General features: G+C 60.7%; 68 protein-coding genes and 1 other RNA gene (2 of these 69 running past the window's edge). 40 read left to right on the top strand and 29 right to left on the bottom strand.

The window, feature by feature from the left end; translation table 11 throughout:
• The 5 genes from atpB to C4S68_RS05020 form a co-directional block, all read left to right on the top strand.
• A protein-coding gene (atpB, locus tag C4S68_RS05040) for a F0F1 ATP synthase subunit A (protein ID WP_103931855.1) crosses the window boundary here: on the top strand, nt 1-511 show its 3' portion. The gene continues 221 nt to the left of window position 1, outside the view; the window shows 511 of its 732 coding nt (coding positions 222-732); its start codon lies beyond the left edge, outside the window; it ends in the stop codon at nt 509-511.
• Between the two features lie 206 nt (nt 512-717).
• Nucleotides 718-1,020 carry an ATP synthase F0 subunit C gene (locus C4S68_RS05035; protein WP_103931854.1) on the top strand — a complete coding sequence of 101 codons (303 nt, stop codon included), beginning with the start codon at nt 718-720 and terminating at the stop codon, nt 1,018-1,020.
• Between the two features lie 207 nt (nt 1,021-1,227).
• Nucleotides 1,228-3,126, top strand: coding sequence for an APC family permease (locus C4S68_RS05030; RefSeq protein ID WP_103931853.1), 1,899 nt, complete (start codon nt 1,228-1,230; stop codon nt 3,124-3,126).
• Between the two features lie 24 nt (nt 3,127-3,150).
• Nucleotides 3,151-3,912: a DNA polymerase beta superfamily protein gene (locus C4S68_RS05025; protein ID WP_103931852.1), complete on the top strand. Its 762-nt coding sequence runs from the start codon at nt 3,151-3,153 to the stop codon at nt 3,910-3,912.
• 77 nt (nt 3,913-3,989) lie between these two features.
• On the top strand, nt 3,990-4,889 hold the full coding sequence (locus tag C4S68_RS05020; RefSeq protein WP_103931851.1) for an outer membrane protein assembly factor BamD: 900 nt from the start codon (nt 3,990-3,992) through the stop codon (nt 4,887-4,889).
• A 94-nt stretch (nt 4,890-4,983) separates the two neighbouring features.
• Here C4S68_RS05020 and C4S68_RS23350 read toward each other — a convergent pair whose 3' ends face one another.
• The 4 genes from C4S68_RS23350 to C4S68_RS05000 form a co-directional block, all read right to left on the bottom strand.
• Nucleotides 4,984-5,670, bottom strand: coding sequence for a hypothetical protein (locus C4S68_RS23350; protein ID WP_200821471.1), 687 nt, complete (start codon nt 5,668-5,670; stop codon nt 4,984-4,986).
• A gap of 60 nt (nt 5,671-5,730) precedes the next feature.
• Nucleotides 5,731-6,213 (bottom strand): cytochrome c-type biogenesis protein, encoded by a 483-nt coding sequence (locus C4S68_RS05010; RefSeq protein WP_103931850.1) that lies wholly within the window; start codon nt 6,211-6,213, stop codon nt 5,731-5,733.
• Entirely contained in the window at nt 6,206-8,335 is a 2,130-nt protein-coding gene (locus C4S68_RS05005) for a heme lyase CcmF/NrfE family subunit (RefSeq protein ID WP_103932200.1), read from the bottom strand. The genes C4S68_RS05010 and C4S68_RS05005 overlap by 8 nt, the downstream gene beginning before the upstream one ends.
• A gap of 134 nt (nt 8,336-8,469) precedes the next feature.
• A complete protein-coding gene (locus C4S68_RS05000) occupies nt 8,470-8,841 on the bottom strand; it encodes a response regulator (protein ID WP_103931849.1) in 372 nt (123 codons plus the stop codon).
• 322 nt (nt 8,842-9,163) lie between these two features.
• Here C4S68_RS05000 and C4S68_RS04995 point away from each other — a divergent pair, with 322 nt between their 5' ends.
• Nucleotides 9,164-11,683, top strand: a complete 2,520-nt coding sequence (locus tag C4S68_RS04995) for a serine/threonine-protein kinase (protein ID WP_103932199.1) — start codon at nt 9,164-9,166, stop codon at nt 11,681-11,683.
• 87 nt (nt 11,684-11,770) lie between these two features.
• Here the strand turns inward: C4S68_RS04995 and C4S68_RS22875 are convergent, their stop codons facing one another.
• From C4S68_RS22875 to C4S68_RS04970, 4 genes are all read right to left on the bottom strand, one after another.
• Nucleotides 11,771-12,922, bottom strand: a complete 1,152-nt coding sequence (locus C4S68_RS22875) for a TrbI/VirB10 family protein (RefSeq protein WP_146072013.1) — start codon at nt 12,920-12,922, stop codon at nt 11,771-11,773.
• A gap of 324 nt (nt 12,923-13,246) precedes the next feature.
• Entirely contained in the window at nt 13,247-14,416 is a 1,170-nt protein-coding gene (bshA, locus tag C4S68_RS04980) for an N-acetyl-alpha-D-glucosaminyl L-malate synthase BshA (protein ID WP_103931846.1), read from the bottom strand.
• Between the two features lie 123 nt (nt 14,417-14,539).
• Entirely contained in the window at nt 14,540-15,457 is a 918-nt protein-coding gene (locus tag C4S68_RS04975; protein WP_103931845.1) for a ChbG/HpnK family deacetylase, read from the bottom strand.
• A gap of 137 nt (nt 15,458-15,594) precedes the next feature.
• Nucleotides 15,595-18,429, bottom strand: a complete 2,835-nt coding sequence (locus tag C4S68_RS04970) for a M14 family metallopeptidase (RefSeq protein WP_235011360.1) — start codon at nt 18,427-18,429, stop codon at nt 15,595-15,597.
• Nucleotides 18,430-18,636: 207 nt separating this feature from the next.
• On the opposite strand from C4S68_RS04970, the gene C4S68_RS04965 reads away from it, so the two are divergent.
• From C4S68_RS04965 to C4S68_RS04940, 6 genes are all read left to right on the top strand, one after another.
• Entirely contained in the window at nt 18,637-19,728 is a 1,092-nt protein-coding gene (locus tag C4S68_RS04965; RefSeq protein WP_200821470.1) for an alpha/beta hydrolase family protein, read from the top strand.
• Nucleotides 19,729-20,155: 427 nt separating this feature from the next.
• Nucleotides 20,156-21,484: a TolC family protein gene (locus C4S68_RS04960; RefSeq protein WP_235011359.1), complete on the top strand. Its 1,329-nt coding sequence runs from the start codon at nt 20,156-20,158 to the stop codon at nt 21,482-21,484.
• A gap of 50 nt (nt 21,485-21,534) precedes the next feature.
• Complete coding sequence (locus C4S68_RS04955; protein ID WP_235011358.1) at nt 21,535-21,804, top strand: YtcA family lipoprotein; 270 nt, start codon at nt 21,535-21,537, stop codon at nt 21,802-21,804.
• A gap of 27 nt (nt 21,805-21,831) precedes the next feature.
• On the top strand, nt 21,832-23,076 hold the full coding sequence (locus C4S68_RS04950; protein WP_103931843.1) for an efflux RND transporter periplasmic adaptor subunit: 1,245 nt from the start codon (nt 21,832-21,834) through the stop codon (nt 23,074-23,076).
• Between the two features lie 2 nt (nt 23,077-23,078).
• Nucleotides 23,079-25,289: an FUSC family protein gene (locus tag C4S68_RS04945; protein WP_103931842.1), complete on the top strand. Its 2,211-nt coding sequence runs from the start codon at nt 23,079-23,081 to the stop codon at nt 25,287-25,289.
• A 291-nt stretch (nt 25,290-25,580) separates the two neighbouring features.
• Nucleotides 25,581-26,354: a WecB/TagA/CpsF family glycosyltransferase gene (locus tag C4S68_RS04940; RefSeq protein WP_103931841.1), complete on the top strand. Its 774-nt coding sequence runs from the start codon at nt 25,581-25,583 to the stop codon at nt 26,352-26,354.
• 385 nt (nt 26,355-26,739) lie between these two features.
• On the opposite strand, the gene C4S68_RS04935 is transcribed toward C4S68_RS04940, so the two are convergent.
• The 3 genes from C4S68_RS04935 to C4S68_RS04925 all read right to left on the bottom strand — a co-directional run bounded on the left by C4S68_RS04935 (nt 26,740) and on the right by C4S68_RS04925 (nt 31,151).
• Entirely contained in the window at nt 26,740-29,403 is a 2,664-nt protein-coding gene (locus tag C4S68_RS04935; protein ID WP_235011357.1) for a TonB-dependent receptor, read from the bottom strand.
• A 144-nt stretch (nt 29,404-29,547) separates the two neighbouring features.
• On the bottom strand, nt 29,548-29,940 hold the full coding sequence (locus C4S68_RS04930) for a DUF2946 family protein (protein ID WP_103931839.1): 393 nt from the start codon (nt 29,938-29,940) through the stop codon (nt 29,548-29,550).
• Nucleotides 29,941-30,077: 137 nt separating this feature from the next.
• A complete protein-coding gene (locus C4S68_RS04925) occupies nt 30,078-31,151 on the bottom strand; it encodes an amidohydrolase family protein (RefSeq protein WP_103931838.1) in 1,074 nt (357 codons plus the stop codon).
• 111 nt (nt 31,152-31,262) lie between these two features.
• On the opposite strand from C4S68_RS04925, the gene C4S68_RS04920 reads away from it, so the two are divergent.
• The gene (locus tag C4S68_RS04920) at nt 31,263-32,576 is read left to right on the top strand and encodes a D-tagatose-bisphosphate aldolase, class II, non-catalytic subunit (protein ID WP_103931837.1); all 1,314 of its coding nucleotides are present in this window, start codon (nt 31,263-31,265) and stop codon (nt 32,574-32,576) included.
• Between the two features lie 6 nt (nt 32,577-32,582).
• Here the strand turns inward: C4S68_RS04920 and agaR are convergent, their stop codons facing one another.
• The 4 genes from agaR to C4S68_RS04900 all read right to left on the bottom strand — a co-directional run bounded on the left by agaR (nt 32,583) and on the right by C4S68_RS04900 (nt 37,624).
• Complete coding sequence (gene agaR / locus C4S68_RS04915) at nt 32,583-33,386, bottom strand: transcriptional repressor AgaR (RefSeq protein WP_235011356.1); 804 nt, start codon at nt 33,384-33,386, stop codon at nt 32,583-32,585.
• A gap of 32 nt (nt 33,387-33,418) precedes the next feature.
• Nucleotides 33,419-34,369 carry a carbohydrate kinase family protein gene (locus tag C4S68_RS04910; protein ID WP_103931836.1) on the bottom strand — a complete coding sequence of 317 codons (951 nt, stop codon included), beginning with the start codon at nt 34,367-34,369 and terminating at the stop codon, nt 33,419-33,421.
• Between the two features lie 6 nt (nt 34,370-34,375).
• On the bottom strand, nt 34,376-35,422 hold the full coding sequence (locus C4S68_RS04905; protein ID WP_103931835.1) for an SIS domain-containing protein: 1,047 nt from the start codon (nt 35,420-35,422) through the stop codon (nt 34,376-34,378).
• 177 nt (nt 35,423-35,599) lie between these two features.
• Nucleotides 35,600-37,624 (bottom strand): alpha-galactosidase, encoded by a 2,025-nt coding sequence (locus C4S68_RS04900; protein ID WP_200821469.1) that lies wholly within the window; start codon nt 37,622-37,624, stop codon nt 35,600-35,602.
• Between the two features lie 334 nt (nt 37,625-37,958).
• On the opposite strand from C4S68_RS04900, the gene C4S68_RS04895 reads away from it, so the two are divergent.
• From C4S68_RS04895 to C4S68_RS04875, 4 genes are all read left to right on the top strand, one after another.
• Nucleotides 37,959-41,645, top strand: coding sequence for a TonB-dependent receptor (locus C4S68_RS04895; RefSeq protein WP_160114994.1), 3,687 nt, complete (start codon nt 37,959-37,961; stop codon nt 41,643-41,645).
• Nucleotides 41,646-42,092: 447 nt separating this feature from the next.
• Nucleotides 42,093-43,559 carry a right-handed parallel beta-helix repeat-containing protein gene (locus C4S68_RS04885; protein WP_146072012.1) on the top strand — a complete coding sequence of 489 codons (1,467 nt, stop codon included), beginning with the start codon at nt 42,093-42,095 and terminating at the stop codon, nt 43,557-43,559.
• A 91-nt stretch (nt 43,560-43,650) separates the two neighbouring features.
• Nucleotides 43,651-45,909 (top strand): glycoside hydrolase family 2 protein, encoded by a 2,259-nt coding sequence (locus C4S68_RS04880; RefSeq protein ID WP_160114993.1) that lies wholly within the window; start codon nt 43,651-43,653, stop codon nt 45,907-45,909.
• A complete protein-coding gene (locus C4S68_RS04875; RefSeq protein WP_103931830.1) occupies nt 45,909-47,783 on the top strand; it encodes a hypothetical protein in 1,875 nt (624 codons plus the stop codon). The genes C4S68_RS04880 and C4S68_RS04875 overlap by 1 nt, the downstream gene beginning before the upstream one ends.
• Nucleotides 47,784-47,826: 43 nt before the next feature.
• Here the strand turns inward: C4S68_RS04875 and C4S68_RS04870 are convergent, their stop codons facing one another.
• Nucleotides 47,827-49,077, bottom strand: a complete 1,251-nt coding sequence (locus C4S68_RS04870) for a hypothetical protein (protein WP_103931829.1) — start codon at nt 49,075-49,077, stop codon at nt 47,827-47,829.
• A 274-nt stretch (nt 49,078-49,351) separates the two neighbouring features.
• Here C4S68_RS04870 and C4S68_RS04865 point away from each other — a divergent pair, with 274 nt between their 5' ends.
• The 4 genes from C4S68_RS04865 to C4S68_RS04850 all read left to right on the top strand — a co-directional run bounded on the left by C4S68_RS04865 (nt 49,352) and on the right by C4S68_RS04850 (nt 60,114).
• Nucleotides 49,352-51,271: a family 16 glycosylhydrolase gene (locus C4S68_RS04865; protein ID WP_235011355.1), complete on the top strand. Its 1,920-nt coding sequence runs from the start codon at nt 49,352-49,354 to the stop codon at nt 51,269-51,271.
• Between the two features lie 230 nt (nt 51,272-51,501).
• Nucleotides 51,502-55,140 (top strand): carboxypeptidase-like regulatory domain-containing protein, encoded by a 3,639-nt coding sequence (locus C4S68_RS04860; protein WP_160114992.1) that lies wholly within the window; start codon nt 51,502-51,504, stop codon nt 55,138-55,140.
• A 35-nt stretch (nt 55,141-55,175) separates the two neighbouring features.
• Nucleotides 55,176-58,580 carry an Ig-like domain repeat protein gene (locus tag C4S68_RS04855; RefSeq protein ID WP_103931826.1) on the top strand — a complete coding sequence of 1,135 codons (3,405 nt, stop codon included), beginning with the start codon at nt 55,176-55,178 and terminating at the stop codon, nt 58,578-58,580.
• 82 nt (nt 58,581-58,662) lie between these two features.
• Entirely contained in the window at nt 58,663-60,114 is a 1,452-nt protein-coding gene (locus C4S68_RS04850) for a GH1 family beta-glucosidase (protein ID WP_103931825.1), read from the top strand.
• 41 nt (nt 60,115-60,155) lie between these two features.
• On the opposite strand, the gene C4S68_RS04845 is transcribed toward C4S68_RS04850, so the two are convergent.
• Nucleotides 60,156-61,184, bottom strand: a complete 1,029-nt coding sequence (locus C4S68_RS04845; RefSeq protein WP_103931824.1) for a LacI family DNA-binding transcriptional regulator — start codon at nt 61,182-61,184, stop codon at nt 60,156-60,158.
• A 184-nt stretch (nt 61,185-61,368) separates the two neighbouring features.
• Between C4S68_RS04845 and C4S68_RS04840 the strand changes: the two genes are divergently transcribed.
• Complete coding sequence (locus C4S68_RS04840) at nt 61,369-64,932, top strand: TonB-dependent receptor (protein WP_103931823.1); 3,564 nt, start codon at nt 61,369-61,371, stop codon at nt 64,930-64,932.
• Between the two features lie 127 nt (nt 64,933-65,059).
• Entirely contained in the window at nt 65,060-68,674 is a 3,615-nt protein-coding gene (locus C4S68_RS04835; RefSeq protein WP_235011354.1) for an alpha-mannosidase, read from the top strand.
• 106 nt (nt 68,675-68,780) lie between these two features.
• Here the strand turns inward: C4S68_RS04835 and C4S68_RS04830 are convergent, their stop codons facing one another.
• The 3 genes from C4S68_RS04830 to C4S68_RS04820 all read right to left on the bottom strand — a co-directional run bounded on the left by C4S68_RS04830 (nt 68,781) and on the right by C4S68_RS04820 (nt 82,204).
• Nucleotides 68,781-77,444, bottom strand: coding sequence for an FG-GAP-like repeat-containing protein (locus C4S68_RS04830; RefSeq protein ID WP_103931822.1), 8,664 nt, complete (start codon nt 77,442-77,444; stop codon nt 68,781-68,783).
• Nucleotides 77,445-77,762: 318 nt separating this feature from the next.
• Nucleotides 77,763-78,551: a DUF1868 domain-containing protein gene (locus C4S68_RS04825; protein WP_160114991.1), complete on the bottom strand. Its 789-nt coding sequence runs from the start codon at nt 78,549-78,551 to the stop codon at nt 77,763-77,765.
• Nucleotides 78,552-78,673: 122 nt separating this feature from the next.
• Nucleotides 78,674-82,204, bottom strand: coding sequence for a TonB-dependent receptor (locus tag C4S68_RS04820; protein WP_235011353.1), 3,531 nt, complete (start codon nt 82,202-82,204; stop codon nt 78,674-78,676).
• A gap of 249 nt (nt 82,205-82,453) precedes the next feature.
• Here C4S68_RS04820 and C4S68_RS04815 point away from each other — a divergent pair, with 249 nt between their 5' ends.
• Together C4S68_RS04815 and C4S68_RS04810 are read left to right on the top strand one after the other, a co-directional pair.
• Nucleotides 82,454-83,815, top strand: a complete 1,362-nt coding sequence (locus tag C4S68_RS04815) for a hypothetical protein (protein WP_200821468.1) — start codon at nt 82,454-82,456, stop codon at nt 83,813-83,815.
• A gap of 420 nt (nt 83,816-84,235) precedes the next feature.
• Nucleotides 84,236-86,272, top strand: coding sequence for an acyltransferase family protein (locus C4S68_RS04810; protein WP_160114990.1), 2,037 nt, complete (start codon nt 84,236-84,238; stop codon nt 86,270-86,272).
• 226 nt (nt 86,273-86,498) lie between these two features.
• Here C4S68_RS04810 and C4S68_RS04805 read toward each other — a convergent pair whose 3' ends face one another.
• Nucleotides 86,499-87,620, bottom strand: a complete 1,122-nt coding sequence (locus C4S68_RS04805) for an alginate lyase family protein (RefSeq protein ID WP_103932192.1) — start codon at nt 87,618-87,620, stop codon at nt 86,499-86,501.
• A gap of 361 nt (nt 87,621-87,981) precedes the next feature.
• Here C4S68_RS04805 and C4S68_RS04800 point away from each other — a divergent pair, with 361 nt between their 5' ends.
• From C4S68_RS04800 to C4S68_RS04785, 4 genes are all read left to right on the top strand, one after another.
• Nucleotides 87,982-89,331, top strand: coding sequence for an O-antigen ligase family protein (locus C4S68_RS04800; RefSeq protein ID WP_103931819.1), 1,350 nt, complete (start codon nt 87,982-87,984; stop codon nt 89,329-89,331).
• 22 nt (nt 89,332-89,353) lie between these two features.
• Entirely contained in the window at nt 89,354-90,634 is a 1,281-nt protein-coding gene (locus C4S68_RS04795; protein WP_103931818.1) for an oligosaccharide flippase family protein, read from the top strand.
• Between the two features lie 194 nt (nt 90,635-90,828).
• Nucleotides 90,829-91,788, top strand: a complete 960-nt coding sequence (locus C4S68_RS04790; RefSeq protein WP_160114989.1) for a glycosyltransferase family 2 protein — start codon at nt 90,829-90,831, stop codon at nt 91,786-91,788.
• Between the two features lie 88 nt (nt 91,789-91,876).
• Nucleotides 91,877-93,061, top strand: a complete 1,185-nt coding sequence (locus C4S68_RS04785) for a glycosyltransferase (RefSeq protein WP_103931816.1) — start codon at nt 91,877-91,879, stop codon at nt 93,059-93,061.
• Between the two features lie 51 nt (nt 93,062-93,112).
• On the opposite strand, the gene C4S68_RS23520 is transcribed toward C4S68_RS04785, so the two are convergent.
• Nucleotides 93,113-93,643: a glycosyltransferase family 4 protein gene (locus tag C4S68_RS23520; protein WP_235011411.1), complete on the bottom strand. Its 531-nt coding sequence runs from the start codon at nt 93,641-93,643 to the stop codon at nt 93,113-93,115.
• Here C4S68_RS23520 and C4S68_RS23515 point away from each other — a divergent pair.
• The 6 genes from C4S68_RS23515 (at nt 93,581) to C4S68_RS04750 (ending at nt 101,775) form a co-directional block, all read left to right on the top strand.
• Nucleotides 93,581-93,934 carry a hypothetical protein gene (locus C4S68_RS23515; RefSeq protein WP_235011420.1) on the top strand — a complete coding sequence of 118 codons (354 nt, stop codon included), beginning with the start codon at nt 93,581-93,583 and terminating at the stop codon, nt 93,932-93,934. The two genes, C4S68_RS23520 and C4S68_RS23515, sit on opposite strands and share 63 nt — an antisense overlap.
• Before the next feature lie 1,027 nt (nt 93,935-94,961).
• Entirely contained in the window at nt 94,962-96,125 is a 1,164-nt protein-coding gene (locus C4S68_RS04770; protein WP_103931813.1) for a DUF1972 domain-containing protein, read from the top strand.
• 24 nt (nt 96,126-96,149) lie between these two features.
• On the top strand, nt 96,150-97,229 hold the full coding sequence (locus C4S68_RS04765) for a Gfo/Idh/MocA family protein (protein ID WP_103931812.1): 1,080 nt from the start codon (nt 96,150-96,152) through the stop codon (nt 97,227-97,229).
• 27 nt (nt 97,230-97,256) lie between these two features.
• Nucleotides 97,257-98,123 (top strand): PNPOx family protein, encoded by an 867-nt coding sequence (locus tag C4S68_RS04760; protein WP_103931811.1) that lies wholly within the window; start codon nt 97,257-97,259, stop codon nt 98,121-98,123.
• Nucleotides 98,124-98,434: 311 nt separating this feature from the next.
• Nucleotides 98,435-100,798: a GumC family protein gene (locus C4S68_RS04755; RefSeq protein WP_103931810.1), complete on the top strand. Its 2,364-nt coding sequence runs from the start codon at nt 98,435-98,437 to the stop codon at nt 100,796-100,798.
• On the top strand, nt 100,798-101,775 hold the full coding sequence (locus tag C4S68_RS04750) for a polysaccharide biosynthesis/export family protein (RefSeq protein ID WP_103931809.1): 978 nt from the start codon (nt 100,798-100,800) through the stop codon (nt 101,773-101,775). The genes C4S68_RS04755 and C4S68_RS04750 overlap by 1 nt, the downstream gene beginning before the upstream one ends.
• Nucleotides 101,776-102,164: 389 nt before the next feature.
• Here C4S68_RS04750 and C4S68_RS04745 read toward each other — a convergent pair whose 3' ends face one another.
• On the bottom strand, nt 102,165-103,811 hold the full coding sequence (locus C4S68_RS04745; RefSeq protein WP_103931808.1) for a hypothetical protein: 1,647 nt from the start codon (nt 103,809-103,811) through the stop codon (nt 102,165-102,167).
• A gap of 857 nt (nt 103,812-104,668) precedes the next feature.
• Nucleotides 104,669-105,022: a transfer-messenger RNA gene (gene ssrA / locus C4S68_RS04740) on the bottom strand.
• A 78-nt stretch (nt 105,023-105,100) separates the two neighbouring features.
• Here ssrA and C4S68_RS04735 point away from each other — a divergent pair.
• Nucleotides 105,101-105,487, top strand: coding sequence for a YidH family protein (locus C4S68_RS04735; RefSeq protein WP_103931807.1), 387 nt, complete (start codon nt 105,101-105,103; stop codon nt 105,485-105,487).
• Nucleotides 105,488-105,540: 53 nt separating this feature from the next.
• Here the strand turns inward: C4S68_RS04735 and C4S68_RS04730 are convergent, their stop codons facing one another.
• From C4S68_RS04730 to C4S68_RS04710, 5 genes are all read right to left on the bottom strand, one after another.
• Entirely contained in the window at nt 105,541-105,960 is a 420-nt protein-coding gene (locus tag C4S68_RS04730; protein WP_103931806.1) for an EamA family transporter, read from the bottom strand.
• Between the two features lie 132 nt (nt 105,961-106,092).
• Nucleotides 106,093-106,527 (bottom strand): CYCXC family (seleno)protein, encoded by a 435-nt coding sequence (locus tag C4S68_RS04725; protein WP_103931805.1) that lies wholly within the window; start codon nt 106,525-106,527, stop codon nt 106,093-106,095.
• A 337-nt stretch (nt 106,528-106,864) separates the two neighbouring features.
• Entirely contained in the window at nt 106,865-107,152 is a 288-nt protein-coding gene (locus C4S68_RS04720) for a 4a-hydroxytetrahydrobiopterin dehydratase (protein WP_103931804.1), read from the bottom strand.
• Nucleotides 107,153-107,182: 30 nt separating this feature from the next.
• A complete protein-coding gene (gene glmU / locus C4S68_RS04715; protein WP_103932191.1) occupies nt 107,183-108,694 on the bottom strand; it encodes a bifunctional UDP-N-acetylglucosamine diphosphorylase/glucosamine-1-phosphate N-acetyltransferase GlmU in 1,512 nt (503 codons plus the stop codon).
• 69 nt (nt 108,695-108,763) lie between these two features.
• Complete coding sequence (locus tag C4S68_RS04710) at nt 108,764-110,899, bottom strand: RecQ family ATP-dependent DNA helicase (protein ID WP_103931803.1); 2,136 nt, start codon at nt 110,897-110,899, stop codon at nt 108,764-108,766.
• A gap of 173 nt (nt 110,900-111,072) precedes the next feature.
• Here C4S68_RS04710 and C4S68_RS04705 point away from each other — a divergent pair, with 173 nt between their 5' ends.
• From C4S68_RS04705 to ribB, 4 genes are all read left to right on the top strand, one after another.
• Nucleotides 111,073-112,638, top strand: coding sequence for a S10 family peptidase (locus C4S68_RS04705; RefSeq protein WP_103931802.1), 1,566 nt, complete (start codon nt 111,073-111,075; stop codon nt 112,636-112,638).
• 194 nt (nt 112,639-112,832) lie between these two features.
• Nucleotides 112,833-113,060, top strand: coding sequence for a hypothetical protein (locus C4S68_RS04700; protein WP_103931801.1), 228 nt, complete (start codon nt 112,833-112,835; stop codon nt 113,058-113,060).
• A 130-nt stretch (nt 113,061-113,190) separates the two neighbouring features.
• Complete coding sequence (locus tag C4S68_RS04695; RefSeq protein WP_103931800.1) at nt 113,191-114,090, top strand: EamA family transporter; 900 nt, start codon at nt 113,191-113,193, stop codon at nt 114,088-114,090.
• A gap of 116 nt (nt 114,091-114,206) precedes the next feature.
• On the top strand, nt 114,207-115,343 hold the 5' portion of the coding sequence (gene ribB, locus C4S68_RS04690; RefSeq protein ID WP_103931799.1) for a 3,4-dihydroxy-2-butanone-4-phosphate synthase. The gene runs 114 nt beyond the window's last position; only the first 1,137 of its 1,251 coding nucleotides appear in the window; the start codon lies at nt 114,207-114,209; its stop codon lies off the right edge, out of view.

Genomic DNA, 115,343 nt, shown 5'->3' with positions numbered 1-115,343 from the left:
GGAGCTTACGGATGAGTTTGTGGACGATCAGTCGTCGCAGATCATCGGCCATGGGCACGAGCGCTTCGCGAGCTTCCTCACGGCGCTGGTCCTGTTCATTCTGCTCTCGAACCTGCTGGGCCTGGTCCCGGGCTTCGAGTCGCCGACCGCTGACGTGGTCGTGCCGCTGGGTCTTGCGATCTCGGTGTTCCTGTACTACCACTACCATGGCATCCGCGTGAACGGCTTTGGCTACATCAAGCAGTTCCTGGGGCCGGTGTGGTGGATCAGCTGGCTGATGCTGCCGATCGAGATCATCTCGCACTTTGCGCGCGTCCTCTCGCTGACGGTGCGACTTTACGCGAACATGTTCGCCGGCGATCTGTTGACGCTCGCGTTCTTCTCGCTGATCCCGGTGGGTATCCCGCTGGTGTTCCTGGGCCTCCACCTTGGCGTGGCGGTGATCCAGGCGTATGTGTTCTTCCTGCTGGCGTGCATTTACCTGTCGATGGCGGTATCGCACGACCACTAGGCAGTGAGTAGAGGGCAGTGAGTAGAGAGTAGAGAACGGCAAAGGCCTTCTACTCACTACGCACTGACCTCTGACCACTCAATTCAAGATCTCGCGGTGGGAGCTCCCTTCCGCGGTGTGTACCCCGCCTTCAAGCGTGAGGGGGCCAGCACGGTGAGCCTCAACCACCCACTGGAAGGCGAAGACTACGGGAGCATGGAGTCACAATGCGTAAGTTGCAATATCTGTTCATGTCGCTGGCCGCTCTTTTGATCGCGGTTCCGGCGTTCGGTCAGGGTAGCGATGCTGCTGCCCAGTGGGTTCCCCTCGCAGCTGGTCTGGGCATGGCGCTAGCGGCCGGTCTCTGCGGTCTCGGCCAGGGCAAGGCGACCGCCTCTGCCACCGAGGCTCTCGCGCGTAACCCGGGTGCGCGTCCTGGCATCTTCATCTTCCTGATTCTCGGTCTGGCGTTCATCGAGTCGTTGGCGCTGTTCACCTTCGTCATCATCTTCCTCAAGGTGCACGCATAGACCTGAGGATGTCTGACGAGACGATTTTCAAAAGAGCCTCCGCAGTTGCGGGGGCTCTTTTGTGCCGGCTGACGCATTTGCGACCGCGTGTTCGAGGAATCCACAGAGAAGCCCTCGCGAATCGCAAGACATGTCAACGATTTGACAGACAGGCGTAGGATATCTAACGGTGCGCCTTATGGCGCTATTCGAGGGAATGCTTCTCGCATGAGTGTTTTTGACGTTTTATTTGGAAAGCCGCTGGCAACCAGCGAGCAACACGCGGAACACATCGGCGTGGCGGCCGGTGTTCCTATCTTTGGTCTGGATGGTCTAACGAGCGCGGCATACGGCCCGGAGTCGGCCATGGCGCTGCTGCTCCCACTGGGCTTCTTCGGTGTTCAGCATTACCTGATGCCGATCTTCGCGTGCATCCTGACGCTGCTGGTCATCCTCTACTTCAGCTACAGGCAGACGATCGTCGCGTATCCGAACGGCGGCGGGTCGTTTACGGTCGCGAGCGAAAACCTGGGAGACCAGGCGGGCCTGCTGGCGGCTGCGGCGCTGATGATCGACTACATCCTGACGGCGGCGGTGGGCATCTCCGCTGGTGTGACCGCGCTGGTTTCCGCTGGGCAGGGAACGCGCTTCGGGGAAGACCTCCACAACCATCAGCTGATCCTCTGCCTGATCATCCTGGTGATCATCGCGGGCGTGAACATGCGCGGCGTGAAGGAATCCGGCGTCGCCTTCATGCTGCCGACGGTTCTGTTCGTCGGTACGCTGCTGTACACGGTGGGCGTCGGCTTCTTCGACATCTGGAGGGCTCACGGCCATCCGATCGCGCTTTCGGCTCCTCCGCCGCAGGACGTGAGCAAGATCGAGCATCTGTCGGGCTGGCTGCTGGTCTTCTGCATCATGAAAGCTTTCTCGAATGGTTGCGCTGCGATGACCGGCGTTGAGGCCGTATCGAACGGTGTGACGGCGTTCAAGGAGCCGCGCAGCGTGCTCGCGAACCGCACGCTGACGATCATCATCTCCATCCTGATCGTGCTGCTGTTCGGCCTGGCGTACGTGGCCAAGGCGTATGGCGTGACGGCGATGGATTCGGGCGACAGCCACTACCAGAGCGTGCTCTCGATTGAGGTTGCAGCGGTCTTCGGCCGCGGCTGGTTCTATCTGCTGACCATGGGCTCCGTGCTGGCGGCGTTGAGCTTCAGCGCGAACACGGCGTTTGCGGACTTTCCGCGCATGGCCCGCGCCATCGCGGCGAAGGACTACCTGCCGCACGTGTTCCTGCTGAAGGGCCGCCGCCTGCTGTTCTCGCACGGTATCTATGCGCTGTGTGGATTCACCGCGCTAATCCTGATCCTGTTCGATGGCGTGACGGATCGATTGATTCCGCTGTATGCGATGGGCGCCTTCCTCGCGTTCACGTTGTCGCAGGCGGGCATGGTTCGCCACTGGCACAAGACGATGGATGCGCCGCACCGGCATCTGAAGATGGCCATCAATGGCCTGGGATCGATCGCGACGGGTATCACGCTGATCGTCATCCTGGTGACGAAGTTCATGTACGGCGCGTGGGTCACGACGCTGCTGATCCCGATCCTGATCCTGACGATGCACGCGGTAAAGAAGCATTACGTGCGCGTGAAGCGGGAGACAGAGGATCCGACGCCGCTGCGCCTGACCGGGCTGGAGCAGCCGATCGTCGTGATTCCGATGGCGCGCTGGGACAAGATCACGGAGAAGGCGATGCGCTTTGGCCTGCTCATGAGCCCCATCGTCAAGGTGGTGCACGTGGACTCGGACGACGCCGATGCGCTTGGGCTGGTGTGGGAAGAGATGGTCCTGAAGCCGGTGCGCGAGCATGGTATCCAGGAGCCTGAGCTGATCACGGTGAAGTCCAGCTTCCGAACCATCCTGTCGCCGCTGATGGATTACGTCCTGAAGCTGGAGGATGAGAACCCGGGGCGCAAGATCGCTGTGCTGCTGCCCGAACTCGTGGTGCGTCACTGGTGGGAGAACCTGCTGCATAACCAGCGCGTGCAGCTGCTGAAGCTGCTGCTGCTGCTGAAGGGCAACCAGCGCATCGTGGTGGTGAATATTCCGTGGTACCTGTGAGGTAGCTTGCTGTCCGGTCCATTGATGAACGAGGTGGTGAGGTCTGGGTTCGATGCTCCTGAGAGCATCGTTCACCTCTTCATCGGTGGCTCGGAGCTTCATGGAGCGAAGGTCGGAGCGACCGACGATCTCGATGTCTACGGGATTTTTGTCGAACCACCGTCCCTCGCGTTGGGATTGGATCCTGTGGATCATTTTGTTTGGTCGACGGCCAGCGATGCGAGGCGCAATGGGCCAGAAGATGTCGACCTCACGCTGTATTCCCTCCGACGTTGGGCAGCGCTGGCCGCAAAAGGGAATGCGACGGCATTGCACTTCATCTTCGCCGATGCGACAGCGACCAGCCTGCCTGTCTGGACCCATCTGCAGGAACGCAAATCGGTATTTCTTTCACGGAAATCGGCGGAACAGTTCCTTGGTTTCGCCGAGAATCAGCGACAGCGGATTACAGGCGAGAAAGGTCACGGGAGCAAGGGCCAGCGCCCTGAATACATTGGCCAATTCGGTTACGACACCAAGGCTGCTATGCATTGCCTTCGGTTATATCTCGAATGTATAGAGCTTATGGAACAAGGTACGATCACACTTCCTCGTCCGGAACGGGACTATCTAATTGAGGTTCGTTCGGGGGTGTGGTCGCTGGACCAATTTCTCAACGAAGCGAAAAAACTTCGGAATCGAGCGATGGAAGCAGCTTCGAGATCATCATTGCCGGACGAAGTAGATCGGAAGCTCATATCCACCCTCGTGGCAGACGCTCATCTTCGTTTTTGGAGCACAGTCTAAATCTGGAACACTCAGAGCTTGGCGGCAACGCGTCCCTGAATCCCATTGCAATCGTCTAAATACGTATGAGGAGCGTAATGCATCGTCGCGGTTGGTTGTTGCGGGTCGCGCTGGCGGCTGGGTCTGTTGCGGGTGTCGTGGCTTGCGGGGCGCAGAGCGTGCCGCAGCAGCCGGCGCAGCGGACGGGCAGCTGTACGATGACGGACGAGAACGGCAAGACCGTCTCGGTGCCGGAGTGTGCAAATCCTCCGTCGACGCCGCGCCCGGACACGCCTGCCTCGAAGAACGCGGCGCAGAAGTTTCCGTATCCGGGAGACTCCTCGGATGCTTCTTTGCCGGGTGCCGATACCCAGGCTCCAACGCAGCAGGGCACGCCTGCCCCGGGCGTCGATGGCGGCAGCAACCCGAATGCTCCGGCTTCGAAGCGGTTTCCTTTCCCAGGCGAAACTCCCGATACTCCGGCGCCGGGAGCGGGTGCTCCGGCAGGTTCGCAGGGCTCGAACCCGGGCCCGCTGCGGGACGCGGGCAGCTCCGGGGAGTCGACCTCAAGTTCGTCGTCCAGCAGCTCGAACGATCCCGACGCGATGAAGCAGTTGGGGCCAAACCAGGACACCGCCGACCCCTACCAGGCAGACGATAATGCTGCCCGGGCGAGGGCAGCGTCGCGGCGGTCGAAGCGTGAGGCGCCGGCCGCCAAGCCGCAGACGGCTGATGAGCGGGTGGCGGAGGATCTGCAGGTCGCTTCGTTTTACCGGGACGGCGGCAACTGGCGCGGAGCCTACCTGCGGGCGCGGGACGCGGTCGCCACGGAGGCGGACGATCCCGAAGCGCACTTCATGCTGGCGGAATCGGCGCGGAAGATTGGCAAGCTGGACGAGGCGCAGACCGAGTACAAAGCCACGCTGGCGCACGATCCAATCCCGAAGACGAAGAAGGCAGCCGAGCGCGCGCTCAAGGAGATGGCCGGCGGAAGCTAGGAGCCGGATCTCTCACGGGCAATGCAGATCATCGCCGCACGCCAGGAAGAATCGAACCTTCCTGAGACGTACGGCGATCTTGCTTTGTGGCGGGTTAGCGGGAGTGCGGGGGCCTGCGAAGGAACGCGGGAAGATCTGTCGGCAAGGGGCGGTCCATCGGTTTGCTGCGACCTCCGCGGCTCGCGGTTTTGATATGTGCGGACTGGAGCTTGGGCGCGGTGTGGACCGGCTTGCGGCTCTTCACCGTGGCATCAAGGGATGCTGGTTCGCGCGAAGGGACGACAGAGAGCTTGGGAGCGGAAGAATGTCCCGTTCCAGTCGCCATAAGGTCCTCTTCGAGTGGGTGCCCTTCGAGCGAGGAGAGCTCGGGGAGGGTATCCTCCTCGACGTCATCGGCCACGTGCATGTACTTGCGGACGTAGCGGAGGGGCTCTTCGGCAAGAGCCATCTGCTGCAGGTGATAGCGCCAGGCGTCCCGGCGAGCGCTGCGGCGGATGTAGGGCTTGCGATTGACCTGGGCGACGGAACCATCGGGCATGATGCGGTCGAAGCTGCTGGCGGCAATGGTAAAAGTGATCTCTTCACCGGGCTTCCAGAAGCTTCGGGCAAACTCGTGGTTGAAGAGAAGGGCGTAGTAACGTCGCTGCGCGTCGAGGGCTGTGAGGGCGGCGTCCGTGCTGATCCACGGGAGGCCGAGGCGGGATACGTACCAGCGCCGGAACTCGAATCCGTTGGCGCGCGCGCGACCGATCACAATGCGAAGTAGTTCGATTCGTGTCATGGGATCCGGCTTCGTACCGTTCCCGGGGAGAGGGTTATCAGGGTTGAAGATCCGCGCCGCCTAGTCGATGTCGTCTGTTGTTTCCTGGCGGATACGGTTACGAGTTGCATCACTTGCCGGTCCTGGAAGTTCATTGGAATGTGCAAGCTGATGGTGCCGACTATACCAATAGCGCAAAACGAAAACGATAACTAACAAGCCACCTGCTGCGAGAATCCAGGGTGCGATCCACGCGACATTATCGAAGCCCCCACGCATGGGCGAAGCCAGCACGATCGGCCCATATTTGGCCATGAAGGAGTCCAGGATCGCCTTGTCGGGGCTACCGAGGGCGATCTGGGTGCGAAGCTCCGTCAGCATGGGCCCTGAGACAGGGCAGTTGACGTGGTTGCACTCGGAGAGGATCTGCCCGCAGCCGCACTGGCAGACGAGCTGATGTCCAATGTGGTCGAGCCGGGTGGTCTCGTCGCCTGCGCCCAGCATGGTGAAAGCGAAGACCGCGGCCAGCACGATCCCAAGAATGCGATGCAGGGCCTTAGGCATGGTTTGCCCCAGGGAGTTTAGCGGGCAGGCCGTCGGGCCCGAGACTTGATTTCGCCGCGTAGGCCGGCCCCGCACCGATTCCGGTGGGGTCGGTGGCGAGGCGGGGATCCGATGCCGTCTGCCGGATCTTGCCCGGGATCAGTGGCGGCACCAATGCGATGAATGTTCCGAAGACGACGACCACGACGCCAAGCCAGATCCAGTTGACCAGCGGGTTGAGGAAGATCTTGATGATCGGGCGCTGGGTATCGGGGTTCTGGCCCTCATAGACGACGTAGAGGTCGCGGGCGAGTGTGGAGTGGATCGCGACCATCGTCGAGGGCTGCTGGCTTGCGGTATAGAAGCGGCGCTCGGGCGTGAGGCGGGTGACGTACTTGCCGTTGTGGAAGACGTCCATTAGCGCATAGCTGGTGTCGTAGTTCGGATTGGAGTCCTGCGAGAAGGATTTGCAGACCAGCTTCCAGGAGCCGATCTGGACGGAGTCGCCGAAGCTCATCTCCATCTCCTTGGACTGGTTGAAGGCTCCGCCGGCGAGTCCGATGAACATGACAACGATGCCGAAGTGGATGATGTATCCGCCGTAGCGTCTTGTATTGCGACGGGTTAGCAGGATCGCCGAGCTGGCCAGGTTCTTGCCGGTCTGCTGGTGGAGGACGGCGGCGCCACGCAGGAACTCGGCCGTGATGGCGGTGATGACGCCAGCGGAAAGTGCCATGCAGACAAGAGCGTAGATGCTGGTCTGGGCGGATTCATCCTTCCAGGGCTGGACGCCGGAGATCATCAGGATGATGGCCGTGCCGATGACGGCGATGCAGGGAAGGACGAAGTTGCGGCGGATGGCCTTGACGGATGTGGCACGCCAGGCGAGGAGTGGGCCGACACCGGTGAGGAAGATCAGGAAGAGCCCGATCGGGACCATGACGCGGTTGTAGTACGGAGGTCCGACGGTGGTCTTGGTGCCGTTGACGTACTCGCTGATGACAGGGAAGAGAGTTCCCCAGAGGACGACGAAGCAGGAGAGCAGCAGAATCCAGTTGTTGAACAGGAAGCTGGCCTCGCGGCTGACGAAGCTCTCGAGGTGGTTCTCGGTCTTGAGGTGATCACGCTGCAGGAAGAAGGTGAAGAGGCAGACGGCGAAGACCACGACGAGGAACCAGGCGAAGTACGTGCCGATGGAGCTCTGCGCGAAGGCGTGGACGGAGCTGACGAGGCCGGAGCGTGTAAGCAGCGTGCCGAGGATCGAGAGCATGAAGGTGACGAAGATCAGCCACATGTTCCAGGTCTTCAGCATGCCGCGTTTCTCCTGCATCATGACCGAGTGCAGGAAGGCCGTGCCGGCGAGCCAGGGAAGCAGTGAAGCGTTCTCGACCGGGTCCCATCCCCAGTAGCCGCCCCAGCCGAGGACAGCGTAGGCCCAGTGCATGCCGAGCACGATGCCGCAGGTGAGGAAGAGCCAGGTGACCATCGTCCAGCGGCGGGTGATGTGAATCCACTTGTCGCCGGGGTAGCGCATCATCAGGGCGCCGAGCGCGAAGGCGAAGGGGATGCTGAAGCCCACGTAGCCGAGGTACAGCATCGGCGGATGGATGACCATCTCGGGATACTGCAGCAGGGGGTTCAGGCCGAAGCCATCCGGCTGGAGCGGACCGGGCGCGAAGGCGAACGGTGGTGCGGCAAAGACCAGCAGCGAGAAGAAGAAGATCTGGATGCCGGACAGGATCGTCGAGGCGTAGGCGTGCAGCGTGATGTCGGTCTTGTGGCGAAGGCGCAGGACGAACCCATACGCCGAGAGGAGCCATGCCCAGAGAACCAGCGAGCCTTCCTGGCCGGACCAGAGCGCGGAGAACTTGTAGTACCAGGGCAGCGCGTGGTTCGTGTGGTGCAGGATGTAGTCGACCGAGTAGTCGTCGGTGAACGCCGCCCACACCAGCGCGAAGGCCGCGCAGGAGATGCAGACGAAGGTCATGATGCCGGCGCGTCGCGAGGTCTCGCGGAGGCGCTCCGCCGGAATCGCGAGTGGGCGATTCTTTGCGAGCGCGTAGAGGCCAATGGTGCCTGCCAGCAGTGAGTAAACTGCCAGACCGAGCGCTACGAGAATCGCAGCGCTGCCGAAATAAGGCATGGGATGCATTCTTTGCCGTTCCTTCGATTCTTATTGTCGCAGAGAACGACATACCCGCCGTGTGAGGCTCGTCACGGTTGCGAATGCGCAAGGACAAACTCGACACGGCGGGCGGTATTCGGGAAGGTTGTGGACTAGCTCCTGGGGTCGACCAGTCGATGCACGCTGGCGAGAAGGTTGTCGGGAAGGAGTGGTTTGAGGCGGAAGAGGACGTTGAGCCCCTCGTACTCTTCTTCGGCCTCGACCATGCCGCTGATGACCAGCACCGGAACACTGGGATCGAAGGTGCGGAGGCTGCGCACAAACTCGTTGCCATTCATGCCGGGCATGATGTGGTCGGTGATCACGAGGCTGATGGTGTCGGGGAAGTCCTGGTTGCGGAACTGCTCGAGGGCGCGCTCGGGAGAAAGTACCGCGATCACGAAATAACCGGCGCGCTTGAGGATGGTCTGCCGTGTGGCAGCCTGAACGGCATTGTCGTCAATAAGAAGGATCGTAACGGGCATGAGGGCTGGGCCAGGTCTCCCTTGGTGGCTCGATGGTTCGGGTGGGCTGGTGATCATCTTTGAATGCGGAGAGACAGCTCCTCGCGAGTAATTCGATCCGGGACGACTTCTATACGATGCCTCAGTGTACCGGTGTGCTGCCTGACCGGATGCGACTTTCTGGTAATCAACAGCCTGCACCGAAGTGGCAAGTTCCTTTCCTGTCAACAGGGAACGGCTGGATGTCGTATGGGGATATAATTCCGCCGCCATGCGGCAGAAGGTTCACGTTTCACAGGGCGTGCAGAGAAATCTGCAGCCTCCGCTTGAGATAATGGGGAAGATGAAACGCCGCGTAATCAAGCAGTACGAGATTCTGCGCAAGATTGGTTCTGGCGGCAGCGGTGTGGTGTTTCTTGCCAATGACACCCTGCTGCAGCGCCCGGTCGTGCTCAAGCTACTCAAGCGCGGACAACAGACGCCGGAGCAGGTTCGGACGACGCAGCTGCGGGAAGCGCGGCTGGCGAGTGCGATCGACCACCCGAATGTGTGCTCGATCTACGAGGTTGGCGAGACCAACGCCGACGATGGCAGCAACGAAGCCTACATCGTCATGCAGTACGTTCCGGGCAGAAGCCTGGATAAGGTGATCGCAGAGGGCCCGGCTAACCTGCAACTGGTGCTGTCCAGCGGGATGCAGATTGCGGACGGTCTGGCCGCGGCGCACGGGCTGGCGATCTTCCACCGCGATCTGAAGCCGGCCAACGTCATGCTGACCGACGGTGGGCTGATCAAGATTCTGGACTTCGGTCTGGCCCGGCAGCTCAAGCGCGAGAAGCTCGAGCCGGCCGACGAGGTCTCCTACGACTTCGATCCGGCTCTGGGCGGGCAACCGATGGTGATTCCCCCGGGCGCGACCTACACGGCGCGGGGCGGGACGATCGCCTACATGGCTCCCGAGCAGTTTGTTACGGGGCAGTCGAGCGTGCAGAGCGACATCTTCGCGCTGGGGCTGATCCTCTACGAGATGGTTAGCGGGCGGCACCCGTTCCACCGGCCGGATGCGCAGGAGCTGCAGTCGATCCGGGCGATCCAGTATGCGGAGCCGCCACCGCTGCAGGACATCGTGCCGGATCTTCCCACGGGGCTGGAGAGCGTGATTCTGCGCTGCCTGGCAAAGCAGCCTTCGGAGCGGTACGCCTCGGCGGTCGAGGTGCGCGAGGGATTGAAGACGATCCTCAAGTCGCTGCACTTCGATGCGATGGTGATGCCGGGCGAAGGCGCGATCTCGATGCCGGCGCAGCAGCGGCTGGATCTCGAGACTCCAGAAGAAGAGAAGCGGACGACCGGGATTCTCTCGATGCTGGCGGAGCGGTTTCTGGATACGCCCAGCGAGGAGAGCTCCGGGGCGCAGACGCTGGTGGTGCTTCCGTTTATGAATCTTGGCGGAAGCGAAGAGACGCCGTTCTATGGCTTTGCCCTGGCCGACGCCCTGGGGGCACGGCTGGCCAAGGTGCCGCAGCTGGTGGTCCGTCCTTCCAGCACGCTGATGAACCTCAACAGCAAGCAGCTCGATCCTTTGAGCATCGGCCGGAAGCTGCTGGTGGATTTTGTGCTGTCGGGGAGCTTCCTGAAATCAGAAAAGGGCTTCGACCTGAACTGGCAGATGGTCGACGTGAAGGGAAACAACGTCCGCACGGGTGGGTCGATCAACGTGGCTTCGTTCGACCTGATCGCAGTGCAGAAGGAGATCTCGGACGAGGTGTATGCCGATCTGCGTGGCGGTACGTTGATCCCCGGTGGCCTCGGCGGAGGTATGGGCGAGCAGCGGCGGAGCTCGCTGAGCGTGGATATCTCCGAGGACTACCTGCAGGCGCGCGCGCTGCTGTCGTCGTTCATGACGCGGACCGGCAACCGGGAAGAGCTGGACCACGCGCGGCAGATCTTCGAAGACGTGGTGAAGCGCGATCCCGAGTATTCGCCTGCATGGGCGGGCCTGGGGATTACGCAGCTGCAGTATGCGCGTCACGGCCTGGGCGGGCAGATGTATGTGCTTGAGGCCAGACGCGCCTTCGACAAGGCGCTGGAGTTCGATCCGGGCTCGGTGGAAGCGAACCTCTATCGCGTGTACATGCTGTTGAGCCGCGGTGAGAAGGAGAGCGCGCGCCATGGCGTCGAGCGTCTTCTGCAGGAGGCGGGCAACGACTGGAATGTGCACTTTGTGGCGGCGCTGACGTTGCGGATCGACGGCATGTACGAAGAGGCGCTGGACCAGTTCAGCCAGTCGCTGCGGTTGAACCCGTCGAACGCTCCGAACATCTACAACCACCGAGCACGGGTGTACCAGTACCAGAACCAGCTGGAGCTGGCGGCGGATGAGATTGAGAAGGGGCTGACGCTGGAGCCGCGGCAGCCGCTGCTGCGCATCTCGCGAGGCTATCAGCAGATGCGCGAAGGGAATCTCGCAAAGGCGGTCGAGACGCTGGAGAAGGTGATCGAGGACGACCAGACGCTGCGCATCGTCTTCCCGACGATCGCGATGTGCTACGTGCAGCTGGGCGAGAGAAAGCGTGCGCTGGAGTTCATCACCGAAGACACGCTGGCTGCGGCTGAAGCCGACAGCGAGATGGGCTACCGGCTGGCAACGTACTTCGCGGTGGAAGGCGACGAGAGCGAAGCGCTGCACTGGCTGCGGCGGGCGATCTACCTCGGCAACGAGAACTATCCCTGGTTCAGCAAGAATCCAGCGTGGCGCGGTATGGCGGAGCATCCGGACTTCCAGCGAATTCTGGAGGACCTGAAGAAGAGCTTCAAGAAGAACCAGAAGAACTGGAAGCGGCTGCTGGCACAGGTGCGCGCCTAGCCCTCCTCTTATGCAGGCGGACAGGAACGGACAAGAAAGAAGCGAGGCCACGAGGCCTCGCTTCTTTCTTGATGCCAGAGCATAGCGTTAGTAGTTGGACGCGCGGGCTGCAACGTTCAGGTCGAGGGGAGTGTCCATCGCAAAGGTAAGCTCGCTGCGCGCAGGGAGTGACTGTTCGCGGTCGCGGCGGAGATAGAAGACTGTGCCTACGCCAGCACCGACGGCGGCGCCCACGACTGCTCCTACGCCGCCACCCACCAGGGCCCCGGCGATGGCGCCCCCACCGGTGGTGCCACCCAGCATCGCGGCCTCGCCCCTGGTCATGGCGTTGTCCTTGATGGTGCCTTCGGATGTCACGTGGGCGTGCGGGACGTTATGTACATCGACGACCTCTGCCATGAGCGGATAGGTGGTGCCATCGGGCAGGGAGATCGATGTTGTCTCGAGGCGAAGGGCCGCGGCGGTACGGATGCCATGACCGCTGTGCGCCGCGGTCACGCGGCCATGCAGGGTGCTTCCATAAGGCAGAAGGACCCGGCCATTGCGGACGACGTCGCCTGCGAGGGTCGCGGTGAAGTGGTCGCCGGCCTTGGTGGTCTGCGTCGAGAGCGAGGTCACAAGGCGAGCGCGCAGCAGGGTGGACTGAGGGATCTGGTTGGGCGAGGTGGCCGTATCCATGACGACGCCGCTGGTCGGATCGTCGGTGACTTCGAGGTTGTCGTGATGCACGGCGCCGGTGGGGTTATAGGGCCGGTAGACATCATCGTGGCTCGCAAAATCACGGTTCGCGAACTGGGGATCGTTGGAGCGATCGTAGTTGGAGGAGCTCGGGGGACGATCGGCGAGCTGTTCATTCAACGGTAAGGAAGATACGGGCTGGCGAACAGGTGTCGTTGCGCTGCTCGCGGCGTAGCCGGAAGCACCGGAGGTAGCCGAATAGGCGGGTGCGGGAGCGTAGCTCGAGCTGCTGGAGCCGCGATGCGGCTTGACGTAGTGATCGTCCGAGGGCGCGGGCTGGTAGTTCTGCACCTCGCCGTTGGGGTAGTTCTGGGACTGCGTCAACGGGATATCGGGCGAGGGCTTAGCCGCGGGCGTGTACTGCGGCGTCGCAGCCTGGGCTGTGATCGGGTCGTCCAGCTGCTCGGGGTGGGAGGTGCCGGTGGACTGACTCAGCATGGGCACGGCACACGCTGGAAGTACGCAGAAGAGAACGGCCGCGGGAACGAAGGATGGCTTCACGAGTGCCTCCGGAGCAAATCGTCTGGGCGCAAAACACCCTTGTAAGAGGGTACGGTGCAGTTGGCGGCGTGCGGATCGCATCTGGAGGCGGGCATCCGCCCCGTTACTAGAACCCGGGGTTGCCTGGATGGTTGTGGGAGGAGCCGTGGCGACTTCCGTCCGGAAGCGGATGGGGACTTCGTGGCCCCGGCAACCTGAACTCCGTGGAGGACTTATGTCGGGCCATCACCCTCGGGCTCTCCATCACCCCTCACCCAGGGCTTCATCCAGGGCTGGTATGGAACGGGCCGTTGGCCCTCAAAGATGCGCTTCAGCCCAAGGAGGCTAGCCTTCGCCGCGTACGACGCGCTCGTAGTAGTCCTCGTAAAGAGGGATGATGCGGCTGGCGCAGAAGCGGGCCTGGGCGGTGCGGCGGGCGGCGGTGGCCATGGCGTTGAGGCGCTCGGGGTCCTGCAGCAGAGCGATGCCGGCGGCGGCCATGCCTTCGACGTCGCCGACCTCGAAGAGCAAGCCGTTGGCGACGCCGCCGTTGGAGCCGGACGGCGACGACCCGTCGTCGATGAGTTCGGGCACTCCGCCAACGCGGGTGCCGATGGCAGGGACGCGGCAGGCCATGGCTTCGAGCGCGGCGAGGCCGAAGGACTCCATCTGGCTGGGCATGAGCATGAGGTCGGCGAGCGCGAGCAGCTCGTTGACGTTCTCCTGTTTGCCAAGGAAGTGGACGCGGTCGCTGACGCCGAGGCGGTGCGCGAGAAACTCGGCGGCGGAGCGGTCAGGGCCGTCCCCGATGAGCAGGATGCGGGCGGGAACTTCCCTGGCGATGCGGGCGAAGACCTCCACGACGTCGAGGACGCGCTTGACGGGGCGGAAGTTGGAGAGATGCACCAGCAGCGGCTCGCTGGGATCGGCGAAGCGGGGGCGGGTCTTCGCGACCAGCTCTTCGTCGCGGTGGTAGAGATCGCAGTTGACGAAGTTGCGGATGACCTCGATGTGTTTGGTGATGGCGAAGGACTCGCGGGTGCGCTCGGCGAGGTCCTGGGAGATGGAGGTAACGCCGTCGGACTCCTCGATGCCGAACTTGGTGATGGCGAGGTAGGAGCGGTCGAGGCCTACGAGCGTGATGTCGGTGCCGTGCAGGGTAGTGATGAAGGGCAGCTTGATGCCGCGGCTGGCGAGCATCTGGCGCGCGAGGAGCGCGGAGACCGAGTGCGGGATGGCGTAGTGCACGTGCAGCAGGTCGAGCTCATAGAGCTCGGCGACCTCGGCCATGCGGGTGGCGAGCGCGAGATCGTAGGGAGGGAATTCGAAGAGCGGGTAGTTGGAGACCGGCACCTCGTGATAACGGATGTTGGCGTCGCGGCCGTTGAGGCGGAAGGGCTGCGAGTAGGTGATGAAGTGGATCTCGTGCCCGCGCGCGGCGAGCTCGATGCCAAGCTCCGTGGCGACGACGCCGGAGCCTCCGTAGGTGGGGTAGCAGGTGATGCCGATCTTCATAGGGCTACGTAGCAGATGCTAGATACGAGAGGCTAGATGCTAAAGGCGAGATGCGGAGGGTGGATATGGGAGTTCAGTTACGAGTTTTCCAGACGCCAGATGCCAGATCGTACAGGCGGACGGTTACGTCAGGCGCTCGTGGCCGGTGGCGGGTTGGTGCTGGCCGAGCTCGCGGAGGAGACCGAGGTTGCCGAGGTTACCGTAGTGGGTGAGCTGCGGGCCGAGGGACGGGATGCAGTCGAGCAGGGCTTGCCGTTCGATCTCGCGGCTGACGCGAAGGCGGGTGCGGACGGCGTCGAGGTCGCGGTCGTTGTAGCCGGGATGGCAGACGAGCTCGAAGATGCCGTCCTCGGGAAGACGCTGCAGCAGGGCGGCGAGGGTGTCGCGATTGAGGCGACCGGTGGCGGAGATGCCGAGGGTGCCGTCGGTGGTCTGGACGGCGTTGTGGCGAATCTGCGGCAGCGAGCGGAAGCGTGGCGCGAGCAGCTTGTCGCAGAGCAGGACTTCGAGGCGGCGGATCGGCTCGGGCCGGCCTGCGCCGGAAGACCAGCTCTGCTCAAAGGGGCTGCGGATGGCGCCGATGCCGGCGCGTTCGGCGACGTAGAGCAGGGGCTGCGCGATGGCGGGCAGCATGTGCGTGTGCTTGTGGGTATCGAGGTGGGTGACGTCGATGCCCGCGCGCTGCAGCCTCTGCACCTGGGCGAGGCCTTCGCGGATGACGTCGTCGGGGTTGATGTGGCCGGCGAGGGTGGCGGCGATGAACTCCAGCAGGGAGCTGCGGAAGGTCTTGCCGTCCGCGCCCATCAGCGAGGGGATGGTCTCCGCATGGCAGACGGGCATGCCATCGGTGAGGACGACGTGGCAGCCGACGCCGAGTGAAGGGTGAGCGTGGGCGATGGCGACGGCATCGTCGAAGGCGGGGCCTGAGGCCATCAGGGTCGCGGAGGTGAGGGCTCCTGCCTCGTGCAGCTCGGCGACGGCGCGGTTGATGCCGTGGGTGAGACCGAAGTCGTCGGCGTTGACGATGAGGCGTGCTGCCATGTCCGGGGCCAGTGTACAGCGTGGAAGAAAAAGGCCGTTGCGCTGGAACTCCGGTAAGGGAGATGCAGCGCAACGGCCTGAAAGAATGTGAACGAGTTGTGGGTTACGGGTCCTGAGCTATGAGTCAGGACCGGTGGCTACTGCAGGCTCGACTCGCTGGCCGCGCCCGAGAGCACGCCGTTGAAGAGGAACTTGAAGGTAGCGTGGGGTTGACCGCGGAAGGTGACCTCGGGGCCATAGAGGACAATCTTGCCCTTGCCGAGAGGAGCCTCTGCGATAGCGGTGGTGTGGTCGATGTAGCCCTGACCCCAGGCCCAGCCGCTGGCCAGGAGGTTGGCATCGTCATACCAGGCGATCGCGTGCACGCCGGTGAGGGCAGCGTTCGGATCGAGGGTAAACGAGGGGCTGTTGTCGAAGTCCACGATGACGTTGGGGGCCACGCCGTAGGCGATGGGGTCCTTGGTGTCGACGTGGGCCTTCAGCAGCGAACCGGGGATATAGAACCGATCCGGCGGCACGGCCTTCAGCTCGCCTTTGACCATCTCCATGGGAGCGTTGACGACCGGGAGCTTGAGGAACGATGCGAGCGCGGTGGAGCTGCCGATGGTGAGCAGGGTTCCGCCGTTGTCGGCAAAGGCCTGGAGCTGGGGGAAGGTCTTGGCTGGGGTGATCGAGCCGAGCCAGGGACGGAACTCTGCGGGGATGTCCTCAGGCTTGGGAGCGCGGCCAAAGAAGCCCATGCCGCCACGTGCGCTGGGGTTGCGGATGATGCCGTCGGCGAAGAGCAGGACATCGTACTTCGCGTTCAGGTTGCCGGCGTCGAGCTCCTGAGAGTAGACGACGGTGTAGGGGAACTCGAACTGGTCGAAGAGCCAGCGGATCCAGCCGGAGGGCATCGAGCCGCCGTAGGTATCGACGAGGCCGATGCGGACGGGATGGACCTGGATGGCGGCGCCAGCGGGAGCCTTGGCGACAGCGTAGGCGCTGATGCCGAGGGTCTTGGTGGCAGTCTCCAGGGTCTTGGCGGTCTCAGCCGAGTACGGAAGCCAAAGCGCACCGGCGGGAAGGGTCTTACCCTCGACGGCGGCGGTGTCCTTGAGCCAGTAGACGGGCTGGCCGGCCTTGAGGAGGCGGTTGGTCAGCGTGTAGGAGTCGTTGTACTCGTGGTCGACGAGGTAGCCGGCGGGTGTGCCGGTCGGGCCGAGGATCTTGCCGGGGAGCGGCTTGGCGAGGTCTTCCTTGATGACGGCGAAGGGGCCGGTCACGGCTTCGGTGTAGCGGTCGAAGTGCACGCCCATCTGGAAGGCAAGCGTCCAGCCGGTGGTGTCATAAGGCCGGTTGGGCGGGCCACCGGGGTAGGCGAAGTCGTTGGGGTGGTCCTGGGGCTCGAACATGTCGAGCACCTGCGGGCGGAACGCCTGCGCGGTGAAGACAACGTAAGAGCCGGCGGGATACTGCTTGCCTTCGACGGAGAAGGGAGCGGTAGCCTGCTGGATCTCGACGCCAGTCTTCATCAGGGAGTCGACGAACTTGGTGGCGGTGGGGAAGTCAGGCTGATCCGCGGAGATGACGTAGGCGCGGGCGTCCTTCATCTTCGGGTCGTGGAGGACCTTGTCGTAGAGTTCGGCGGGGACGCCCTGCGTCCGGGGCCCGAGGGCGTTCATGGCGTCGGGCGAGAGGACGCCGCCACGGGCTACGTGCGCGCCTTCCTTCTCGGCCGTCTCTTCGAGCGCGGTGATGCGCTTGGGGGTGACGGTCCAGTGGTCCTCGCTGCCGTTCTGGATGGAGTCCTTGCCCATCAGATAGATGTTGTAGAGCAGATGCGTGCGCTCGCGGGATGCGTAGTCGAGCACCGCGCGGTTGTTGGTCTGCTCATAGGCGATCGAAGTGGCGTAGTGCCACATCTGCGGCTTGATGGGAGCGACGAGGTCGTTTTTGGGAAGCTGTTCGGAGGGCAGAAGCGGCAGCGGCTCGGGAGTCGGGTTGCCGATGATCTCGGTGAGCAGGCCGATCTGGTTGTGGAAGTAGGAGACGGTGCGGAGCGAGCCGTTGAACCAGGTGGAGTAGGGAGCTCCGGTACGGGAGGTCGAGCCGAACTTGCCTTCCTCGACGAGGCGCTGGTGCATCGCGGTTCCGACGGCCTCGATCCCGAGCGGGATCAGCGGATCGTAGAAGTAGCTGTTGGGGTCGCGGAAGGGCGGCATGAAGATGACGGTGCCGGCGGGGCCTGCCTGGTGATGGTTGTAGACGATCTCCGGGAACCAGACGCGCGCCAGGATGCGATTGACGTTGGTGGTCTCGGCCTGGTTGCTGATGTAGAAATCGCGGTTATCGTCGTGGCCGATGTACTTCTGCCACAGGCGCGGGACGTTCATCTCGCGCTTGGTGGGATCGGCGTTGCGCATGTACCAGTTGGAGACCAGCTCCATGCCGTCGGGGTTGACGAAGGTGCAGAGAGCGATGTCGTCGTGGAGAAAGCGCATCGTCTCGGGATCGGTCTTGGAGTTGAGCTCGTAGATCGTCTCGACGAGCTGTTGCGCGCCGACGGTCTCGGAGGCGTGGAGTCCGCCGTCGATCCAGACGATAGCTCGGCCTTCTTCGGCGAGCGCCTTGGCCTGATCGTCGGTGAGTCCCTTGGCAAGCACGAGCTTCTGGTTGATCTCGCGATAGTGATCGAGCTTGGCGATGTTCTCGGGCGAGGAGATGATCGCCATGTACTGATGACGGCCCTCGGCGGTGAGGCCGATGTCGACCAGCTTCATGCGGTCGGACTCCTTGGCGAGCTTCTGCAGGTACTCGGACTCCTGCGTGTAGTTCACCAGCTGGTAGTCGTCACCGATGTCATGGCCGAACTGCTGCTTCGGGGTCGTGATGGTACGCGGCTTCTGCGCGTACATAAGGGGCGTCAGCGCAAGGGCAGCCAGGCCCAGCGCAGTGACGACGGAAAGGGAAGAACGTCGGCGAGCCAGCACGGAAATCTCCTATTGGGGCGATATCGCGGGTGATGAGAATGAATGGGTTGATCGTACAGACGAAGCAGCGGGGTGCAAAGTTTCCGCAGCCCGGCGGCGCGATTTTCGATCTTTGCGATTCGCGGGGATTCGCTTGGGAACGTGGGCCAACCTGCGATACAGTGAGGTCAATTCCCCCCGGGTTTATTCAATTTCAAGGAGCTTGCCTTGCGCCGTCTCGCCGTCTTTCCGTCGAAGCTGCCCACCGTTGTTGCCTTTGCCGCGCTGCTGGGTCTCGCGGCGTCCACCGCGCTTGCGCAGGGTGGTGGAGGCGGCGCACAGGCTGCTGCTGCTCCCGCCCGCGCCGCTGCAGCCGCACCTGCCGGAGGCAATGGCGGGGGCGGAGACGACATCCTGCTGAAGCGCATGGATGACCTGATGTGGTACCAGAAGATCGGCGACATCGCCGACATCGACAAGAGCGAGTACGGCGGCGCGCCCAATGCCCATGTGAAGAACAAGAAGGCTCCGGGCGCGACGAACCCGCTGATCATTCACGTCTATACGTTCATCCCGAAGAACCTGGACAAGACGAAGAAGCAGCCGCTGATTGTGTATGTGCACCAGGGCGTGCACCAGTCGCTGGATACGACGATCGATGCGCACCAGGTGCGTGAGCTGCTGCTGCAGGGCTACACGATTGTGGCGACGGACTACCGCGGATCGACAGGGTATGGTGGCGGCTATTACCAGGAGATCGACTACGGTGGGCTCGAGGTGGACGACGTCTACCGCGGCATGCAGTGGATGCTCGCGAAGTACAGCTTCCTCGATCCGAAGCGCGTGGGCATCGTAGGCTGGAGCCACGGCGGTTTGATCACACTGATGAACATCTTCGCGCATCCGCATGACTACGCCGTGGCGTATGCAGGCGTTCCGGTGAGCGATCTTGTTGCGCGTATGGGGTATGAGAACGAAGGCTACCGGCAGATCTACTCGGCGCCGTATCACCTGGGCGTGGACGTGCATGACGACATCGAGGAGTACCGCAAGCGCTCACCGGTGAACCATGCGAAGGAGCTGGATACGCCGCTGCTGATCCACACCAACACCAACGATGAGGACGTGAACTTCCTCGAGGTCGAGCACCTGATCCAGGCGCTGACGTTCGAGAAGAAGCAGTTCGACTACAAGATCTACAAGGACGCGCCCGGAGGGCACTACTTCAATCGCATCGACACGCCGCTGGCCTTGGAATCACGGCACGAGATCTATGTCTTCCTGAACAAGTACCTGCACCCAGATCATCCGGTGCAGTAGGTCAAGGGCAGGCGTAGCCTTCGTGGTGGCCATCGAGCAGCGATGCTTGATGGCCATTTTCCTGTGGGATCGATTTGGCTGATGCTTGATGGGCCAGTACGCGAGCGAGGGCAAGACCCAATCGGATGGATGTTCGCTCATCGTTCAAGCGGTGTCGGGGTCAGGTTCTGTCGTATAGACTTGGTGTACCGGTGGCGTATCTGCAGTGTTCCCAGCAGCCTGGAGCTCCAGACTCGCTGGAGCCGCAGACGTTTCCACTAAGTATGAGACATCGGTCTTGCTCGATTTCATGGATGGGTCTACTTCAAAGCGCAGCCTAGATGTTCGCCGCCTCCTACTGGCGGCGTTGGTGATGTCCGCGTGCTCGGGAAGTGTCAGGGCGCAGGGGGTACCAGCAAGCTCGAGTTCCATCTTCCAGCCGCGGGGAGTGCAATCGCTGCAGCAGGGCGCTCAGGCAAAGGCGCCCGAGGCCGCGCAGCTGGACGTTGCAAAGATCTACACGCTGGCCGACCTCATCGACGTGGCGCAGCTGCACAACCCTGAGACACGGGTGGCATGGCAGCAAGCGAAGGCTCGAGCTGCCGGTCTGGGGATCGCACGAAGTGCGCTCTATCCGACGATCTCCGCGGTGGCGCTGGCTATCTCTCTTCGCCAGGCGGCGTTGGTGGGGGAGTACTTCAACCGCCAGACGGAGGGCGTCTTCGAGCCGGTGCTCGAGGTGGAGTATCTGGTGTTCGATGTGGGTGGACGCAGCGGAGAGATCGATGCCGCGAAGGCCGAGTTGCTGGCTGCGGATCTTCACTTCAACGACACGCATCGCAAGGTGATCGACGAGGTGGCCTCGTCCTACTACCGCCTGTTGAATGCGCAGGGGCAGATGGAGGCCGCGCAAGCCAATCTTGCGAACGCGAAGGCCGTCGAAGATGATGCGACGGCGCGACTCGCCAACGGACTTGCGACCAAGCCTGACGAGTTGGAGGCGACCGCAGCACGGGCGCAGGCGGAGTACGATCTGCAGTCGGCCGAAGGCGCGGTGGAGATTGCACGCGGCGATCTCGCGACGGTTGTGGGCGGTGAGCCGGATGCCGAGTTCAAGGTGCAGGGTATCGACGAGCTGAAGCTGCCTTCGCAGATGGCTGCGTCCGTGGATGAGGACATGCAGCGGGCCTTCAGGCAGCGGCCCGACCTGCTGCAACAGCTTGCGCGAATTCGTGCCGATGACGCGGCGATCAAACAGGCGAGATCGACCTACTTTCCGGAGCTGAGCTTCAAGGGCGATGGAGGTGAGGCGCGGGCATATGGGCAAACAAATCTGTACAACGGCCACTATGCGGTGGGCGAGGTGTGGACGGCTGAGCTTGAGCTGAAGTGGACGCTCTTCGATGGAGCTCGCCGCGAGTACCGTATTGCCAAGGCGAAGGCCGACAAGAAGACGACGCAGGCGGAGATCGATACGTTGCGCGATCGCATCGCCAACGAAGTATGGGCGGCGTATTCAAACATGCGGACGGCGCTGCGTCAGCAGCAGGCTGCGGCGTCCTTTCTCACGGCTTCGCAGCAGTCGTATGAAGCTGCGCATGAATCGTACGGCTACGGTGTGCGCAATTTGCTGGATGTCGTCTCCGCGCAGAAGACATTGGCTGCGGCGCGTTCGCAGGATATTGCTGCGAGGACGCAGCTGTTGCTGCAGGTAACGAATGTGGCATTCCGCACAGGAGATATGGTTGCGACGCAACACTGGACGCCAACGCCATGACGAAGTTTTCCGCAAAGTGTTCTCACCTGGGGAAGGGAGTAACTGAAACCGTGAACCGCTTCCAACGTCCGCTGACCCTGCTGGCCGCTACGATGTGCCTGGCGTTGGCAGGCTGCGGCCGAGCGCCCACCTTCGACATCCTCGGGTCATTCTTTCCGTCATGGCTGGTCTGCATCTTTATCGGGATCGTGCTGGCAGCGCTGGTGCAGCGCCTGTTTGTGCGCCTCGGAATCGATAGTCATATCCTCGTGCCCGTGGTGGTGTATCCGTGTTTCGCGCTGCTGTTTGCGTGTGTTCTTTGGCTCAGCTTCTTTCGCTGATGCGTTTCGTAGTTTCGGGGGGAACCCATGCCGTCTGATCCAACAAGCAAAGGGCCCGTTGTAGCGGGCCGCATCATCAGCGTCGCGACGCTGGTGTGTACGGCCGTGGTCGGGATGTTCGTCATCCGCGAGATTACAGATCACCCGCGCACCGACGACGCTGAGGTCTTCGCCAACTACATTGGCATGGCGCCACTGGTGAATGGTCCGGTAACGAAGCTGTATGTCGCGGACAATCAGCTGGTGAAGCAGGGTGATCCGCTCTTCGACATCGACTCGCGGCCGTACGCGTATGCGCTGGCTCGCGCGAAATCCGACCAGGAGACGTTGACCGGTCAGATTGGCGATGAGCGGCGCATCATTGCAGGCAAGGCAAGCGCGGTGGATGTAGCTCGAGCGACGGTTCTGAGCTCCGACGCGAGTGTCTCGCGAGCGGGAGCAGCGGTCGATCAGGCAAGAGCCGATGTGGCGAATGCGACTGCCGCCGTGGATCGCGCCAACGCTGAGCTGGACTACGCGACCAACAATCTGCACCGCCTGGAGCCGCTGCTGGCGAAGCAGTTTGTGACGGTCGATCAGGTGGACCAGGCGCGTACGTTGCAGGTTTCCAGGTCGCAGGCTGCGAACCAGTCGCGATCACAGCTGGCCCTGGCTCAGGCCGGTCTGCAGGCAGCGCAGGCTCAGTACAAGCAGGCGCAGGCCATCGTGTCGCAGAGCCAGCAGCAGGTGCAGCAGGCATCGCACAACGTGACGACGCTGGATCCGCTTGAAGGACAGTTGATGGGCCGGCAGGCGGCCATCGATACGGCGCAGTACAACTTCGACAACACCCATGTGGTGGCGCCTTTCGATGCGCGCGTGACGAACCTGACGATCTCGCAGGGAGCGTACGCGACGGCGGGACAGCATGTCTTCACGCTGATCGACACCCGCGTATGGTGGGTGATCGCGAACTTCCGCGAGACGCAGCTGCATCACATCCAGCAGGGAATGAAGGCCGATGTGTATGTGCTGTCGCGGCCGAATGTACGTTTCTCCGGCGTGGTGGACAGTGTGGGCTTTGGCGTGACTCCGGATACTGACCTGATCGGCAAGATCACATCTCCGGGGTTGCCGGATGTGCAGCGGACGTTGAACTGGGTCCACCTTGCATCGCGATTCCCGGTGCGGGTGCGAATCGATTCTCCCGCGTCAGAGCTGTTCCGGCTGGGCGAGTCGGCGGTGGTGGTGATTCGTGGCGAGGCTTCCGAGAACTCCGAGAAGGGCAAGTAGCGATGCCGGGCGAAGCCCAGAAGGGACCGATAGGAAGTCATGGCATCGAGTCCCGTTCCGAGGGGCTGGGCGAGTGGCTTCGTGAGTTCCTCAAGCAGGAGCTGACGCCTTATCCGGGACGTGGCGCTGTCGTCGCGCGGATCGTGATCTCGGCGACGCTCACGATGATCCTCATCGTGACCTTCCGCATTCCCGGTGGAGTGGTGGGAGCGCTTTCGGCGTTCGTGCTTTCGCGAGAAAATCTGGTCGCAACCGCGCGATCCGCGGCTTTCATGATGCTCGCGTTCGTCATCGGGGCGTTGTTCATTCCCGTGGGCGCGCGGCTGCTGGCATCCCCTCCCGAGACGCACTTTCTGTGGGTCGCGTGCAGCCTCTTTATCGTCTTCTTCATGTTGCGGTGCCTGGTGCAATATGGCGTCGCAACGGCGTTTGCTCTGGTGGTCGCCAACGTTATCGGCATCTGGTATCTGCCGGGACCGGCGGAGCGCAACGTCGAGTTGACGTTGTGGCTGGTGGACGCGACGTTGATCGGAGTGCTGGTCACGGTGGGCGTTGAGGTCATCTACTACGCCCTGCGCAAGGGGGATGACCTGATCGACGGGCTGGACATCCGCCTCAAACTGATCGAAGACCTTGTTGCCTGCTATGCGACGGGCAAGGACATCTCCGTCACCACGAAGAACGGGCTCGCGCAGTACGGATTTGTGGGTGTTGGCACGCTTCGCCGCCACGTATCCCGCGGCAACTACTCTGCGGAATTTCGCGCGCGGATGAGCGCCCTGGTGTCATTGGTGGGCCGCTCTGTGGACTTTGCCGCAGCCCTGGCGAGCAGCTATCAGCGGTTGCCAGAGCAGGATGAGCAGCGGCTCCTGCGCCTGCAGCGGACGATCGCCGAGATGCGTTCGTGCATCAAGACGAAGGGCTCGCCTTGCGATAGCGGCCTTGAGCCATCTCCGACAGCGGGTACGCCGCTGCTGTCGGAGATCGAATCGATGGTGTCGCTGATGCCGACGCTGTTCAGCAAGGACACGACTCCGGATCCGTCGCTGAGCCTGATTGAAGACGCGCCGGACACGAATCGGATCTTCATTCCCGATGCGTTTACCAATCCGGAGCACCTGCGCTACGTCCTGGGCGGCACGCTGGCCGCGATGCTGTGCTACGTCCTGTATGTGGCGCTGGACTGGCCGGGGCTTTCGACTTCTGTGACGACGTGCGTACTGACGGCTCTCACGACCATCGGGTCATCGCGGCAGAAGCAAATTCTGCGTGTTGCGGGCTTCCTGCTTGGTGGCGTGGTTGCGGGGATGGGAGCGCAGATCTTCGTGCTTCCGTATATCGATTCGATCACTGGCTTTGCACTGCTGTTTGCGTCGGCCACGGGAGTTGCCGCGTGGCTTGCTACCTCGAGCTCCAGGCTGTCGTATGCAGGGGTCCAGTTCGCCTTTGCGTTCTACATCGTGCACTTGAGCGAATTCACGATTCAAACAAGCCTCAGCGTTGCGCGCGATCGCGTGCTGGGCGTGTTTCTCGGAATTACGATGATGTGGCTTGTCTTTGAGAGGCTGTTCCCAAGCTCGGCTGCCGACGAGATGGTGCGTATCTTCGTGATCAACCTGAGGCAGCTTGCCGAACTCGTCTCATCGACTCCGAGAGCGGATGATCCCGCGAGCATCGTCAAGGTGCGGCGATTGAGGCAGGAGATCTATCGCCGCTTTGGGGAGGTGAACGCGCAGATGGATGCCGTGCCTTTCGAAACGGGGGCTATTCGGGAGGGGGACATGGCGGCGCGAGACCGTATCCGGCGCTGGCAGGCATCGCTGCGCAGCTTCTATGTGATCGAGTTGCCGCTGCTGCAGTTCCGGGTCTTCGGTGATCTGGAGTCGCAAGGCCGGACCTTCGCGAAGCTTGAGAACGAAGTCCGAGCGGGCTGCGCGAGAATCTTCAACGCCGTGGCGGATGATCTTCAGGAGCAGGTAACGACCCGACACCACGAGCCGGAGATTCCTGTCGAAGTGCTGGAGCATCTCGAGGCTGCCCAACGTGGCCAGGACATCAAATTCACGGAACGCGAGCAGGCCCTGATGCGACTGACGCGGACCATCTCCCAGATTGTGGACCGATTGCAGCATGAGGTTTCAACCGAGGGTTTGTACGAGACGTATGCCTCGGATGCGCCGAGTCCGGCCAGCATCGTGCCGAAAAGTGCGTGAGGGCAACCGTGCGAGGATCGCCTTATGGGCGCGGCGGTTGAAGCGATCCTGCGATGCAAACTTATTGTTGATGGGTTCGACATCCAGGCCTCGTATTGTTTGTGCGGATAGGATCCGGACTCGCGGCGTTCTGCCTCCGTGCGGCCTGTGCTCGCGCATAGGAGTTGTGGAGGCTCACCGGAAGTCGGTGTCTCTAGTAATGTTAAGGACTGTTGCAAAATCGAGCTCGATGACGGTTGGCGCTATCGAGCACCTATAATGGGGCCAGAATAGGGGAGCGAACTGTCTTTAATGCCGAGCGAAAGCCCACTTCCAGTCTTTCCCAAATACCGATTGCTGGGGATCTGGCTGAACGCGCTCGCTTTCACTGATATCTTGTGTGTTCTGAAGAGCGCCATTGGCGCAAAGAGGAAGATCGTCCTCGCGAATCAAAACCTGCACAGCGTGTATATCTGCAGCGAGGATCCGCGCGTTCGACAGTTCTTTGACCAGGCGGCATATACGCATGCTGACGGTACGTCTCTCATTGCGGTAGGACGCCTTCTTGGCCTTCCCTTTCGCACAGAGCACCGCATTGGCTACATGGATTTGTTTCCGGCCCTCATTCCTCACATCCTTGAGCATGATTGGCGCGTGTTCTATCTCGGCGCCAGGGATGAGGTATTGCAACGCGGTATCTCGCTGCTAAAAGAGCAACATCCTGATCTGAAAATCGCAGGCCACCATGGCTATTTCGATAGACAGCAGGGAAGCAGCGAAAACCTCGAAGTCATTCGCAAGATCAATGATTTCAGGCCGAACCTGATCTTTGTGGGCATGGGTATGCCGACGCAGGAGCTCTGGATCTTCGATAATCAGGACGCTTTGGATGCAGATGTCATCCTTCATTGCGGGGCTTTGATGGATTACATTGCAGGGGCAATCCCGACGCCACCGAGGTGGCTGGGGCCGATCGGGCTGGAGTGGGCGTTCCGGCTGGTCACCGAGCCGCGCCGGCTTTGGCGGCGGTATCTCCTCGAGCCGATCAAACTGCTGACCTGGCTATGGAAGACTCGCGCCAAGTGACGAGCTTACATGGCAGAACGCGTGGGCTCATCGTCGAGCCAGCGATCATGGCTGCTTGCTTCTCCCAGCCAGGCTCCGAGAGCCATTGCCAGCACAGCCAGCAAGACAAGAGCCAATAGCCTCAGACGCAGATCCGGAGACGCGAGAAGTCTCAGTCCTGCGTTGTTGTGCGGGCGCGGGATCGCTCCGGCGCGGAGCAACTCTCGCCCGGTGCGGGTTCTCAGGAATGCCTTCCACATCCGCGGTCCCGACGCAGGCATACGCGCGGCGGAACGTACTGTTCGCAGTCCCATGTTCGACTCCGTGATCATGCCTGGAACTTCTGTAACTGGTGTACCCAGCGCTCGAGGGCTTCGAGCGCTGGGCAGAGGCCAATCCCGACAGATCAGAAGTGGAAGGCCACTTCTGCCGTGATGGTTCGCGGTGTGAGGTAGTGTGTGCCAGAGAAGGTGGAGAGGAAGTTGTACAGCGCGTACTTGTTGGCGAGGTTGATTGCGGTCATGCTGGCGCTGAACCTGTAGCGTTCGTTTTCGCCAAAATGAACGATGTTGCTGTCACCCAATGCCAGGTCGAAGACGGTTCGCGGCTGGATGCGCTGTGGGCTCTTGTCGTCGTCTTCCGTGCCGGGAGCGGGGATAACAATCAGCTTCGAGGTCAGCTGGGTTGCGAGGCAGACCTCGGGATTGCCGGCAAGAGGACCGCCGGTTCCTGAGGTGGGTGTAGCTTTCACTCCGTTGCACACCAGGCCGGCCTGGAACTGCTGGTCGGGGCTGAGGCCGCTGAGGTCAACGTATGGCTGATTGTTGATCGTGATGGACGTACCGGCGCAGGCGCTGTTCGGATCCGTGACGTTGTAGCAGGGCGCTGCACCGGCAACGAGTCCCGTGTCGTAGCGCCAGTTGAACGAGGTGAAGAGGCTCTTGCGGAAGGGCATCGCGTACTCGACGTGCGTCGTCTCGTTGAAGTGCTCATCGTGATCGATGCGGAAGGGGTAGTAGGTGCCGGGTATGTTAGGAGTTGCGCCAACGCCTCCGAGCTGTGGGTTGAAGAATCGGGCCGAGACGGAGGAACCGTTGAATCGCACCGATAGTCCCTTGACGTCAGTGAGTGCCGCGCTCATCGCGTAGCCGGGGATCTTTGAGCTGTGCCATTCGATGGGGAAGGTGATCGGTGTGGTGCCGAGGACGCTGAAGTCGTAGGCGTTGTGGGTGTACTTCGTGATGTATTCGAGCGTTGCGACGAAGTGTCTGCCGACGGACTGCGTGAAGCCCGCATGGAACTCGTTACGGAAGCCAGGGTTGAAGGGTGTGACAGCCTGTGCAGCGCAGCTTCCCGCCGAAAGGGTCGCGAAGATGTTGTAGAGCACGGGGTCTGCGCAACCTGTTGAGGAGAGAACGAGGTTTTCGTTGAACGGCGTCTCCTGGGTGCGGGCGTACGAGATGCGGAGAACCGTTCCGGTCTTCCTGATGTTGTAGGAGACACCGGCGCGGGGCTCGGCCTGGCGCTGAATCGTGAGGCCGTTGTAGAAGTCGCCACGTACGCCGAAGGTGGCCTGGAAGTTTCCTGCTGTGATCGCGTCCTCGCCGTAGAGTGCGAGCTGCTTGACGTCCGCCCGTCCGTTCCAGTGATAGAAGCTGCCGCCCGCCGTCAGGTCATACGGAGCGAGAATGCCGCACGCCGAATTGGTGGGGTCAGGGCATCCAAGACCTGCAAGCAATGTTGCGTCGACGATGCCGAGGTTGTCGCTTTCGCGCAGGAAGGTCTGCTGGTAGTTCCCACCGAACTTGACGTTGTGAATGCCGTGAACATAGGAGTAATCGGTGCGCACGCCGACGTTGGTGAGGGAGCGTGCCTGACTGACGCTCTCCTGCTGCTGGTCCAGCGCGTAGTCGGCCAGCGGGTTATTGCTGGGGTAGTAGTTATAGAGATCGTGCCGAACGTAGACTCCGAAGTTCACCACAGAATCCGGACTGATTACATGCGTGTAGGTCGGCGAGAAGTTGACGGTCTGGATCTTGGAGCGTTGATCTGTGTTCCCCAGAGCGTTGCCGTACTGATCGACGACACCGATGTTTTCGTAGTCGTTGGGGGTCTGGAACCATGAGTGCGTGTACTGGAAGTTGGCGTGGAGGGTGTCATGCTGATTCAGGTTGAAATCGACACGGTCGAAGATGTTCTCTTCGTTGCCCTTGTCGTGGAAGACGACGAACTCGGGAGCATCGAGGAAACGGCCTGTCTGCAGTCCGTCGGCAGCGATGAAGTTGCCCCAGTTGGCTCCGCCCTGGGCATAGTCAAAGCCGAGGTCGCTTGAGCCGAAGGTGCCGTAGCCGAAGCGGATACTGCCCGTCGGCTTCACAACGCCCTGCCCGGAGCGTGTGGTCACCGCGATGACGAGCGAAGTCTTGTCACCGTACTCGACCGGAGGCGCACCGTCGATCACCTGGAGGGACTGCACTGCGGCGGCAGGCAGCTGGTTGGAGAACACCTTGCTCTGCTGATCGGAGATGGGCTCTCCGTCAACGCTGAAGGAGTCTTCGTTGTGATCGCCAAGCCCATGCATGAGGCCGTTGGAGTCTGCGGCGACTCCCGGCGATGCCAGGGTGACGATGGAACTCAACGCGCTTGAGGGGCTTTCAATGGGGAGGCGATCGATCAGGGAGCGGTCGACGTCCGTGTGGTACGTCGGCGAAGATTCGGAGAGCGGTCCTGCGCTCGTCTCGACATCCACGCTCTGCTCTGTCGCTGCCTGGAGGCGCAGGATCGTGCTCACCGGCACGCTGGAGACGACATCGACCAGGGTGCGGTTGCGTCCGAATCCATGCGCCGTGGCGGTCAGCGTGTAGGAGTCGAAGGGGATGTTGTAGAAGGCGAAGTCGCCGTTTGCGTTGGTCGTTGTGAGCCGCGTGAAACCGCTGGAGGGATTCACCAGCTGTACGGTAGCGTCGGGAAGCCGGGCTCCGGTGGGATCTACGACGTTGCCTTTGACAACGCTGGAATTGGTTTGGCCGAACGCGAATCCTGCGGCGAAGACCGCGATTGCGACCGCCACCAGGATATGGAAAAGAGAACGCACTGAAGGCGTAGAGTGCACAGAGACCCCCTGTAAGACGAAGAGACAAAGACGCTCGCCTGCACGGAGTGCAGGGAGTCGCAAAGCGTGCAACCGCGAACGCGGCTGAACGGCTGACTGTCGCTATCGGGTGAAGGTAGGCGGGGGTCTGCTGAAGTGCCAGTAGGCCGGGGGCCTGCTGACGAAACGCCCGTACTCTGCGGGGATGAGAGCAGAGGTCGTTTCCTGTGGTTCCGGCATGCCTGCGGTGATCGCAGGTGTGGCCGAGTGCATTGCCACGCAGAGCGGGCAAAGATCAGAGTTGGACTGGGACGCCGCAGCAACCGCGTGCCCCTTGCCATGCGTCAGGCCGCCGAGATCACCGCGGTGACTGTGCGTATGGGCCGTCTGGACCATGAGGCCCAGGAACACCGCAAGAACGCCAAGCCACTTCCTCAGGCCAAGAGGCTGAGACACGCGTGGCGTGGTATTCGGATTGGAACGTTTGCGGGTCACGACGATTACAGTATGACGCATCTGCGCCGGTTTCGGACTCAGAACGCGACTTCCGAGAAGAACCTGCCCGGGGTCACGTCGGTTCGTAATCGAGGCGGAGGCGCGTCGATGCAGGGTCGCAGGCTGCCAGATTCCGCGCGCGCTGCGCTGATCAGCCTCTATCGCAGGTTGGGCAGCAGCTTCAATGCATTGTCGCGATAGATCTTCCGCAGCACGTCCTCGGGCAGGTGGACACCGTAGATATTCCAGCGTCCCTGTCGCGAGGCATGCGACGGATAATCGAAGTACTCGTCCGCAGTCTCGAGGAAGCGATAGTACAGACGGTACATCTCCACTTCGGGCAGAAGGTCGGTGCCGAAGAGGATTCGGTCTGCATACTTGATCAGAAAAGCGCGCGCCGAATAGGGCTGCCGGCCAAGCTCCGGCGTGCGCGCGCTGATGTCGAGCATCAGGTTGGGTAGCGCGTCCATCTGTTGCGCGAGGTATGCAAGGTCCTCGCCGCTCTCAGCGCAGTGCGCCCCTACGAAGGTGATCTCAGGGTGCCGGGCGATGACGCGATTTCGGGCTTCAAGAAGGTCGCGCTTGCCGATGGGTGAGCTGCTGAAGCCCCAGTCCGGATGGGCTGCGAGCTCCTCGTAGCGCTCGTTGTGCGCATCGATCGGTTCGAAGAATGCGCTGGGGTCGGCGGTGTGAAACATCACCGGCAGGCCAAGGCTGCCGCACTCCTCGAAGATCGGAGCGAAGCGCTCGTCATCGATGCGAAGCAGTGCGCCATTTGCGTCGCGCAGCACGAGCCCGAAGTCCTTCCAGAATTTGATGCCCACCGCGCCATGATCGACCAGCGCTCGCAACCGGTCGCGCGTGACGGCGACAAAGTCGGCGCGCTCATGGCCGTTCCAGTCCATCCAACCGATCGTGGAGAAGCGCTTTGCGGAGGCCTCGCGGAAGCGCTTCATCTGCGCATGCGCCTGCTCGCCGACCTGCATCGTGATGTTGACGATGTGCTCCACGCCGACCTCATCCATGATGCGGAGCACCTCTTCGGGATCGGTCGAATCGAGATGGTTGTGATAGTCGATCGCAGGGACGATCGGCTTCGCGATCTGAGTCTCGACCACCTTCAGCTGGGAGCGGGGATGGAAGTCGCTGATGGGAAGGTCGACCTGCGCCGTAGCGTTCACCAGGTCGACGAACATGTCCTTTTGCGGGGTGGTGGGGTGGGATTCGGACATGGCTGGGCCTCCTTGGGGTCGCAGGGCAATTCTGGTGCTCGTTTACTTTCGCTTAAGCTAATATTGTGTCGATAGTCTCGTCAAAGCGATAAATGCGAAAGGAAGCGAAATATGTCGACGCAGTTGCTGGAGCTTCTGGCAAACAGGGAGAAAGCTGGTCATTCTCGCGGGATCTATTCCGTGTGTTCGGCCCATCCGATGGTACTGCGCGCGTCGATGCAGCGGGCAATCGCGGACGGCTCTCCGTTGCTGGTCGAGGCGACCTGCAACCAGGTCAACCAGGAGGGCGGCTACACGGGGATGCGCCCGGCCGATTTTCGTGAGCTGGTGCACAGGATCGCAGAAGAGGAAGGGCTTGGTCTTGATCGGATCATTCTTGGCGGCGACCACCTCGGACCCAATCCATGGCGTCACCTCCCCGCCAACGAGGCGATGATCCGCGCCGAAGAGATGGTGCGGGAGTATGCTGCGGCTGGCTTCACCAAGCTTCATCTTGATGCGAGCATGGCGTGCGCCGATGACGTTATGACGCTGAGCAACGCAACGGTCGCCGAGCGGGCCGCGCAGTTGTGTCTTGCAGCAGAGGCCGCTGGCCTGCGGGAGCGCCCGGTGTACATCATCGGGACGGAGGTTCCGACGCCTGGTGGCGCCACGGAGAGCCTCGCAGAGCTTGCGGTGACCGATCCTGATGCCGCGCGGGAGACAGTGGAGGTGCATCGCCGGGTCTTTCATCGCCATGGTCTGGACGCAGCATGGGAGCGAGTGGTGGGGCTTGTCGTGCAGCCCGGCGTGGAGTTCAACCATGACAGCGTGGTGGGCTACGAACCTGAGCGGGCGCTGGGTCTCAAACAGTTGCTGCCCGAGTTCGGCGGCATGGTCTTTGAGGCGCATTCGACGGACTATCAGCGTCCCACGGCCTATGCAGCGCTGGTGCAGGACGGCTTTGCGATCCTCAAGGTTGGCCCGGCGCTTACGTTCGCGATGCGCGAGGCGCTCTTTGGGCTTGCGGCGATCGAGGACGAGCTGGTGGCAGCGGGGCAACGTTCGCGGTTGCTGGAGGTGATGGAGGAGGTCGAGCTCGCCTCGCCGAAGAACTGGCAAGGGCACTATCCCGGAGACTTCCTGCGACAGAGGCTGCTGCGTCGGTACAGCTACAGCGATCGCATCCGGTACTACTGGAACGAACCCGCGGCAGAGGTCGCGGTGAGCCGCTTGATGACGAACCTTGCTGCGATGCTGCTGCCTGAGACGCTGCTCAGCACATGGCTTCCGCTGGACTATGACGAGGTGCGGCGTGGCGCATTACGCGCGGAACCGATGGAGATCGTGCTTCGTCATATTCGGCGCGCGCTGGAGCCCTATGCCGAAGCCTGCTTTCCGGCAAGACAAGCGGTGCGCGAAGGCGAGCGTGTGCTCTGTGCCTGAATCGGCCTAGACCATGATGACTTCGACACCTGAGTTACGCAGCGTCTCGGCATCTTCCCGGGATATCTCGGTGTCGGTGATGACGGCGTGGATCGATGTGGGCGGGACGATGAGCGCAAGGCTGCGGTGAGAGAACTTGCTTGAGTCGCACACTGCGACTACGCGGCGGGCAGCCTGCACCATGGCGCGGTTCACGCGGGCCTCGAGGACGTTCGGTGTCGTGACTCCGATGGTGGGATCGAAACCGTCGACCCCGAGGAAGAGGATGTCGGCGTGAATCTCCTTGAGCAGATCTTCGGCCAGCGGTCCTACGAGAGAGAACGAGTTCTTTCGCAGCGTGCCACCGGTAAGGATGACATCGAAGTTGGTCGCAGCGAGTTCTCCTGCGATGTTGACCGCATTGGTGACGACGGTAAGCGAGGAGAACCGGCGCAGGGCACGCGCGACAGCCGTACTGGTGGTGCCGGAGTCCAGCAGCACACACTGGCCCTCCTTCACCATCGCCGCGGCGGCTTCAGCGATGCGCTGCTTCTCCTTGAGGCGCTGGTTCTCCTTCTCTTTGAGGGAAGGGTCCACCAGTGCGCCGGGCTGCGGGGAGAGGGCACCGCCATGGGTGCGCTGCAGCAGGCCGCGGGCTTCGAGGTGATCCAGATCCTTGCGGATCGTGATGCGTGAGATGCCGAGCGCGTCGGAGAGCTCCGACACAAGCACGCGGCCCTCACGCTGTATCAGCGCCAGTACGTGCTGGCGGCGCTCTTCGATGAGCATGGGATTCGCCCCAGGCTGCGATTTCGTCTTGCGAGGCTTCATAGGCTCGTTCGCATCATAAATCGCGCGGCGCTCTACCTGACGGCCAAAGACGGAAGATGTTCGCTGAGGAACGCCTCGCGCAAAGCTGTGTCGCGAAACGCTTCTGTGCCTCCAGGACGCAAGGTAGAGAGCGCCGCTGTGGCGTTGCCCATCTCCGCACACACGGCAGGAGGAAGACCCTGGAGGTAGCCGGAGAGGAAGCCAGCATTGAAGCTATCGCCGGCGCCGATGGTGTCGACGGGAGTCACGCTGAGCGCGGGCACGGTCCAGCGCTCCTTACCACGAGCCACGAGCGCACCTCGCTTTCCGCACTTGATCGCGACCAGCGGCACCTGCGCGGCGAGGCGCTCGAGCGCCTCCTCTACGTTGTCGCAGTCGGTCATGCGGCAGGCTTCGGAGTCGTTGGGGAGCAGGATGTCCAGCAACGGGAGCAGGTCGGGAAGGGGACCATCCCAGCGATCTTCGGGGTCGTCGTTGGTATCGAGGGAGAGCGTCAGGCCGGCCTTCTTGAGGCTGCGAAAGAGGTCCGCGATCCCAGGCCATAGCCCGCGCTGCAGGAACAGGGAAGAGAGATGGAAGTGCCGTGCGGTGGAGAGATAGTCGACGTCGATCTCGTCGGTCGTCATGGTGGCCATCACGCCGGGATAGGTGAGGATGCGGCGGCGCGCTCCATGCGCGAGCAGCACCGTCACCCCGGTCTGCTCGCCAGCGGGAGCCTTTACGACGTGGGAGAGATCGATGGTGGTCTCACGCAGGCGATCGAGTGCAAGACCGCCAAGGGCGTCTTCGCCGACCTTGGTGACAAACGCAACCCGCGCGCCTAGAACCGCCAGGTTGTAGGCGAGGATCGAGGAGGAACTGCCGAGCGTGCAGGTAAAGTCGGACGCGAGGAGCTCGCGTTCCGTGACCAGGTCCTCGTTGAGGCCATAGAGGACGAGGTCGAGATTCAGTTCTCCAGCGATCGAGATATCAAAGGCGGCCATGAACCCTCAGAGCGTGACCACGCGGGTCAGGTTGGTCGGATTGTCAGGATCGAGGCCCTTGCTGAGCCCGTGGTAGCTCCCGAGCAGCTGGCCCCAGACCACAAACAGCACGGTGCGGGCCAGCTCGGGAACCGGTACATCCAGTTCGATGAGCAGATCGGCTGTCTCGCGCAGCTGCGGCGAGGCGGAGTTGGTGACGGCGTAGATGGCGGCGCCGAGTTTCTTCATCTCCAGCAGGACGGGCTCCTCGGTGGCGTAGCCGGACTCTGAGAGCAGGCCGCCGATGAGCGTTGCCGGGCTGGCAACGGACTTTGGCCCATGCCGGAACTCGAGGGTGTGGAAGTACTGGGCATAGCTGGAGGAGGACTCCATGACCTTCAGTGCCGTCTCACATGCGATGGCGAACAGCGGGCCCTGGCCGAGGAAGACGAAGTCGTCGAAGCGGCGCTGGGCGAAGGCCTGTACGGCTGGGACGTAGCGTTTGAGCAGCTTCTCGAGAGCTTCAGGAAGCGCGTTGAGTGCGGCCAGAAAGGCACCATCCTTGGCAAACCATGCCGCCATGTACTGCAGGCCCAACAGCATGCTGGTGAAGGATGAGGTCATGACGGTGCTGCTTTCGTCTACGGGCAGACGGAGGACGCGCGGCGTCATCTCCGCCAGCTCTCGGCCATCGCAGGTAACGGCGAGGAACTCCACGCCCTCCTGCTTCAGGTATTCCGCGACCTTCAGCACTTCCGAGGTGTGTCCCGAGCGCGAGATGAGCACCGGGAAGTAGCGGCGGGCTCCACGAGGAAAGCTGAGTTGCGGCTGCAAGAGGATTTCCGATGCCGGAAGGGCCCTTGTGGGCTGCTGCAGAAGGACGGTGAAGCTGGCAGCCGCGGCCTGGGCAAGGTAATAACTCGTGCCGCAACCGATGAAGACCCATTCGACCTGCAGCGGGGAGTGCCCCGCTGTAAGCGCGGACAGATCCATTTGCTCAAGCTCGGCAAGCGAGCGTTCCCACACCGCGGGTTGGTTGAGGATCTCGCGTAGGGTCTTCGGGGCCTGCTGCATGATTTCGTGGTTCCTTTCCAGGGACAGCGACGGATGGACTCTTCCAGTCTATCGCTGCGAAGGAGTCGATTTGCGTCTATACGTAATATATCGAAACTAAACGTAAGTAAAAAGTCAAATCTCAGTCCGAAAGTGAGAGACCCGCGCGGGCGGCGTGTTGGGCCGCCGCCGGCTGCTTCATTTGCCGACGGGTATGGCTTCGAGGTTGAGCACTTCGAAGGGCTGGAGTGCGAAGGTATGCGTCTCTGCAGCGCGGAGGCGGATGGATGCGGTTGTGCCATCAGCCTTCCATGGGCTCTTGAGGAGGTAGACCTGTGGTGCGCCCGAAGGGAGTTCGAAGGTACTGCTGAGGACCAGCTGAAGGGACTGCGGTTTGTCGCTGGGGTTGCGCAGGGTGAGGATGCCCTTCTTTGGTGACCACGATGCCCATCCGTAGACCTGCAGCCATGCGGGATCGCCACCGACCCAGTGCGTGTCTTTCAGGGTCTCCGCATTGGAGCGCGACCACTTCGCGGCTTCGGCGAGATCATCCCAGTTCTGTTGCGTCAGCAAAGAGGGGGTGATGTACATCTCCTGCAACTGGGTGCCGGTGCCGAAGTAGGAGTGGATCTCGTTGCGGAAGTCGCCGCCAGGATCGTCGTCGAGATGCTTGCGATGCTGCGCGTAGATCATGCCGTGCAGCATGAGCGAGTTCAGCGGATAGAGCGGGCCACCCTGCACGATGCGCTGGTAGGTGTCGGCGTCGCGATAGGTGATCCAGCGCTCGCGGCAGGTGCCGACTCCGGCGAAGTTATCGTCCCACCCACCGCGCCAGATCGAGTCGGCACGCATGAGCCAGAAGGGGGAAGGCCACGTGCCGGTGGTGAGGTTGATGAAGATGTCGGGCTTGACTGCGCGGATCTCAGAGATGAGATGGATCGCAGCGTCGAAGTCGCTGTCGAAGCGGCTGCCCTTGAAGACCGAGTCGGCGTTGCCGGTGCCATCGAATTTGAACTGGTTGACGCCATACTTCGAGATCATCTCGAGGCAGACATCGCGGAAGGCGTCATAGTACTTCGGACCGGAGAGAGCATAGCCGTTGCTTACGATCTCGTAGCCGGCTGCCTTGCCAAACTCGATGCGCTCCTGCTTGGGCTTCGAATAGCCGCCCCATGGCGACATCCAGACGCCGGGGTCGGCGCCGTATTTTTCGGCAGCGCTGCGGACGTTGGCGAATCCCTGCGGAAAGCCGGTGTTGAACTTCCACAGCGAACGATGGTCATCCCAGCCATCGTCGAAGAGGTAGCTGTCGAGTTTGACGCCGCGCTTCTCGCTCAGTTCGCGCCCGAACGTGTTCACGCGATCGAGCGCACCCTTCTCGTCGTAGGGGGTGAAGTAGCCGAGATCGTACCAGGAGTTGTAGTGCAGGAAGGTGCGATAGGGATGGGCCCGCTCGCGCTCGACGTACGCGAGGAAGTCGCGCCGCATCTGCCCGCTGCGCGCCACGCCAATCACGGAGGAATAGGTGATTGTGTGGCTGGCCTGCAGAGGAAGCTCGCGCTCCATCCACGCAGTGGCGTTGCCGGAGGTTACCTTGCTCTTCGACATCGGGTGCTCGAAGCCCAGAAAGAAATCGCCGGCAATGATGGGCGAACCTTCGACTGAGCCCACGACGGAAGCGTCTTTCAACGGGAGATCGATGAGCTCGACGCGGCTGATCGGAGCATCCTGCGCGCCTGCCGTGATGGTGAGAATCTGCCTGACGTAGTTTGAGCCATCGCGCAGGACCACGCGCCAGGTGCCCGTCAGCGAACCGTCAGCGGTCTTCCAGGGCAGCTCGATGGCAACACCGGAAGAGCGCTCCGCGAGTCCTGAGGCATCGGGCACGGCCTGCAACTCCTCGCGATGCAGCGGTCCGGTGATGACGATATCCGAGGCGTCGAAGATCGCGCCATCCTTCATCAGGATGGCGAAGGGCGAGGCCTCCGTGATCGTGCGACGCGTGAGCTTGTCGGTCACGTTGAGGGCGCCGACCCTGGAGACCGCGGCGGACCAGGTTGCCTCGATGGCTTCGTTACCGAGTTCAAACCGCGATGCCGACACCGAGGCCACGGGGTGACCTGGCTCCAGCAGCAAGGATGCCGACTTTGCGGACAAGGCCGGCAGGAACAACGCGATGACAGAACAGGTGAGGGCAGAAGCGCGACGGCGGATGTACCGCATGAGTTGACTCCTTTGCATCATCAGCGGACCCACGAGGAGGACGCGTAGTTCTTAAAGCGAAAGATAAAGACAGTAATCGAAATGTACTCGAGACGGAGTGCGGGCGGCAATGTCCGGTACCGAATTTTCCGGTGGAAGTGGGGAATCGGCTGAGCGAGAGCCCGGGGGAATCCATTGAATTTCGTACGATTTCCGCTCAATCGAAACTTCCGTTTATTTTCTTTTATTGACTCTATGCATTCCTTTGTGCTTTTCTTTGCTCACGCATCACAGCTCAGCTCCAGGGTTTCTGGACGATATTTTCCCAACTTCGATGAAGAAAGTGGACAGCACCATGCGCTTGCGACTCCATCACCGGCATTTGATTCTCCTGGCCTCGGCACTCTTCTCCTCGGCGGCCTCCCACGCGCAGTCGGGAGCCGGTCGAGTCCAGGGCACCGTACATGATCCTGCAGGAAACGCGGTCCCGCACGCCGCGGTGGCCATCACCAGCATCGACCGCGGCGAAGAGACGGATGTAACGAGCGACGGAAAGGGCCTCTTTGTCGCTCCTCCGCTTCCGATCGGGAACTACAGCATCAAGGTGTCGTCCCCGGGCTTTGCCACGTGGGAGGGACATCTGACGCTGCGTGTCGACCAGGTGGTTGACCTTGAGCCGAAGCTCACCGTGGGGAGCGACACGCAGCAGATTACGGTGGAAGGCGACATCTCGCCTCTCGTGGACAATGAGAACCAGACCATCGGATCAACGCTGGACTACAAGCGTATCCAGTCGTTGCCGGAGAACCTTCGTTCGGTTGGTAACCTCATCCAGCTGACGACGCCGGGCATCACCGGAAGCGAATCGTTGTTTGGAAGCTCGCAGTTCAAGGCGAACGGCATCAATGCGAACGGCTTTGAGTTCGTGCAGGATGGAGCGTCGCTCGCCAACCAGGACTACGGCGGGCAATCGCAAGGCTTGCCTGATCCGGACACGATTGGCGAGGTGAAGGTCGAGACCTCAAACTCTTCCGCGAAGTTCAACCGCCCCGCAACCGCCGTTCTCTCGACCAAGGCGGGAACGAACCGCTTCAGCGGGTCGCTGTTCGAGACGATGCGCAACAACTCGTTCGGCATCGCGAAGAATCGGCAGGACACGTTTACCACTGCGCCCAAGCTCATTCGCAACGAGTTCGGAGCTTCTCTCGGTGGCCCGGTCATCATTCCCAAGCTCTACAACGGGCACGATCATACGTTCTTCTTCGTGGCCTTTGAGGGGATCGAACAGCGCCAGGCATCGACCCTGCTGACGTATGTTCCAACCGATGCCATGCGTGGTGGCGATTTCAGCGGGCTGGTTGCGGCGAATGGCAACGCGTACACGATCTACGATCCTGCCACCAGCACCGTGGCGTGGACGCGCACGGCGTTTCCCAACAACCAGATTCCCGTTGGCCGTGAAGCTCCGCTGACCAAGGCTGTTTATGCCATCATGCCGCACGCGAGCAATGCGAACAATCCGCTGGTACAGGCGAACCTGAATCAGCTTACGCCGAAGAATGACAGCGGCCGCACATTGACGGCGCGCGTCGACCATCACTTCAGCGATGCGGACTCGGCGTTCTTCCGCTACACCTATAACAACTCCCGGCCGTATGCGTATGGGTCTTCGAACTATGGTCCGATGCCCACGAACCTCGAGGCCAATGTGACCTTCGATCCCGTCAAGGCCGATAGCGGATCGCTGACGTGGAACCATGTCTTTTCGCCGCGTTTCTTCGTCGAGTCGCTGCTCTCGGATGCTTACGAGAGCGACCAGATCTATACCGGACCCAACCCCAACGTGGATTATGCAGCGCAGTTCGGCCTGCCGAGCATCGGTGCGCTGGGATTTCCGAACATCTACGGTATCGGCTTCATGCCGTATGGCTTCGGGCGCAATGACAACACGCGCAAGAACTCCCAGAACATTGCTGTATGGGACGAAAACTTCAGCTACGTGAAGGGCAAGCACATCCTTCAGTTCGGCAGCCGGTATCGGCATGAGCGCACGTGGATCCTGGTCGATCAGAATCCTACGCCGTCGCAGGTGAACTTCAGTTCACTGGGAACGGGGCTGCTGAATCCGACGACGGTAGCCTCCGCTGCCTATTCGGCGGTGGGATACACAGGGAACACGAATGCCTCGTTCTTCCTGGGCGACGCACAGTACTACCAGGTGAGCCAGCTGCAGCAGTGGTACCACTTCCGCAACCAGGAGATTGCCACTTACTTCCAGGATGACTGGAAGGTGACGCCGAAGCTTACATTGAACCTCGGCCTGCGCTGGGAGATGCATCCGGCGCTGCATGAGGCACAAGGTCTCTTTGGTGGCTATGACTTCAAGAACCAGGCAGTGATTACTGGACCTTCCCTGCAGACGTTGTATGCGGAGGGAAGAACAAGCGCTCCCGTCGTTGCGAACTTTACCAGCATCGGCGCAAACTTCGAATCCGCTGCGGACGCTGGACTTCCAATGAGCCTGGTCTATGGCAACTATCACGACTTCGCTCCTCGGGTGGGCTTTGCGTATCAGCTCTTCGGCGGCAAGCAGCAGACGGTGATTCGCGGAGGGTATGGGACGTATATCTATCCGCCGCCAACGCGCAACTTCTACGCCGAGACCCGGCAGAATCCCCCGTATCAGGCTACGTTCCAGGAGAGCTACACGAACGCCAACCAGGCGCCCGATGGCCTTCCGAACTACATGCTGCGGGCTCCGCAGACGGTGATTGCGGGCTACAACAGCTCGAGCGTCGTGAGCCTGAATTCGCCTACGGCGGTGACGCGGGGGTCGTTCGGCATCTCGGGGCTGGATCCACACTATCCTTCGACCTTCGTGAACCAGTGGAACGTTACGGTTGAGCATTCCATGCCGTTCAGCTCTGCGGTTCGCGCGACGTATCTCGGCAACCATGGCTCGAATCTCGAGCAGTACTGGGAGTATGACGATTCGCCTTCCAGCTATGTATGGTTCGAGAACACGAATGGCCAGGCGCTGCCCACAGGAACGTATGCCAATGTCGGAACGAAGCCTTACCCGACACTGCCGTATGGCTACATCGAGACCCAGCGGAAGACGGGCTACTCGAACGACAACCAGATGCAGCTCGAATATCAGCGTTTGAACAAGAACGGTTGGGGTTTCCAGGTGTTCTACGTTCTCTCGAATGCGTTCCGCAACGGAGGCAATGGATGGCGCGACTCTGCCTATGAGCCGGCCAGCTACTTCCTCAATGGAGCAGCGCCTGCGGACAGCGCAGCATCGAACCGTTGGCAGAACTACGTCCGCGATCTCACCATCCCGCAGCATGAGATTCGCTGGAACTGGCTCGTGGATCTTCCTGTCGGGCGGAACAAACACTTCTTCTCGGGCGCGAACAGAGTTGTGGATGAGATCATCGGAGGCTGGCAGGTTTCCAGCACGGGTCATATGCTCAGCCAGCGGTTTACGCCCAGCACGGGCTACTACGAACCGACGACGTTGAAGCTGTACAAGAACACCACGGTCACGAACTGTCTCTCGGGTGTCTGCCAGGCGAATCGACTGTGGTTCAACGGGTACATCGATGCCAACAAGATCAATACAGCTGCGGGCGTCACAGGCGTGCCGACGGGCTACACGCCCTTCAACGGACCGCTGATTCGCACTCCGGCAGACGGTGGTTCGAAGAGCGATCCGAACTACAACTACTACGACACCAACACCGTCTTCCTCACGCTGGCGGGGAGCTCCACACCTACGCCGGTTACCTACAATCCAGACATCGCACCGACTCGCGCGATGAGCGTGCAGGGGCCCTTCAACTGGAACATGGATGCCTCGCTGTTCAAGGTGTTCCCGATCCACGAGCGAATTGCCCTGCGCGTCAACGCGGATTTCTTCAATGTGCTGAACATCCAGGGCACAAACAACCCAAGCACAACCACGGGACTGATCGCCTTCACCAGCTCTTACTGGACGGCGCGTCAACTACAACTGACGGCGAGACTGAACTTCTAATCGCAGTCTGAAACGGCAAGGGGATGGGCTATGGCCCATCCCCTTGCGTAAAGGAAGATGCCAGGGATGAAGCGTTCTCTGATTCCGTTGGCGGGTATCGCCATCTTTGCGACTCCGCAACTATGGGCACAGCAGAAGGTTTATGTTGGACCGCAAGGTGCGGGCGTTCAATGTACGGAACGGCAACCGTGTTCTCTGCAGGAGGCACAACGGAGGGCGAGCAGTCTTTCGGCAAGTGGAGATGTTGTTGTTGTGCTTGCGGGAGGCGACTACCGGTTACATCAGCCACTTCTATTTTCGCAACGAGACTCAGGCCAGAATGGTCACAGCATCCGCTGGATCGGTGATCCTGCCGGATCGAACCTTGAAGGGTCGATCCGCATCGGTCACTGGCATCGGGTTGCTGGGAAGCGCAACCTCTGGGCGGCGCCGCTGCCGGAGGGGGCGGTGAGTCTTCAGCTCTTCGTCAATGGTGTGCGAGCCGTGCGGGCACGTCATGCGGGATGCAAGGCTCCTAAAGAATGTCACTATACGGCCGATGGACTCGGCGGTGCTGCCGAAGCCCTCAAGGGCGTAGCTCATCCTGAAGAGGTCGTCGCAGTCACGGGAGTTCGCTGGCGTGATTTTCATTGTCGAGTCGCGTCGGTGCATGGCGCAGACCTCGTGATGGCCGAGCCATGCTGGCATAACACTGTCGTCGATTCAGTAAAGAATGGCTGGTCGAACGCGAGTCCAAAGGGAAAGCCGTTCAAAGGCATCGACTGGTTCGAGAACGCGTACGAGTTCCTTGGCGAGCCTGGGCAGTTCTATATCGATCGCCATCGGGGAATGATCTTCTATACACCGCGCCCTAACGAGAGGATGGATACGGCGGACGTTGAGCTGCCAGTTGTCGAGCACCTGATTGTCATCGCAGGTTCACCCGCGGATCGAGTGCATGATCTCAGCTTCGAGAACATGGGCTTTCGCTATACCACCTGGCTCTACTCCCATGATGATGGCTATGTACCTCTGCAGGCTGGATACCTTGTGACGGGACAGCGCAAAGACCTGCCGCACAACGGTGAAGGTATGTTGCGCATTCCTGCTGCGGTTGAAGTCTATGGAGGCGATCGAATCCACTTCAATAGTGACGATTTCCACGCGCTGGGTGCTGCTGGGATCGCTCTCGTCAGCGGCACGAGTAACTCTTCGGTGGAACTGAGCCGATTCGAAGATCTTTCCGGTGGGGCAGTCTTTGTGGGTGATACCGATGCGCATCCGACAAGGTCTGAAGAGCGGAGCGCGAACAATGTGATTCGCCGCAATACGATTACGCATATCGCTGCGGAGTATCGCGACAACGTCGGGATCATGGCCGGCTTCAACGACGGTCTCTCGATCGCCCACAACACACTTTCGGAGATGCCTTATACGGGGATCTCGGCCGGCTGGGGCTGGGACTACGAAGGCCCCGATGATGTGCAGCGCGATGTACATATCCGCGCCAATCGCATCTCGCGCTTTATGCTGACGCTACATGACGGTGGAGCGATCTACACGCAGGCCCAGTCGCCGGGCTCGGATGTGACAGCGAACTACATCAGCTATCTCGGCGGCGATAACGGGAACGGCATTTACCTTGATGAGCGCACCCGCAAGTACGAGGTGTGCGGCAACGTCGTGTGGGACCGGCCGGAGAAGATGCAGGAAGGGCAATGGATATCGGCGTGGTCCTCGTGGAGCGGTGACCTCGATATTCACGGCAACTGGGCAAACGACCCGCACACTGCGCTGCATAATCCCGGACCGACAAAGAAGTTCTATGACAACCATCTTGCGTTGACCACATTGCCCGCGGAGGCGCAGGCCGTGGTCGATTCTTCCGGCGCGACTGGGCATGATAATCCGTCGCTGCCGTGCAGCAGAAATTGAGGCCGAAGGCGTGCTTAGGAAAATGACTGGACCGTTGTTGGGATTGGCTGTCGTGATGCTGGCGGCAGGTCTCCCTGCGCAGGATCTTCGTATGACGGAGCCCGCAACGACGCAGATGCGGGGCACCTTCGATGTGAAGGTCACTGCGCCGGCAGATGCCACGTCGATGTGTATCTATGTCGATGGAGTTCAAACGTCCGAGCTCACGAACGCGTATGCCATAGCGACGAAGAACTCACCGGTGTGGCAGACCGTCGTCAGCACAACTTGGTTTCATCCGGGCTGGCACACACTGCGGGTCGTTGCGGTGACCGATCACGGCCAGATGGAGTTGAGTCGCCGCGTGCAGTTTGCTGAAGGTGCCTCGGCCGATTCGCTCAATGGAGCGTGGCGGTTTGCCTCGGCAGATGATCTTGCGGTCGGCGCGATGCAGGGTGAGCATCCGACGGTCGTCGATGCTGCCTTTCGCGATGAAGCCTGGAAGCAGGTCCTCGTGCCCAACTCGATCGATGCTGTCGACTCGCGCTGGATGCGCGATCAAGGACTGCTGGGGACGTATCGCCGGATGTTTGTGGTGCAGGCGACGAAAGATGAGCTCTATCTCCACACGGAGTCCTGCTTCTGGAGCTGCCGTTACTTCGTCAATGGAAAGGAGGTAGGTAACGCGCAGGGTGGATACCTCCCACGGCGGATGCGCATCACTGCTGCTGTGCATCCGGGCGTGAACTCGCTCGCTGTGATCGTGGACTCGCGAGCGAGCACAATGGGTGTCTTCAATCGGCTGCGTTACTACTACTGGAACTACAGTGGTTTGTTGCAGTCCATTTCCCTGGAGCACATGCCGAAGGCGGCGGTGACGGAGTTCCGTGCGCAGGGTGCTGCGAACGGCGATCTGACGCTGTATCCGTTTGGTGCGAATGCCAGCGGAGTGAGTGCGCAGTTGCATGCGGAGGTTGAAGTTCTCGACGAGCACGGGGGGACCGCGCTCAAGTCAACGCATGTGTTCACGATCCCTGCAGGGCAGTCGGAGATGGAGCCGTTGCAGCTTCACCTCGATGCTCCGAAGTTGTGGGATCTCGAGGCACCGCATCGATATACCGTGCGCCTGACCTTCAGTGATGGTCGTACGCTCGAAGAGCGTACTGGTTTCCGAGACATCAGGATCCAGGATGGCGATCTGATGCTGAATGGCAAGCCTGTGCTGGGCCTGCAGGGCTTCGATCGCCATGGCGACTACCCGGGGCTTGGGAAATCGCAGCCCGACGGCCTTGCAGACCGTGAAATCAAGCAGCTTCACGATAAGGGCTACCGCATCTTCCGGCCTGCGCACTATCCGACCACCACGGCCGAGTTGGATGCGGCGGACAAGTACGGCATGCTGGTGTTGGAGGAGATCAACGTAACCGGGCTCTCAGGTACAGAGCTTGCGAGTCCCGAAGTGCTGGCCTTCGCGCATGGGCAGTTGGAGCGGCTCATCGCTCGGGACCGCAGTCATCCGAGTATCTTTGCGTGGTCGGTGGGCAATGAGAATCGGACGGACCAGCCGGGCTCAGACGTATATGTGCGCGATGTGATTGGCTATGGGAAGTCGCTCGATGCCACACGTCCGTTCACCGAGGTGTCTGCACAACTGCGGCATGACATCTGCTATGCGTGGATGGATTTTCTCGCAGTGAACATCTATGCGGGATGGTACGAGCCGAAGTTCAGTGACGTCGTGACGGAGCTCGATGAGCTTGAAAAGTACGCGCCGCATAAGCCGGTGGTGATCACGGAATACGGTGCAGAGGCGGTAGCGAATCGAATGGGGCTGGGCAAGGGGACTGAGTACTACCAGGCGCTAACGGTAGACCAGCATAACCGGTTACTGAAGAACCGGGCGCACTTCATCGGCAAGATGTACTGGACTTCGACCGAGTTTGTGGTCGGGCCCAAGTGGGATGGCGGCAATCCAAACCCGGTGCCGCCATTTCACACTAAGGGGCTGCTCACGTATTATCGCCAGCCAAAGTTGGGATGGCGTGTGATGTTCTCGCCCATCGAGATGGACGCGATTGGAGCTATCTCCGTCAGCGGCGCATTGCCGAAGCAACACAAGGTCCGCATCGTGCTGCGCAACCGCGAGGACCACGCCGTGCAGGGACGCTTTCTAATTACAGCGCCCGATGGTGCCACAACCTCTGTGGAGGATATGCCGTTCGCTCTGGCACCAAAGGGAGAGATGGAACTGGCGTTCGATTTGACGTTCAACAAGGTAAGCGCGAAGAGTGGCAATTACGGCATGGTACGCGCCGTGGTGGACGACGATACCGAGGCTCTTCCTGTACCGTTGCAGATCGAGGTGAAGTAATGAAGCTCGGAGCGATGACTGGAGCTGCTGTTCTGGGCACGTTCGCGGCGGCTTTGTCGTGTGCTGGGAATTCCACTGCCCAGCAGCCGGTAGAGTTGCCTGCCGGACGCGTGCAACAGATTGTTGCGATGTTGTCCCCGGCTCCTCATGGCCTCGGTGTGCCCTGCGCGAACCGTGCTGTCTGGGCTGATCGTAACGCGCAATTGCAGAACGAGGTGAAGCGGGCCGAGGGTATCGCGGCGCAGCCGATGCCGGCCTGGAGCGACGAGGATTACCTCGACTTCAGCCATACCGGCCAACGCCCGCGCGGAGAGGCGATGCTGCATGCACGGCAGGACAGGCTCGTGCCGCTGGTGCTGGCAGAGTGCTCGGAGTGGAAGGGGCGCTTTGTCCCAGCGATTATCGGTACGCTGGACGGGCTTGCGGAGCAGCCAACGTGGACGCTTCCTGCACATGACGTTGATCTGAGTTCCTTCCATCGCAAGCGATACCGCGTGGAGCTGAACTCAGCTGTGCTGGCAGATGATCTCGCTGAGGCGCTGTATCTCCTGGGCAACGCAATTCCACTCGCTACGCAGGAGGATGTGCGTGCAGCAATCGTGGAACGCACGCTGGACCCTTCGCGGGCGATCTTCGCCGGGACGCAGAAGGAGTTCTGGTTGCGAGGAGATAGTAACTGGAACGCGGTGTGTCTCGATGGTGTTACCGGCGCGGCGCTCGCGTTGCTTCCTGCCCGGGAGGACCGGGCATACTTCGCAGCGGTAGCGGAAGCATACTCGCAGAACTATCTGAAGAGCTTTACCTCTGACGGATATAGCGAAGAGGGGATCGGTTATTGGAGCTATGGTTTCACTCACTATTCGTTGCTTCGTGAGACGCTTTGGCATCAGACTGCGGGGAGGATCGATCTCTTCCGGAATGCAGCCGTCGAGTCGAGCGCGCTCTTTGGTCATCGCTTCCAGATGTTGCCTGGGGTGATGGCTGACTTTGGCGATGCACGCTTTGGACTCTCTCCCAATACTGGGCTCATCGCATATATTGACCATGCGTATGGTCTGCAGGAGACGGCTCCTACGCAGCAACAACGCCCCTTCGGTGAGTCCCTCGTCGGGATCGTGGACACCTGGAATCTCGTGCCCATACTTCAAGGAACGAGCCATGGGAGTGCCGACTCGACGACTCTGCGCCAATACTTTCCTGTCGCTGGAGTACTCGTCTCGCGGCCCGCTACTGAGAGCGGCATCGCCATCACGATGAAGGGAGGTGGTAATGGAGGTCACAGTCACAACGATATTGGCTCGTTCTCGATTGGCCTGGGCTTGGAGCAGCTGCTTGGCGATCCAGGTGGGCCGATGGCCTACACCGCAGATACCTTCAGTTCGAAGCGCTTTGATTCGAAGCTTCTTAACTCCTATGGGCATCCCGTGCCAATGATCGATGGCCACCTGGAGAAGGATGCGACAACAGTGAAGCCCACGGTACTCAAGGCGGATTTTTCCGAGCAGGAAGATGTATGGGCTTTGGACCTGAAGGGTGCGTATGACGTGCCCGGACTTCGCAGCTTTACTCGAACGTGGAAGCACACGCGTGCAGGGCGCGGTGCAATAGAGATCGTTGACGATTTTGACGTCGCTTCACCGACCGAGATCGATGAGGCGATACCAACTCACGGCGAAGTAAAGGTGCTGGATGTGCATTCGCTTCTCTTCACCATGCATGGAGAGCGTGTGCTGGTAAGCATCACGTCGCCGGCGACTGTGCAGGTTCACCAGGAACGGATCAATGAGTATGGCAATCCGTTCATTCGCGTGGGCGTAAAGACGATGATCACAGGGCGAGGTCAGATCAGGATCAAGATCGAGCCGCAACCCTAGATCCTGGTTGCGATCCGCAGATCAGTCGTCAAGACTGGAAACCTCACCAGATGTAGGAGTCCACGATCCGTGGCGGGCCAGGCTTGCCGTCGATCATCTGGGTCTCGACGATGCACTCGAAGTTCTGGTCGGGGCGTGGAAAGATTCCGGCGCGTTTGAGCTCTGCGAGATAGCGCTCATCGGTGAGCAGCCGGCTGGCGGCGATGGTGCCGTTTTCACCGATGCCGGCGGCCACCACGACGATTTGCTCCGTCGTGGGGTCGTGGAAGCGGGCAACCAGGCCAAAGTCGTGCCCGATCTTGTCGAAGGGGGTCGCGGTGTTAATGGCCCACTTGCGGTTCGTGGGGTCCCGTTGGTCCTGGATGGCGTAGTCGTCGGTGGAGAGTCGTGCCAGTCGAAAGCGAAGCGGTTCGGTGATACGCACGGTCCACAGATTATTGAAGCCGGAGATGAGCACGACTGGACCTTGTTGAAGGTCGGAGAATGTGGTCGAGGTCGAAGACTTCAGTGTGCTGGTCCGAGACCGGGCGGAGAGCACCTGTTGAATGCTGGAGAGCGCGGTCGCATCGGAGACGGCGATAGGGTCTGAAGCGAGGGGATGGCCGCTGACGGTATCAGGCGGTGGTGCGACGGCGTTGCTGTTCACCATGGCGACGACCGAGCCGACGGAGATGAGCACAGGCGCTCCCGCACCCGTGATGGGTGACCAGAATGAGTCCGTGGCGCTGGTGCGGTGGAGCAGCGGAAGAGCGTCCCCCACGAGTGCGACGACGAGAGCGAGCGCCAGACCGATGGCGATGGACCTCCATCGGACGGAGTTGGCGGGCACTGCGGCGGTGGCTATTGCCGGGGCCAGGATGGTGGGAGAGTTGGGGGGAAGGACCAGCGGAGCAGGCTCGTGAACGAGAGAGGTCTGTGCTCCCTCTGAAGGCTCGGCCTGAGGAGCGGCCGGAAGACGGAAGTCCGGGACGTACGAGCCGGGACGGAGTTCTATGCGGAGCTCGGACTGATGCGCCGCGTCGTAATAGTACTGCGCGAGGCGCTTGCGAACCTCCCCGGCGGTCACCCGCACTACCGGGTCCGCGCTGAGGTCGTAGGTGTTGACCCGGCCAAAGGCCTGGATGCCGATCGTCCGTTCCTTCAGTTCATCCTCATGACCCTCAAGGGTCTTCCGCACGACGAATCCGAGGAAGCTCGGGTAGCGGCGGCTGTTGGAGAATAGCGGATCGGTCTCGAGGCGCTTGAGCTGATCTTCGATGAGCGAAACAGGGATGCCCTGTACCTCATGCTTCATCGAATTGGCGCGTCCCGACACGTGCGAAAGGGTATCATACCTGACCCGATCAAGGTTCGAATCAACCAGGTAAAGCTCTGGCAACAGTAGACTTTCTGCCCAAACCGCCCCAGTCATGCCGTACGACACCTTCCGGGGGAGTGATTGCGATGCGTAGGGTTGGCGTCGCTTACAGAACAGGGTTCGCGACGTGTTTGGAGATGGCGTTCGAAGGATTTTCGAATCGTCGTGTTCCGGAGTTGGGGTTGAAGGTATGGAAGGTCTTGTTTGGAGGATGGCGAAGGGGGTGGCTGTGTTCGGCATCCTGACCCTCGCGCTGCATGGTGGACTCGGAATGGCTCAGACCGGCTGGACGCTCGCCTGGGGCGACGAGTTTGACGGGCCGACAGGAGCGGTGCCCGATGCGGCAAAGTGGAGGTTCGAGGTCGGTCCAGGAGAGAAAGTTGGCGGTAACCAGGAGGCAGAGACCTACTGCTCTCCTGCTGACGACCCTGGTCCTGCACCCTGCAAGGCCGGCCAACCGAACGCGTATCTGGATGGCAAAGGCCATCTGGTGCTGGTGGCGGTCCGTTCGGACCAGACTGTGACCCTGGCTGGAAAGGATGAACCGGTATACACCTCGGCTCGCATGATCTCGGTTCCTGCGTTCCGGTATGGACGGATCGAGGCCAGCCTGCGATTGCCAGAGGCGGGCAAGGGAGTGTGGCCAGCTTTCTGGGCGCTGGGGCAGGAGACAGGTGGCGTCCATTGGCCGGCGGTAGGCGAGATCGATGTGATGGAGCAGTGGAATCCGGTGGCGGGAGCTCCCGACAAAATCGACCCCCTGGTGGTGCGTGCCTCAACGCATGGGCCGAAGGAGCCGGGGTCGAACGTCGGCTACGTGGATCAGGTTGGCGAGTTTAGATTTCCCGGACCGCCATCGGGAGGGCTGCACCAGTTTGCGGCGGAGTGGGATCCGGGACAGGTGCGCTTCTACATCGATGGCAAGCTGTGCTCGACGCAGTCCGTCGGAACCCTGAACGGCAAAGAGGTCTGGGAGCAGGATCGCCAGCCCTTCAACCTGCTGCTGAACCTGGCCATGGGCGGCGGCTTCTTTGGCTATCCGGATGCCTCTACGAGCCCGACACCAACGATGGTGGTGGACTATGTCCGCGTCTACCAGCGCGACGAAGCAGCACTGCCAAGGTCCTGGGGGAGCGATGACGTGGGCGGTCCAGCCCTCGCCGGCAGTGCGCGAATCGACAAAGGTGTATGGACCGTCGCTGGCAGCGGATTCGGGATCGCTGGTCGCTTCGACCAGTTTCAGTATGCCTACAGGGGCTTGAGTGGCGATGGTGAGGTGACCGCGCATGTGATCGACCAGACGAGCAAGGTCGCGCAGGCCAAGGCCGGGGTCATGCTGCGCGATGGCCACGGTGCGGCGGCAAAGTTCGCGATGGCATTTGTCTCGCCCGATGGCAGCGTGCACTTTCGCTTCCGCAACGCGGAGGGGGATGTACCAAGCGAAGTGCCTTACAAGGGCGCTGCTACCTGGATGAAGGTAGGACGCTCGGGCAATGTATTTACCGGCTACGTGTCGGTCGACGGCAAGAGCTGGACGGCAGTAGGCAATACGAAGATTGCGATGCCGCGTGACTTGACCGCAGGGCTGATTGCCACCGCGCGAGACAACAAGGCACCGAACATCGCTCGCTTCGACTACGTGGATGTGACCAAGTCAGACGCGGCGTATGACGGGCTGGCGGCAGAGCTGCCGGGAGCGGTGCAGGCAGAAGAGTTCGATGGTGGCGGGATGGGTTACAGCTACAGCGCTGAGTTTGGCGAGGCCGGCCCCACCGTGGAGCGGATGCCCGATGTGTCGGGAACCGAGACCAGCGCGGGCGGGGAATACCTGACCGGGCTCAAGGCTGGAAGATACATCAACTATGCCGTTCGTGTTGCAGCTGAGGGCGACTATCGCTTTGTTGTGCGCGAACGATCGAAGGGCGCAGGCGGATCGTTGCACCTCAATCTCGATCAGAAGCCGACATCGAAGCCGTTTGCGCTGCCGGATACCCATGGCGCATGGCTGATGGCGGAAGGGCCGATCGTGCATCTGCCAGCAGGCGAGCACACGATCGCGCTGGTGACCGACACCGGCGGAGGCAACGGCGACCTCGCGGACATCGACCTGTTCGCCGTGAGGGCGCGATGAGATTGCGGTTTGGGTTTGAAGCGAAGCGTGGCGAGAGTTTGAGCGGGACAGTATTCATTGGCGAAGCAATTGCGCCGGCAACAAGAGATCGATCAGTACGCGGAGGCGATGTCATGGGTTTTACGAACGTTACGAAGAGGAGAACAGTCTTGGTACGGGCGGTGCGTGCCGTGTTGCTTGGGGCGGGGATGGCTCCAGCGGCCGCAGTACTGCTGGCGCCAACAGCTGCTATGGCCCAGACGACCACAGCGACGCTGAGCGGTAATGTGCTGGACACTACCGGGGCGATCGTTCCCGGTGCAGACGTGACGCTGAGGAACACGAACAACGGCAGCGAGCGCAAGACGAAGTCGAACTCGGAAGGGCGCTTTGTCTTTGCCGCGGTCCCGACGGGCGACTATGCCGTGACCGTGAGCTATACGGGCTTCGAGAGCGCCGTGGTCAAGGGGGTGCACCTGAATCCGCAGGACAGCCAGAACCTTTCGAAGGTCGTGCTCAAGGTGGGCGAGGTGACGCAGGTGGTGACCGTCACGGCAAATGATGCGGGCCTGATCGATTCCGGCGAGCGGAGCACGCTGATTACGAGCAGCGACATCGCGAAGCTCTCGGTGGAAGGCCGCGATGTAGGCGAGCTGGTGAAGACGCTGCCTGGGTTTGCGATCGCGCAGACGTCGAACTCGATCGACAACACGCAGTATGACCCTTCGCAGGTCAGCATTACGGGAGCTCTTCGCTCGTATGCGGCGAGCGGCAATGCAGCGAACGGCGTGACGTTGCTCTCGGATGGAGCGAACGTCTCCGACCCGGGTAACTATGGCGATTCCGTGCAAAACGTCAACCAGGAGATGGTCGAGGAGGTGAAGGTGCAGACCTCGAACTTCACCGCCGAGACCTCGAACGGACCCATCGTGGTGAATGCGGTGGGCAAGAGCGGAACGCAGGACTACCACGGTTCGCTATACGCCTACGCCCGCGCGTCTCAGTTGAATGCACAGGACTGGCTGCAGAAGTACGAAGGCCAGGCCAAACCGCAGGACCGCTATGTCTATCCGGGTGCGAACCTGAGCGGGCCACTGAAGATTCCGGGAACGAGCTTCAATCACTCGAAGAAGCTGACCTTCTTCGTCGGCGCCGAGGACTACGCACAGCGCAACATCTACGCGTACGGCAGCGCTTCGCAGGCGATTGCGCATGCGCTGGTGCCAACGGCCAACATGCGCAACGGTGACTTCAGCTGCACGGAGCTGCAGGCGTATCTGGGGACCAGCATCATCAGCGGGTGCAATCCGAATGGGACCAGCGTCGTCGCCAACGCGAGCTACAACAACATCGCGGTGGTGCCAACGCAGACGCGCGATGGTCACGTCATCGGCAATGGCCAGATTGGCACAAGCTACATCGATCCGGGCGCCAAGGCGCTGTTGAGCATTATTCCTCTGCCGAACTCGGCGCCACTCAACGGCTTCAACTACTACCACACCAACCTCGTGAACAACGATCTTTGGCAGGCACGCACGCGGATGGACTACTCATTCTCGGATCGTGTGAAGCTGTTTGGAACTTACAACATCGAGCGCGGCAAGGACGGCGTCCCTGAAGTTCCGTACTACTCTCCAGCGCAGACAGCTCCGATGGGCGGCATCGATACGCCGGGAGGCGGCCTGCTGAGCACAGTCGACTCGCAGACTGGAAGCCTGAACCTGACAGTGATCGCTTCGCCAAAACTGACGAACGAGGTGCAGGCGAACATCACGTGGCTGCACCAGGCGTTTGTGCCGAAGACGCCTGCGGCGCTGCTGAAGTCCACGATCGGATATCCAGCAAGCCCGGCCTATGCCGGCCTCACCGGCGCCAACGGAGCGCCGTTGAGCAACAGCACGCAATATCCACAGTTCAGCGACTACGGACTGGATGGCCTGCCGCTGATGCTCGCTCCTGACTTCAGCGTGGGCCAGCCGTATGCCAACAAGATGCTGCCCTCTGTGACGGACAACGTGACGTACGCGGTGAAGTCGCACACCATCAAGGCAGGTGGGATGGTGCAGAAGGTGGTGAACAATCAACGCTTGTCCTCGAGTGTTTCAAGCACCAGCGGACGCATCGCGGATTACTACTACGGATCGACGTTTACTGACCCTAACGGCGCCACGGTGTTTACCAGCGGGAACTATCTCGCTAACTTCCTGCAGGGCATGATCGAGCAGTACAACCAGCAGAGCAGCGAACCGCAGCAGAACCTGTACTTCTGGAACATCGATTGGTACGCGACGGACTCCTGGAAGGTCACGTCGCGTCTCACGGTCGACTACGGCATGCGGTTCGAGCACCTGGGGCCCTGGATCGATGCGCATGGAGTTGGCATCTCGGTCTTCGATCCGACGACGGCCGCCAGCACCACAAGCGCGCATCAGGGGTACACGTATCACGCGATCAATCCCTCAGTGCCCACGTCGGGCGCAGCGTCGCGGTTCGCGTTCTATGAACCCCGCGTGGGCATGGCATTCGATGTCCGCGGCAATGGACAGACGATGATCCGCGGCGGCTGGGGTATGTATCGCAACCACGACAACTGGAACGTTGTGCAACTGGCCGCGGCTCAGGCGCAGGGAGTTATCGTCACAACCATCTCCGGCGGCGCGGGCATTGACCTGAACCAGGTTGGTGCTACGAACGTGGGAGCGTCCGTCGGAACGGGCAACTACTCCTCTGGTTCGGCCTCCACGAACAGCTACGTGCTGGATCGCAACGATAGCCAGCAGCCGTTGACCTACACCTACAGCCTCACGCTGGATCAGCAGATGCCGGGTCACTCGCAGCTTGAGGTCGCGTACTCCGGCAATCAGGGCCGTTACCTGACAGCGCAGAATGTGAACAACCTCACCCTTTCGCTGCAGAACATCAACCCGGTTCCGTACGGCGCGTTCTTCAAGCCGGATCCGATCACGGGGGCAGTGACGCCGCTGGGTGCGATCGATTCGCTTTCCGCTAGCCAGGTGAACGACTATCGTCCCTATCCGAATCTCGGCAACGTCTATGAGACGCGGCATAACCTCTACTCCTATTACAACGGGCTCCAGACGGCGTGGACAAAGCAGGCGGGCAAGCTGAATTACGGCTTCAACTACACGTGGAGCAAGGCGCTGGGCGTCAAGGACGGCTTCTATAACGGCAACGCCGTGGATGCCACGAACCTGCGCAATAACTACGGCGTACTCTCTTTCGACCACACGCATATCTTCAATGCGACCTATAGCTATGACGAAGGTGCGCCGTACAAGGGGCATCGCCCGTTGGAGATCGTGCTGAATCACTGGGCCATCTCGGGGATTACCGGGCTGCAGAGCGGACCGGACCTGCAGGCCACCTACTATGCGAACTTCAACCTCACCGGCAAGCTGGGACCGACCGGAGGGACGCAGCTGAACGTGGACAACAAGACCTTCCTGGGAACTCCGGACGTGCAGCTGCAGCCGCTCCTCACCTGCGATCCCTCCGTGCACACGGCGGCGCATCAGTTCGTCAACGGAAGCTGCTTCGAGCTGCCGCAGATCGGGCAAAACGGGCCGTTCAACTATCCGTACATTCATGGTCCCGCATTCTTCAACAGCGATCTGACGGTGATGCGCAATGTGCCTCTTGGCGGGGCGCGCAACCTGCAGCTTCGGTTCGCGGCGTTCAATTTTCTGAACCATCCGCTGACGACGTTCTCGACGTCGTTTCCCAACCAGATTCAGCTGAACCTGAGTAACACTGCGGCGGATGGATACACGGCGAATCCGGCCCTGGCGACGCCGCAGAGCGGCTTTGGCATTGCTCCCTTGCGGGAAGGCCGTCGTGTCGTCGAGATGGCTGCGAAGTTCACCTTCTAAAGCGGCATGTGAGTTGAAGAATTCTGAGGAGCAGGATGATGCGCAATCTTTCCGGATGGAAAAAGAGCTGTTTGCTGGCGGTGGGAGTCGCGGCCGGTGCGGTCGCCATGAGGGCACAGACATTTGTGGTACCCGCGGCAGTGACTTCGTACCGCACGATGCCTTACACGAATCTGTCGGGAGCCCAGGCGTTGGCCACGGACCCGGCGGGAGACCTCTTCTTCACGCGGCCGGGGAGCGGCATTCTTGCTGAACGGCCGGCAGGCGGAGGCGCGGAGATCACGCTGTATACCGCTCCCTCAGGTGGCGGAGGCTATCCGAAGGGCGTAGCGGCGAACAGCACCTATGCCTACATGACCGACTATGCGGGCCACCTGTGGCAGGTCGCGATCAACGGTGGCGCGGCAACGGATCTGGCTCCGGCGTGTAACTCGCTGGATGGGTACTACCTGGGCACGCAGGACGTTGCCGCCGACGGTCTTGGCAATGTGTACGTCGCCGGAAACAATGAGACACCGTTGTTCAAGATCACCTCGGCCGGTGTGTGCTCGACGGTGACGGGCGTGACGCTGGATGCGAACTCACATGTTGCTGCCGATGCTGCAGGTGATCTTGCGTACTCGACGGGCGGTGTGCTGTACAGCCTGCCCGCAGGCGCAACCAGCGCTACCGCAGTGAGTGCCACGTTCAGTCCCATCGCGGGCTTGCGCGCTGACGCTGCGGGTGACGTCTTCGTGACCACTGGAAGCTCGGTCGTGGAGGTGCCGTACATCAACGGCGCACTGTCCGGGGCGAATGCGTTCACTGTCCTCAATCAGAGTTCGGTGAATGACATCGCTGTGGGTGCGGACGGAACTCTTTACGCGACGGACGGCACGAACGTCTTCAAGAACACGATCGGCAATGTGCGGTTCGCCGCAGTGGCGGTCGGTTCCACTTCTGCGACGCAGACGGTGAATGTAGTCTTCAACGCTGCGACGACGTTGACGGGTTTCCGGTACGCGTCAGGCGTGGGGGTCTCGACTGAGGTCGCGAACGCCGGGACGGGTTCGTGCGCGGCAACCGGAACCTACGCGCCTGGAGCTTCCTGCACCATCGACCTTACGTTCACGCCATCCACGCCGGGTATGCGCAAGGATGCCGTGGTATTGCTCACCGCAGCGGGACTTGCTGGAGAGGTCGCCGTGACCGGTCAGGGCTCGGGAGCAGCATTGACGGTGGACCCGGGAACGCAGATCGCATTGGGCTCTGGCTGGGCCACTCCTGCAGGTGTTGCCGTCGATCCGGCCGGGAATGTCTTTGCGACGGACAGCGCGAAGGGAACCGTGTCCTATCTCCCCGCGGGAGCGACGACCGCAACCGTGATCGCTTCAGGGCTGTCATTGCCCGGTGCTGTCGCTGTGGGGCCGGACGGCAGTGTCTACGTGGCGAGCCTGGGAACAAACACAATCTTCGAGATCCCCTTTGACGGGACAACCTTCGGCACGCTGACCGCCGTGGTCACGGGACTCAACAGCCCTTCGTCACTGCAGTTCGGAGCCGGAGGCAGCCTTTTCGTCGCGAACACCGGCGCTGGTACGGTGCTGCGCATTCCGAATCAGAGCGGTACGTTGAACTTCACAAGCCGCATGACGGTGGCGGCGCTTACCGCTCCCGCAGGCCTTGCATTCGATGCCAGCGGCACGCTGTATGTCTCCGACAGCGCGGCGGGGACGATATCCACCGTTAGCGGCGGAGTCGCGACGACAGCTGTCAGCGGGCTGAGCACTCCCGGCACGATTGCAGTCGACGATGCGGGCAGCCTGTATGTGGTGCAGAACAGCGGGACCTCGGTGACCCGCATCGCATACAGCGGTGGGTCTTACAACACCAACGCGACAACCTCCCTGGGCAGCGGCTTCAGCAAACTGGTGTCGGCGGCACTGGATAGCGCGGGCAATCTCTACGTGGCGGATGCCAATGGGCCTTCGGTCACAGAGATCGAGCGGACTGCAGGGCTGCTGAACCTTGGCAAGAGCAACGTAGGTGCAGCGACCTCGGCGCAGAGCCTGATCTTCAGCAACGGTGGCGATACCTCCCTGACCTTTGGCTCGCCGCTGTACTCGGCTGGAGGGAACACGAGCGACTTCACCATCAGCACCACTGCGACAAACACCTGTGCGAACGGGGCGTCGATCGCCAGCGGTACGAGTTGCGCCGTCGCGGCATCGTTTGATCCGACGGCCCAGGGCGTGCGCACGGAGACGCTGACCATCAGCTCGAATGCAGTGAATGCATCGCCTGTAACTGGCGCCTTCACGGGCACAGGCATCAATCTGCCCAAGACAACGACCGCGTTGACGATAACGCCTGGCGGAACGACCACGTATGGAACCTCGGTGACGGCGAATGTCGTGGTGACGTCGCAGGGCTCAACGACCACGCCGACGGGCACCGTGACCTTCCTTGTGAACGGCGTCACCTACACGACTGTGGCTCTGACCAATGGTCAGGCTTCGGCTACGATCACCGGCCTCCCAGCCGGCAACGATACCATCGACGCAACCTATAGTGGCGATGCAAACTATGCCGCCAGCGCGGGGCAGACCGCGACGATCGTCGTCGTGTTGGCTCCGACCACAACCACTCTTACGAGCAGCGCGACGAGCGCTGTCAGTGTTCCACCGGGAACGAGCATCACGCTCACGGCGAAGGTGACCTCGGCGGTCACGTCGAGCCAGCCGACTGGCACCGTCAACTTCGTGAGCGGAGGCACGGTTCTTGCGGCGGCCAGCGTGAACAACTCGGGGATTGCGACGGTCACGACAACCACTCTGCCGGCGGGCACCTACACCATCACGGCGGTGTACAGCGGCGACTCCGGCTTCGGAGGATCGACGTCGAACGGCGTGCAGGTGGCGCTCATCTCGCAGCAATATGTTGTATCCAGCACGCCGGCGTCGATGACCGTCAGCGCGCCGGGCTCGGCTAGCACCACGTTCACCATTGCACCCATCAGCGGTTATATCGGCGGTGTGGACTTCGCATGTTCGGGGCTGCCCGCAAACACGCAGTGCGCCTTTATCCCAGCAACCGTGCAGTTCACGGGCACCAACCTTGCACCGCAGACCGTCACCTTGACGATCACAACCGACACCCCGGCGCCTTCGACCGTTGCCTGGGTGCTCCCGTTTGGAAGCTTGTTGCTGCTCGGTGCGCAGCGGCGGCGGAAGTGGCTCTCGATTCGCAACAGCATGCTCACCGCTTTGGTCGTTGTAGCATCCTGCTCGGCGTTGCTTGGATTGAGCGGCTGCGGAAGCTCCGTTGCGAACCAGACGCCGGGCGGAACCTCGACCGTGACGGTGACGATGACCGGAACGCCGAATGGCACCACCACGGTGCCGACGAGCGGGGCAGGCAACATCGTCAAGACATTCACTTTTTCACTGACGGTGAAGTAACGAATCCCGGAGGGGCGCGTGCGGTTGCCGTGCAATGGATGCACGCGTCCCCGAGGTTGGAAAGAGTCATACAAGGAGTGGCATGAAGGGGTTTTGGACGCGCCGCGAATTTGCGCGCCTGTTGGGAAGCGCAGCTGCAGTGCCGGCAGTCTCGCAGGCTTTGGCCGAAGAGAAGCCGTCAGAACCCCACGGGCCCGATGGCATTCCCGCAGGTTTCTTGTGGGGCGCGGCGACGGCCTCGTATCAGGTTGAGGGCGCGGTGCATGAAGGGGGACGTGGCGCTTCAATCTGGGATACCTTCTCGCATACGCCAGGCAAGGTGCAGAACGGCGATACGGGCGATGTCGCGGACGATTTCTTTCACCGCTATCGTGACGACGTCCAGCTGATGAAGCGGATGGGACTGCAGGCCTTTCGATTCTCGGTTGCGTGGCCGCGCGTGTTTCCATCAGGCTCCGGCACGCCGCTCGTGCAAGGCCTCGATTTCTACAAGAAGCTCGTGGACGAGTTGCACGCGAATGGAATCGAGCCCTTCTGCACGCTGTATCACTGGGACCTGCCCCAAGCGCTTCAGGACAACGGCGGATGGGAGAATCCCGACACGGCTCGTCACCTGGCGGACTACGAAGGCTATGTTGCCGGTGAGCTCTCGCGCGCTGGCGTGCGGCATTTCTTCACGATGAACGAAATCCGCACGTTTGCAGAGCTAGGGTATGGGAATGGCACCCATGCGCCGGGACTCGCGGTGGGGCGAAAGCGGCTGGCGCAACTGACCCACACCATCCTGATGGGGCACGGTCTGAGCGTACAGGCGATCCGCGCGCATAGCGCAACGGGCGTGCGGGTGGGGCTCTGTGAGAATCCGGTAGCACCCGTCCCTGCGACGTTGGAGCCCGAGGATGTTCGCGCGGCCGCATTGGCCATGCGCGAGGAGAACGCAGCCTACCTCACGGCAATTCTTGAGGGCCGCTATACCGAGAAATACCTACGCCGCCTGGAGGACGATGCCCCACGATTTACGGCGGATGAGATGCGTACGATCTCGTCGCCGCTGGATGCTGTAGGCCTGAACTTCTATACATCGACGTACGTCCGCAGCGCTCCAGGTGGATACGAAGTGCTGCCAACGCCTTCCGACTTTCCGCACACGGCTAGCACGTGGCTTACGGTAAGCCCGGAGTGCATGCACTGGGGACCACGCCTCGTGCAGGAGCTGTGGCAACCGAAGACGATCTACATCACCGAGAACGGCTGTTCGGCCGCGGACACGATGACATCCAGGGGTGAAGTGCTGGACACGGGCCGCGTGATGTACCTGCGAAACTGCCTGGGGCAGATGCGGCAGGCGATCAGGAATGGTGCAGCGGTCAAAGGTTACTTTGTATGGAGCCTGCTGGATAACTTCGAATGGGCGGATGGATACAGCAAGCGCTTTGGCGTGGTGTACGTGGATTACGGGAATCAGACACGCACACCAAAGCTGAGTGCACAGTTCTACAGCTCGATGATTGCATCCAACGGAGCAGACCTCTAGATGTGCACCTGAACAGGGTGAAAATGGGGCGGAACTTGTGCCTAGCCTTGGCTGCTTGGGGGACATCCGCAGGATTCCCGCACGACGAGTTCCACCGGAAGCGTGACGGCCACCGGTGCGGATGGTCCTTCATTGCGAATCCTGTTCAACAAGAGTTCGGCTGCTGCGGCGCCGATCTCCGCGACTGGCTGGCGAACTGCTGTGATCGACGGACTTAGCAGGGAATAGAAGTCAACGTCGTCGAAGCCAACGAGGGCAACGTCCTCGGGAACGCGAATCCCAAGCACCTGCAGCGCTTGAATGACGCGAGTGGTGCAGACATTGTTAGTGATGAAGAGGGCGTCCGGTTTCTGGCGCAGTTTGAAAAGCGCCTTCAGCGCAGGCAGGACTTCTTCACCGGGTTCGAGAATCACCTTCGTGACTGGCAACTTCTCCTGGCGCAGGCATTCTTCGTAGGCAGACACGCGAAGTCTGATCGACCGTAGATGAAAGTCCGTCGCGATGCACGCGATTCTTTGATACCGATGGCTTCGCAGATGTTCCACCGCCATATGCGAGCCCTTGCGGTTTTCGACCTCGACTGAGTCGGTGGAAGGGCCCTCGAGCGGACGGTCGATGGTCACAATCGGAATCGACCCCAGGGCGGTCGCTGTGAGGTGCCTTGCCCGGCTGCTAACCGGGGCGAGGACGATGCCGTCGACCGGATGATTTTTCATCTGCTCGATCTCGGCCTTTTCGGTGGCGATGTCGCCATCTGACACTGCCAGCCAGACGGTATAACCGACCTTCCGCGCTGCCTGCTGAACCGCGCGGCTGACCACGGAAAAGAATGGATCGGCCACGTCAGGCACGATCAGACCGATGGATTTCGATGACTGGCCGGTTAATATTCGTGCCGCCTGGTTGGGGCGATATCCCAGTTTCCGGATGGCCGCGCGGACCTTCTTCGCGGTCGACTCCGACACGTAGGGGTGGCCATTGATGGTGCGAGAGACCGTCATCGGGCCGACTCCTGCGGCCTTTGCCACGTCGACCAGCGTTGCTTTCCGGACTGTTGACGGTTTGGACATGATCAGTGTTCACCTACTGCTCTCAGAACGCTAACAGACTCTTCAAACTACCGGCCTACGTTAGCGCTTAAATCGGTTGACAATCGATTTTCTCGCAGCGTATAAGCTGTCCCGCTCTGATAGCGCAATCATATTCGTGCGCCAAAACAAAGCAGCCTGACTGTGTCAAACCTTCGGAGAGCCTATGAAAAACGTCGAGTGGAAGAAAGCCTTGCGCTCGTGGTTGATTTTCGCCACGATCATTCTCGTTAGCGTTACCGGATATTCACAATCGGACGTGGGAAGCATCAGCGGATTTGTGAGAGACAAGTCCGGTGCCGTACTTCCCAACGCGCGGGTGACCGTCCGCAACGAGGGAACCAACCAGGCATTCACGGTAATGACTGATTCGGATGGCCATTACACTGTCCCGAACCTGCCGCCGGCGACATACTCGATGACGGTTGAGGCCGGCGGTTTCCAGAAATTCGTCAGCGTACATAACCCCTTGGCCGCGAGCACCGCGCTCGACATCGAGGGAACGCTTGCTCCCGGCGAGGTGACGCAGACCGTGGAGGTGGAAGCAAGTGCGGTCGTGCTGCAAACCGAGTCCGGCGCAATGCAGAGCGAAATCAGCGGGCAGACCGTCACAGATCAGCAGCTCAATGGCCGCAACCCACTGTTCATGGGGTCACTGATCCCTGGCATGCGTAGCGGCACCACGCTGGGCGACTTCAACTTCGCCATTGGCACCTCGGTGCCGTTCAACGTCAACGGAGCTCGGCAGCAGGACACGCTGGTTACCTTCGACGGCGCTCCTGGCGTCCGCACCCGCGGCTCCACACAGGTCGTTGGCGTGGCGAATCCCGATGCCATTGAAGAGATGCAGATCCTCACGTCGGATTACCAGGCAGAGTATGGAAGCTCCGCCGGTGGCCAGATTCGCATCGTCTCCAAGAGCGGAACCCGCAACTTCCACGCGTCAGCCTATGAGTATCTTCGCAATTCGGCGATGAATGCGAACACCTGGACGCGCAACCAAAGTCCGACGACACAGTTTGCCTCGCCCTTCCGTTACAACAACTTCGGCTTCACCTTTGGCGGGCCAGTATGGATTCCGGGCATGCACTGGACCGATCGGTTCCGTGAGAAGGTTTTCTTCTTCGTGGCCGAAGACTGGATCCGTTATCGCTACACGGATACGCAGACGCAGGCCGTTCCCACGACGCTGATGCGACAAGGAAACTTCAGTGAGTTGTTGAGCGCAAATCCCTGGTACGCCACAGGCACCAAGGTCTACGACCCTGCGACCTGCCCCAGCCTCACCGGCGGCGCACCGGGATGCGTGCAGTTCACGAACAATACAATTCCGACCGGCCGCCAGAGCGCAAATGGTATCGCGATCATCAATGCGTACCCTGGTCCAACAGCGGGTTACCTGAACGGCACGCAGAACTGGATCGCCGGAGCCGCTCACCCAATCAACCAGCGCAAACAGCAGATCAGCGTGGACGTTCATCTTACGGACCATCACACGCTCTCGCTCCGCCGCCAGAACGTGACCTACAACGAGTACCTTCCGTTCGATCAGGGCTCTGGCCTGACGGGACGCTACTTCAACCGTCCGAACCAGACCAACGGCCTCACCTGGACCTGGATCATCAGCCCCAGCATGATCAATGAGGCTCGCGTCACGTACAGCCTGGATCAGGTGTACATCCCGGTGAATACGGCGCTGGCCGGATTCAATCGCCAGACGCTGGGGATCAACTTCCCATACATTATTCCCGGCGCCAAGGCTGCTCCCAACAAGATTCCAACGGTCAGTGGTCTTGGTAACTTCTACGGTCTGGCCGGTGGCCCATATCCTTCTCACTCGGGCGGCCCGATCTACACCTACTCGGACAGCCTCACCAAGGTCTGGGGCAATCACTCGGTCAAGGCCGGCTTTCAGCTGATGTACTCCGGCGAAAATGACAACGACCAGATCAACGTATCGACGGTCCCGGGCGGTGCGAATAACCAGAACGGCAACTTCGCCTTTTCCGATGGGCGCACGGGCTACGGTGGAACAACCGGTGTAGCCATGGCGAATCTCGCGTATGGCATCTCGGACAGCTACACGGAGATCGGGCCCAAGTCGTACACCGAATGGCGCGGACAGTCCTACGATTTCTTTGCACAGGATTCGTGGAAGATGACGCAGCGACTGCATGTGGATTACGGTCTGCGCTTCACTGCGCTGACTCCCTATAAGGCTGCCTGGGGCAATGCTGCATTCTTCGACCCCGCGTCCTACCAGTCGTCGTCGGCACCGACCGTGAATCAGACAACGGGCAATGTCTTGCTTGGCACGGGCAATCCGTATGACGGCATGGTCATCCCCGGTCGTTCCAGCTTTCCTTCAAGCGCTGCTGCTCACGGCGTCGTGGGAGCGACACCCTCCACCATCAACTCCGCATGCGATGGTAGCTCCTGCAGCCTGCTCTTTGCGCCCAAACTCAAGGATGGTTACGTCAACACGTCCTACGTGGTACAGCCGCGCGTGGGCTTCGCCTATGAACTCAACCAAACCGCGGTGCTTCGCGGCGGCTTCGGTACCTTCGCGACGCGCATGGGACTGCTCGACAACATCTTCCCCGGCGGCAATCCACCCTTCCAGCCCTTCATTGGTGTCAATGCGGTGGCTGGCAACCTCACGTCGATGGTCGACAACCCTGGCTACGCGCTCAACAGCACGGTGGCGCCTTCGCTTACCGTCACGACCCTCAATCAGAACCTGAAGGCTCCGGTACGCTACAACTGGAACCTTGCGGTCCAGCAGCAGCTTCCGTTTTCCACGATGTTTACGCTGGCCTATGTGGGAGGTCGTGGCCTCCACAACTGGCGTGTCTTCGACATCAACCAGGCGACAGCAGGGGCGCAGCAGGCCCACCCCGGCGTGAACGTCAACGCGCTTCGTCCCTACCAGGGCTTTGCCGCCATCCAGCAGGAGCAGAGCAATGGCTCCTCGAACTACCACTCGCTTCAGGCGTCGTTGCAGCGCACCAACTCGAAGAACATTACCTTTGGTCTGAGCTACACGTTCTCCAAGAGCATGGATGACAGCTCCAACTACCGCGACATCGTTCCGGACACGTACAACACGAGCAATCTGTACGGGCCCTCCGAGTATGACGCCCGGCACATGGTGGTGATCAATTACGTCTGGGCTCTGCCGTTCCTGCGAGAGCAGCATACGTTGACCTCCAAGATTCTTGGTGGTTGGCGCATCGCGGGCGTGGCTCAGTTTCAGACAGGGTCGCCCTGCGGCATCGGTACCAGCAACGACTACGCCGGTGTTGGTACGGCAGAAGGCAGCTTCGGCTGCGGCTCAGAGAACGAGTTCTGGGTGATGAATGGCAAACCGAGAATCCTCCATGGGTTCGCCGGCTACAGCACCAACAAGGGGCAGTACTTCTCCACAACAAACCCCGATGGTAGTGCGATCTTCACGCAGCCGGCGGCAGGCACCTTCAACCTGCAGAAGGGCGTTCGCGACTCGATCTACCAGCCCGGCTACCAGGACTGGAACCTGTCACTCAAAAAGAAGTTCGCCATCACGGATACCGCCAACATGGAGTTCACCACTGATGCCTACAACTTCATCAACCACCCCAACTGGTCGGGCCCGAACCTGAACCCCACGTCCGGTCAGTTCGGACAGGTTACTGGCAAGTCCACCAGCAATCCCCGCACGCTGCAGGTTGGTCTTCACATCACGTACTAACATCCACCAGCAACGACCCCGCATGGAGCGACCACTCCATGCGGGGTTCGCTTTCTTCGAATGCCCCGCACAGCCTACCTGACGTACCCAACTCAGAACCCATCACTCGAATACATTGGAGCCGAGCATGACGAAGATCCGCCGGGCAGGCGATGCCAGAAACTTTCTCCGCAATGAAGATCTGACAGGCCGCACAGTGCGTCGCTGGCTTCCTCTTGTTCCTGCGGCCCTGAGTCTTGCGTTGTCGGCAACCGGCCAGACCATGAAGGCGCCGGACATCACCAGGGACCCCACACTGTACGTTGTGCCCTATGCGCATCTTGACACGCAGTGGCGTTGGGAGATGCCACAGACCATCAGCGAATATCTGCTGAAGACGATGCGGGTGAACTTCGACTATATCGATCGCTACCCGCATTACGTCTTCAATTGGACTGGCTCCAATCGCTATCGGCTGATGAAGGAGTATTTTCCAGACGATTATGCGCGGATGACGAAGTACGTTGCGGCGGGCCGGTGGTTCCCGGCGGGATCGTCGGTTGAAGAAGGCGATGTGAACCTGCCGAGCGCCGAAGGCATCTTTCGCCAGGTGCTTTATGGCAACGAATACTTCAGGAAGGATTTTGGCAAAGCGAGCAATGAATACATGCTGCCGGACTGCTTTGGATTTCCCGCGTCGCTGCCCAGCATCCTTGCCCATGCCGGGGTGAAGGGGTTCTCGACGCAGAAGCTCAATGCTACGTGGCAGCCTGCGCCTCTCGTGGGAGGGCCGGATTCGCCTGAGAAGACACCCGAGGGCATCCCTTTCAATGTGGGCTTGTGGACAGGTCCGGACGGCAAGACCGTCATTGCTGCGCTCAACCCTGGAAGTTATAACGGGAATGCGTATACAGATCTTAGCCGGGAACCACTGCCAGTTTCGCAGCACGTGCTTACCGATGAAGAGAAAGCGAAGCTGACGCCGCTGCAGATCCGCCAGTACGAACGCCGCCAGATCGAGCCAAACTGGGTGCAGCGTATCGACCTCGACGGCAAGGTCACGGGCCTGTTCGCGGATTACCACTATGTGGGAACCGGCGACATTGGCGGAGCCACGCAGGAGTCGACGGTCAAGCTGCTTGAGGCCATCGTGACGAAGAGCGAAACGGTGTTGCCGACACCTCCGCAGCTCAGCTTCCTCAAGGAGCAGGCATCCTACAGCGATAAGCCGGTGCGCGTTGGAGAAGGCCCGGTGCATGTTGTTGAGGCCACGGCCGACCAGATGTTCAACGATATGGCGAAGCTCGATACGAGCCGCCTGCCGGGTTACAAGGGCGACCTCGAGCTGATCAATCATTCGGCAGGTTCGCTGACATCCGAGGCCTATCACAAGCGCTGGATCATGCGGAACGAATCCCTTGCCGACGCGGCCGAGAAGGCTTCGATCGCCGCAGAGTGGCTGGGTGCTCGTCCGTATCCACAACAGAGGTTGAACGATGCCTGGACGCTGGAGCTCGGTGGGCACTTTCACGATACCGGGGCTGGCACAGCGACGCCGCGCACGTATCGCTATGCGTGGAACGATGACGTGATTACGGCCAACCAGTTTGCCGGGGTGATCACGAGCGCCACGGAGGCTGTCTCTTCGGTGCTGGATACGCAGGGCCCCGGGGTGCCGCTGGTGATCTACAACCCACTTAACGTGGAGCGCGAAGATGTTGTCGAAGCCACTATCGCGCTGCCGGGTGGGGCGACTGCCGTCCGCGTCATCGGGCCCGACGGCCGCGAGACGCCGTCGCAAATGGATGAGGGCAAGGTGCTCTTCCTTGCGAAGGCGCCCTCAGTCGGCTATGCGGTCTACCACGTGGCGGCTGCGAAGGCCGTGTCCGCAAACTCGTCACTTAAGGTAACGGAACGCTCGCTTGAAAACGCGCACTACCGCGTGCAGCTCAACGCGGATGGCGATATCTCCAGCGTCTTCGACAAGAAGCTCGGCAAGGAGCTGTTGTCTGCACCTGTGCGGCTTGCGATCACGACCGACACGCCGAAGCAGTACCCCGCATGGAACATGGACTACGAGCAGGTCGAGGCTGCGCCGCGTGCCTATGTCAGTGGCCCGGCAAAGATCCGCATCAAGGAGACGGGGCCGGTGCGCGTCTCGCTCGAGGTATCGCGCACGACCGAGGGCTCGACCTTCGTGCAGACGATCAGTCTTTCCGCGGGCGATGAAGGCAACCGCGTCGAAGTGAAGAACGCGATCGACTGGCGTGGTCTGACCTCTAACCTCAAGGTAGCTTTTCCGCTCACTGCGGCCAACACGAACGCAACCTATAACCAGGACCTCGGAACCATCCAGCGTCCGACCGCGACAATGCGGCAGTTCGAGGTGGGGTCGCATCGCTGGATCGATCTGACAGATCAAAGCGGTGCCTTCGGCGTCACCATCCTTACGGACTACAAGAACGCCTCCGACAAGCCGAACGACAACACGATTCGTCTTACGCTGCTACGGTCGCCGGGGATTCAACCCACAACGAATCGTGCGCCAGGGGCCTATAGCGATCAGGCAAACCAGGACTGGGGGCATCACGAGATTACCTTTGGACTCGTGGGTCACGCGGGTGACTGGCGGCAGGCGCAGACTGACTGGCAAGCATATAGACTCAACGATCCGATGATGCCGTTCGCTACGGAAGCGCACCCTGGCTCATTGGGCAAGAGTTTCTCGTTGCTTTCCATCGATAACCCTCGCGTGCGCGTCTTTGCCTTGAAGAAGGCCGAAGAGAGTGATGAGGTCGTACTGCGTGTCGCGGAGCTGGATGGCAAACCCGCATCGGATGTGCACGTCACCTTTGCCTCTCCTGTCATTGCCGCTCGTGAGGTGAACGGGCAGGAGCAGCCAGTGGGCGACGCGCAGGTGAACGACGGCAAGCTCGTTGCCTCGTTCACGGCGTATCAGCCGCGCACCTTCGCATTGAAGCTGGGGCAGGGAAGTGTGAAAGCTTCAGCAGTGCACTCGCAACCGGTGACTCTGCCCTACACCCTCGCAGTCTCCAGCAACGATGACACGAAGGCTACCGGCGGCGGCTTCGACGGCCAGGGCAATACTCTGCCTGCGGAGATGTTGCCGTCGGTGGTCGACTATCACGGGGTCCACTTCACGCTGGCGTCTGCTGCGACGGGCTCCGCGAATGCCGTCGTGCCCAGCGGTCAGACGTTGGCGTTGCCTGCAGGACACTTCAACCGCGTCTACGTCCTTGCGGCTTCCACAGGTGGTGATCAGCATGCGAGCTTCGGAGTCGGTTCGAAGTCCGTAGAGCTCACTGTGCAGGACTGGAGCGGCTTCATCGGGCAGTGGGACACGCGCCTTTGGAAGAACGAACCAACGTTCGACTGGAATATCTCAGCGCACCATGCGGTGTGGCCGCCGAAGGACCTTGAGGAGCGCGAGCTTCGCCGTCCATCGCCAAGCTATCCGGAAGACTATGTGGGCCTCGAAAAGGGGTTCATCAAGCCTGCGGGGCTGGCGTGGTACGCCTCGCATCATCACACGGCGGAAGGCCTGAATGCCCCGTACCAGTATTCCTACCTCTTCGCATACTCTTTGGATCTCCCATCGAACGTACACAGCGTTGTGTTGCCGACGAACGATAAGATTCGCATCCTGGCGATCTCTGCCGTGGAGGAGAATCCTGCGTCAACTCCAGCAGCGCCACTCTTCGATACGCTTGGAAGCTCCTCGAACTCAGCGATCGCCCACTAGAGGTTCGCGCTTACTCGAAGGCGGTACGCCGTCGTCTCTGCTCCGGCAGGCAGACCAACAACATTGGTCTGCCTGCCGGAGCAAGTTCTTGCAGTGACTACCTCGGCTACTGCACCGTCAGTGCGATGTTGACGGACTGGGTCGCGCCAGACGGTGTGGTCGCTGTCACTTGAACCGTGTAAGTTCCGGCGGGCGACTTCGTCGAGCCTGACCCCGAAGATCCTGATCCTGAGGATCCAGCGCCAGAGCACCCGGTGACCAGACTCGCAGCGCCGCACATCAGCAGGAGCATGGCGAGCGAGCGCAGCGCACTGTGTAGTCGCCGGCGGCGGCCCCGGACACCCAGAAGCAGGAAACCGGGCAGCCCCAGAACTGCGGCCCATCGCATCGTGCTCGGCCCGGAGCCGGGAGGCCCAGGAGCCCGAAGACTTGCCAGGCCGCCGGTACCGATGGTCAGCGTGGTGGCGCCGCTGCTGGACGTTCCGGAGAAGGACAGGGTGGCCGGCTGGAAGTTGCAGGTCGCCTGCTGCGGCAGTCCTGAGCATGAGAGTTGCACGGTCCCCGCATAGCCAGTGGGAACACCGAGCGTGAGGTTGTCCGTGACGGTGCCGGCGGTGGAGACGTTGAGCGCATTGCTTGCGGACGTCATCGCGAGGACGGGCGTTGCGGTGGAGGCGGAGGAGAGGAAGTTCATGTCTCCGCTATATTGCGCGCTCAGGGTGACGCTGCCGGCCGGGAATGAACTGGCGGTGTAGATGGCCACACCGTTGTTGAGGGTTCCCGTACCGAGCAGGGTCTGGCCAGCGTAGAAGCTGACCGTACCGCCAGGCGTGCCATTGGTCGCGGACGAGACAGTCGCGGTGAAGGTGAGGTTCTGGTTCGAGAGCGCCAGCGACGTGCTGCTGGCGGCCTGCGTGATGGTCAGTGTGCCGTTCGCTGCGGCGATCGTGTAGTTGGCAGCGTTGGCTCCTGTCACAGAGGGCACGATGGCGTAGGTTCCCGCAGGACTGGCTGTGCTGGCTGCGGTCGAGAAGCTCTCGGTAAAGCTGTCGCCATTGACCGCTCCCGACACAGAGCCCGTGAAGGCTGGATTGGTCGTACCGTAGACGCGCGAGACGTTCGCGGCGGAGAGACTCAAGGGAGCGCGGTTGACCGCCAGCGTGACGGTGCTCGTTGTGGCCTGGTAGTCCACAGCGTCCCTGGGAGTAAACGTGAGCGATAGCGCCGGCGAGCCTGCAGCAAGCACCGTACCCGCTGCGGGAACGTAGCTGAAGGTTCCTGCGATGGTCGACGTCGCATTGAGCTGTGCTGCACTCAGAGGCGTGCCGTAGGTGATGGCGGCGGGAGTCTGCCACGTCACCGAGGGATTTCCCTGAGTGACCGAGACGGTGGTCGTAGCGGAAGCAGAGTTGTAATCCACCGCGTCCGTCGGGGTAAAGGTGACCGACAGGGTTTCGGGGCCGGCGCTCAGGATTGTTCCGAGCGCCGGGTTGTAGCTGAACGTTCCGGCGACCGAAGCGGTCGCGTCGAGCTGCGTCGCAGATAGCGCTGTGCCATAGGACATAGCTGCTGGCGCTGGCCAGGTGATGATCGGCGTCGCCTGGTTTACCGTCAGCGTAACGCTGGCAGTTGCGGTCGCATAGTTGACGCCATCCGTCGGAGTAAACAGGACCGAGAGTGTCTGCGGACCGGCGCCAGGGACGGTTCCGGCAGCCGGCGTGTAGGTGAAGGTGCCCGGAACCGGCGAGGTCGCGTTGAGCTGCGCGGCGCCGAGCGGGGTGCCGTAGGTGATCGAGGCGGGTGTCGACCAGGTCAGCGTCGGTGTCGTCTTGGTGACTCCTAACTGCGCCGTTCCCGTTGCCGAAGCGTATACGGCCGTCGCGGCGGAGTCGGGAGTGTACGTGACGGAGACGGGGTCAGAGCCTGAAGCCAGCGAATCGGGAGGGATGGTGATCGTGGCCGCTCCATTGCTCAGAGCGACCGACGCTGAGGTGAAGCTTCCTCCAGTCAGCGTGACGGATCCGGTGGGTACGCCCGTGCTGGTGGGGTCCGTGACCGAGATGTTCGCGGTGGTGGAGGTTGTCGTGGTGATCGAGGAGCCGGAGATGCCGACATGGACGATGGGCGTGATGAGGGTGACGTTGATCGGAGCGATGCCCGTGGCCGCCGTGTAGAACTGCGAGCTCGCGACGTCGGGCTGATAGCTTGCGGTGAGGGTCGCCGACCCGGTGGAGAACGCTCCCTTGGGGACGGTGATGGTGGCGGCTCCGGCGCTAAGACTGACTGCGGGCGACGTGAAGGAGCCTCCGGCGAGGGTCACGGTCCCGGTAGGTGTGGGGTTGGAAGTTCCGGCGCTCACCGCGATGGTCACCGAGAGGGTCTGGGCGACGTTGATGCTCGGGGTGGCCGGTGTAACGGTGACTGCGGGCGGTCCGGGCTGGGCCGTGATGCTGGTGGTCGAGGAGGCGCTCGCCACGAAGCTGGTGTCGCCCGGATAGCTGGCCTTCACTGCGTGCGGGCCTGTGCCGTCGGGAGTCACGTTGGTGGCAGTTGCAGTGGAGGTCTGCGACAACTGGGACAGCCCGAGGTTCACGGAACCGTAGTAGCTGGCGGGCGTGGCGACGTCAGGAATGCCATCTCCGTTCCAGTCACCTACAGCTATGGAACTTCCCCCTATGTTGACGGAGGAAGGCCCAGACGCGGTGAAGGTGCCATCGCCATTCCCCAGCAGGATCCCGGAGTTGGTGATGAGGTCCGGCTTACCGTCGAGGTTGATATCGGCCACGGCCGCTGCCGTGGGGGTACCGGTGAAAGGCGGCGCCGTGCCGGTAGTAAAGGTTCCATCTCCGTTGCCGAGCAGCAGGACCTCTGACCCATAGGAGAAGAGAAGAACGACGTCAGGCTTCCCGTCGAGATTGAAGTCGCCGGTCGCGAGGGAGACCGGATAGGCAGTGCCTAAGGCCTGCGAAGGAGCCGCCGTGAAGGATCCGTCCCCGTTGCCCAGCAGCACCGTGAGCTGGGAGGTGGAATAGTTGGTGCCGGCTGCAATCAGGTCCGGGATGCCGTCGCCGTTGAAATCGCCCTGCGCCAGGAGTGACACGTTCGGGACGGCAGGGCTGTATTGGCCCGGCGTAAATGTGCCGTCTCCGTTGCCAAGCAGAAGACTGAGGACCCCGCTGTTCGTGTTCAGCACTGCGATATCGAGCAGGCCGTCTTCATTGAAGTCCGCCACGGCAAGCGCCCCAGGCCCTGCGGCAGTGGGAGCGATGCTGGTCGAAGCTGTGAAGGTGCCGTCTCCGTTGCCGAGGTAGATCAGCACCTGATTGAGATTCGGCGCAGAGATGGCGATGTCGATGTGGCCGTCGCGGTTGAAGTCGCCGAGCGCCATGCTGCCTGGGCTCGTCCCAAGAGCGATGGCCTGCGGAGCGGCAAAGGTGCCATCTCCCTTGGCGAGTACGATGAGCAACGAATTGGTCTGCGAACCGAGCTCCACGAGGTCGGAGATGCCATCGCCGTTCACATCAGCCGCAACAACACTCTTGGTGTAGCTGTCGCCGGATGGAGTCTGGGCGGCGGTCTGGGTGAGCGTGGGCGTTCCGGCCTGTAGCGGGGACGCCGCGAGGACGGCGTTGGCGTTGGTCGTGTCCACGAAGGAGAGCGTGCCCGTGGGAGCCACGTCGCCCTGCCCGGTGACGGTTGCGGTCAGGGTATAGTTGCCGGCGGAACCACTCTGGGCGATGGTCGTGGTGCTTGGCAGTGTTGCCGAGACGGTGAGCGGAGCCGCCGCGGAGGTACTGGCTGCGACACCGGAGATGCCGGCGAACATGGCGACGTAGGAGTGCACGCCAATGCCTGGCACGAATGCGAGAGATCCCGAGCCGTTGCTGCCGATCTGCACCACGCCGCGATTCTGATTGATGCCGCAGGAGGAGGCCGCAGCGTCGCAGAGGTAGACCTGTCCGGCAGACAAGGCGTTCGAGCCGGAGGTGACGTTGATGGTCGCGGTCACCTTCGAGCTCGCGGCGACAGTGGATACGGGGCTGCCGCCCGAGGAGAGCGAGAGTGTGGTGGCGCTGCCACTCTGGGCGGAGAGCACGTTCAGCTGCACGTTGGCGCTGCCCGAGAGAGTGCCCGAGGTGCCAGTGATGGTGATCGTCGCCGTGCCGGGCGCCGCCGCACTGCTGGCCGTGAAGGTCAGCACGCTCGAGGTCGTTGCAGTGGCAGGAGAGAACGTCGCGGTGACGCCCGCGGGCACGCCGGTTGCAGCGAGGCTGACGTTGCCGGAGAATCCGTTGACCGGAGCGATGGAGACCGCAGTTCTGCCGGACGAGCCCGCGGGCAGTTCGACCTCTCCAGGCGCAGCCGCGAGCGTGAAGCTGCCGCCGTTGACGACGAGCTGGAAGGACAAGGTCTGAGTGACGTTGCCTGACGTACCCGTGACGGTCAGCGGATAGGTGCCAGGAGCCGCTGACGCGGTGGCTGCGAAGGTGAGCACGCTGCTGCTGGTCGTCGAAGTTGGCGAGAAGGTTCCGGTCACGCCGGCTGGAAGTCCGGAGACGCTCATCGCCACGCTACCGGAGAAGCCGTTCTGGGGTGAGACCGTGACTGTCGTGGTCGAGGAGCCGCCCTGGTTCACGGAGGCGCTGTAGCCCCCGTAGAGGCTGAACGTAGGCGCGACCACGGTGAGCGTAAAGGGATCCGTCGCGGACAGGGCCCCCGAGGTTCCGGTCAGGGTGAGAGAGTACGGCCCTGCAGGAACGCCGGGTGAGACGGTGAAGACGACCGGGGTTTCGTACGTGGTGGGATTGGTTCCGAATGTCGCCGTGATCCCGGCGGGGAGGCCAGCCATGGAGAGGGTGACCGGGCCGGCGAAACCGTACTGGTCGTTGACGTAAACATAGGAATTCACCGTGGACCCCTGGCCCACGGTGACGTAATACGGCCCGGCAAGTGTGAAGCCCAGGGCGCCGACGGTGACCTGGATCGTAGTGCTGGCGGTGAGCGAACCGGAGGTGCCGGTGATGGTGAGCGGATAGACTCCGGGCGCGAGAGAGCTGCTGGCAGTGAGGTTCAGCTGGCTGGAGTACGTTGTCGGGTTGGGCACGAACGAAGCCGTGAGGCCGGAGGGAAGTCCTGAGGCCCCAAGACTGACGGCCCCCGTGAACCCGTTCTGGGCGTAGACGTAGACATAGGCCGAGGTGGAAGTGCCGGGACCGAGGGCGGGAGATCCCGCACCCAGAGTGAAGGATGGCGGAGCGACCGTGAGCTGGAGCGTAGTCGACTGCGTGACACCGCCCCCGGTTCCGGTGAGCGTGAGCTGGTAGATTCCGTTTACGGCTGCCGTTGTCGCCGTCAGTGTCAGGGTGGTGCTGCCGGTAGCTGGATTGGGCGAGAACGACGCCGTAACGCCCGTTGGCAGACCCGAAACCGACAAGGCAACACTGCCCGCAAAGCCGTACTGCGGATAGATCGTGACCGGAGTGCTCTGCGACGTCCCCGGATTCAGGGTCAGGTAGTAGTTGTTCGTGGAGATGCCGAAGGTTGGTGCAGGCACCGAGAGGGGGACGGTAACGGTCTGCGTCTGGCTGCCCGACGTTCCGGTGACGGTGAGGTTGTATTGTCCAGGCACAGTCGCGCTGCCAACCGTCAGATTGAGTGAACTGGATGTGGTCGAGCTTGCCGGCGAGAACGATGCGGTGACACCACTGGGAAGTCCGGAGACCGAGAAGTTCACATTCCCATTGAAGCCGTACTCGTCGTTCACGTAGATGTACGCGGTGCCGCTGGTGCCCGGAGGAATGGCCGGGGTGAAGTAGTTGGCGAGCGAGAACGTCGGCACCAGGATATTCAGGGTCGCCGTGGTGGTGACGGTCTGGCCGCCCGAGGTGCCGGTGATGGTGAGCGGATACGTGCCCGCAGGTGTCGTCTTACTGACGTTGAGGTAAAGCGAAGTGGAGGAGGTAGATGGATTGGGAGCCCAGACGCCGGTGACTCCACGCGGCAGGCCCGAGACGGAGAACGCAACCGAGCCCTGGAAGCCGTACTGCCCCTGCACGGAGACAGAGAGCGTCCCCGAAGTACCTTGCCCCAGGCTGAGGGGGGAATACGTGTAGAGAGTGAAGGTGGGCTGAACGACGTTGAGCGTGACGTTTGCCGAGGAGGTGAGACTCCCCGAAACCCCGGTGATCGTGACGGGAGTGGAGCCGACCGCAGCGGTGCTGCTGACGTTAAACGTTCCCGTGACAAAGCTTCCAGAGGGAGCAGGATTGGGGGAGAACGAAGCCGTGACACCGGCCGGCAGGTTCGAGGCTGACAATGTGACGTTGCCGGTGAAACCGTACTGCGCAAGGACCTCGATGTACGTCGACCCGAAGCCGCCCTGTCCGGCGGTGACCGAGGTCTCCAGCGGGTCGATATTGAAGCTGGGCGCCTGGACGATCACTCCCATGGTGGTGGTGGCGGTGAGCGATCCCGAGGTGCCGGTGATAGTGAGAACGCTGTTCCCGCCGGTGGCGTTCGAGGCTGCCGTCAAGGTCAGCGTGCTGGTTCCGCTGGTCGACGTTGGAGAGAATGCAGCGGTCACGCCCGTCGGCAGACCTGAGACGGAGAGAGCTACCGTCCCGTTGAAACCATACAGCGGTCGCACGGTGACCGTGGTCGTTCCCGAGTTGCCCGGCTGCACCGACACGGAAGCTGGCGACGCGGCCAGGCCAAAGCTCGCCGAGTGGATGACAAGCGCGAAGTTGACGGACTGGGTGAGAGTTCCGGAGGTGCCCGTCACAGTGATGGGCACCGTCTGCGATGCGACGGTGCCAGCGACCGTGAAGGTAAGAACGTCCGATCCCGTCGCCGAGTTGGAGGCGAAGGCCGCAGTGACGCCGGTAGGAAGCGTGGAGGTAACAGCCAGGTTGACGCTTTCGTTGAAACCGCCCGCGTCCACGACCTTGATCGTGGTGGATCCGGTGCCGCCGGGGTTGGCGGTGGCGGTGGATTGGGAGCTCACGAGCCAGAAACCCGGGACCTGCGGACCCGCGAGGTCGTTGATCAGGCTCTGTCCGTTGGCGCTGCCCCAGCCGGTGGTGAGGTCATAACCGGCGACGGCGCTGTACCAGGTAGGTTGATTGGACGTCTGGTTGTTTCCGCTGGTGATGTCGTGCAGATCGCTCGCAGCGTTCGCTCCCTGCGCGATCTGGTACAGCGGAGGGTTCAGGAAGCCGATGCCACCTGTGGTCGCGGAGCCATTTTCGACGGCTTGTTGATTGACCAGCGCCATGAAGGCCGCCCACCGCGGGGCTGCGAAGCTGGTGCCGGCCCAGTCCCCGGCGCATACACCACCCTGGCAGGAGTAGTTGTCGAAGTCGCCTTCCATTGCGACATCAGGAACGTTGCGGAGGGTGGTCGAGCCGCCGTTGGCGGAGTTCGCGAGGCCCGCCTGCCAGGAGGGTAGTGGAATGCTGTCCGGGCTGATGCCACCCCCGCTTCCTGCTCCCCCGGAGTTCCACACGGTCTCCGAGACCCACGTGCTGGCGGGGCCGGCCGTCACGAGGTGAGTCCCTCCGACGGTCGTGACGTAGTCGTCCTCGGCAGGAAAAAAGAACGGGTTGATGGCGATATCGAATGCGCCGGAGTCACCGGAGGCGGCAAAGAAGCTCTGCCCTTGCGCGGCCATCTCCTGGAAGAAGACATCAGCGGCGGTTGGGTCCGCCGGCCGCCATCCCCAGGAGCAGCTCAACTGCTTCGCGAGGTTCTCGGAGACCATCGCATTGAGGATGCTCGCGTCGTCGGTCCCGGAGGTTGCGTTCCCGATGTAGACGCGCACCTGGCTGAGGTTCGGCGCCATGCCGATGGCCTGAACGATGTCCAGGACCTGCTCGCCGTCTCCGTACTGGTTTGTTCCCACGCTGGCGCCGTCGAGGGCAACGTTATTGATCGGAACGTTGTTGGTCTGCCCGGAATTCGTGAATGTGAGGGCGACGTCGGCGGGATCGTAGCCACCAAACTCCAGCAACCCAACGGCCTGTCCGGTACCGTCCAATACCGTTCCGCCGTAGTAGGCGGCTCGCATGTCGCTGCCGAGGTAGGACCCTCCAGGACCAGAGCCGTTGACGGCGACAGCAGCCTGCTGCACGGCCATCGCGCGGCGCGAGAAGGGCTTCGGTATGGAGTAGTTATCCATGCCCGAGATGTGCGACACGGGCACGCTGAGACGCAGGGACGGCTCGCGATCCGGAGAGAAGAACCTGCGATTCTCCGTCGGGTGCTGGTACATCGTCATCTGCACGTTGAAGGCCGCGTTGATCGCGACGACGGGACCGCTGACGGGCACGACGAGCCGGTTCCCGGGCGCGGTACCCACAGTGAGCCCTTGCGCCTGAGCGTAGGCGGCGACGGCGTTGTAGTCATCCTCCGAAGGGCCAAACTGCTGCGTGAACTGCGCGACCGTGAGGAAGTGGCGGTAATCCGGGCTGGTGGGATCGTACAGGCGGGAGAGTAGGGAGCTGAGCGCCGCCTGGTTGTGCAATGGGAGCACGATGGACAGATGCAGCTGCTCGTCATCTGCCATCGGCGCGACGTAGGCCGCAGTATGATCGAGCACTTGCGCGCGCACGTGTGACGAAGGCACGCGCATTGGTTGTTGCTGTGCCAGGGCCGCGGGGCCAAGCAACGCTCCGATGCCAACAATCAGCAGCGGAATTGCTGCAACACGCGACACGGCGATGGAGCGAACGGACGAAAAGACAACGCGAAGTGCTCTGCTGCGCAAGTTCATGGACGGACACGACCCCGGACGGCTGCCTTGGGCAGCCGCCTCTACGATCCCAGGAGGTTTTGCAGAGACGTGGCGGAGTCGAACTCACGGCGCGGCCTGCTCTACTTGCGTGGGTTTTGCGGAGTGTACCACGACGTTCTTTCGGTTGCGGTGTGGCGTGCGGGGCCATGCCCCCGGAGGGTGGGCACGGACGACTTGACTGCAATCAGTCAGGCCGCACGGGAAGTCGCCAACCCCCGCGCGGACCATCACCTGTTATCCCCTTGAGCTGAAGATGCGCCACCGGCTCGCAAGGCTTGTCAGACGGGATCCCGGTTCTCAGCTACAGGCAAGGAGCTTCCTGGGCTCGAAGCGGAACATGTCCTCGAAGGTGCAGTATTCCGGGCACGCAAGCTCCAGCACAGGCGCGGCTTTCACCATGCGTGGCGCGTAGGCGCCAATCATCGCCCGGTAGTCGCTTTGCTCCCGGGCGGTGAATGCACCGATCTGGTAGGACATGGTCATGTGGAACTGATAGGTGGCGTGGTCTTTGGTGCGGAAGCCAAAGACCTCAGCCAGCTCGTCGCGCAGGGCACGCAGCTTGCGATTCTCCGCGTCGTCGACGGGCACCAGCCGAAGACTCAGAGCGGTGCTGTAGTTGCTGGTGGCGCTCGCATCGATGCGCATTCGCAATGGAAGCTCGCAGTGGAAGCGGGCAGCCGCTATGCGTTCTCCTACCATCTCATTGCAGCGTTCGATGGTGGCATCGGCAGGAACATACGAGGGCCAGCCATATACATTGCGGGCAAGATCGTTCGCCCCGGGAAACACGGTCATGTGGTAGCTGTCGGTCGAGGTGAGGCCCAGCTTGCTCTTGAAGGAAGAAGTCTTCATCGCTTCGTGGAGCTCCACCATGACGTCGCGCAGGACGCATTGCGAAAGCAGGTGGCAGATCACCGTGTTGCCTGCAAAGTGGCGCGGTGTGCCATCGGGATTGAACTTGAGGACGGTATCGCGGTTGGGGATGTTCGCAGCTTGAGGGGCCTGAGCCTTGGCGAGCAGCGTCGCGGAGAGCATGGTAGCGGATGACGCGGCGGAAGCCTGCAGCAGAAAGCTGCGGCGGGTCATGGACATCTTGGAATGAGACAAGAGGGGGCCTTTCCGGCAGAGTGCCAGTGGTGAGAAGGAGATTGTTGAGAGGAAGGACCGAGGCCGGCGAACGTACGCCGGCCTCGTCGATGCAGGTTGTGTTAGAAACTCACTCGCAGCACGAGCTGCACCTGGCGTGAGGGGTAAACGCTTGTGCTGCCGGTGAAGCTACCGAAGCTCGCACTGTAGGTCGGTGAGCCCGTCGTGCTGTTCACCGAGCCAACGTTCGACGTTGGGCTGATGTAGTTCGTGGCGTTGAGGACGTTGAAGGCCTCGATACGGAACTCGGCTGTGAAGCGGTCTCCCGGGAGGGTGAACTGCTTGTGTGCCGCGAGATCGAACTGGCCGAAGGAGGGACCGCGGAGGTCGTTGCGACCCGCGCTGCCGAAGAGCTGTGTCGGTGAGGGGATCGACACGCCCGGAGGCGGCGTCGTTCCTGAGCCCGCGACGAGGTAGCCGTTGAGCGCGCTGTTGGTCTTCACCAGCGTATGTCCGTAGACCGCATTCGGCGATCCCGTGAGGTTGGGACGGATGGCATACGCTGCGCTGGTGGTGGACACCACCTGGTTGCTGCTCGCGGTATAGGCCAGGTTGATGGGCACACCGCTCGTGACCACGTTGATCGCGGTGAGCTGCCATCCTCCAAGTAACTCCTGCTGCCAGCCCGGAGCGCTCGCGCCGAAGCGGTGATCGCGGCCGAAGGGAAGATCAGCGATCACCGAGGTTGTGTTGTTCAGCGGCTGGTTATAGCCGGAGGGGCCACGGTCGGAAGCGGTGTTTCGGATGTTGGTCACGGCCGTGTCGCCGTTCTGCGTCTCGAGATCGGCTGAGGTCAGGTCGATGCCGCGAGACCACGTGAAGGAGTTGATCAGGAAGAGGCCATTGCGGAAGCGACGCTGCAGCTTGGTCTGCAGCGAGTTGTAGACGAGGAAGCCAGCATTGCTCTCGGTGAGGATGTCGGTGAAGTTCGCGATGGGCCTGCGATTGAGCAGCGACGTCGTGCATTGTCCCGGCGTTGCTGTCGGGATCTCGGTCGCAAGGCAGGTGCGTGCCTGGTTGAAGTCCTCGAGCGCAGGGATGTGCACGGTGTGGTTGCCGACGTACGCGACCTCCAGCGTGCTTTGGAAGGGAAGTTCCTGCTGCACCGAGAGGTGATAGGCCTGCACGTAGGCAGGCTTGAAGTTCGCCGGGGTATAGCGTGTCTGCGCCTTGATGGTGGAGAAGTTCGTCGGTCCGGCGAAGTTCGTCTGGTAGCCGTCCTGCGTGCGGCGGAAGCAGGTCGTCGGGTCCTGCGTCAGCGACGTGCAGAGGCCCTGGCTGGGTGTCTGGTTGTTGGGCAACGTGGCGTCGTAGTTGTTTGGTCCGTTGTAGGCCAGCAGGCCCTCGCCGCCAAAGCGGAAGAGATAGGCATAGCTGATGCCGTAGCCTCCGCGCAGCGCTGTCTTCGGCGTTGCCTGGTACGCGAAGCCGACGCGAGGAGCGACGTTGGTGTGCACCGGATTGACCAGTCCACGGCTGTAGAGCCCGCTTCCGCCCACATAGTGCAGGTTGTAGACGTTGCCCGGCGCGGTGCTGTTCACATCGGTTCCGCTGCCTGCCGCCAGCAGACGATCGCCGGTCGGATCGAAGTTGTAAAACTTGTTGTTCTTCTCGTAGTTCGGCGACATGAACTCATAGCGCAGACCCAGGTTCAGCGTCAGCGAAGGCAGAGGCTTCCAGTCATCCTGGAGATAGCCCATGTGCCAGTAGCGGAGGTAGTCGACGACGTTGAAGGCGTTGAGCTGGTAGTTGCTGCGTGCGCCGAAGAGGAAGTCGGCGAGGTTGGCGGCCTGGGCCGTGGTGGAGCTACCCGCAGAGCTGAACGCGCCTGAGTAGGTATCCTGGCCGAACTTCGGGTGGAAGTCGGAGATGATCTGCGAGAGCCAGCCGAACTCATAGCCGACCTTGAGGGAGTGACGCCCACGCACCCACGTGTAGTTCACGCGGGGGTTGATCTGCATGGGATTGTTGTACTGCGGATTGGTGCCTTGCTCGCCGAACTGGGTGAAGCCCGAAACAGCCTGAGCGTTGAGGCCGCCGGTGTAAGCCGGGTCTGTGGGAACATTGGGGATACCGGCGAGGAAGTTCGGTGCGCCGAGGAAGACAGGGCTCTTGCCGCTTTCGGTGAAGGTCTGGCCGTAGCGCAGCTCCAGCACGGAGTTGGTGGTGACGGCCCAGTTGTAGCCGGCGACACCCTGCCAGGTGCGTGCATAAAGCGTGCCGTTGCTGTTGCCGCCCGCTGCGCCGGGGAACGGTGGCGGCTGGAAGTAGCTCACCGATCGCTGGCTGTAGCGGGCAAAGCCGTTCTGGCGATCGTTGCGGATGTAGTCCACGCGCACATCGCCCTTATTGTCGACCGTGGGGGAAGCTGGCAAGTACTGGTAGTTGGCTGCGGTGAGACTCGCACCAGCGATATTCGGCGTCGGCAGCAGCTTGAACGCTGCCAGTGCGACCGGATCGATATTGGGATCCGTCAACGGCACCTGGCCGTTGCTGTAGATGACGCCGGTGTAGGGGTTCTTGATCGGAATGGGCGTGCCTGAGGCGGTGCCGTCAACCGTGAAGAGCCCGGTGAGTTCTGCCGCGGTGGGCAGCGTAGCCGTCGTCAGCGCGTGCGAGACAGATCGCAGGCCCTCGTAGTCCACGAAGAAGAACAGGCGATCGCGGCGAATCGGGCCGCCGAACGTTCCGCCGAACTGGTTCTGCACCAGCGTGGGCTTGATGCCCGTACCGTAGAAAGGGCCAAAGGCATTGAGCACCGTGTTGCGGAAGTAGTCGTACGCGCCGCCGTGGAAGGCATTCGTGCCGCTGCGGGTCGTCGCATTGACGATGGCGCCGCCGGCACGGCCATACTCGGCCGAGTAGTTGTCGGTCTGGACCTTGAACTCCTGCAAAGCGTCGGGGGAGGGAATCACGGCCTCGTTGGAGTAACCCTGGTTCGCCTCCTGGTAGGCGTTGTTATCGATGCCGTCCAAAGTGAAGTTGTTGTCCATCGAGGTCAGGCCGTTGACGTCATAGGAAGCATCACGTGGCGGCGTCGAGGCTACGGTCGCGATGAGCGAGCGGCGCACGCCCGGGACCAGCTGCGCGAGGTCGGCATAGGAGCGGCCGTTGAGCGGCAGCGTTACAGCCTCCTGGCCCTGGATCGTCTGACCGCGATCGCTGGTCTCTGTCTCCAGCTGCGATGCCGCGCCGGAGACGGTGACGGTGTCTGTGGCCGTGCCGAGAGCGAGCTTCAGATCGACGCGCTGGCGGGCTCCGACCTCAACACGAAAGGAGTCGGTCTTCGATCCCTGGAAGCCGGGAGCCGATACCGACACGGTATAGTCCCCGGGCTGAAGGCTGTCGAACTCATAGTTGCCGCCGGCGTCGGTCTGGCGGCTCACCTTGGTGCCTCGAGCGACGCTGGTCAGATCCACGGTGGCCGAGCCGATCGATGCGCCGGAAGGGTCTTTGATATTTCCGAGCACCGCGCCGGAATCGAACTGCGCGCGGGCAAGCTGCCACGTACTGACTGTGAACAGGAACAGCCAGAGGGCCGCCATCAGTGGGCGACGAAAGCGCCGGCGGGGATTCGGGGATTCAGAAAACATTGCTTAGGCTCCTGGAAATCGGTTCAAGCGGACACTTGAGCGGAAGAATGCAGGCTTCGGGGTGTCCGACACAGGGGTAGCAGGGGCGGACCTGTCCTCGAAGCGAATTCACCGTGACGCTTCCGATACAGCGCTAAGTCCCAGCGCGTCAATAGCTTGTGCAAGTTGTGTGTATCCCGATACAGTGACAGTCCCGTGAACAGTTCACCGGCTGTTTACGTCCACGGCAGTAGACTGAGGACGCTTCGCATGCAAACACTCAAGCGAGAACGCTCTACGGGTGAGGCAGCGTCTTTCCGTGCTGCCTCCCCGAACCGGCCTGAAGTCGTTCAGCGCGAGCTCGTGCGCCGGATCGTGAGCAGCCCCACCTTCGCGCGCAGCGTTCGACTGTCCTCGCTGCTAACGCACCTCTGCGACATGACGCTACAGGGCCGCGATGGCGAACTGAGCGAACAGACCATTGGGCGGGCCGTGTTCGGTCGCTCCCAGGACTACGACTCCTCCGTCGACGGAATCGTTCGCACCCAGGCCAGCCGCCTTCGGCAGCGGCTTGATCTCTACTACGAGCAGGAGGGAGCCGAAGAGTCCATTCGGCTCATGATTCCCAAGGGCGGCTACGTGCCGGTCTTCGCTCCGCGCCGCGCGGCGGAAGATCCGCATTCTCCGGCTCCCCCGGAGATGCTGCGGCCTTTGATCGGACCTGCGCTGCCACCTGAAAAGCCGGCTCCATCGCTTGCGCAGCGCATGACTTCTCGCCTTCCCTGGACTCTTTGCGGTGTGCTCGCGTTGGCGCTGATCGTCTTGTTGTCGCTGAACCTTCACCGCAGCCCCGGCATCCCTCCGGCCAGGCATCCGTTGTGGAGCCAGATGTTTCAACCGGGCCACCCCACCCTGGTGATCCCCGCCGACTCCGGCCTGGTGCTCTCGCATGCGATCGACCTGCGCACCGTGCCACTCAGTGAATACATCGTCGGCGACTATCGCAGCCCCAACGGAACGCCGCCCGATCCCGCCATGCCGGCGCAGATGCGGGCGCTCCGCACCGACTTCAATGGCCGACGCTACACCTCGATCGTGGACCTCGAGGCGGCAGTGAAGCTTGCCGAGACCGCCCAGGCCGCACAGAGCAGCCTGCAGGTGCGCTATGCCCGCGATGTCCGACCCAACGATCTCAAGGACGGCAACATCATCCTCATTGGGGCGGCTGAGGCCAATCCCTGGGAGGAGCTCTTCGAGCCCAACATGAACTTCGTGCTCAAGAACGACTACAAGGCCCGGGTCTTCTCGGTCTTCAATCGGTCGCCGCTTCCCGGAGAACTCGCTCGTTATGACTCCGTAAACGACGATCCGCAGCACCAGGTCTTTGGCGTTGTGGCGTTTGTTCCAAACCTCTCCGGCGACGGAAACGCCCTCATCATTGAAGGAACCTCCATGGCTGGCACCGAGGCCGCCTGGGACTTCCTCGCGGACGACTCGGAGCTGCTTCCATTCCTCCGGAAGATCGAACTCCGCGGCGGCAGAATCCCTCACTTCGAGCTGTTGCTGGGCACGCAGAACATGGGCGCCAGCGCTGTGCATGGCAATCTCCTCGCCTGGCGCGTGCATAAGTAGGGCGTTGCAGAATGGCAGGGACTGTCCGCTGAAAGCAGCCAGGCAGGCAATGTGGACGGGTCATACGGAACGCCGACCACCACGGCTCCAGGAAAAGAAGCCTCGAACAAGGCCTCTATAGCAATAGAGCGGGTGCGCCCATGTCACCGCAGAGTCCTCTCGTGGGCGAACTTTGTTCCCGACGGCTAGCAATACCGCTATGGTCTGCACACCGCTCAAAATTGAGTTTGCGACGAACGTTCAATTTTCGTGTTCAGCAAAATATGAGCACGTGGCCACTTCGGCTGGCGCTCATCTCGGTCCAATGTGGAAGGGAACCGCGCGCTTTCAAAGTAGAATTGGTTCAGGAAACACACACACACCAATCCCCTGTTGTTTTCAAGGGTCAATATGGGTACTGGAATCCAGAGAGGTCGTGGAATGGCCGGTTCGCGGGGCTATGTCCGATCGATCGCAGGCTTGCGAGCGATCGCTGTTATATCGATTATTGCCTATCATATCAACGCTGCCTGGGTTCCGGGAGGTTTCGTAGGTGTCGATGTATTTTTTGTAATCTCGGGCTTCGTGGTAGCACATTCGGTGGCTGATACCACGCACCAGAATTTTATTCAGTATGTCGGATGGTTTTACAAGCGCCGCTTCGTGCGTATTCTGCCCGCGTTGTATGCCTTCCTAATCGTCGCGGCGCTCATTTCGATGCTGTTTGTGCCGTTAGTTGAGGAGACGAAATTCTTTGAAGTGACGGGTGCGTCCGCGGCTGTAGGCCTCAGCAATCTCATCCTGTGGGCGAAAACCGCAGATTACTTCGCGGTATCGAGCGAATTGAATCCGTTTACTCACACTTGGTCGTTAGCGGTGGAGGAACAGTATTACTTCCTGTTTCCTATCTTCTCGTACCTAATCTTTGTTCAATCGCAACGCAACCTAAAGCATCGGACGCTCACTGTAGTGGCCGTGATTGCGGCAAGCGTGCTTTCGTTGCTGGGGGCTGCCTGGGCGTCGAAACACAATCCCGGTTTTGCTTTCTACATGCTCCCGACTCGATTTTGGGAACTGGGGCTGGGCTTCCTGCTCCGCTTGGCGTTGAGTCCTGAAGGGACGGAACGGCTGCGACGGCGGACCTCATCCTTCGCCGCGGTTTTGGGTCTGGTAGCTGTTGCTTCGCTTACGCTGGCGCTGATCATTACGCAGCCTGGCAAGTTTCCCGTACCTGGCGCAATTCTGCCTTGCCTCGCAACTGCGTTACTTATAGGTACATTATGGTGTCATCCTGGAGTTTGGATTGACAGGCTTCTCTCATCGCCATTACCAGTTTGGATAGGAAATGTAAGTTATTCTCTATATCTTTGGCATTGGCTGGTTCTTGTTTTCTTTAGGTGGACATTTGGGGCCCAAACTTTGCGGATGCAGATTTTGGCCGCTCTGATCATGTTGCTATGCAGCTGTCTCAGCTATTATTTCGTGGAGTTGCGGTTTCACAATCAGACGGAACGAGCAAAGGTTCCCTCTGCAGGACTCTTCATTCGCTACGGAGTCGCGGCCGTTGTCGTCGGATTATTTTGTATCGGTACGCGTTTTCTTAAGCCGAGGTGGGGCCTTGCGGCGCCTGACAATGTAGGGGTCTGGGATCCTTATCGACAGCCACCCATGCCGGTCGGGTGCGCCGCTACCAAGCATGCGAGCGCGTTTGGCTCAGGCCTTATGATTGACTTCACCGCGCGCTGTGTTAATTCTGGCGCTTCCCATCTTTATATCTTCGGCGATTCGCATTCTGGCGCATATGAGCGTACTGCGTGGAGAATCGCAGCAATGGGTAAGTACCATGTCGAATTATTTACCCTCGGCGCTTGCCGATCAGTTCCGCTTTCGCATTTTCCCGAGGTGCGTGGCTGCAGGGATTTTCTACAGATGACAGAGGCGAAACTGAAAGCTTCCGCGGGACCGGGAGACGTTATCGTATTGGCAAATCTATCGACGACGCGTTATCGGAATTTCGAAGGCGACATGGTCGAGCCTATGCCATTGGATCCCACCGTGATGGCGACAAGCAGGAGCCGCGTCATGGAACTTTCCGCGCACGGAGCAGCGGTAATCGTGGAGGGCGTCAAGCCTGTTATGCCATCACCCCTTGATCGTTGTGCTGACTGGTTTGACCGGTCCAATCCAGTTTGTAATGCAATGTCCGAGATCAGTCCTTCAGCGCGATGGGATCGGACGCTGCTTCCAAGAAGGGGGCTCGCCGAGGTGGCGGCGGGAATTCGTGGCGTGTCGATTTGGGAGCCGGCGCAATTGCTTTGCCCTGCATCCCAATGTCCAGCCTACATCAATGGGCAGCCCCTCTTTTTCGACACGGATCATCTCTCTGCATTCGGAAACGACTTGCTTCTTCCTTCATTCCTTCAGGCCGTCGACCAGGCCCACCAGCAGTCTCTGTTGCAGTCTGAAATACAAAATTGAAGCACTCCCTTCCGAGCGCTCGATGATCAGCGAATGGAAACTGATATAGCAACCCGACCAAAAATCACTCTTCCTGGAGTCGGAAGAGTGATTTCCTACTTTCCGTGGATCAGGGGTGGCGTCCGCCCAGTGGATGGAACGAACAGCCCCTGCAGGCGCTTGGCATATCGGAGATTACCATTGAACTACGGATTTTTCCTGACGGATGACCTTTCCATTCGAGGTCTTAGCGAGGGGTTACGAGCGGTGCGGCGAGCACTGTGGTGCTTCCGCCAATGCGCGACGAGTAGTTTGGTCGCCGTAGCATTCGCCGCATAGATGAGGGCATCTGAGACCCAAAGCGTCTCGCATAGAACTCAGCGAACGAGAAAAAGTCGGAATTGTCGGGGTCCAGCTTTTGAGGTGCGCTCTGGAACGAGTTGACCACTGAGGGGTCGGCTACAGCACTCGCGAAGAAGTTCATTGCGTCCGAGATACTTTTGCCCGTAGGCGAACGGTAAGCGTAGAGATTCACTCCCTGCCGCTCCGCGAACTCAGCGAGTGGAATGAGCGCTTGCAACGCGAAACCATCGTAGTGAATTGCGAGTTCAGAACGAGACATCTCGAGGGGAAACGCGCCCGCGCTGTTCAACTGGTTTACGGCCGAGCGAAATACATTGACGCCCCACGTGAACAAGGAATCGTCGGAGGATACTACCCCCACAGCAACCGCTGCGAGTCCAGTCCAGTAGTGATGATTGTTTAGGACGCCATATTCCTTATCGCCCTGAATCATCTTCTGTGCGACCTGGTTCATCCACGCAATGTCACGCTTCACCATGGCCTGGTCTAGGTTCCTATCGTTCATCAGAACCGACTCTGTGATGGCCGCCGACGAGAGTGTCCATTCCACCTGATACAGGGTTTGGGGATAGACCTTGAAGCTGAAGCTCAATAAGGCGCCACCCTTCGCAAATTCGTCGATCTGTCTCTGCGCGCACTGCGCTTCTCCCTCGTCTCCGAGAGCGACGTAACGATTCATTCCAGCAGTGATCCGCTTTTCGAAGTCGTTGTACACGTTCATCTGTGCAATGGCCTCCGGATCCGTAGGTCCGCTGCTGCCGCTCAGATAGTAGGGTTTGATCACCATCGGACTGGGAGGAGCTGCCACGAGACGTTTCACAGAGCACATGGGTTGCGCGTTCACTGCCATGCTGACACGAAAGTCCTGGTTGTTCCGGAGCTCAGCCTGACGAGCCCGTACGTCGATAAGAGAGGCTTTCGGATTCACGACGTGCTCCGCTCGGAGAGCGGCGGCGTGAAATATGGCCAGCGTGAACAGAATGATGAATTTAGTTGTAGGCTTCACGTTCAACTCCCGAGATCAGTTGTCGTCCATTCCTTCAAGCCCCATTGTGCGCAAGGACTCCAGCAGTTCTTGCTCGCGGACAACCCTACACAACATCTTTGATGCATTGTATGGCCCTGACAAAGCGCGACCTCTAGATCTTAAGTCGGGGTTCGCGTTGGACGAATGTCCATAATGCTGTGGGAATGGGGCGAGTGCGGAGCCGACGCGCTTTGCCAGTAGTCGAGCCTGACCTCCTCCTGACGTCATCTTGTCTCCGCTTCGTCAAGAGCATTGCCGATCCTTCGGGTATACTGAGTTCGTCGCGCCAACTCACAATTTCAGCCTACTGTACCCCGCCAATCCTCGCTTCGAGAACGTGATGCCCGAATATTCCAATCCGGCCACAAACATTTCGACGGCAGCGTGGACAACCCCGGTTGCCTCACATCGGCCATTGGCCCAGAGCTTGCAGGCCGATGAATTGATGATCTCGTCAGTTCGGCTGGAAGAGATTCTCAATCTCGTCCCGTTTATGTTTCTGGCGATCAATGGTTCCATTCCATTTATTTCTGACCCGACCCCGGTGGAGTTTCAGGGCTGGCACATCATTTTTTGGACCATCACGTGCTGGATGTTCTACCGGACGAATTTTCGGCTTCATTTGGACTTGTGGACGTGTCGTTTCGGGCTGGCATTTCTACTATTTGGACTGGCGAGCGGATTTTGGGGGACGGCCACACTCAAAGCGTTCATCCGGCCTTCCATCGACTCCGTGTGCGTCTTCTTGTACTACAACTACCTGATGTCCCGCTTCAAGAGGGTCCAGTTTGTTAGGATGCTCGTCTGGGCGCTGACAATCTTGATGGTGCTCAGCATAATCGCCGCTGTGGCATTTCCGATGGTAGGGGTCGATCAGGGAACAAGAAATCATGAGATCGCTGGCTCCTGGCAGGGAGTCTTCTCACAGAAGAACAACTTGGGGATCGGCTGCGCCGTAGGGGTTGCAGTAGCGCTGGGGTTGAAGCCGCAGACGAACGCTGACCGTACTTGGCGTTGGCTCCTGATGGTGCTGGCTTTGTTCTGCGTTTACAAATCTGGCAGCCGCGAATCGTGGATTGCTATTGGGATCATCCTGATGCTGGTCCCGATATTGGCATTTATCCGCCGTTTCGACCAGCGGTCTCGTCTCCCGCTCATCATCATCGTCGGCGTGATAGGGACCATCACGACGGCACTGATATATACAAATCTGGACGCGTTTCTTGCGCTCTTCGGTCGAACACGAAATCTGACGAATCGAACCGATATATGGGCTGCGGTGTGGCTTCTTATAGGTAGACGGCCGTTGCTCGGCTACGGAACTTATGGTGTCTGGGGCACACCCGTGGCCTACGATGCTGACGTGCGCGTAGGTGGATGGGAAGTCTCGAGCTCGCATAATGACTTCCTTGAGATCATACTGACCTACGGGTTTATCGGCTTTGCACTGTATCTGCCAATTATCATTTCGGCGATTTTTTATATCGGCAGAGCGGTGCTTAGTTATACGCTAGCCCACCTCGAGGTGCTTATCTATTGCATGATTGTTGTTCTTGTGGAGAGCTTTGCTGCCGCAGTGATCATGTACACCCCGGCTATTGGTATGATCCTCGTGCTCTATTGCACATCCCAACTCGAGTTGATAGAGCGGACAGGATTTATGCGGCTCGATCCCTCGACGCGGTCATGACGCCAAGGGAAAGCGAAACGGGATGAAAATAGACGAGATCACGGCTAGGCTTCGCGCCAGCACGCTGGCGAGGAATGCTGGCTGGCTGTTGATGGGACAAGGCATCGGAATTGTCTTTCAGGCGCTGAATTTTGTCTTACTCGCTCGACTAGTGGGAAGTCGTGAATATGGCGTTTACGTGGGAGCTTTCGCCTTCACAAGTCTGTTTGCGCCCTACAGTTCCATTGGAATGGGTAGCGTCTTTCTTCGCTATGTCTCGGGGAGGCCGTCGGAATACGCACGCTACTTTGGCAATATCCTCGTGGTGTCGTTCGTACTGAGCTCGATGGTAACGGCGGCTCTTACCGTTGCGGCCTATCACTTCCTCAACCCAGAGAGCGCTCGGCTTGTGGTGTACGCAGCGATTGGTAACTGTCTTTTCGCGCAACTCGCCCTGGACGTCGGCCGGGTTTTTCAAACCTTCGAAAAGATGCGAGTGACTGCGACAACGAATCTCGTCGTCAACGGATTGCGCACGCTCGCAGTGGCGGCGATGCTTTTGTCGATTCACCATGCGAGCGCTCTTCAGTGGTCTATCGTGTCCATGCTGGTGTCGGGGATCGGGGCCGTGTCTGTGGTGTCGCTCGCGATCAAGAACTTTGGCATGCCGAAGGTCGAGTTCTCGTTGATTCGGCAGCGAGCTGTGGAGGGATTTGGCTTCTCCTTCGCACAGTCCACAAGTTCGGTGTACAACGACGTCGACAAGTCCATGCTCAGTCATTACGGCATGAACCAGGCGAACGGCGTCTATTCGATGGCATATCGCGTGATCGATATGGCGTCCATTCCGATCTACGCTCTACGGGACGCCTCGCTGCCGAGATTTTTTGAGCACGGCCGAAAGAGCGTCGCACACTCTGCCGATTATGGAAAACGATTCCTTCTCCGTTCCATTGGCTTGGGGGCCGTCACCTGTGTAGCCCTTTTCCTTCTTGCGCCCTTGCTGCCTATGCTGGCAGGCAAGGGATTCGCGCAGAGCATGCTGGCGTTGCGGTGGCTGGCGATTATTCCCGTGTTCAGGGCGATCCATCAGATGCAGGGAAGCGTCCTGACGAGCTCGGGGCATCAGCCTCTGCGAACTACGGCGCAGCTCATCGCTGCTGGAGTGAACGTGGTGCTGAATTTTCTGCTGATCCCTCGCTTCAACTGGTGGGGCGCTGCGTGGGCAAGTATTGCCACGGACGGTCTCCTTGCAATCTCTACGTTTGCGCTTGTCAGTATCGTGTCCGAGCGGAGTCGTCAGAAGCAATTAACCAACGCTTAGTCAAACAGCCAAGTCGAGGAAACGTCGCTGTTATGTGGATATCCGATCCTATGAATGGCGCTCGTCGTGAGGCAGAGCCCATGCTCTCATCTCGTCTTGAAGCATGCGGACGCAAGGCAGATGCAAGACTGCGCGGTGTATAATCGGGAAACACAAAATTTTGGCAACACAGGCGATTTGAACGAATGCCATCAGTGTCAGTCGTCATCCCTACGCGCAATCGCCCGCCACTTCTGGTTCGGGCGGTCGACAGTGTGCTCGCTCAAACCTACACCGATCTTGAGATCGTAGTTATCGTGGACGGCCCGGATCCCGATACCGCAACGACCATGGCAGCGATCGCTGATCCAAGGTTGCGGTGCATCGTGCTCGACCAAAGTGTGGGTGGGGGCGAGGCTCGCAACGAAGGGGCTCGCCGGGCCACAGGAAACTGGGTCGCGTACCTGGATGACGATGATGAATGGATGCCTGAGAAGCTTGCGCAGCAGATGCTCATCGCCGAGCGCGAGGGGCCGGGTTGTTTCGTGTCTTGCCGCTACGTGGATCGGACGCTGACGACCGAAATAGTGCAGCCGTTCCAGCCGCCCGCACCGAATCAACCCATCAGTGAGTATCTGTTTTGCGGAGTCTCGATGCTGGGGTTCACTGCGGGTTTTCTGCAGACATCCACGTGGCTTGCTGAGCGTGAATCTTTCTTGAAGGTGCCGTTTACGAAGGGGCTTGCCCGTAACCAGGATACGGACTGGCTCATCCGTGCCATCCCTGAGCTTGATCTGAAGGTTTTCGTCGTATGGAAGACCCTTTCGATTTTTCATAATGAAGCGACTACGGGACGCATCACCACGCAGCATGGCAGTTGGCAATACACCTTGAATTGGGCCAAGGAGCGCCAAGCTTACTTCACAAAACGGGCGTTTCCTTACTTCCTTGCCACCAACGTGATGTTTCGCGCACAGCGGCAAGACGGTGGCTTTAAGGCATTCCGTGAGATCTTCCATGTCGCGGCCAAATATGGGAGCATCACTCCTCGATCTCTTTGGCAGCTCATCGCAAATTTCTATGTCTTCCCGTATGGGCGCTTCGGAATTCGAAGCAGGCTGCAGAACTTCATGACGGGCAAGGACAAGAAGAAGTCCTCCGAAGCGTCCTTGTAGTGACGGTAGCGGCGGTCGAATCCTATGATGGTGAGGAACGGCGAGGCTCCCAACAGAATGAAACTCCGGAAGAGGGCCAAGGTTGTCTTTGAAGCTCATCACCATCATGATTAACTCCTGCCTGCCTGCGACGACAGGTGGCCGCATGGATCCATGGACGCGTGCGCAGGGCTTCAAGCAAGCTGGATGCGAGATGTTCCTTATAACCTGGGAGCGTCAGGACTCTTTGCCCCCCGAGCAGATGAGAGAGTATGCAAAGGTTTTCGAGGCCGTCAGGGTGTACTCCAACGCGCCAGACGTCAGCGGAATCCTGAAGCGGTTAGTGCACCTGCCAACTTCTCCCCACATCTCTAGCAGGTATCTTTCACGCAGGCAACTTGATGCACTGGTCCAGGAGCTTCGGGCCTTCGGGGCGGAAGCGATTTGGCTGGACGGTCTTTACGGGATGGGTCTGGCTTATGAGTTGGAGCGTGAGCTGCGAATCCCCATCCTGTATCGCTCGCATAACATCGAGCATCTCTACATGCTGTCGCAGGCCCGCCAGTCCCGCTCATGGCGAAATCGGATTGCGTGGCGGCTGGCGGCCTCCCGCCTATCGCAGTCAGAAAGTGAACTCCAGCATCACGCATTGCGCGTCTTTGAGATATCACAGGACGATATGGAGTTCTGGCGAGTCCGCGGCGTCGACCGCAACTCCTGGCTTCCGACATTGATGGACAGTCGAAAATATCAGGAAGAGCGCTTAGCGCAGCGCAACGCAGAGTACGACTTCGGTTTCATGGGAGACCTCACCTCTCCCAACAACCAGGTTGCTGTGGATTGGTTTGTCGCGGAGGTGTGGCCAATCCTTCGGGCGGCACGACCGGACCTGCGGGTGTTGATCAGCGGCCGCAATCCTCCTCCCGAGATACGATCAGCCCTGTGCGCGGCCGGAATTGATCTCTTGATTGACCCGCCGAATGCTGCGCACGTCTGGGCACAGTCAAAGGTGTTTTTCAATCCGATCCGCGACGGAAGCGGCATCAACGTTAAGGCCATCGAAATGTTGATGTTCGATGCTCCCATCGTTTCCACGAGCGTTGGAGTCCGGGGTTTGCCGCAAGAGGTACAGGAGCAATTCTTCATCGCGGATACCGGCGCTGATTTTGCACAGCAGATGCTGGAGGCCCGAGACGAGGGCGCGGTGGATCTTCGATCGCGCGAAGCGGCGCGGGAGAAGTTCGACCGCAGCCGGGCACTCACGTTTATCGATGAAATCAAGGCCCTCCTGTAGGGCCTTGATTTCATCGCGGGCGAATGATCCCCACGATGAAACGTTCTGCGTTTAAGTCGACGTGGCGCCTGGCGCGGACCGGTGTGAATCAGCGAGAGAAAGAATTTCGCGATAGGCCGCCAGGGTTGCGGCCGCAGCGCGATCCCATGTGTAGTTTGCGAGGATGCGCTCGCGAAGAAACGGCGTACTGGGTGCGTTGTGTGCCGCGAGTAGAGCGGCACGGACGGACTCTACGGAATCCGGCTCGCAGTAGTACGCGAGGTCGACGAATGTGTCTTGTGTGTCTCCGCGGTTCGTGATGACGACGTTGGCACCCATGTTCCCGGCCTCCAGTGTGGAGAGTCCTGCGGTTTCCATCCAGCTCACGAGAGCGTGGACTTTGCATGACGCGTAGTACCGCGGGAGTTCGGTCTGGTCGATGTGATCAATGATGGTGACGTTGTCGCCCATCTCCCTCTTGATCTGTTCGAAGTAGGCGAGGTTGTTGGGGCCAGGCTTGCCGATGAGGACCAACTTCAAATGGGTGCCTTTGACGGCTTGCACCAGTTCCAACTGGCACTTTCGCCGTTCGATGCGGCCCACGCACAGGACGCAATCTTTGAACTCTTCGATTGGAGCCGCTTTTTCAAGGTCGAAGAGCACCGGGTCAACTGCGTGGGGGACCAAACGGACGAGAGACTTCTGCGACTCAGGAAAATCGCGCCGGACGCGCCGTGCTTCCGATTCGGAGTTCGGGAGGAGCACAGCGCACATTTGGATGAGCGTTCGCTGTGCGCTGCGAAAGCCCTTCAGCAGGACGAGCATCGTACCCTTGTCCGCTTCGCGATTCACGAGGGCACGCGCAATCATCTTCATGTATTCCGCAGTCGATGAGGGCAACAGCTGGAAGAAAATTCGCTGGAGCGGGCCTCGAGCGATCCGATCCACTTCGCGATAGTCGACGTAAATGGTGGACAAAGCAACAGGGATGCCATGTTTCCTGGCGGTGAGGGCCTGCGAGTATGTCTGTTGCGGGCGTGTGAGATTGAAGAGATGAACGACGTCGTAGCCTTCCACTGCGGGTTCTGATTCGACCGAGATGTCAACGTGGCATCCCAGGGCACGCAGCCCGTCCGCCGTCTTGAGAATTTGAACCGTATCGCCGCCCGGACCTGTAAACAAAGTAGCCCGCGAGGCCATGAGAATACGGAGCGGTGCCCCATCGTTTGTTGTGCGATTGCTCAATCCACCCCCAAACATAGACTCGTCCTGAACGGCGGAATGTCAGGCGAGTGCTATTCATGGTGGCATTTCATCCACCACTACGTTCTCTCGATCAAATCAAGCAGCTGATCCGGAGAACCAGCTGCTATCGTCCCCCCGTGGTGGCCATCTCCGGATCTGCCACGCCGTAAGACCTGCTTCTGCCGGTCCCTGGAAATAGCCGCGACTCTTCACTGAATTGTGTCTGGCCAGGCAAAGGAGCAGTCGACGGTGGTCATGAATTCCTCATGTTCGCTCCGTGCTTTCTCGCATGGCTTCAATGCAAACTCGTCAGCTTCAGCAAGAAGTATGGAACAGATCGATGAACCCCCAGTTGCATGTGCCTGCAGGTGGCGGCGAACCTCTTGAACGCCATGAATGAGGACGTAACGCCCTGCATTGGACGAGCACGCTACATCACGCATCAAGCCGCCCCTGCTTTTATGTTCGGTTGGTGCAGTATACATGCATCCCGGATGGTGAAATCCATCGGTACAGAGCTTGTGGTGACGACCGTGTGCGAGCGCGAAATAGAGTCTAGTGCGGAAGCAGGGCGATGGGATTTTCATGCGTAAGTCGAGCATCCCTTGCGTTAGTGGCCGCGAACCACGGAGGGTTTAGATAGACACGAGGATTTCGAAACGATATCCTATGCCCGATGACCTCATCATCTCAGACATTACTTCACAAGAAAACCATCCGGATTCTTGGGACCCATGGTGTGCCTGCGAACTATGGAGGCTTCGAAACTGCTGCAGAAAACATTGCGTTGTTTTTACGCAGTCGCGGGTGGCGGGTCGTCGTCTACTGTCAGGGTGAAGGCAATGGCCCGGTCACCGAAGATGTTTGGCAGGGAGTCGAGCGCGTGACGATCCCCGTTGACTTGCCGGGGTGGAAGGGAACTTCGAAGTTTGATTGGTTGTCGATTCGCCATGCATGCCAGTTTAAGGACATCAATCTGACATTTGGCTACAACACAGGCATCTATAACTTCTGGCAACGGCTCTACGGGATCCCGAATGTGATCAACATGGACGGCATCGAGTGGGCGCGCTCGCGCTGGGGTTTTGCCAAGCAAGCGATACTCTACGTGAATGAGCGCTTCGCCGCGCTCTTTGGAAACCACCTCATCGCAGACCATCCTGAGATTGAAACGTACCTTTGGACGCGCGCTCCAAAGCGTAAGATCTCGACGATCGCGTATGGCGCAGATCCCGTCCAGGTGATGGATCCCTCGGGGGTTGAGGCACTTGGGCTGAAGTCTGGTGGATACATCACCCTGATCGCTCGTCCCATCCCGGAGAACTCAATTGCGGAGCTCGTAAAGGGATTTTCCGCCAGACCGCGTGGCTGCAATCTCGTGGTTCTCGGCAGTTTCAATCCTGATCAGGACCCTTACCACGCTCAGGTCATGGAATCTGCTTCCGAAGAGGTTCTCTTCCCAGGTGCAATCTATGACAAACTCTTGGTGCAGGCTCTTCGATTTCACGGGCTTGCTTACCTGCACGGTCACACCGTTGGTGGCACAAACCCTTCGCTCGTGGAAGCGATGGCAGCTGGAAATGCTGTCATTGCCAACGACAACAAGTACAACCGGTGGGTTGCTTGCGATGGGGCGCTGTACTTCACTGACGCGCAAGACGTTGACAAGCATGTTTCCTCGTTGCTTGCCGACCAAGAGTTGCGGAGCAGACTTGGCGCTGCGTCTCTTGCTAGATTTGAAGCTGAGTTCACCTGGGAGCGCGTAGCGGGGCAATATGAAGCGCTCTTGTCGCGATATTTAGAGCCAGAGACGCAGAGCGCTGCCGCACTTGCGTCCTAGACTTGTCTGAGGAAGAGCCTGACCATGGTTCGTTTGGCGGTAATTGGCCTGGGGAAAATGGGCTTGTCCCATGTCTCGATGATTCGGGTTCACCCGAATGTGAATCTCGTTGCTGTTTGCGATACTTCCGGGTTCCTCCTGGACATTCTCTCCAAGTACACGGGCATGAAAACGTACAGCGACTTCGAGGAAATGCTTCGGACCGAGTCGCTTGATGCCGTACTGATTGCGACACCTTCGCGGTTTCACGAATCGATGGTGCGGCTGGCGCTCGATCGGGGTATTCACGTCTTTTGCGAAAAGCCTTTCAGCCTGGACGCCAAGACGTCGGCTGAACTGGCGGCTCTCGCAGAAAGCAAGAGCCTGATCGGTCAGGTTGGTTACCACTATCGCTTCGTCGCGGCGTTCCAGGAGATGAAGCGTCTTCTCGATCTCGGAGCGATTGGCAAAGTGACGCACGTACTGGCAGAGGCGTATGGCCCGGTGGTGTTGCGGCCCAGCGGATCTTCCTGGCGTTCGCAGGCGAAGGAAGGTGGTGGGTGCCTGTACGACTACGCGGCACACCCGGTGAACCTCCTGAACTGGTTCTTTGGTGAACCGATGGCTGTGTCGGGAACTGTGCTCAACAGCATCTTCTCCAAGGACACGGATGACGAAGCCTATAGCACGCTTCGCTTTGCAGAAGGCATCAGTGCTCATCTGTCGGTCAATTGGAGTGATGAGTCTTACCGCAAAATGAGTGTGAAGATTACGGCTACAGGCACGCAGGGCCGTATTTATGCCGATCGACAGGAGATCCAGGTATATCTTCGCAACACGGCTGAAACGCTCCCTTCCTACAATTCTGGCTGGACCGTCAACCACACCACCGAACTCACGCAGCCCGTCTGGTTTTATGTTCGCGGGGAAGAGTATTCCGCCCAACTGGACTACTTCGTTCGATCGATCGAGACGAGAGAACTGAACAACGTCAATTCATTCACTTCCGCCGCACAAACGGACAAGGTGCTCTCGCTAATGCGAGACGATGCGAACGGCCTGAGCAGTTCCATGCCAGCACTCTCTCCGGCGAAACCGGCTAGGCGCTTTTTCTTCCGCCGTTAGGCGACGACTTTAGGATTCGGTGGATACATGGATAAGCTCTTGTTTGGCGACAATCAGTTCTTCGGAGTGAATCACATGTCCGAGGAGAAGGCGCGTGCTCAGGCTATGCGCTTTCAGGACATCCGCTCTGTCATCGAAGTCCTCACGTCGGCATACGACGAAGGGATTCGCACCTTTATGTGCACGACACATGATCGTGTCGCAGAGGTTGCGGAGCACGTTCGACTGCATCCCGGTCGTTTTCCTGACTATCAGTTCTACCCGTGTATGCCTTATGCCCACAAGTATGCGAACGCAGCCACGGAAGACGGCGTCATGGGGGCGCTCAAGAAGTTTGCGCCGGAAGGAAACATCTTTGGAGCAGCCTTCCGTGGCGGCATGTCGATCGCCACGAAGGATATTGAGGGCATCACAAGGTTGCTCGTTGACTCCGAAATGAAGATGTTCAACGGGTTGAAGACCCCGGTCGTATTTCTCCAGAACGTGGTCGTTGATTTCCTGCTGGGATTAGGTTTGAAGCAGACCTTTCGGTATTTTGCAGACTACGTGAAGGACCGCTACGGTGCTGAGCCGGGTTTCATCACCATGAATATGCCAATGCTGCTCGACGAGCTGGAAAGCGTTGGGGTAGAGAATCCCATCGTTTGTAGCAACATTAATAAAATTGGCTTCCGGATGTGTGGGGGCTTCGATACCTACGAGCGCGCGCTGCGTGAGCGTCAGTTCCGCGCCGTTGCGATGTCGGTATTTGCGTCTGGGGCACTCCCTGCTGACGAGGCAATCTCCTGGATCTACCAACAACCGAATATCAAGTCGATTGTATTCGGCGCCTCGAGCCGATCCAATATACGTCACACGAAGCAGCTCGTAGACAAGTACAGCGCTCTCGATTGATGAGTGCTCTCTCGAGCTCCGACTTCGCCTGCAGCGTTAGCCATCGGAAAAGGGCTGGAGATTTGACGAGGCGAGAGATGGCGCGAACTTCGCAGTTTATGCCTTTTGGATGAAGGGTCTCGAATGTTCCGCTCAGACGTGACTCAAGTCTGAATTCAAGATTTTTCCGTATGGCCGACGCCCTCGCCATCGTGTAGGCTGATGCTACAAGGAAGTCCGTAAGACTGCGCGATCTCGAGCGTAATCGAGGGATGGAGCTGTTCTCGCCATCTCTAAACGGCAGCGTATGTCCCGCACCCCACTGAAGGCAGATGATCTTGGACTCAGGACAAGCGATCGATCAGGGTAAGACGAGCGAAGCAAAGCTCCTCACACTTGGGGATCTTATCCAGTTTTTCCACCGGCGGCGTTCTACCGTGCTCCTTTCGGTATTCGTTTGCTTTTTGGTTGCTATCGGGTACTGCGCATTTGCCACACGGCGTTATCAGTCCGAGTCAGTAGTCGAGATCAAACCTCCAGAGGACTCTCTCGGACTCAACAGCTTGGTCCAAGGCAACACGCAGCAGAGCGGCGAACAGAATCCTCTCGAAGAGAACGTGACACTGGCGACGAAAGTCTCTGAGCTAGAGTCCGAGACGCTTGCGTTGCGCGTCATCCAGCAGCTCAATCTGGAGACCACCGAAGACTTCAAGCCGCACTTGAATCTGAACCCTCTGCCGATTCTGATGGCGCCATTCATGCCGGCGGCCAAGAAAGATGCTCCCGGAACACCGTTCCTGGAATCCCCGGTGCGAAGGGCGAAGGCATTCGATACGTTTGAGCGTCACCTCAAGGTCGAAATCGTTCCAGGTACGCGCCTGATTTCGATCTCATACCAGAATCCGGATCCTGAAGTGGCTGCCAATGTGGCAAATGCCATGGTCAACGATCTCGCTCAGTACACATTCGAGACTCGGTATAAAGCGACACAGCAGCTGTCGACTTGGCTCGGTGATCAGATCGATTCGGTACGTGAGCAAGCCGAAAGCATGCAACAGCAGGAAGCACAGCTGCGGCGAGAGACTGAGACCTACAACATGGGCGGGACCAACGCCGCAGGTCAGACGATGGTATACAGCCCTCTGCTGGACCACCTCCAGCAGGCAACTCAGGCTCTAAGCCAGGCGGAGTCAAACCGCATCCTCCGCGGTGCAGTCAACCAAATCGTCCAGACTCGCAACCCAGTCCTTATCTCAGGCTTGGCCGGCAGTGGCCTCGCAAGCAGCGGTAATCCCGCGTCAGTCGACTCGCTCACCTTGATTCGAGACTTGCAGTCAAGACTCGCACAACAAAGGTTACTGGTTGCGCAGGACGAGCAGCGCTACGGTTCGGCCAATCCAAAGCTGATCCAGGAGCGGGCGCAGTTGCAGTCGCTTGAAGACGCGGTACGCGAAGAGACCGATCGCCTTGCCTCCCGCGCCAAGAACGACTACACCGTGGCCGAACAGCAAGAGCACGGAGCGGCGGCCGAGCGTCAGGAACTCATCAAGCGTGCGAACTTGGTCAATGACAAGGTTCTACAATATGAGATCGTTCGCCAGCAGGCGGACGATGCGCGCCAGTTGTATACAGACCTGGATCGCCGCCTTCACGAGGCCGGAGTGCTGGCGGGCCTCCAGTCGAACGATATGACTGTGATTTCAAAGGCATTCGCTTCTGACAAGCCAGCTTCCCCGAAGATATTACTGGCCCTCGCGGGTTCGATCTGTGTGGGATGTCTTCTCGGGGTGATCTTTGCCGGAATCCAAGACGTTCGTGACGACAAGGTGAGTTCTGTAGAAGCCGTCGAAAAAGAGCTCGGCATCCCCGTCTACGCAATCACGCCGGATTTCAACGCCGAAGGTGTTGTCTATGGATATGGACGGTACCTATACGGCAGATATGGCGGAAAGCGAAAGAAAGCGGTCAAAGAAGAGGAGGAAAAGGTCGCTGCGGCGCATCATGCCATTCACGTCGTCGCCGAGCCTGAGTCGCAGTACTCCGAGGCTATGCGTACGCTTCGAACGGCTATCCTGCTCTCCCGTCCTGGCTCTGCCGTAAAGACGATTCTCATAGCCAGCAGCACTCCTGGAGAGGGCAAGAGCACCACGAGCTCGAACTTGGGTGCGACATTCGCTCGCACCGGAAGTCGCACCCTGTTGGTTGAGGTCGATCTCCGCAAGCCGGTCCTGGCTCGTCGGCTAGGCCTTCCGCCTTCGACAGACGGGTTGTCCCGCATTCTCACCGGACAACTCGATCGCAACTATGCTGTTCCGGTGCCTGGGGTGCCCAACCTTCACTGTATTCCTTCTGGTCAGCGGCCGCCCGATCCGCACGAGCTCATCAGTTCCGAAACGATGAAGGAACTTCTCGATCAGTGGCGTGGGCAGTACGACCTGGTGATTCTCGACGGGCCGCCGGTATTGCCCGTAATTGACTCTGTCCTGATCTCCGAACACGCTGACCTCGTTCTAGTGATCACGCGTTTCGGTCGGACCAGCATCAACTCGTTGCGCACGACGCATAGGCTCCTATCTCGTCAGGTCCGCGCTAACATCGGCGCAGTACTCAATGCGGTCTCACAAGGTAGCGAGGGGTATTACTCCTACTATGGCTACCGCAATAATTCGTATAAGTATTCGGGGGAGGGGGAGTGATGATGACAGTTTCTCGGGGCTTTTCGACACTTGCCCTTCTCTCAGCGTTCGCTGGGACAGCCTTCGCTCAAAGTGGAATCGGCGTTGGACCCGCCATGCCCAGCAACTCTCCACAATCCGCTATTGCAACTGAAAGCCTTCCTCTTGGACCGGGCGACATTGTTGCAGTGCATGTTTTCGACGATCCTGATTTGGACCAATCTCATCTTCGTGTAACAGACGCGGGGACGATCCCTCTCATGCTGCTTGGACCGATCAAAGTGGAGGGGATGACACCAGGTGAGGCAGCGTCCAAGGTTGCCACTGAGTACATGACGAAGAACATCCTGCTCAACGCTCATGTGCAGCTCACCATCGAAGCGGTTACGAACTCGGACGTGACCGTGTTTGGCTATGTGAACGGAGTAACTGGGACGACGAATGGCATTTCGTTCACTTTGAATGCACCTCGACCACTGCTCACCATTCTCGCGATGGCGGGTGGATTAAGTGATCGAGCGTCCCACTCCGTGACGATCGAACGTCGCAACTCGGACCACAAGCGCATCACAGTGGAACTGCCAGTAGATCCAATGAAGGATCTTGACAATGATCCCATGGTTTACCCGGGAGATATTGTGGTCGTGCCGCGGGCTGGCTTCGTCTACGTGCTGGGTAATGTGGGGACGCCCAAGATGATGCCCATGAATGAAGATGGGAAGCTTTCTCTCATCCAGGCGATGAGTCAAGCGGGGGGGCCACTTCCTAGTTCTGGATTGAAACGAGTGATGCTTTTCCGCAAGGAGAATGGACAATATAATCCGGTTCCCATCAACGTCGGGAAGATTCTTAAGGGCACCGCTCCAGATGTGAAACTCGAGCCCGAGGACGCTCTCTATGTTCCTTTCAGTGCAGGAAAGAACCTCTTGGTGAATGCGTCTTCGATCACTGCCGCACTAGCTAGCTCCGCAACAACGGGAATTATCTATACACACTAACGCGCGGGTCGAGGAACTGGAGTTGCAGGCGTCCCTCCTTAGAAGAGGGACGCCTTTTTTCGCAGAGCTTGTGACTCTAGATCTCGGCGCGCAACGACGTAGATTGTGCATTAAACTCGTCCTGCGAAGTGGCTTAAGAAGTGCTGGGTGGGGCTCCCAAAGCACGGGCGGAGATGGATCGCCCACATCGTCTTGGCCAAGCACGCCAGTAATCAAGGCATAGATGCATGGACGTGAATGGCATGCGGCTGCAGAGCAAGGATCAACGATATCCATCGGTCCAGCCATTGCCAATCCTGGTGGCTGCGAAGGGCCCGTCAAGGTCACGGGGTGCAGAGCGGGTAGTTGCGTGACCCTGCATCTCGTTTCTTCTCCGGGTGTAACGGAAATCAGTTTGTACCGACGTCGTGTTGCACGCACCCTTGCCCGTTCGTCCAATGGCACACGACGTCCGTTTCAATCAAAGGCGTTTCACCAGGCTTGGGATCAAGCTCTTTAATGAGGTGTACTACCTCCGTCTCGCTGGTTCCGGCGGGAAGGGGCTCAACTTTGTTCCAATAGGCAAGCATCGCATTGGCCCACCGCGATGACGGGTCCAACTCCAAGTCCGAGGATATGTGCTTCTGCATATTGTCCCAGTAGTAGTCGGAGAATATCGCGCGGAGCTTGCCGTCGGGCCTTGGCGTGAGGCGCCCCCTGTCATCCACCAGGTAGAACGCTGTATCAACCTGCTTGGTTGTCTCATAGCCCCAGGAAAACGTGGGATAGCAACTGATCGGAAATGTCTGGAAACCTGCCGCTCCAGTAAGAGCGTAACCCAAGATAAACACCACCCCGACTACCCATGTCGATCGAATTTCCGGGCTGGTCCAAATATTCTGCTCCAGGATCGCAGGTGCGCAGATTCTGGATTTGTTCCGATGGATGAACTCATCCCAATCGATGAGGCAAACGTACATGGCCATCAGCGGGAAGAAGGGAATTTTCATGAGCCCGAAGACGATCAGATGGAAGACGATGCCAAAGATGGCCGCTAACACTCGCAGACGTTTGCTGAAGATGGCGACGATAAAACCCAACTCCCAGGCAATGGCGCCAAGCCCCATAAGGCGGCACAGGAGCGGATAATCGACTAGGTGCAGCCATGCGGGCTCGGTGGTAAGCAGAATCGTCCGCATGTAATTCCCGAAGACATATCCGTGCCCAGCCTGGGCTAGTTTCCAAGCACCTGGAAAGAAGTAGGATAGGCCGATCACGACCCACAGAATTCTTAGTGGGAGCCCGTACTGCGAGCGGCGTACGGACGGGTCGAGCGCCGGCTTGCGCCACTTTAGCTCCAGGGCGAGAGCGTCTGCACAGGGGCTCGCGGCGAGAACAGCGAGCGCCGCTGCCAGTATATGCAGAATGTGCCGTTCCACGCTGAACGAGAATAGAGCCCCATAAGCCCAAATCGCCGAAACGCACGCAATCGCGGTAGCGTGGCGCGAAAAAACACCAACGATGCTGAGGAGGCAAGACCCGATGAGGAGTGCTGACACCAGAATTGCGGTGATCGGGATGAACGGAACAACCTGGTAGAGCCAGCCGAGTCCCGGTGGTGGCAATCTCACAGATAAGGGGGTGTGAGACATCTGGAACAGGATCGGTGCATAGTGACAGGCCGTGATAAGTGTGACAGCGCACGCTACGATGCGCGTCAAGGCGAGATTCAAAGCGGAGTCGGGCGTAAGGAGGAACTGGTAGAAGTTGCGCCGCAACGGCAACAGCAAGATGAATACCGCGGCGGCTAGCGCCAGGAGTGCCCAGATCAACGTTAGGCGCCGGACAGCCCTGAGATAAAACGCGAGATCGCGAAGGGACGGTCTTGAGGCGCGATGATGGGCGACAACTCGGTTCAGGATAGGAATACTTCGCCCGTAGAACGCATCCGTGAGCAGTCGTTCGCCAAAGTGATGGAGAAAGATAAGGCCTGTCAGGAAGAGAAAAAAAACGACGAGGAGAGAAATCAGTTGCCAACGCTTAAGCTTGGATCCCATTCCGCGTGTTTTCCTTTCCGTTTACCATCCGATCCCGGGGCAACGCACCAGGTGCGGTCTGTTGTGCTTCGGATATTCTGCGCCGTCGAACTTGGCGAGCCTATGAATATATGTGGGGACTGTCGATGCTGATTTTAACATGCACTCGCACTTGGCATATTGGTGCGGCACTGACCTTTGATCGGAGTCGCCGATGGGGCAGGCCATTGCTTCGTTTGCCAACTCATATTCCATCAACGTAGCGGCTTGTGGCTTACTTAGTGGGTGCGGAGTCGAAATCGGTCCACGATACCGGCGGTGATACAGTCTCGGCGGCGTGAAGATCGCGCAACTTTCAGTCCGCGACCACTAACGTCTGTTATGCACTTGCGAGCTTGAAGTTCGGCTGCCATGAGGATAGCGAACGCCCTGAAGTGTTTTTCTTTGGGGGGACTTGAGAGTCGTTCGTCGGCTCTCGTGAGCCTGCCGCAGCGACGGCCGATCCGCCCTTACCTGGGTCTACCTCGGTCACAAAGAACCAGGCGATTGCAACCGCCTATAGATGTGCATTCCTGTGCGAGTTCAAGGACAGCCCAAATGCCCAGTGGTATGAGACGACGAGCAGGGCCGCAAACCCTCGCATGGAGAAAAAATGACAGCCGTTCCCGGCGATGCTGACGGCACAGGTCCGAGATCGCGGAGATGACAAACCCGGGGTTGGGTTTGACTTGTCGTCGCCCCGCTCACCGTCACGTGCAATCTTCTGCGCCGAGCGACAGAATGGCGCCTTGGAAGGAGACACGATCCAGACAGTCTTCCGGTAGTGTCGGTCCCCCGAGGCAGCCACAGCGAGTCTTTCGTTGGATATTGTTTGCAAATGGTGGAGGCGGCGGGAGTCGAACCCGCGTCCGAAACTACCAACGACAAAGAGCATTCATGCTTTTCCGCGTTCGTTTTTGTCTCGTAGCCGGTACTTAGAACGGGCAAAGATGCCCCGGCCACCAGCCTGATTGATCTCGCCCTTGGCGTCCAGACGGAACTCCTTGGGCCAGCCTACTGTGCGACGGAGGCTCCCGGCCCGTAGGCGAAGCTGGGGACTCCGGCAACTTAATTAATTAAGCTGCGAGTGCGAATTGAGGTTCGGCACTTATAGTTTTGTGAGCGATTACGGGTGTCCACACCCCGGCATGCCTCTTTGCCCCAAGCAATCCCGTCGAAGCCGTGACGCCCCCACTCTGGTGGGACTGGCTTCAACAATGCTGTAAGCACTGTCAAAGAACTATAAACAGTATATCGCCACAGAAGAGAAGGTGAACACCACGAACCCCCCGGAACAGGATCCTCGCATTTACTTCGCGGCCGAGCGCACCTTTCTGGCATGGCTCAGGACGGGCCTGGCCCTCATGGGCATCGGCTTTGCGGTTGCTCGCTTTGGGCTGTTTCTGCGCGAGATTCAACCCACCGCTCTGCCGCATGCACCGCAAAGCTCGGGAATGTCGCTTGTGCTCGGAGTCTGCCTCGTCGTTCTTGGCGTCGTGGTCGACCTGTTGGCGACCGTGAACCATGTCCGCCTGGTTCGCGAGCTTCGCGAAGGAACGTGGCAGCCAGGCCGCGTTTCAGTGGTCGCCATCGGGCTCGCCGTATTTCTCGCCGTCTGTGGCGCAGCGATGGCGAGCTACCTCATTGCGATCCGTTGAATCCGGCCCATGGCGGCCCACCTACACAGCCACTGGGCTTGGTGGAAACAGTCTCAGGCGAAGGCGATGACCAGGGCGCCGGCTGTCACCAGCCCGCCGCCGATGAGCTTGGCCGGCGTCATCGCCTCGCCGAAGAAGATCCAACCGCACAGGATCACGATCGCCACGCTCAGTTTGTCTATCGGAGCAACTCCCGAGACGGGCCCCAGCGAGAGTGCGCGGAAGTAGCAGAGCCAGCTGAGGCCGGTGCCAAGACCGCTGAGCGCCAGGAAGATCCAACCGCGGCGGCTGATCTGCCCGATGCCATGGTGCGCGTCGAAGGCCAGCGCGATTCCCCAGGCGAAGACAACCACCACGCTGGTGCGGATCGCCGTGGCGAGGTTGGAGTCGATCTTTTCGACTCCGACCTTGGCCAGCACCGCCGTGGCGGCCGCGAAGATCGCCGAGAGAAACGCCCAGAAGACCCAGGACATGGATGGTTCCCCGCTGTCAGTCGTTCATTTTCAGGTACGGCAGCCCCGTTGAAGCCGTCGTCGGGAGAGCCACGCTAACGCGTAGCGCCAACACGAAGTGCTACAACGCAGCGCCAACGCAGAGGGCTCCCCTTACATCTTGATCGTGTCGAGGTCTACCAGCTCCCACTCGCCGCGCTCGATGGCGTCGCGGATCTGCGCAGGGGAGCGGCCCTTCTTGGTCTCCTGGTAGGTGTAGGCCGCTTCCTTCATGCAGGTCGAGCAGGCAGCGCCGTGCGTGACTTCGAAGCAGCTGTGGAGGCTCTTGTGGCCCATGCCGCGGTCGCAACGGCAATAGCATGGCTCCTGCCACAGAACGCGTTCCACGGAGGCGGCCATCTTGTAGCTCGTCACCTGGTAGCCGTGCGTGAAGTATTCGCCGGAAAGTTGTGTGCCGTGCATCAGGGGCGGCATCGCTGCGCTGGGCGCGGCCGGATGGTAGGCGGGAACATCAGAGGCAGGACCGAACTGCGCATACGCGCCGACGGTCAACAGGGCAGCGGCCAGACATCCAAGCACACGCTTCATGGCAAGGATGATATCCGAATCGGAAGGGAAGCGGAGACGCTCCAGCGACGCCTTCCGGCCCGGGCAAAAAAAGACGCCATGGATAGTTTCCTATCCATGGCGGGAGGCCAGTGACGCAACTTGTGTCGAGCGGTATCGCTCGAAAAGTCTCGATCTTGTGAGGTGGACTCAGTAGGTGAGCACCCAACCCCTCGTGATCTGTTTACACAATACCATATTCGAGAAATCTTGCAATACGTTTCCTTGTAGAAGGCGTATTTTTCTTTCCTTGTACTGCAAGGCATTGATTACAGTGATGATGGCTTGGGGCCACAAAAGCCGTCTGCACCACAAACGGTCAGCCGAGCTGGTTCAGGTGCCCAGCCATATCCACATCCACAGAGGTTATGCCGCCTGCATCGTGCGTCACCAGGGCCAATCGGACCCGGTTGTATCGGATGTCGATGTCCGGATGGTGGCCTGCGGCTTCGGCGGTGGCGGCTACGTGGTTCACGAAGAGCATGGCTGCAACGAAGTCGGGAAAGCTCCACGTACGCACCAGTTCGCCTCCGTCAAAGGTCCAGCCCGGCAGCCGGGTGATGGCGGCATCCAATTCGGCGGAGTCCAGCTTCTTGAGAACTTCCATCGTTCCTCCTGTCGGGCTGCCGCAGCGGGCCTAGACCTTGCCCTTGATCGCGTCGGCGGCCGGGTCGGCGCTGACCTTCCCGGCATCGCGTTCGGCTTTCTTTGCGGTGGCCCAGCCTTCCTTGGTCACCTGACGGCTGCGGCCAAGGGCCAGAGCGCCAGCGGGCACATCGTCTGTGATGCAGGAACCGGCCGCGACGTACGCTCCGTCGCCGACTGTCATCGGCGCGACCAGCGTGGAGTCGGAGCCGATGAAGACGCCATCGCCGATGGTCGTCGTGTGCTTGTGCACGCCGTCGTAGTTGCAGGTAATGGCTCCCGCTCCGATGTTCACGCCTGAGCCGATGACGGCGTCGCCGAGATAGCTGAGGTGGTTGGCCTTGGAGCCCCTGCCCAGCTGCATCTTTTTGGTCTCGACGAAGTTGCCGATGTGGGCGGCCTCGCCGATATCGCTGCCTGGGCGGATGTGGGCGTAGGGGCCGATCAGCGCTGCCTCGCCAATGATGGCGTCTTCCATGAGCACGCCGTTGCGGATGAGGGTGCCAGCGCCGATCACGGAGTCCTTGATGACGGAGTAGGAGCGCACGCGGCAGTCCGGGCCGATCTTCGTCAGGCCCAGGATCTGCACGAAGGGCTCGATCACCGTATCCGCGCCGATCTCGACCTCGGAGTCGATGACGCAGGTATCTGGCCGGAAGATGGTGACACCCTGCGCCATCAGCTTGCCAGCAATCGCACGACGCATGGCAGCGTCCAGGTGCATCATCTCGGCGATGGTGTTGGCGCCGAGCACCTCATCCACGCTCTCAGCCTTGAGAGCGACGACGCGCAGGCCTTCGGCGACCATCAACCCCGCCACGTCGGTCAGGTAGTACTCTCCGTTGGCATTGTTGGTGCTCAGGCGATCCAGGTAGTTGAACAGCGCCGAGGTGCGAAAGCAGTAGATGCCCGAGTTGATCTCGCGCACGCTGCGCTGCTCCGGCTTCAGGTCCCTCTGCTCGACGATGGCTTCGACGATGCCCGGAGCCGAGGGAGCTTCGCGGCCCTCGCGAGCGTAGCTGGAGCCGGGACCGCCCTTGCGAATCACCCGGCCGTAGCCGAAGGGATCATGCGGTTCGGCAGTCAGGATGGTCATCGCCGCGTCCTCGCCGCGATGAAAGCTGGCGAGGGCCTCAAGGGTCGTGGGGCGGATCAGCGGCACGTCGCCGGAGAGCACCATCAGGTGCTCGGGAAGCTTCTCGCCCGCAGCGGCCAGCCGTGCAAACTCCTCCTTGACCACCTGCATGGCGTGTCCTGTGCCGCGCTGCTCGGTCTGGAGCACGAAACGTACCCCGGTGTCTGCGACAGCCGCACGCACCTTCTCGGCCTCGTGGCCGATGATGCAGAAGATCTCCTGAGGCGCAGCCACGCTCTTCGCCGCTGCGATGACATGGCGAAGCAGCGACTGCCCGCCGATCTCATGCAGTACCTTGGGACGCTTTGATTTGAGCCGAGTGCCTTTGCCAGCCGCGAGGATTGCTACGCCGAATGCGTTGGTGTCCATATCGCCCACCATCATCTCATCTTGAGATGTCGGCGATGGAGCACAAGTCATTCGGCTGCCCGCTGAAGGTCAGCCCTCGCGGCAAAGTCCCACAATGGCTGCACCATAGCGGTCGAGCTTCTCCGGCCCGATGCCCTTGATGCGTTCCAGCTCCGGAATGGACTTCGGCATGGAGAAGGCAATGGAGCGGAGCACAGAGTCGGCCATCACGAAGAAGGATGGTCGGCCCGCAGCTTTGGCCTCGTCGCGACGCCAATTGCGGAGCCGCTCTTCGAGAGCCTTCTGCTCTGTGCTGAGCTCGACCTCGGCGGCAGCAGGCGCACTCACCCGGTCTCCGCGACTTTGCGCGCTGGTTCGGGAGGCCTTGCGGGGAGGCGCGCTCTTCAGGCCCGAGGTCTCATCACGCAGCCGGACGGTGTCCAGGTCCGCGGCGTCCGCGGTGCGGCCCTCGTAGGTCACCGTCGCCTTTCGGTAGCTGATCTCGCGACCATCCTCTGCCTTGAAGGTGTCGGCGGCGATGGTCAGCATGCCCGCGCGGGCCAGGGCGTCGAGCACCCGGTCGAAGTCGCGGCGGTCGGCGCGGGGAGCGATCTCGGTGAAGAGCTTGCCGGTGGAGGTCGAGCGGGACACAAGCGACGCGAGCGCCTGCCGCATCCAGCCGAGTTCTTCGCGCGTGGGATCACGCATCGACGCTTCATTGGGCTTGCAGATGTCGCAAAGGCCGCAGCTCACGATGCGGTCGCTGGTGTCGCCGAAGTGCCGCACCAGCGCGGCCATGCGGCAGTCGGTGCCCTCGGCGAAGGCGATCATGCGGTCGATCTGCGAGCGGCGATGCGCCACCTGCAACTCGTAGTCGGCAGTCCAGCGCATGGCCCGCGGCGGCTCCGCAGCGCGGCGTACCTCGCCGTTCATCTCGACATAGGCGACGCCGTTCCCGGTGAGCTTCTCGATGGCGCGCTGGACGGTCTCGAGGTCCATTCGCAGCGGCTTGCATAGGGACTCCATCGCCACGGGCTCGTCGGTCAGCATCGCCGCCACGCGCTCCAGCTCTCGAACCTCCGGATAGCTCTTCTCCAGGAAGAACTCCTGCGTCTTGCGGTCGGCGAAGCTGTGCAGCAGCACCGTGCGGGAGAGGTTGCCGTCGCGGCCGGCGCGGCCGATCTCCTGATAAAAGGCCTCGACTGTGGAAGGAAGCGCGACGTGGATCACGGTGCGCACGTCGGCCTTGTCGACGCCCATGCCGAAGGCGACCGTGGCAACGACGACCTCCAGCTCTCCCGAAGCAAACGCCCTGGCAACGCGCTCACGGGTCGCGGGCTCCAGTCCGGCGTGGTACGCGGCAGCGGGAAACTTCTTGCCCAGCGTACCGGCCAGCTCCTCGGCCTGCTTGCGGCTTGCGGCATAGACGATCGCTGGCCGTGCCGCCTTCTCGCGCAGCAGGTTCATCGTGTACTCAGCGCGCTGAGGCTTGGAGAGCTCGATGACCTCTACGGCGAGGTTCGTGCGGCGGAAGCCGGTGATGAAGACGGCAGCATCCTCAAGGGCGAGCTGGCGAACGATGTCCTTCTGAACCTCGGGAGTAGCTGTCGCCGTGAGCGCGATGATCGGCGCCGGGCGCAACGCCTGCAGGTGTTGGCCGAGGGTGCGGTAGTCGGGGCGAAAGTCATGTCCCCACTGCGAGATGCAATGCGCTTCATCAACCGCTACTAGAGCTGGTTTCCGGCGAGCCAGCATCTCCGGGAAGCCAGGGACTCGCAGGCGTTCGGGGGCGATGAAGAGGAAGTCCAGCTCTCCATCGAGATAGGCCCGGCAGGCCGCCCGAGCTTGTTCGCGGTCGAGCCCGGAATGTACCCGTCCCACGCGCAGGCCAAGCTGCTCCAGCTTGGAGGCCTGATCGTCCATCAACGCGATGAGAGGGGAGATGACAAGGCCGGTCCGGCGACGCAACCTGCCCGGCTCCAGCTGCGACTGCTCTCCTGGAGCCTCGAAGGCATCGTCAGGGTCGCTTGTGTCTGCGGCTCCGAGGGCCAGAGCCGGGAGCTGATAGCAGAGGCTCTTTCCGGCGCCCGTTGGCATTACGAGCAGGACATCCCGCCCACTGGCGGCAGCCTCGCAGACCTTCTGCTGGTGGGGCCGGAACTCGCGATGCCCGAAGACCCGGTGCAGCAGCTCACTTAGTTCGGTCAGGGTCGCATCGGCAGGCATCGGTCTGGCCTAATCTTCGCATATTCTTTGCCGCCCACTGGTACCGCATCTCCACAGCAGGAAGGTTTCAGGGCGGATTGAGATATCAGGGGGCGCTCCGTGAGACTCCACTGCATCAAGCTCCGTCTACCACTCAACACCCAAAACTCAACTCCATCTGGAGGCTGTACGCAATGCGCCGCCTGGTTACCGCATCCCTGTTGCCTGCTGTCCTGGGCCTGACCTGCTCGCCCATGTTTGCCCAGCGCCCCACACGGCCTGCTGCCGACGCTGCTCCCGCAGCCGGTGAGGCTCCGGGGCTCCCCATTCCTCCTGAAAAGGAAGTCAAGACCCAGCATGAGTGGACCGGTGGCGGCAAGACGATCCACTACACCGCCTCGGCTGGCAACCTGCTGATCAACGACAACGACGACAAGGCCATCGGCAGCATGTTCTACGTCGCCTACACGGCCGACGGCGCCAAGTCCGAAGACCGCCCGGTCACGTTCTTCTACAACGGCGGCCCCGGTTCGGCGACCATCTGGCTGCACATGGGCTCCTTCAGCCCGGTGCGCGTGGAGACCGACAGCCCCAAGGCGACCCGCCCCGCGCCGCACCCCTGGGTGAACAACGAGTACAGCCTGCTCGACAAGTCGGACCTCGTCTTCATCGACGCTCCGATGACTGGCTTCTCGCGCCTCGCAGGCAAGGGCAAGGCGTCGGACTTCGCCGGCGTCGATCAGGACGTTGCGGCCTTCCGCAAGTTCATCGAGCGCTACATCACGATCAACCAGCGTTGGAACTCGCCCAAGTACCTCTTCGGTGAGAGCTACGGGACGCCCCGCTCGGCCGCACTGGTGGCTGCGCTGAACAACGACGGCGTCCAGTTCAACGGGGTCGTCCTGCTCTCGTCGATCCTCAACTACTACATGCGGTCTCCTGGCTATGACATTGCAGAGATTACCTATCTGCCCAGCTACGCCGCAATCGCCTGGTATCACAACAAGGTGCCGCACACGGGCACGATGCAGGACTTCGTACAGAAGGCCCGCGTCTTCGCCCGCGGCGAGTATCTGAACGCGCTTGAGCAGGGCGACATGCTGCCCAAGGCCGAGTTCGACGCCATGGCGGCGAAGGTTGCGGCCTTCACCGGCCTCAGCGTGGACTACGTCAAGAAGTCGCACCTCCGCATCGAGGCCTCGCACTTCCGCGCCGAACTTCTCCGCGACCAGGAAGAGCAGATGGGCCGCTACGACGCTCGCTTCCTCGGACCGGACGCAGATGGCGTCGAAGAGACAGCCAGCTTCGATCCTTCGGACACCGGAATCTCCGGCCCCTTCGTCGATGCCTTCCACACCTACCTCATGACCCAGCTCAACTACACGACCTCCGAGCCCTACAAGCTGAGCTCGGGCGGCAACGGCGGTTGGGACTGGCATCATCAGCCCTCCGGCATGCGCGGATTTGGCGGCGGTGGCGGCGGCGGCATGCCTCAGCCTGACACCGTCATCGACCTCGCGGACGCGATGCGCAAGAACCCTGCGCTGAAGGTCTTCTCGGCCAACGGCTGGTTCGATCTCGCCACTCCGTTCTTCGGGACCGAGCATGATCTGGCCCAGATGATGCTGCCGGACAACATCAAGACCAACGTCAGCTTCGGCTACTACCCGGCCGGGCACATGGTGTACCTCAACGTCGACGCGCTGCACCAGATGCACGACGACCTGGAGAAGTGGTACCCCACGGCTCTCCGCAAGTAAGCACCAGAACGCGAGCCGCCAGTTCCTCCGGGAGCTGGCGGCCTTCGCTTTTTTAGCCGAGAAGGCGGCGCTCACAGCAGTTCCCGGAAGCCGGCCTGGGCCCTCCGAGCCGGAATGGGGGATTTCGCGTCAAAAGATGGTAAACTAAGGTGTTCGCCCGGGACGCTGTCCCGGCGTGGAAAGGACCCAAGAACTTGGCAAAGCGCCGCGGCAATCCTAACTGGGGCAAGCCCGAACCGATCGGCCCCGTCGTTCCGACCATCACTTCCTTCGAGCAGATTGTGAAGGAGTACAAGCTGACCCCGGACCAGTACGTCCGTTCGACTCGCCTGCGCGAGTGGGCCCGCCGTAACAAGAACTCCAAGTACATCCCTGAAGCGTTGCTTGAAGCCTGGGGCTTCGAGATCGAGTCGACGCTGTAGATTCGTCCGGCTCTCTTCAGACGTACCACGCAGACCCCGCCACCTCGGCGGGGTTTGTTCGTTCCGGGCATCTTCCGCCGATGCGACAGGGACAAACCGATCCCAAGAGATCAACTCATACAATTCCCCCATGCAGCGTGTGCTCGCCTATGCGGCGATCTATCTCTTTTGGGGAGCATCCTTCCTCGCCATCCGGGTGGTGGTGGCGGACGTCCCGCCGATCTTCGCCGCCGGAGTGCGCTTCTTCCTGGCCGGACTGCTGCTTGTGGCCTACGCCTTCGCCCGGCGGTTGACCCAGCCGAAGGGCATCGAGTGGCGCAACCTGATTGTCGTCGCGCTCATTCTCTTCGTCGGAGACTACGCTCTGCTGTTCCTCATCGAGCAGAGGCTGGTGTCGGGGTTGGCGGCTGTTACCGCTGCCACGATCCCGGCACAGATCTTTGTGTTCGAGTGGCTTTGGGTTCGTCGCGTCCGTATGACCGCGATGACGGGACTGGGGTTGCTCCTCGGACTCGGTGGAGTCGTAGCCCTCAGTCTGCCGGCGAACTTCCTCGTCACCCACAAAGGTCTGAACCGCTATGTACTGCTCGGATTCCTGGCGGCGACCTTCTGGGCGTTCGGGACGGTCCTGAGCACGCGACTGACGCTCCCCAAATCTCGGCCTGTCCTGGCAGGCTGGCAGATGACCGTGGGAGGACTGGCCTTGCTCGCGCTCTCCGGAGCTTCCCGGGAGTGGGGGCACGTCTCAATCGTGGCGTTCACTCCAAAGGTCATCTGGAGCATGCTCTACCTGATCTTCTTCGCCTCGCTTCTGGCCTTCAGCGCGTACGTCTACCTCCTCCAGCATGAACCTGCCCGGCGGGTCGCCAGCTATGCCTACGTGAACCCCGTCCTGGCTCTGATCCTTGGCGCGGTACTGGCGGGCGAGACACTCTCGCCGCGACAGTATGTGGCCTGCGGAGTCATCGTCGCGGGGGTGCTCATCACCCTTCTCGGCAGGGACGCCGCCATCAGGCCCACACGAGCCTGAGGGGACATCGTCTGCCATAGCTTTACGGGACTTTCCGCGGATACCGTTTCACGCCGGGTCTGACACGTGACCGAAGTCCGGCGGAGGCGCGATACTGGAGGAGAAGGAGTCTCACCATGCCCGATTCGCCCAAGTCCCCGTTCTCGTCTATTCCTGAGGCCGTTGCTGAAATGCAGGCAGGGCGCATGGTGGTCGTCATCGACGACGAGGACCGCGAAAACGAGGGCGACCTCACGCTCGCTGCCGAGTTCTGCACGCCTGAGGTCATCAACTTCATGGCGAAGTTTGGTCGTGGGCTCATCTGCCTGACGCTGACCGAAGAACGCGCCGACTTTCTGCGCCTCGGCCCCATGACCCAGGACAACACCTCGCGATTCGGCACCGCCTTTACCGAGACCATCGAAGCCCGTGAGGGTGTGACGACCGGCATCAGCGCTGCCGATCGTGCCCACACCATCCAGGTGGCCATCTCCCCCGGAACCTCGCCGACCGACCTCGCGCGGCCCGGACATGTCTTTCCGCTTCGCGCCCGTCGCGGCGGTGTCCTGGTGCGCGCCGGGCAGACCGAGGCTTCGGTCGATCTCGCTCGGATTGCAGGCCTCATTCCCGCAGGAGTGATCTGCGAGATCATGAACGACGATGGCACGATGGCTCGTGTGCCCGACCTGATCCAGTTCTGCCGCGAGCACGACATGAAGATGGTCACCGTCGCAGAGCTCATCAAGTACCGCCTGCAGCATGAGCGCTACGTTTCGCGCTCTGGCGAAGGCGTGCTGCCGACCGAGCACGGCGAGTTCCGCATGATCGCCTACAACAGCTCGCCGGGAATGGCTCCAGCAGACGCCGCCGACGGTGCGGAATCCCATGTTGCGCTGGTCTACGGCGATATTGCCGAAGCCACGAAGAGAGGCGAACCGCTGCTGGTTCGCGTGCACACCCATTGCCTGGCGGGAAACGTCTTCGGCTCAAAGCTCTGCGACTGCCACGCCACGGTCGAAGCCTCGATGGAGGCCATCGCAAAGTCCGGCGCCGGCATCCTCCTGTACCTGCATCACACGCAACGCGGCTTTGGGATCGACCGCAATCCCATGCCCAACCGTTTGATCCTGCATCAGAGCGGAGGCCGCCCGGCATCGGCGCCGGTTGAGCGCGACTCGCGCGAACTTCGCGTCCTGCGGCAGGTTGGCCTCGGTGGCCAGATCCTTTCGGATCTGGGCGTCAGAAAGATTCGCCTCCTCACCAACCACCCCACG

It is taken from the genome of Bryocella elongata (assembly GCF_900108185.1).
GTDB classification, from domain to species: domain Bacteria; phylum Acidobacteriota; class Terriglobia; order Terriglobales; family Acidobacteriaceae; genus Granulicella; species Granulicella elongata.
This window is presented reverse-complemented; position numbering and strand designations above follow the sequence as displayed.

Coding starts and splice junctions, on each gene's coding strand:
- C4S68_RS05035 (WP_103931854.1), top strand. CDS start 718: ATGCGTAAGTTGCAATATCTGTTCATGTCGCTGGCCGCTCTTTTGATC.
- C4S68_RS05030 (WP_103931853.1), top strand. CDS start 1,228: ATGAGTGTTTTTGACGTTTTATTTGGAAAGCCGCTGGCAACCAGCGAG.
- C4S68_RS05025 (WP_103931852.1), top strand. CDS start 3,151: ATGAACGAGGTGGTGAGGTCTGGGTTCGATGCTCCTGAGAGCATCGTT.
- C4S68_RS05020 (WP_103931851.1), top strand. CDS start 3,990: ATGCATCGTCGCGGTTGGTTGTTGCGGGTCGCGCTGGCGGCTGGGTCT.
- C4S68_RS23350 (WP_200821471.1), bottom strand. CDS start 5,670: ATGACACGAATCGAACTACTTCGCATTGTGATCGGTCGCGCGCGCGCC.
- C4S68_RS05010 (WP_103931850.1), bottom strand. CDS start 6,213: ATGCCTAAGGCCCTGCATCGCATTCTTGGGATCGTGCTGGCCGCGGTC.
- C4S68_RS05005 (WP_103932200.1), bottom strand. CDS start 8,335: ATGCCTTATTTCGGCAGCGCTGCGATTCTCGTAGCGCTCGGTCTGGCA.
- C4S68_RS05000 (WP_103931849.1), bottom strand. CDS start 8,841: ATGCCCGTTACGATCCTTCTTATTGACGACAATGCCGTTCAGGCTGCC.
- C4S68_RS04995 (WP_103932199.1), top strand. CDS start 9,164: ATGAAACGCCGCGTAATCAAGCAGTACGAGATTCTGCGCAAGATTGGT.
- bshA (WP_103931846.1), bottom strand. CDS start 14,416: ATGAAGATCGGCATCACCTGCTACCCCACCTACGGAGGCTCCGGCGTC.
- C4S68_RS04975 (WP_103931845.1), bottom strand. CDS start 15,457: ATGGCAGCACGCCTCATCGTCAACGCCGACGACTTCGGTCTCACCCAC.
- C4S68_RS04950 (WP_103931843.1), top strand. CDS start 21,832: ATGCCGTCTGATCCAACAAGCAAAGGGCCCGTTGTAGCGGGCCGCATC.
- C4S68_RS04945 (WP_103931842.1), top strand. CDS start 23,079: ATGCCGGGCGAAGCCCAGAAGGGACCGATAGGAAGTCATGGCATCGAG.
- C4S68_RS04940 (WP_103931841.1), top strand. CDS start 25,581: ATGCCGAGCGAAAGCCCACTTCCAGTCTTTCCCAAATACCGATTGCTG.
- C4S68_RS04930 (WP_103931839.1), bottom strand. CDS start 29,940: ATGCGTCATACTGTAATCGTCGTGACCCGCAAACGTTCCAATCCGAAT.
- C4S68_RS04925 (WP_103931838.1), bottom strand. CDS start 31,151: ATGTCCGAATCCCACCCCACCACCCCGCAAAAGGACATGTTCGTCGAC.
- C4S68_RS04920 (WP_103931837.1), top strand. CDS start 31,263: ATGTCGACGCAGTTGCTGGAGCTTCTGGCAAACAGGGAGAAAGCTGGT.
- agaR (WP_235011356.1), bottom strand. CDS start 33,386: ATGAAGCCTCGCAAGACGAAATCGCAGCCTGGGGCGAATCCCATGCTC.
- C4S68_RS04910 (WP_103931836.1), bottom strand. CDS start 34,369: ATGGCCGCCTTTGATATCTCGATCGCTGGAGAACTGAATCTCGACCTC.
- C4S68_RS04905 (WP_103931835.1), bottom strand. CDS start 35,422: ATGCAGCAGGCCCCGAAGACCCTACGCGAGATCCTCAACCAACCCGCG.
- C4S68_RS04900 (WP_200821469.1), bottom strand. CDS start 37,624: ATGCGGTACATCCGCCGTCGCGCTTCTGCCCTCACCTGTTCTGTCATC.
- C4S68_RS04895 (WP_160114994.1), top strand. CDS start 37,959: ATGCGCTTGCGACTCCATCACCGGCATTTGATTCTCCTGGCCTCGGCA.
- C4S68_RS04880 (WP_160114993.1), top strand. CDS start 43,651: ATGACGGAGCCCGCAACGACGCAGATGCGGGGCACCTTCGATGTGAAG.
- C4S68_RS04875 (WP_103931830.1), top strand. CDS start 45,909: ATGAAGCTCGGAGCGATGACTGGAGCTGCTGTTCTGGGCACGTTCGCG.
- C4S68_RS04870 (WP_103931829.1), bottom strand. CDS start 49,077: ATGAAGCATGAGGTACAGGGCATCCCTGTTTCGCTCATCGAAGATCAG.
- C4S68_RS04865 (WP_235011355.1), top strand. CDS start 49,352: ATGGCGAAGGGGGTGGCTGTGTTCGGCATCCTGACCCTCGCGCTGCAT.
- C4S68_RS04860 (WP_160114992.1), top strand. CDS start 51,502: ATGGCCCAGACGACCACAGCGACGCTGAGCGGTAATGTGCTGGACACT.
- C4S68_RS04855 (WP_103931826.1), top strand. CDS start 55,176: ATGATGCGCAATCTTTCCGGATGGAAAAAGAGCTGTTTGCTGGCGGTG.
- C4S68_RS04850 (WP_103931825.1), top strand. CDS start 58,663: ATGAAGGGGTTTTGGACGCGCCGCGAATTTGCGCGCCTGTTGGGAAGC.
- C4S68_RS04845 (WP_103931824.1), bottom strand. CDS start 61,184: ATGTCCAAACCGTCAACAGTCCGGAAAGCAACGCTGGTCGACGTGGCA.
- C4S68_RS04840 (WP_103931823.1), top strand. CDS start 61,369: ATGAAAAACGTCGAGTGGAAGAAAGCCTTGCGCTCGTGGTTGATTTTC.
- C4S68_RS04835 (WP_235011354.1), top strand. CDS start 65,060: ATGACGAAGATCCGCCGGGCAGGCGATGCCAGAAACTTTCTCCGCAAT.
- C4S68_RS04830 (WP_103931822.1), bottom strand. CDS start 77,444: ATGAACTTGCGCAGCAGAGCACTTCGCGTTGTCTTTTCGTCCGTTCGC.
- C4S68_RS04825 (WP_160114991.1), bottom strand. CDS start 78,551: ATGACCCGCCGCAGCTTTCTGCTGCAGGCTTCCGCCGCGTCATCCGCT.
- C4S68_RS04820 (WP_235011353.1), bottom strand. CDS start 82,204: ATGTTTTCTGAATCCCCGAATCCCCGCCGGCGCTTTCGTCGCCCACTG.
- C4S68_RS04815 (WP_200821468.1), top strand. CDS start 82,454: ATGCAAACACTCAAGCGAGAACGCTCTACGGGTGAGGCAGCGTCTTTC.
- C4S68_RS04810 (WP_160114990.1), top strand. CDS start 84,236: ATGGCCGGTTCGCGGGGCTATGTCCGATCGATCGCAGGCTTGCGAGCG.
- C4S68_RS04800 (WP_103931819.1), top strand. CDS start 87,982: ATGCCCGAATATTCCAATCCGGCCACAAACATTTCGACGGCAGCGTGG.
- C4S68_RS04795 (WP_103931818.1), top strand. CDS start 89,354: ATGAAAATAGACGAGATCACGGCTAGGCTTCGCGCCAGCACGCTGGCG.
- C4S68_RS23515 (WP_235011420.1), top strand. CDS start 93,581: ATGGGTGCCTTTGACGGCTTGCACCAGTTCCAACTGGCACTTTCGCCG.
- C4S68_RS04770 (WP_103931813.1), top strand. CDS start 94,962: ATGACCTCATCATCTCAGACATTACTTCACAAGAAAACCATCCGGATT.
- C4S68_RS04765 (WP_103931812.1), top strand. CDS start 96,150: ATGGTTCGTTTGGCGGTAATTGGCCTGGGGAAAATGGGCTTGTCCCAT.
- C4S68_RS04760 (WP_103931811.1), top strand. CDS start 97,257: ATGGATAAGCTCTTGTTTGGCGACAATCAGTTCTTCGGAGTGAATCAC.
- C4S68_RS04755 (WP_103931810.1), top strand. CDS start 98,435: ATGATCTTGGACTCAGGACAAGCGATCGATCAGGGTAAGACGAGCGAA.
- C4S68_RS04750 (WP_103931809.1), top strand. CDS start 100,798: ATGATGACAGTTTCTCGGGGCTTTTCGACACTTGCCCTTCTCTCAGCG.
- C4S68_RS04745 (WP_103931808.1), bottom strand. CDS start 103,811: ATGGGATCCAAGCTTAAGCGTTGGCAACTGATTTCTCTCCTCGTCGTT.
- C4S68_RS04730 (WP_103931806.1), bottom strand. CDS start 105,960: ATGTCCTGGGTCTTCTGGGCGTTTCTCTCGGCGATCTTCGCGGCCGCC.
- C4S68_RS04725 (WP_103931805.1), bottom strand. CDS start 106,527: ATGAAGCGTGTGCTTGGATGTCTGGCCGCTGCCCTGTTGACCGTCGGC.
- C4S68_RS04720 (WP_103931804.1), bottom strand. CDS start 107,152: ATGGAAGTTCTCAAGAAGCTGGACTCCGCCGAATTGGATGCCGCCATC.
- glmU (WP_103932191.1), bottom strand. CDS start 108,694: ATGGACACCAACGCATTCGGCGTAGCAATCCTCGCGGCTGGCAAAGGC.
- C4S68_RS04710 (WP_103931803.1), bottom strand. CDS start 110,899: ATGCCTGCCGATGCGACCCTGACCGAACTAAGTGAGCTGCTGCACCGG.
- C4S68_RS04705 (WP_103931802.1), top strand. CDS start 111,073: ATGCGCCGCCTGGTTACCGCATCCCTGTTGCCTGCTGTCCTGGGCCTG.
- C4S68_RS04695 (WP_103931800.1), top strand. CDS start 113,191: ATGCAGCGTGTGCTCGCCTATGCGGCGATCTATCTCTTTTGGGGAGCA.